Annotated in this window: 97 protein-coding genes (1 of these 97 running past the window's edge); 58 read left to right on the forward strand and 39 right to left on the reverse strand. The window is 39.2% G+C overall.

Annotation, left to right across the window (positions count from 1 at the left end):
* Nucleotides 1-4,361 (forward strand): SdrD B-like domain-containing protein (locus tag L2567_RS04170; protein WP_235296444.1); only part of this gene is annotated, 4,361 nt, incomplete at its 5' end.
* Nucleotides 4,362-4,793: 432 nt separating this feature from the next.
* Here L2567_RS04170 and L2567_RS04175 read toward each other — a convergent pair.
* Entirely contained in the window at nucleotides 4,794-5,210 is a 417-nt protein-coding gene (locus L2567_RS04175) for a BrxA/BrxB family bacilliredoxin (RefSeq protein ID WP_235296445.1), read from the reverse strand.
* A 119-nt stretch (nucleotides 5,211-5,329) separates the two neighbouring features.
* Here L2567_RS04175 and L2567_RS04180 point away from each other — a divergent pair, with 119 nt between their 5' ends.
* Genes L2567_RS04180 through L2567_RS04190 form a run of 3 tightly spaced genes read left to right on the forward strand, consistent with a single transcriptional unit; the run spans nucleotide 5,330 to nucleotide 7,595 of the window.
* A complete protein-coding gene (locus L2567_RS04180) occupies nucleotides 5,330-5,692 on the forward strand; it encodes a hypothetical protein (protein WP_235296446.1) in 363 nt (120 codons plus the stop codon).
* A 4-nt stretch (nucleotides 5,693-5,696) separates the two neighbouring features.
* Complete coding sequence (locus L2567_RS04185; protein WP_235296447.1) at nucleotides 5,697-6,566, forward strand: DUF5777 family beta-barrel protein; 870 nt, start codon at nucleotides 5,697-5,699, stop codon at nucleotides 6,564-6,566.
* A gap of 3 nt (nucleotides 6,567-6,569) precedes the next feature.
* Nucleotides 6,570-7,595, forward strand: a complete 1,026-nt coding sequence (locus L2567_RS04190; RefSeq protein ID WP_235296448.1) for a c-type cytochrome — start codon at nucleotides 6,570-6,572, stop codon at nucleotides 7,593-7,595.
* A gap of 51 nt (nucleotides 7,596-7,646) precedes the next feature.
* Here L2567_RS04190 and L2567_RS04195 read toward each other — a convergent pair whose 3' ends face one another.
* The 5 genes from L2567_RS04195 to L2567_RS04215 all read right to left on the reverse strand — a co-directional run bounded on the left by L2567_RS04195 (nucleotide 7,647) and on the right by L2567_RS04215 (nucleotide 12,399).
* Entirely contained in the window at nucleotides 7,647-8,243 is a 597-nt protein-coding gene (locus L2567_RS04195; RefSeq protein WP_235296449.1) for a TIGR04282 family arsenosugar biosynthesis glycosyltransferase, read from the reverse strand.
* A gap of 1 nt (nucleotide 8,244) precedes the next feature.
* On the reverse strand, nucleotides 8,245-9,504 hold the full coding sequence (locus L2567_RS04200; protein ID WP_235296450.1) for a type IX secretion system plug protein: 1,260 nt from the start codon (nucleotides 9,502-9,504) through the stop codon (nucleotides 8,245-8,247).
* Between the two features lie 41 nt (nucleotides 9,505-9,545).
* Entirely contained in the window at nucleotides 9,546-10,181 is a 636-nt protein-coding gene (locus L2567_RS04205) for a DUF6503 family protein (protein WP_235296451.1), read from the reverse strand.
* A 288-nt stretch (nucleotides 10,182-10,469) separates the two neighbouring features.
* The gene (locus L2567_RS04210) at nucleotides 10,470-11,300 is read right to left on the reverse strand and encodes a hypothetical protein (RefSeq protein WP_235296453.1); all 831 of its coding nucleotides are present in this window, start codon (nucleotides 11,298-11,300) and stop codon (nucleotides 10,470-10,472) included.
* A gap of 202 nt (nucleotides 11,301-11,502) precedes the next feature.
* Nucleotides 11,503-12,399 (reverse strand): 1,4-dihydroxy-2-naphthoate polyprenyltransferase, encoded by an 897-nt coding sequence (locus L2567_RS04215; protein ID WP_235296454.1) that lies wholly within the window; start codon nucleotides 12,397-12,399, stop codon nucleotides 11,503-11,505.
* 148 nt (nucleotides 12,400-12,547) lie between these two features.
* On the opposite strand from L2567_RS04215, the gene L2567_RS04220 reads away from it, so the two are divergent.
* From L2567_RS04220 to L2567_RS04235, 4 genes are all read left to right on the forward strand, one after another.
* On the forward strand, nucleotides 12,548-13,264 hold the full coding sequence (locus tag L2567_RS04220) for a hypothetical protein (RefSeq protein ID WP_235296455.1): 717 nt from the start codon (nucleotides 12,548-12,550) through the stop codon (nucleotides 13,262-13,264).
* Between the two features lie 225 nt (nucleotides 13,265-13,489).
* Nucleotides 13,490-15,895, forward strand: coding sequence for a transglycosylase domain-containing protein (locus L2567_RS04225; RefSeq protein ID WP_235296457.1), 2,406 nt, complete (start codon nucleotides 13,490-13,492; stop codon nucleotides 15,893-15,895).
* Nucleotides 15,896-15,952: 57 nt separating this feature from the next.
* A complete protein-coding gene (locus tag L2567_RS04230; protein ID WP_235296459.1) occupies nucleotides 15,953-16,636 on the forward strand; it encodes a helix-turn-helix transcriptional regulator in 684 nt (227 codons plus the stop codon).
* Nucleotide 16,637: 1 nt separating this feature from the next.
* The gene (locus L2567_RS04235; RefSeq protein ID WP_235296460.1) at nucleotides 16,638-18,197 is read left to right on the forward strand and encodes a sodium:solute symporter family transporter; all 1,560 of its coding nucleotides are present in this window, start codon (nucleotides 16,638-16,640) and stop codon (nucleotides 18,195-18,197) included.
* Nucleotides 18,198-18,203: 6 nt separating this feature from the next.
* Here the strand turns inward: L2567_RS04235 and L2567_RS04240 are convergent, their stop codons facing one another.
* Entirely contained in the window at nucleotides 18,204-19,979 is a 1,776-nt protein-coding gene (locus L2567_RS04240; RefSeq protein ID WP_235296461.1) for a sodium:solute symporter, read from the reverse strand.
* A 286-nt stretch (nucleotides 19,980-20,265) separates the two neighbouring features.
* On the opposite strand from L2567_RS04240, the gene L2567_RS04245 reads away from it, so the two are divergent.
* The 6 genes from L2567_RS04245 to L2567_RS04270 all read left to right on the forward strand — a co-directional run bounded on the left by L2567_RS04245 (nucleotide 20,266) and on the right by L2567_RS04270 (nucleotide 33,526).
* A complete protein-coding gene (locus tag L2567_RS04245; RefSeq protein WP_235296462.1) occupies nucleotides 20,266-23,241 on the forward strand; it encodes a SusC/RagA family TonB-linked outer membrane protein in 2,976 nt (991 codons plus the stop codon).
* A gap of 18 nt (nucleotides 23,242-23,259) precedes the next feature.
* Complete coding sequence (locus L2567_RS04250) at nucleotides 23,260-24,756, forward strand: RagB/SusD family nutrient uptake outer membrane protein (protein WP_235296463.1); 1,497 nt, start codon at nucleotides 23,260-23,262, stop codon at nucleotides 24,754-24,756.
* 84 nt (nucleotides 24,757-24,840) lie between these two features.
* On the forward strand, nucleotides 24,841-28,176 hold the full coding sequence (locus tag L2567_RS04255) for a VCBS repeat-containing protein (RefSeq protein WP_235296465.1): 3,336 nt from the start codon (nucleotides 24,841-24,843) through the stop codon (nucleotides 28,174-28,176).
* Nucleotides 28,173-31,463 carry a VCBS repeat-containing protein gene (locus L2567_RS04260; protein WP_235296466.1) on the forward strand — a complete coding sequence of 1,097 codons (3,291 nt, stop codon included), beginning with the start codon at nucleotides 28,173-28,175 and terminating at the stop codon, nucleotides 31,461-31,463. Before L2567_RS04255 ends, L2567_RS04260 begins: the two co-directional genes overlap by 4 nt.
* Complete coding sequence (locus tag L2567_RS04265) at nucleotides 31,460-31,864, forward strand: hypothetical protein (RefSeq protein ID WP_235296467.1); 405 nt, start codon at nucleotides 31,460-31,462, stop codon at nucleotides 31,862-31,864. The genes L2567_RS04260 and L2567_RS04265 overlap by 4 nt, the downstream gene beginning before the upstream one ends.
* A gap of 39 nt (nucleotides 31,865-31,903) precedes the next feature.
* Nucleotides 31,904-33,526, forward strand: a complete 1,623-nt coding sequence (locus L2567_RS04270) for an alpha-glucosidase (protein WP_235296468.1) — start codon at nucleotides 31,904-31,906, stop codon at nucleotides 33,524-33,526.
* Nucleotides 33,527-33,600: 74 nt separating this feature from the next.
* Here L2567_RS04270 and L2567_RS04275 read toward each other — a convergent pair whose 3' ends face one another.
* Entirely contained in the window at nucleotides 33,601-34,191 is a 591-nt protein-coding gene (locus L2567_RS04275) for a thymidine kinase (RefSeq protein WP_235296469.1), read from the reverse strand.
* A 152-nt stretch (nucleotides 34,192-34,343) separates the two neighbouring features.
* Between L2567_RS04275 and L2567_RS04280 the strand changes: the two genes are divergently transcribed.
* The 4 genes from L2567_RS04280 to L2567_RS04295 are packed head-to-tail and all read left to right on the forward strand — an operon-like array spanning nucleotide 34,344 to nucleotide 37,168.
* Complete coding sequence (locus L2567_RS04280; protein ID WP_235296470.1) at nucleotides 34,344-35,027, forward strand: hypothetical protein; 684 nt, start codon at nucleotides 34,344-34,346, stop codon at nucleotides 35,025-35,027.
* Between the two features lies 1 nt (nucleotide 35,028).
* A complete protein-coding gene (locus tag L2567_RS04285; protein WP_235296471.1) occupies nucleotides 35,029-35,784 on the forward strand; it encodes a rhomboid family intramembrane serine protease in 756 nt (251 codons plus the stop codon).
* Between the two features lie 59 nt (nucleotides 35,785-35,843).
* On the forward strand, nucleotides 35,844-36,044 hold the full coding sequence (locus tag L2567_RS04290; RefSeq protein WP_235296473.1) for a chryseobasin-related MNIO class RiPP peptide: 201 nt from the start codon (nucleotides 35,844-35,846) through the stop codon (nucleotides 36,042-36,044).
* Complete coding sequence (locus tag L2567_RS04295) at nucleotides 36,029-37,168, forward strand: multinuclear nonheme iron-dependent oxidase (RefSeq protein WP_235296475.1); 1,140 nt, start codon at nucleotides 36,029-36,031, stop codon at nucleotides 37,166-37,168. Before L2567_RS04290 ends, L2567_RS04295 begins: the two co-directional genes overlap by 16 nt.
* Here the strand turns inward: L2567_RS04295 and L2567_RS04300 are convergent.
* From L2567_RS04300 to L2567_RS04310, 3 genes are all read right to left on the reverse strand, one after another.
* Nucleotides 37,165-39,384 carry a hypothetical protein gene (locus tag L2567_RS04300; RefSeq protein ID WP_235296476.1) on the reverse strand — a complete coding sequence of 740 codons (2,220 nt, stop codon included), beginning with the start codon at nucleotides 39,382-39,384 and terminating at the stop codon, nucleotides 37,165-37,167. The two genes, L2567_RS04295 and L2567_RS04300, sit on opposite strands and share 4 nt — an antisense overlap.
* A 279-nt stretch (nucleotides 39,385-39,663) precedes the next feature.
* Complete coding sequence (gene murQ / locus L2567_RS04305) at nucleotides 39,664-40,470, reverse strand: N-acetylmuramic acid 6-phosphate etherase (protein WP_235296477.1); 807 nt, start codon at nucleotides 40,468-40,470, stop codon at nucleotides 39,664-39,666.
* Entirely contained in the window at nucleotides 40,463-41,944 is a 1,482-nt protein-coding gene (locus L2567_RS04310) for a sodium:solute symporter (RefSeq protein WP_235296478.1), read from the reverse strand. Before L2567_RS04310 ends, murQ begins: the two co-directional genes overlap by 8 nt.
* Nucleotides 41,945-42,129: 185 nt before the next feature.
* Here L2567_RS04310 and L2567_RS04315 point away from each other — a divergent pair, with 185 nt between their 5' ends.
* From L2567_RS04315 to L2567_RS04330, 4 genes are all read left to right on the forward strand, one after another.
* A complete protein-coding gene (locus L2567_RS04315) occupies nucleotides 42,130-43,170 on the forward strand; it encodes a helix-turn-helix transcriptional regulator (RefSeq protein ID WP_235296479.1) in 1,041 nt (346 codons plus the stop codon).
* Between the two features lie 151 nt (nucleotides 43,171-43,321).
* Nucleotides 43,322-44,374 (forward strand): glycosyltransferase, encoded by a 1,053-nt coding sequence (locus L2567_RS04320; protein WP_235296480.1) that lies wholly within the window; start codon nucleotides 43,322-43,324, stop codon nucleotides 44,372-44,374.
* 122 nt (nucleotides 44,375-44,496) lie between these two features.
* Nucleotides 44,497-45,966 carry a BLUF domain-containing protein gene (locus tag L2567_RS04325; protein ID WP_235296481.1) on the forward strand — a complete coding sequence of 490 codons (1,470 nt, stop codon included), beginning with the start codon at nucleotides 44,497-44,499 and terminating at the stop codon, nucleotides 45,964-45,966.
* 27 nt (nucleotides 45,967-45,993) lie between these two features.
* Nucleotides 45,994-46,833: a DMT family transporter gene (locus L2567_RS04330; RefSeq protein WP_235296482.1), complete on the forward strand. Its 840-nt coding sequence runs from the start codon at nucleotides 45,994-45,996 to the stop codon at nucleotides 46,831-46,833.
* Between the two features lie 6 nt (nucleotides 46,834-46,839).
* Here the strand turns inward: L2567_RS04330 and L2567_RS04335 are convergent, their stop codons facing one another.
* From L2567_RS04335 to L2567_RS04345, 3 genes are all read right to left on the reverse strand, one after another.
* Entirely contained in the window at nucleotides 46,840-48,276 is a 1,437-nt protein-coding gene (locus L2567_RS04335; protein ID WP_235296484.1) for a glycosyltransferase family 39 protein, read from the reverse strand.
* 166 nt (nucleotides 48,277-48,442) lie between these two features.
* Nucleotides 48,443-50,452 (reverse strand): M56 family metallopeptidase, encoded by a 2,010-nt coding sequence (locus L2567_RS04340; protein ID WP_235296486.1) that lies wholly within the window; start codon nucleotides 50,450-50,452, stop codon nucleotides 48,443-48,445.
* Nucleotides 50,449-50,817, reverse strand: coding sequence for a BlaI/MecI/CopY family transcriptional regulator (locus L2567_RS04345; RefSeq protein ID WP_235296488.1), 369 nt, complete (start codon nucleotides 50,815-50,817; stop codon nucleotides 50,449-50,451). The genes L2567_RS04340 and L2567_RS04345 overlap by 4 nt, the downstream gene beginning before the upstream one ends.
* Nucleotides 50,818-51,131: 314 nt before the next feature.
* Between L2567_RS04345 and L2567_RS04350 the strand changes: the two genes are divergently transcribed.
* The 7 genes from L2567_RS04350 (at nucleotide 51,132) to lipA (ending at nucleotide 60,309) form a co-directional block, all read left to right on the forward strand.
* Nucleotides 51,132-51,812: a hypothetical protein gene (locus L2567_RS04350; protein ID WP_235296489.1), complete on the forward strand. Its 681-nt coding sequence runs from the start codon at nucleotides 51,132-51,134 to the stop codon at nucleotides 51,810-51,812.
* 283 nt (nucleotides 51,813-52,095) lie between these two features.
* A complete protein-coding gene (locus L2567_RS04355) occupies nucleotides 52,096-55,209 on the forward strand; it encodes a SusC/RagA family TonB-linked outer membrane protein (protein ID WP_235296490.1) in 3,114 nt (1,037 codons plus the stop codon).
* Nucleotides 55,210-55,230: 21 nt separating this feature from the next.
* Nucleotides 55,231-56,634: a SusD/RagB family nutrient-binding outer membrane lipoprotein gene (locus L2567_RS04360; protein WP_235296492.1), complete on the forward strand. Its 1,404-nt coding sequence runs from the start codon at nucleotides 55,231-55,233 to the stop codon at nucleotides 56,632-56,634.
* An 18-nt stretch (nucleotides 56,635-56,652) separates the two neighbouring features.
* Nucleotides 56,653-57,540, forward strand: a complete 888-nt coding sequence (locus L2567_RS04365) for a hypothetical protein (RefSeq protein WP_235296493.1) — start codon at nucleotides 56,653-56,655, stop codon at nucleotides 57,538-57,540.
* Between the two features lie 190 nt (nucleotides 57,541-57,730).
* Nucleotides 57,731-58,453: an SH3 domain-containing protein gene (locus tag L2567_RS04370; RefSeq protein WP_235296494.1), complete on the forward strand. Its 723-nt coding sequence runs from the start codon at nucleotides 57,731-57,733 to the stop codon at nucleotides 58,451-58,453.
* A gap of 179 nt (nucleotides 58,454-58,632) precedes the next feature.
* Nucleotides 58,633-59,424: a hypothetical protein gene (locus tag L2567_RS04375; RefSeq protein ID WP_235296495.1), complete on the forward strand. Its 792-nt coding sequence runs from the start codon at nucleotides 58,633-58,635 to the stop codon at nucleotides 59,422-59,424.
* A 12-nt stretch (nucleotides 59,425-59,436) separates the two neighbouring features.
* Nucleotides 59,437-60,309 carry a lipoyl synthase gene (gene lipA / locus L2567_RS04380; protein WP_235296496.1) on the forward strand — a complete coding sequence of 291 codons (873 nt, stop codon included), beginning with the start codon at nucleotides 59,437-59,439 and terminating at the stop codon, nucleotides 60,307-60,309.
* Between the two features lie 63 nt (nucleotides 60,310-60,372).
* On the opposite strand, the gene L2567_RS04385 is transcribed toward lipA, so the two are convergent.
* From L2567_RS04385 to L2567_RS04405, 5 genes are all read right to left on the reverse strand, one after another.
* Nucleotides 60,373-62,550, reverse strand: coding sequence for a xanthine dehydrogenase family protein molybdopterin-binding subunit (locus L2567_RS04385; protein WP_235296497.1), 2,178 nt, complete (start codon nucleotides 62,548-62,550; stop codon nucleotides 60,373-60,375).
* A 1-nt stretch (nucleotide 62,551) separates the two neighbouring features.
* A complete protein-coding gene (locus tag L2567_RS04390; protein WP_235296498.1) occupies nucleotides 62,552-63,010 on the reverse strand; it encodes a (2Fe-2S)-binding protein in 459 nt (152 codons plus the stop codon).
* Nucleotides 63,011-63,119: 109 nt separating this feature from the next.
* Nucleotides 63,120-65,177, reverse strand: coding sequence for a S9 family peptidase (locus L2567_RS04395; protein WP_235296500.1), 2,058 nt, complete (start codon nucleotides 65,175-65,177; stop codon nucleotides 63,120-63,122).
* 54 nt (nucleotides 65,178-65,231) lie between these two features.
* On the reverse strand, nucleotides 65,232-65,978 hold the full coding sequence (locus tag L2567_RS04400; RefSeq protein WP_235296502.1) for a response regulator transcription factor: 747 nt from the start codon (nucleotides 65,976-65,978) through the stop codon (nucleotides 65,232-65,234).
* Nucleotides 65,930-67,174, reverse strand: a complete 1,245-nt coding sequence (locus L2567_RS04405; protein ID WP_235296503.1) for a sensor histidine kinase — start codon at nucleotides 67,172-67,174, stop codon at nucleotides 65,930-65,932. Before L2567_RS04405 ends, L2567_RS04400 begins: the two co-directional genes overlap by 49 nt.
* A gap of 180 nt (nucleotides 67,175-67,354) precedes the next feature.
* On the opposite strand from L2567_RS04405, the gene L2567_RS04410 reads away from it, so the two are divergent.
* Nucleotides 67,355-67,762: a hypothetical protein gene (locus tag L2567_RS04410; RefSeq protein ID WP_235296505.1), complete on the forward strand. Its 408-nt coding sequence runs from the start codon at nucleotides 67,355-67,357 to the stop codon at nucleotides 67,760-67,762.
* A gap of 54 nt (nucleotides 67,763-67,816) precedes the next feature.
* Here the strand turns inward: L2567_RS04410 and L2567_RS04415 are convergent, their stop codons facing one another.
* The 3 genes from L2567_RS04415 to L2567_RS04425 all read right to left on the reverse strand — a co-directional run bounded on the left by L2567_RS04415 (nucleotide 67,817) and on the right by L2567_RS04425 (nucleotide 70,709).
* Nucleotides 67,817-69,040 (reverse strand): RtcB family protein, encoded by a 1,224-nt coding sequence (locus L2567_RS04415; RefSeq protein ID WP_235296506.1) that lies wholly within the window; start codon nucleotides 69,038-69,040, stop codon nucleotides 67,817-67,819.
* The gene (locus tag L2567_RS04420; protein WP_235296507.1) at nucleotides 69,037-69,444 is read right to left on the reverse strand and encodes a DUF5655 domain-containing protein; all 408 of its coding nucleotides are present in this window, start codon (nucleotides 69,442-69,444) and stop codon (nucleotides 69,037-69,039) included. Before L2567_RS04420 ends, L2567_RS04415 begins: the two co-directional genes overlap by 4 nt.
* A gap of 554 nt (nucleotides 69,445-69,998) precedes the next feature.
* Nucleotides 69,999-70,709, reverse strand: a complete 711-nt coding sequence (locus tag L2567_RS04425; protein WP_235296508.1) for an SGNH/GDSL hydrolase family protein — start codon at nucleotides 70,707-70,709, stop codon at nucleotides 69,999-70,001.
* Between the two features lie 61 nt (nucleotides 70,710-70,770).
* Between L2567_RS04425 and L2567_RS04430 the strand changes: the two genes are divergently transcribed.
* A complete protein-coding gene (locus L2567_RS04430) occupies nucleotides 70,771-71,640 on the forward strand; it encodes an alpha/beta hydrolase (protein WP_235296509.1) in 870 nt (289 codons plus the stop codon).
* A 58-nt stretch (nucleotides 71,641-71,698) separates the two neighbouring features.
* On the opposite strand, the gene L2567_RS04435 is transcribed toward L2567_RS04430, so the two are convergent.
* Complete coding sequence (locus L2567_RS04435; RefSeq protein WP_235296510.1) at nucleotides 71,699-71,950, reverse strand: hypothetical protein; 252 nt, start codon at nucleotides 71,948-71,950, stop codon at nucleotides 71,699-71,701.
* 149 nt (nucleotides 71,951-72,099) lie between these two features.
* On the opposite strand from L2567_RS04435, the gene L2567_RS04440 reads away from it, so the two are divergent.
* Genes L2567_RS04440 through L2567_RS04460 form a run of 5 tightly spaced genes read left to right on the forward strand, consistent with a single transcriptional unit; the run spans nucleotide 72,100 to nucleotide 76,275 of the window.
* Nucleotides 72,100-73,806, forward strand: a complete 1,707-nt coding sequence (locus L2567_RS04440; protein ID WP_235296511.1) for a GMC oxidoreductase — start codon at nucleotides 72,100-72,102, stop codon at nucleotides 73,804-73,806.
* Between the two features lie 2 nt (nucleotides 73,807-73,808).
* Complete coding sequence (locus L2567_RS04445) at nucleotides 73,809-74,402, forward strand: gluconate 2-dehydrogenase subunit 3 family protein (RefSeq protein ID WP_235296512.1); 594 nt, start codon at nucleotides 73,809-73,811, stop codon at nucleotides 74,400-74,402.
* A 34-nt stretch (nucleotides 74,403-74,436) separates the two neighbouring features.
* On the forward strand, nucleotides 74,437-74,796 hold the full coding sequence (locus L2567_RS04450; RefSeq protein ID WP_235296513.1) for a cupin domain-containing protein: 360 nt from the start codon (nucleotides 74,437-74,439) through the stop codon (nucleotides 74,794-74,796).
* A gap of 1 nt (nucleotide 74,797) precedes the next feature.
* The gene (locus L2567_RS04455; protein WP_235296514.1) at nucleotides 74,798-75,562 is read left to right on the forward strand and encodes an SDR family oxidoreductase; all 765 of its coding nucleotides are present in this window, start codon (nucleotides 74,798-74,800) and stop codon (nucleotides 75,560-75,562) included.
* An 11-nt stretch (nucleotides 75,563-75,573) separates the two neighbouring features.
* A complete protein-coding gene (locus L2567_RS04460) occupies nucleotides 75,574-76,275 on the forward strand; it encodes a 3-keto-disaccharide hydrolase (RefSeq protein ID WP_235296516.1) in 702 nt (233 codons plus the stop codon).
* Between the two features lie 277 nt (nucleotides 76,276-76,552).
* On the opposite strand, the gene L2567_RS04465 is transcribed toward L2567_RS04460, so the two are convergent.
* Nucleotides 76,553-77,338: a CBM9 family sugar-binding protein gene (locus L2567_RS04465; RefSeq protein ID WP_235296517.1), complete on the reverse strand. Its 786-nt coding sequence runs from the start codon at nucleotides 77,336-77,338 to the stop codon at nucleotides 76,553-76,555.
* A gap of 314 nt (nucleotides 77,339-77,652) precedes the next feature.
* Here L2567_RS04465 and L2567_RS04470 point away from each other — a divergent pair, with 314 nt between their 5' ends.
* Together L2567_RS04470 and L2567_RS04475 are read left to right on the forward strand one after the other, a co-directional pair.
* Nucleotides 77,653-78,288, forward strand: a complete 636-nt coding sequence (locus L2567_RS04470; protein ID WP_235296518.1) for a hypothetical protein — start codon at nucleotides 77,653-77,655, stop codon at nucleotides 78,286-78,288.
* Nucleotides 78,289-78,387: 99 nt separating this feature from the next.
* A complete protein-coding gene (locus L2567_RS04475; protein WP_235296519.1) occupies nucleotides 78,388-79,338 on the forward strand; it encodes a TerC/Alx family metal homeostasis membrane protein in 951 nt (316 codons plus the stop codon).
* Between the two features lie 103 nt (nucleotides 79,339-79,441).
* Here the strand turns inward: L2567_RS04475 and L2567_RS04480 are convergent, their stop codons facing one another.
* Together L2567_RS04480 and L2567_RS04485 are read right to left on the reverse strand one after the other, a co-directional pair.
* Nucleotides 79,442-80,542: a serine hydrolase domain-containing protein gene (locus tag L2567_RS04480; RefSeq protein ID WP_235296520.1), complete on the reverse strand. Its 1,101-nt coding sequence runs from the start codon at nucleotides 80,540-80,542 to the stop codon at nucleotides 79,442-79,444.
* Nucleotides 80,539-80,958: a nuclear transport factor 2 family protein gene (locus L2567_RS04485; RefSeq protein WP_235296521.1), complete on the reverse strand. Its 420-nt coding sequence runs from the start codon at nucleotides 80,956-80,958 to the stop codon at nucleotides 80,539-80,541. Before L2567_RS04485 ends, L2567_RS04480 begins: the two co-directional genes overlap by 4 nt.
* A gap of 123 nt (nucleotides 80,959-81,081) precedes the next feature.
* Between L2567_RS04485 and L2567_RS04490 the strand changes: the two genes are divergently transcribed.
* The 4 genes from L2567_RS04490 to L2567_RS04505 all read left to right on the forward strand — a co-directional run bounded on the left by L2567_RS04490 (nucleotide 81,082) and on the right by L2567_RS04505 (nucleotide 84,023).
* The gene (locus tag L2567_RS04490; protein WP_235296522.1) at nucleotides 81,082-82,116 is read left to right on the forward strand and encodes a sensor histidine kinase; all 1,035 of its coding nucleotides are present in this window, start codon (nucleotides 81,082-81,084) and stop codon (nucleotides 82,114-82,116) included.
* A complete protein-coding gene (locus tag L2567_RS04495; protein ID WP_235296524.1) occupies nucleotides 82,106-82,792 on the forward strand; it encodes a LytR/AlgR family response regulator transcription factor in 687 nt (228 codons plus the stop codon). The genes L2567_RS04490 and L2567_RS04495 overlap by 11 nt, the downstream gene beginning before the upstream one ends.
* Nucleotides 82,793-82,873: 81 nt before the next feature.
* Nucleotides 82,874-83,014 (forward strand): hypothetical protein, encoded by a 141-nt coding sequence (locus L2567_RS04500; RefSeq protein WP_235296526.1) that lies wholly within the window; start codon nucleotides 82,874-82,876, stop codon nucleotides 83,012-83,014.
* Between the two features lie 76 nt (nucleotides 83,015-83,090).
* Nucleotides 83,091-84,023 (forward strand): hypothetical protein, encoded by a 933-nt coding sequence (locus tag L2567_RS04505; protein WP_235296527.1) that lies wholly within the window; start codon nucleotides 83,091-83,093, stop codon nucleotides 84,021-84,023.
* 264 nt (nucleotides 84,024-84,287) lie between these two features.
* Here L2567_RS04505 and L2567_RS04510 read toward each other — a convergent pair whose 3' ends face one another.
* The 3 genes from L2567_RS04510 to L2567_RS04520 all read right to left on the reverse strand — a co-directional run bounded on the left by L2567_RS04510 (nucleotide 84,288) and on the right by L2567_RS04520 (nucleotide 88,864).
* Nucleotides 84,288-85,820 (reverse strand): FAD-dependent monooxygenase, encoded by a 1,533-nt coding sequence (locus tag L2567_RS04510; RefSeq protein WP_235296529.1) that lies wholly within the window; start codon nucleotides 85,818-85,820, stop codon nucleotides 84,288-84,290.
* 52 nt (nucleotides 85,821-85,872) lie between these two features.
* A complete protein-coding gene (locus tag L2567_RS04515; RefSeq protein ID WP_235296530.1) occupies nucleotides 85,873-86,427 on the reverse strand; it encodes a TetR/AcrR family transcriptional regulator in 555 nt (184 codons plus the stop codon).
* A 154-nt stretch (nucleotides 86,428-86,581) separates the two neighbouring features.
* Nucleotides 86,582-88,864: a CotH kinase family protein gene (locus L2567_RS04520; RefSeq protein ID WP_235296531.1), complete on the reverse strand. Its 2,283-nt coding sequence runs from the start codon at nucleotides 88,862-88,864 to the stop codon at nucleotides 86,582-86,584.
* Nucleotides 88,865-88,936: 72 nt separating this feature from the next.
* On the opposite strand from L2567_RS04520, the gene L2567_RS04525 reads away from it, so the two are divergent.
* From L2567_RS04525 to L2567_RS04555, 7 genes are all read left to right on the forward strand, one after another.
* Nucleotides 88,937-89,263: a TfoX/Sxy family protein gene (locus L2567_RS04525; protein ID WP_235296532.1), complete on the forward strand. Its 327-nt coding sequence runs from the start codon at nucleotides 88,937-88,939 to the stop codon at nucleotides 89,261-89,263.
* A 232-nt stretch (nucleotides 89,264-89,495) separates the two neighbouring features.
* Nucleotides 89,496-91,022: a M81 family metallopeptidase gene (locus tag L2567_RS04530; RefSeq protein WP_406626660.1), complete on the forward strand. Its 1,527-nt coding sequence runs from the start codon at nucleotides 89,496-89,498 to the stop codon at nucleotides 91,020-91,022.
* A gap of 269 nt (nucleotides 91,023-91,291) precedes the next feature.
* Nucleotides 91,292-91,903: a DUF2490 domain-containing protein gene (locus tag L2567_RS04535; RefSeq protein ID WP_235296534.1), complete on the forward strand. Its 612-nt coding sequence runs from the start codon at nucleotides 91,292-91,294 to the stop codon at nucleotides 91,901-91,903.
* Nucleotides 91,904-92,100: 197 nt separating this feature from the next.
* Complete coding sequence (locus L2567_RS04540) at nucleotides 92,101-92,658, forward strand: hypothetical protein (RefSeq protein WP_235296535.1); 558 nt, start codon at nucleotides 92,101-92,103, stop codon at nucleotides 92,656-92,658.
* Nucleotides 92,659-92,668: 10 nt separating this feature from the next.
* Nucleotides 92,669-93,961, forward strand: coding sequence for an amino acid permease (locus tag L2567_RS04545; RefSeq protein ID WP_235296537.1), 1,293 nt, complete (start codon nucleotides 92,669-92,671; stop codon nucleotides 93,959-93,961).
* Entirely contained in the window at nucleotides 93,936-95,024 is a 1,089-nt protein-coding gene (locus L2567_RS04550) for an aromatic ring-hydroxylating oxygenase subunit alpha (protein ID WP_235296538.1), read from the forward strand. Before L2567_RS04545 ends, L2567_RS04550 begins: the two co-directional genes overlap by 26 nt.
* Before the next feature lie 66 nt (nucleotides 95,025-95,090).
* Nucleotides 95,091-95,879: an alpha/beta hydrolase gene (locus L2567_RS04555; RefSeq protein ID WP_235296539.1), complete on the forward strand. Its 789-nt coding sequence runs from the start codon at nucleotides 95,091-95,093 to the stop codon at nucleotides 95,877-95,879.
* Here L2567_RS04555 and aac(6') read toward each other — a convergent pair.
* From aac(6') to L2567_RS04585, 6 genes are all read right to left on the reverse strand, one after another.
* Nucleotides 95,876-96,331 carry an aminoglycoside 6'-N-acetyltransferase gene (gene aac(6') / locus L2567_RS04560; RefSeq protein WP_235296540.1) on the reverse strand — a complete coding sequence of 152 codons (456 nt, stop codon included), beginning with the start codon at nucleotides 96,329-96,331 and terminating at the stop codon, nucleotides 95,876-95,878. The two genes, L2567_RS04555 and aac(6'), sit on opposite strands and share 4 nt — an antisense overlap.
* A gap of 12 nt (nucleotides 96,332-96,343) precedes the next feature.
* Nucleotides 96,344-97,399: a 2-oxoacid:ferredoxin oxidoreductase subunit beta gene (locus tag L2567_RS04565; protein WP_235296541.1), complete on the reverse strand. Its 1,056-nt coding sequence runs from the start codon at nucleotides 97,397-97,399 to the stop codon at nucleotides 96,344-96,346.
* Entirely contained in the window at nucleotides 97,396-99,216 is a 1,821-nt protein-coding gene (locus tag L2567_RS04570; RefSeq protein WP_235296542.1) for a 2-oxoacid:acceptor oxidoreductase subunit alpha, read from the reverse strand. The genes L2567_RS04565 and L2567_RS04570 overlap by 4 nt, the downstream gene beginning before the upstream one ends.
* Nucleotides 99,203-100,990 carry an FAD-dependent oxidoreductase gene (locus L2567_RS04575; protein ID WP_235296543.1) on the reverse strand — a complete coding sequence of 596 codons (1,788 nt, stop codon included), beginning with the start codon at nucleotides 100,988-100,990 and terminating at the stop codon, nucleotides 99,203-99,205. The genes L2567_RS04570 and L2567_RS04575 overlap by 14 nt, the downstream gene beginning before the upstream one ends.
* Nucleotides 100,991-101,104: 114 nt before the next feature.
* On the reverse strand, nucleotides 101,105-101,551 hold the full coding sequence (locus L2567_RS04580; RefSeq protein ID WP_262913123.1) for a nucleoside deaminase: 447 nt from the start codon (nucleotides 101,549-101,551) through the stop codon (nucleotides 101,105-101,107).
* A gap of 34 nt (nucleotides 101,552-101,585) precedes the next feature.
* Nucleotides 101,586-102,128, reverse strand: a complete 543-nt coding sequence (locus tag L2567_RS04585) for a hypothetical protein (RefSeq protein ID WP_235296544.1) — start codon at nucleotides 102,126-102,128, stop codon at nucleotides 101,586-101,588.
* 50 nt (nucleotides 102,129-102,178) lie between these two features.
* On the opposite strand from L2567_RS04585, the gene guaB reads away from it, so the two are divergent.
* The 3 genes from guaB to L2567_RS04600 all read left to right on the forward strand — a co-directional run bounded on the left by guaB (nucleotide 102,179) and on the right by L2567_RS04600 (nucleotide 105,714).
* On the forward strand, nucleotides 102,179-103,660 hold the full coding sequence (gene guaB, locus L2567_RS04590) for an IMP dehydrogenase (protein ID WP_235296545.1): 1,482 nt from the start codon (nucleotides 102,179-102,181) through the stop codon (nucleotides 103,658-103,660).
* Nucleotides 103,661-104,278, forward strand: a complete 618-nt coding sequence (locus L2567_RS04595) for a DNA-3-methyladenine glycosylase (RefSeq protein WP_235296546.1) — start codon at nucleotides 103,661-103,663, stop codon at nucleotides 104,276-104,278. It abuts the gene before it with no gap.
* Between the two features lie 89 nt (nucleotides 104,279-104,367).
* Nucleotides 104,368-105,714, forward strand: coding sequence for a hypothetical protein (locus L2567_RS04600; protein ID WP_235296547.1), 1,347 nt, complete (start codon nucleotides 104,368-104,370; stop codon nucleotides 105,712-105,714).
* Nucleotides 105,715-105,723: 9 nt separating this feature from the next.
* Here the strand turns inward: L2567_RS04600 and L2567_RS04605 are convergent, their stop codons facing one another.
* Nucleotides 105,724-106,704 carry a GNAT family N-acetyltransferase gene (locus tag L2567_RS04605; RefSeq protein WP_235296548.1) on the reverse strand — a complete coding sequence of 327 codons (981 nt, stop codon included), beginning with the start codon at nucleotides 106,702-106,704 and terminating at the stop codon, nucleotides 105,724-105,726.
* 91 nt (nucleotides 106,705-106,795) lie between these two features.
* On the opposite strand from L2567_RS04605, the gene L2567_RS04610 reads away from it, so the two are divergent.
* The 5 genes from L2567_RS04610 to L2567_RS04630 all read left to right on the forward strand — a co-directional run bounded on the left by L2567_RS04610 (nucleotide 106,796) and on the right by L2567_RS04630 (nucleotide 113,277).
* A complete protein-coding gene (locus L2567_RS04610) occupies nucleotides 106,796-107,968 on the forward strand; it encodes a class I SAM-dependent rRNA methyltransferase (protein ID WP_235296550.1) in 1,173 nt (390 codons plus the stop codon).
* A 277-nt stretch (nucleotides 107,969-108,245) separates the two neighbouring features.
* Nucleotides 108,246-109,766: a bifunctional phosphoribosylaminoimidazolecarboxamide formyltransferase/IMP cyclohydrolase gene (purH, locus tag L2567_RS04615; RefSeq protein WP_235296551.1), complete on the forward strand. Its 1,521-nt coding sequence runs from the start codon at nucleotides 108,246-108,248 to the stop codon at nucleotides 109,764-109,766.
* A 2-nt stretch (nucleotides 109,767-109,768) separates the two neighbouring features.
* Nucleotides 109,769-110,488, forward strand: a complete 720-nt coding sequence (locus tag L2567_RS04620) for a type III pantothenate kinase (RefSeq protein WP_235296552.1) — start codon at nucleotides 109,769-109,771, stop codon at nucleotides 110,486-110,488.
* On the forward strand, nucleotides 110,481-111,827 hold the full coding sequence (locus tag L2567_RS04625) for a hypothetical protein (RefSeq protein ID WP_235296553.1): 1,347 nt from the start codon (nucleotides 110,481-110,483) through the stop codon (nucleotides 111,825-111,827). The genes L2567_RS04620 and L2567_RS04625 overlap by 8 nt, the downstream gene beginning before the upstream one ends.
* 64 nt (nucleotides 111,828-111,891) lie before the next feature.
* Entirely contained in the window at nucleotides 111,892-113,277 is a 1,386-nt protein-coding gene (locus L2567_RS04630; protein ID WP_235296554.1) for a hypothetical protein, read from the forward strand.
* Nucleotides 113,278-113,336: 59 nt separating this feature from the next.
* On the opposite strand, the gene aat is transcribed toward L2567_RS04630, so the two are convergent.
* The 3 genes from aat to L2567_RS04645 are packed head-to-tail and all read right to left on the reverse strand — an operon-like array spanning nucleotide 113,337 to nucleotide 114,817.
* A complete protein-coding gene (aat, locus tag L2567_RS04635; protein WP_235296555.1) occupies nucleotides 113,337-114,029 on the reverse strand; it encodes a leucyl/phenylalanyl-tRNA--protein transferase in 693 nt (230 codons plus the stop codon).
* Entirely contained in the window at nucleotides 114,030-114,338 is a 309-nt protein-coding gene (locus L2567_RS04640) for an ATP-dependent Clp protease adaptor ClpS (RefSeq protein WP_235296556.1), read from the reverse strand.
* Between the two features lie 8 nt (nucleotides 114,339-114,346).
* A complete protein-coding gene (locus L2567_RS04645) occupies nucleotides 114,347-114,817 on the reverse strand; it encodes a redoxin domain-containing protein (RefSeq protein ID WP_235296557.1) in 471 nt (156 codons plus the stop codon).
* 111 nt (nucleotides 114,818-114,928) lie between these two features.
* On the opposite strand from L2567_RS04645, the gene L2567_RS04650 reads away from it, so the two are divergent.
* A protein-coding gene (locus L2567_RS04650; protein ID WP_235296559.1) for a DMT family transporter crosses the window boundary here: on the forward strand, nucleotides 114,929-115,343 show its 5' end (the start). It continues 476 nt past the right edge of the window; the window shows 415 of its 891 coding nt (coding positions 1-415); it begins with the start codon at nucleotides 114,929-114,931; its stop codon lies beyond the right edge, outside the window.

Raw genomic sequence — 115,343 nt, forward strand, 5'->3', positions numbered from 1 at the left:
TTAATTTGAAAGACGACAACGGAAATGTGATTGCGACTACTACGACCTTAGCTGATGGCTCATATGAATTTACAGGATTGACTCCTGGAGATTACAGTGTCCAATTTGTGCTGCCATTGGGAAGCGAGTATAGCCCACTGAATGCTAGTGGTGATGAAGCAACCGATAGTGATGCAGATCCCGCGATGAGTGGCATGACTGAAGTGGTGACTCTTGTCAGTGGTCAGACCAATGATGATTTGGATGCAGGACTTTACGAACCAGCAAGTATCGGAGATTTTGTATGGTTGGATGAAGACGGAGATGGAGTTCAGGATGATGGAGAAGATGGAGTGGAAGGCGTAACCGTTAACTTAAAAGATGAAAACGGAAAAGTGATTGCGAGTACAACCACTGAAGCGGATGGATCGTATGAATTTACAGACTTAACACCTGGAGATTACAGTGTACAATTTGTCTTACCGGCTAATAATACTTTCAGTCCATTGAATGCAAGTGGTGATGAAGCTAATGATAGTGATGCAGATCCATCGATGAGTGGTATGACTGAAGTGGTGACATTGACCAGTGGTCAGACCAATGATGATTTGGATGCAGGTATCAATTCGATTGCTGATTTAAATCTTGTTAAACGAGTAGATGAAATATTCCCGAATGTGGGAGATATTGTCACTTTTAGCATCATAGTGGAAAATGACGGACCAAACACTGCAACAGGGGTGGGAGTACGTGATTCCATTCCGAATGGATACAACAGCATTGATAATATATCAGATGGTGGTATGCTAACGGATGATATTATGAACTGGACAGGAATTTCCATCCCAGCAGGTGAGAAAATCACCCTGACTTTTACTGCAGAAGTGCTGCCTCCTGGTGAGAATGTGGACTATGTGAACATAGCAAGAGTGGAAGAATCAGATCAATTTGATCCTGATTCAGAACCTGGCAATGTAGCGGATACAGATGGTGACGGAATTATTGGAAGTGAAGACTTCGATGGAAGAAAGGATGATGATGATGAAGACGATGGTGATGAAGCTTGGGTTGAGCCTCAGATTGCTGACCTCAGTTTAATCAAATCAGTTTCTAACACCACTCCATTCGTTGGTGAAACGGTCACTTTTACGATTAGTATGACCAATAGTGGTCCAAGTAATGCCACAGGAGTAGATGTCAGTGATTTGGTTCCTGACGGCTATTCTTCAATAAGTAATATTTCTGATGGAGGCATTTTAAGTGGTAGTACCATCACCTGGTCAAACTTGGAAGTCAACGCACTGTCAACGAAAGATTTGACCTTTACAGCTACTGTTGAAGCGAATGGAAATTATGTCAATGTTGCACAGATAGATGCAGCAGATCAGTTTGATCCTGATTCAGAACCTGGCAATCCTGCTGATTCTAATCCAGGTGGTGGAATTGGTTCAGAAGATGATGACGGTACACAAGATCCTAATGATGAAGACGATGGTGATGATGCGGTGGTAAATCCATTAACAGCGTCAGTGAATATTGAAAAACTGACCAATGGCTTCGATTCAGATATTGCTCCCGGTCAACTGATACTCTTCTTAAATGGTACTGAAAAACCTGTAGAGTGGACTTATCAAGTGACAAATAACGGTTCTTCGGACCTTGTGAATTTGGAAGTTGTTGATAATATAGAAGGTGACGTATGTGTCATCGATGAGCTCAAGGTTGGTGAGACCATTGAATGTAAATTGACAGGTATCACAAAAGAGGGTATGTATGCAAATGTTGCTACAGTAACTGGAACACCAGTGAATCCCAATACTGGAGAGCCAACAGATCTTACAGTGATGGATGATGATCCATCACACTATGCAGGAGTTCGATTCAACATTGAGCAAACTGTGTCGGATAATCTAGTCTGTCCTGGTGAAGAAGTAGATGTAATGGTGGCAATTAGACTATTCCCTACAGGTGATCCAGAGATAGATGAAAACATTGAATTTAGGAATGTTCGATTTAATTCAGAAGGGCTGATGGAAGTGCTTGATGTCAATAGTATTTACTTTGATGAAAATTCTGATCCTAATGATGATGGTATCTTGACACCTGACGAGTTTGAGTTTGTATGGAACTATTCTTTGGAAATCACTGAGAACAGCAAGTACATGGTAACAGATACCTTTGATGTTTTCTTTAATGATGTCTTCGTTGACATGATGACCGCCAAAGATTCTATTATGGTTGATGTGAGTGAAGAGGAGTGTAGCCAACTCGGAGACCTAGTATGGTTTGATGAAGATGCAGATGGAATCAAAGATGACAATGAAGATGGGATCAACGGAATCACAGTCAATCTCTATGTTGATTCAGATAAGAATGGAGAACCGGATAATCCGGGTATGCCTATTGAGACTACAACTACGATGTTGAACTTAAATACTGGCAACAATGGTTACTATCAGTTTACTGGATTGATTCCTGATGGATATGTTGTGGAGTTTGTGGATCCTTCCGGAAATTACTTATTCAGTCCTCAAGATGAAGGTGCTGATGAAACAGCAGACAGTGATGCAGACCCTGCGACAGGATTTACGAACAATATCATGTTAATGACAGGTGATTCTAATCAGGATGTGGATGCTGGACTTTTCTTACCAGCTTTTATTGGAAATTATGTATGGAATGACGAAAACGGTGATGGTTTACAAGGCGATGATGAAAATGGTATTCCAGGAGTTACGGTAACTTTGACAGATGAAAATGGTAATGAGGTCTTGGATGTCAATGGCAATATAGTAGGCAATGAAACTACTGATGGAAACGGCGAATATTCTTTTGATAATTTGCTACCGGGCATGTACATAGTGACCTTTGCAAGTCCAGATGGCTTTATCGCAACTCAACAGGATGTCTTGGGAGGTACAACCAATACCGATCAAGGTGATGTGGATGTAGATAGTGATGCAGATCCAATGACGGGCCAATCGCATATCATCGACCTGACTGCAGGTGAGACAGATGACAAGATCGATGCCGGATTCTTTGAACCGGGAAGCATCGGAGACTACGTCTGGAATGATGAAGATGGTGATGGGATTCAGGATGATGATGAAGTAGGAGTCAATGGAATTACTGTCAATCTCTATACTGATGAAGATATGGACGGTATGATAGAGCCTGGGCAAATTCCTTTGGAGACTACTTCTACCATGAATAATCCAATTGGAGGTTCTGCAGGTTTCTACGAATTCGATGAATTACCGTCTGGAAAGTACCTTGTCGAAATAGAAGCGGACGGCTATGTTATTAGCAATGCCAATCAAGGGGGTGATGATACTGTTGACTCAGATATTGATCCAAATACTGGAGTGTCAGATATGATAGAACTTGGACCTGGAGAAGATAATAATACCATCGATGCTGGTATATACATCGGCGGTAGTATTGGAGATCTCGTTTGGAACGACGCTTCCGGACTCATTGCAGATGTATATGAACCAGGTATAGATGTTGGTGTTTCTGGAGTAGTAGTGAATCTACTACAACAGCAAGATCCACTCGATCCTAATAGTTTTGTTCAGATTTCAACGACCAATACAAATACCAACGGAGGTTATCTATTTGAAGACCTGCCTGCGGGTAATTATCAAGTAGAATTTATTCTTCCGGTAGGCCAGGCTTTCGTTCAGCCAAATGTAGGTGATGATAACTTCGATAGTGATGCAGATCCAGCTACTGGTTTGACTGGAGTCATTGTACTACCGGCTGGCGGAGAAGACCTTTCTAATGATGCTGGTCTTACTCTCCCTGCAGTACCGGTTGAGCTGATTAGCTTTACTGGAAAATGGAACGAGGAAAGAAATTTCACTGAATTGGAATGGTCTACTGCTACTGAGATTGACAATGATTACTTCGAAATCGAACGAAGTTTTGGAACAACAAATAACTTTGCGAAGATAGGAGTGGTAGCAGGAAACGGAACGACTTTTGAAACTCAAGAATATGGCTTTGATGACCGAAATATAGAAAGTAACGGCATCTATTTCTACAGGTTAAGACAGTTAGATTATGATGGTACTTTCGCCTACTCAGACATCATTGCTATAAGGGTTGAGAGAGAGGCAGATACGGAAATTGAGATTTATCCTAATCCGACCATTGAATATTTCAACATTGATGTAAAGACTGACAAGCAGCGCGATATTACTGTGAGATTATTCGACATGAGTGGAAAATTAGTTTCTTCTAGATACGTTCAGGCTGGAGATGTGCAGTATGAAAATATCATTAGAATAGATGTTTCAGATCTACCTGCAGGACTTTATAATGTGAGAACTGAAGTTGGTAAAGAGTTATTTGTGCAACAAATAGATGTGATTAAATAAAAATCAAAGCGTAGTGGTGAATTATTTCAACACTACGCTATTTTTCATATGAATGAAAATTATTATCTATTATCTATTAATTTTAAATGAATTCTGAGAAATCATTCGATATTATAGGTTGAGAAATGACGCATAGATGCTAAAAGCCGCTCTAAATCAGCGTCTTGCATGTAAAAAAAATGGAACAGGTGTTGTTTTAGTAGACAATTAATACTATCTTTAATTTATCAATACGAACATACTTTTATTTAGTATATAAGATCCAGGTTTCATTCTCATTATTTTGGGGTGTCGTTCTACAAAGAGCACCCCATTTTTTTTGCCCCTAATTCTTCTTTATGACAGCGACTTAATTGCGAATGTATGATTAGGTACAAAAAAAATGCGATCAGATGATCGCATTTTTTTTATATTTCTTTGAAATTATAAAGCTTAAGAGCAATAAGCATCGAAAGCTTGCACCAGATTTTCTGCAATCATTTGCGCAGAACGACCTTCTATGTGATGTCTTTCTAGCATATGAACCAGACTGCCATCTTTAAATAATGCTATAGCAGGAGATGATGGAGGGTAGGGAAGTAAAAATTCCCGCGCAGTAGCAGTTGCATCTGCATCTACACCAGCAAATACCGTAACTAGCTTGTCTGGTTTGTTTTCGTTCTGAATTGCAATCTTTGCTCCTGGTCTGGCATTTGCTGCCGCGCAACCACAAACAGAATTAACGACCAGTAAAACTGTTCCATCTGTTTTCTCTAAAACTTCTTTTACTTCTTCAGGTGAAGACAATGCTTCAAACCCAAATTCCGTTAATTCTTGGGACATCGGCCTCACTAATTCCAATGGATACATATTTATTAGTTATAATTTGAAAAATTGTGACAAAGAAAATATTAAATCTTAATTTCACATTTTAAAGTGTTGGATCTAATCGTACCAAATCACTTCTCCGTTTTAATAAACCAAAATTAATGAAATTAGTTTCAGTAAAAACTTTTTACCTCATTCTTGTTTGCTTTATTTTTTCATGTACTCGTGACAGTTTGGGAATGGAAGACAATATCTGTGATGAACGAGTAACTTACGAGGATAACATCAAGCCGATCGTTGATGCAACGTGTGCCTATTCCGGATGCCATAGAAGCGGGGCCGCGCCTGGCGAATTTATAGATTATGATGGACTTTCCAGGTATTTCGGAGGGGGACAGCTAGAACAAAGAGTTACCGTTGCACAAAATATGCCACCAAGTAATGCTCCGGGCCCTAAGGAACTGTCGAAAAGAGAACTTGATTTATTTAAGTGCTGGATAGATGAGGGTTATCCGGAAAATTGAAAACATGATCATACTAAATAGACTTTCACATATTTTTTTAATCATACTATTTGCTTCTTGCCTGATGGGACAGGAGTTAGTATATGAAACCTTTAAAGACAGAAGAGTCATCAATAACCATTCTGTAGAAACCTTGCCTGCAAGGAAGCTTGATGTCCGTATTGGCCATAGATTTGGAAACCTGGGAGGACCTAATGGAGGGTGGACTACTTTTTATGGTTTGGAAAATTCTACTGATATTTTGACTGGCTTTGAATATGGGCTTACCAATGCGCTTGATATCGGAATTTTTAGAACCAAGGGTTCAAGCGAATTACGCCAAAATATAAATGCGCTTTTAAAAGCCAAATTGATGGGGCAAAATGATCTCAACAATCCGATCACTGTGACTGTCATGGGAATGACTTCGGTGTCCACTATGGCAAAATCTAGTGCAGAAGGTGTCATTTCCAGTTTTCCTAAAGAAGCACACCGGCTTTCCTTTCATACTCAACTCATGTTAGCAAGAAAATTTTCTCCATTATTTTCACTGCAGGTTCACGGAGGATGGACTTATAGGAACTTAGTGTATGATGAGGATACCAATGATCTTGTTTCTGCAGGTCTTTCCGCAAGAATTCAGGTGACCAGAGTACTTGGGATTATACTCGATGGGACATTTCCCTTTTCAGGGTTGAGAACAATAGAAAATGGTTACTATCCTGCATTGGGAATTGGATTTGAATTTGAAACTGGTGGTGGTCACGTTTTTCAAATTAATCTGACCAATGCCACAGGAATGAGTGAAACCGACTTTATACCGTACACTACGAGCAATTGGAGTGAAGGTGAATTTAGACTCGGATTTACCATTTCACGGCTATTCAATCTGTAATTCATGAAAAAAGCAATATTTATATTTGCAGTCGTCAGTTCTGTACTGATTATGGGCTTTGTCGTCAGGAAAGAAAGCTTTACTCTTGATCGTCAGATGAGTGTTAGGGAAGCACTGATAACATTGGAAGCTTATGATGCTCCTAATCATGTGGTTAATGAAGTTATTCGTGGTGCTAGTGCTGAGAAAGGGAAAGAAATTGTAACGCTAGGTTCCACCAAAGGACCTACCGGATTGCCAACCCGGCGGATTAGTAAACATTTCGTGTGCACTTCTTGCCATAATATTGAAAGAGAAGATCCGGATCTGGCTGTAATTGACCCACAAGCCAGATTAGAATACACAGCGGAAAAAGGCATTCCATTTCTGCAAGGTAGTCCCCTTTACGGTATCGTTAACAGAGACTCTTTTTACAACGATGATTATGAAAAGAAGTACGGAGATCTAGTATTTGTGGCGAGAAACAACTTGAGACAAGCGATCCAATTATGCTCTACCGAATGTAGTCAAGGTCGATTAATGAATGACTGGGAAGTTGAATCAGTTTTGATGTATCTCTGGACGCTGGAATTAAAACTAGAAGATTTGAACATTGACACACAAGAAGAAGAAAAAATAGCCAGGGCAATTGAAAATAATGAAGCCACTCATGAAATTGCCGAATTGATTAAGTCGAAATACATGGTCACCTCTCCAGCTCACTTCGTAGCCCCGCCAGTACAAAGGGCCGAACGTGCCACTCCCGATGGTGATGCTGAAAACGGAGCAATAATCTATGAAAACAGCTGTATGTACTGTCATGATAATCGCAGGTATTCCTTTTTTAATCTGGATTATTCTGATTTAACTTTTAGAAATCTGAGAAATAATCTTGACGAATATCATGAACGGTCTATCTATCAGGTGGCAAGGTATGGTACCAGTCCTGTAGCCGGTAAGAAAGCCTATATGCCACAGTATACAGTAGAGAAAATGTCAGAGCAGATGTTGGAAGATCTTAAAACCTTTATCATCCGGAAGGCAAATTAAATTGTGATTTTAGCGGCGGGCTATTTCGGTCTAATTTTGAAGATTAAGAGTTTATTCTAGGGGCCATCCTAATTGAATCCAGTCTTCCCAGTAGTCGATATCTGATTTTTCATCTAATAATTCGTAGGTCAAGCCTCTCTCATCAAGCGTAGCTAAGGTTTCCTTAAGTAAATCTTCTTGGCTCCAGGGCTTGTCTTCAAATAATTCTGGATAATATTCATTCATGCCCAACAAATAGTAACCTCCATCTTGCGCAGGTCCAATCACCACATCCTTATTTTCTAAAATCTGAAAAGCTTTCTTAACGTCCTTTTCCTTCAATTCTGCACAGTCTGAACCGATGATGACTACACTCGTAACTTTTTCGTTAAATTCATTAAAGAAAGCATGAGCCATTTTCTGCCCAAGGTCGCCTTCAACTTGTAACTTCTTGCTGAAAAGATGGTTTGCCCAAAACCCATCGTGCTCAATATATTTATTGTAAAAGACTATTTTTTGAACCTGGAGATCCTTGACCAGATCTCTGGTGTAGGTAAGAAGTCTCTGATACACTTTCATTGCAACATCATCACCCTTGATTCGGCCTATTCGGGTCTTAGCTGTGCCAGGAATGGCATTTTTTACAAAAATTATCAGCTTTTGTTTCATCCTAGTTGCCCTTCAGAGAATTGACATTGGTCACGCCAATTAGTCGATCATATCTTGCACCCAATTGTCGGTAGTAAACCAGTATGGTGTAGTCGTTTTCTGTCTCAAACCAGTTGCTTTCTGTTACTTCATAATTGATTTGATTATTTCCATCTATGGCTGCATACAAATAGTTGTAGTATCCTTGCTTTAGAAGAATTTCTGCCTGATAAGCGCCAATTTCTTCGTTGTATTCCATCTTATTTTCCGGATAAAAATTCCAACTGCTGAATTCTCCGACGACATAAACATCATGTTCATAGATGGGTTGGCTTGAATCAAGCGTGAAAATAACATTGGTGTACTCTGAAGTTGCCTTTCCATTTCGAAGACTTCCTTCATAATTTGGAACAAAAACACCATTCCCTTCTCGGTAAAAAATATAATTCTTGGTCTCTCTTCTCAGGTCTTTTTTAAGTAAAACATCAATGCCATAAGTGTTGATTTCAATGGCCTCTGTCCGGTCTGAATTTAACTGAATATCTCTGGTATCAAAATATCTAAACTCCTTCCCAGCCGGGAATGTGGAAACGCCAAACTTGTTAAAATTGATTTGATCTCCAATAGCGGTCAATGGTTTAATATTCGTAATCGCATTGTCCCAGCGATCATTCTGAGTGATGGTTACCGAAAGCTCATTCATTGCATCACTGATGTAGAACTTATTTAGGTCAACTTCAAAATCAATCCGCTGATGAGTATTGTACAAAGATGCATCTAAGGCGGGTAAAACATCAGCAGTGATGTTTACCAAAGGCTCAACTACCATGAATCTTCTGGTCATAATGACCAGATTACTTTCATCCTCGTCCATAACGGTCAATACATAATTACCAGAGATTTTCCATGAAGTTCTTTGGTTCGGTAGCAGTAATTCATAGTGCGTGTAATCATGGATGGTCTGGTTGGAAAAAGTGGCTCTCTGAATATCTTCTTCGTTGAATCCTTCTAGATATTCTAGTTCTCCAATTTTCGTAGGATACCAATCCTTATCGCAATGCTGAATCGAATAGACATAATCCTTATTGCCACCCTCCAAATCATCAAAGGTCAGTTTCAGTCTGCCACTTGAATTCAGGTCAATTATAGGTGCCGAAGTGGGCAATGAGGAGTGATGGAATTTGACGCTTTTAATGTGTTCGAAATAAACCTCGTTTTGGATAGGTTGGCCGAATAGTAATGCAGCTGAGCAAATCGCCCATAGGATCAATGTGAATCTCAAATTATTCTTTTTAAATAGACGCTGTAACTCTGGTTATTATTTTAAAGTTTCTTATAAGTTATGTTTTCTTCGGCTAAAAACTTCCGATCTGGTAACACAAACCATTTTAACTGACCAGGCAAAAGCATGTTCTGAAATTTTATTTTATCATTTAATTCAATGGTTTCTCCATTTTCAAAGGTTCCATCTTTCGAGAATTCAATGACATCTAATTCAGCATTTTCAGGATCAAAATAGAATTTCCAGGTATCGGTACCTACAGTTGGATCATAAGTAACGGTAATCACCTGGTACGCTTTGTTCTTAAAATATTTCACTTCAATATCATGGTGAATAATTGTACCAGTATCTTTCAGTTTCATTGGCATTCCTATTAAGTATCTGAAATAGTCGTTATACATTTTTGCGCGGTCACAATTTTCGCAGGGAAAGGAATAGACTGTTGAGTCTTGACGCATGGTAAATTTATTTTCCTTGATATCTAAAGTTAGAAATCGATCAGTGGTGGTTATTCTATCTTTTCTCCTAACCATAGAATGGATGTCAATGGCAGCCTGTAATTGATGCCATCTATCTTTAGGGTCGTGATGTTGAATTGATCTATCGATCAGTTGGACGGCCTCTGATTGTGAGTAAGCAAAATGCGTGAGGAATAAAAAGAGTATGATTTGTTTCATCCGCAATATTAAGGATGATGTGGGTTAGTAACAAATAATTCTGTCTGAATTAAAGACAAAAAAAGTCCTGGACTCTCTAAAATCCAGAACTTATAATTAAAAGGTTCTAATAGTTTCAACGGACTATTAGAAAACGCAATGAAAAAGATTGTCTTTTCCGGTTTCAAATTCCATTTTAATCAATACAAATGTATACAGGAATGGATGGCTAGTAAAGAATTTTTGCAAATGGTTTGGTCAATTAAGCGGCATTCATATCGTATTGTTGCTTTCTTTCTGATAAGCAAATCAGCCTTTGACTTTAGCCAGGTATTCATCAAGAATGTCCCATTGGCCTTTTTCTGCAATTCTTGCTTGAATAGGCCAGTTTAAGGGGTCTACTCCTGAGAATTGGTCTCCTTCCAGTTCCAGCATAGCCTTCAGTTCTGCAATCTTGGTTGAGGCAAGATCTGAGAAGGTGATAATTTTATGTTTGTTCAGAACTCTTTGAACTTCTGGCGTTATACCATATAAATAGGTGAGGTCTTTGTTCTTTTTAGATTCAGAAAAACCACTGGAAAGCATATCAGTTGAAAAAGTCTTTCCGGAATATTTGTTTTTATAAAAATCGTAGGGATTTTCAGCCTTGGTTTTTTTCTTCTTTTTCTTTGATTTCTTTTCTGTTCTAATCGGTTCTAAGCCTTTATCATGATTCAAATTGAAAGACTTTTGCCTGGCTTTTACAATACTTTTTTCTAACTCTTCTAAAAAGATTTGATAATCATTCACATAATCTTTCTTTGGCTCGGAATCTTTCTTTAGGTTCTTAATTTCATTTTTCAGTGCAAGATTTTCTGCTGCCAGAACTGAGGAAGTTACATTAGGAACAGGTGGAGTAGTATTTCGAAACTCAATTTTTAATTTTTCTATTTCAGAATGAGTACGAGCCAAATCTTCTTCGAGCCTTTCTTTTGCTTTTAATTGATTTGCAAGTGCGATATTTTGATTAGAAGCATTCAGGACTTGCGCTTGAAGACTATTATATTGTGCTTTATTAAAAAAGGATATGATCAAACCACCCAAAACTGTTCCGGTAAGAAAGGCGATTACAGGCAGTAGTTCACATATGAAGTCCCACATAGGATAATTTGCATTTCTACAAAAATACACCGGAATGTCGTGAAAAACAGCTCAAGTAGGCAGAATTCTAGCCTTTCGACAAGAATTTTACATAGATCATTATTGGCTGCCCAATTATATAGGGGGATAATATAAATAAGTGTCAAAAACCAGATAAAAATACTGAATTGTCATTTCCAGAATGTTAGGAATTACAAAAGAACTATGTCATTGCCACTATTGAACCTATTCCAAATAGCAATACAAAGAGTAAAGTGGATAAAGCAAGCTGCTTTAATAGTGGATCTATTAATACAGCTTGTTTACGCTCAACCACTGCTTTAACATGGATAACAAACAATGGCAGTGACAGTAGAAATAGAAATTGCCATAAAGATTCAAATCTTAGTAAAACAAATAAAATACTGGCAAGGATGCCAGTGCAGATTAATACTGCGTGATAGAAAACCGCTTTTTTCCTACCTACTCTTACCGGTATAGATTTTTTGCCAGCCACTTTATCTGATTCGATATCTCTGATATTATTAACATTTAATACCGCTACAGAGAAGAATCCGCAAGTGATGGCTGGCAAAAGGATATCTCTGTCAAGGAAGCCATTATGCAAATAGAAAGTTCCGCACACCGCTACGAATCCAAAAAAGATCAATACTGAAATATCTCCTAGTCCCACATATCCATAGGGATTACTGCCCATCGTGTAATAAATAGCGGCAGCAATAGAACCCACTCCCAGAATCAGAAAAATTAGCATAGTCCAGTCAAGAGCAAGGCTCAGCGCTAAGAGTGTCACTCCGCTAGCTAAAGATAGGAAAGTGAAAACAATAATGACACGTCGCATTGCATTAGGTGAGATTTCCCCAGATTGGACAGAACGTTGAGGTCCTAATCTTTCATCGTGGTCTGCACCATTTACAAAGTCTCCATAGTCATTCGCCAGATTGGATAAGATTTGTAAAAATATGGTCGTGACCAATGTTAAAATCACTACATCCCACTTATAGGAGGCATATGCTGCGGCAGTAAAACTTCCCATACCTACACAGGCCAGGGAAAGTGGCAGCGTTCGCAATCTGAATGCTTTAAGCCATCTCTTCATATATATTCAAATAAGGAAGCAAATTAAGGCATTAAAGCTGTAATCAAAAAATTAACCTTCTGCCAACATTACTTAACTTTTTCATAGCACATGTGAGTTGTAAAGTAACCTATATTGACCTTATATTTTGTAATTAAAATTTGATATCATGTTAAATACTAGAATATTTTCAACCGGTATCATCCTACTAATATCAATTACAAGCAGTTTTGCAGCCTACATAGATGGAATTTGGCAAGTCAATAGGTCGAATGATTTAGTCGAAATTAAAGCAACCAATTATGGGCTAAAAGCAAAATTTCTGAATTCTAATGATTGGATCCATTATGATAGGGTTCGTGACGACATCTACGAAGATAGAAAGGGTAATCGTTATTACATCAAGACCAATAATCGAATGACCTGGGAGAGCAGAGATGGCAGACGCGTTATCAATTTAGAAAAATCGAATATTCAGAATAGAAGAGGGAGAAGTTATGATGACTACGAGTATGGTTATGACTATGAAAATCGAAGAAGAAGATCGAATGGCAATCGCGGAAATGGAAGGAGGTTCAATCAGCACATCTGCTCTTCCGCTTGTGGAACCACATGTGGCATGGGAGTAGGATATAGAGACGATGGTATGTCAGGCACGTGGACCAATCGATGGAGAAATGTGGTGGCTTATGTAGAGTTTGATGGATATAGTGTTCGAATGCGTACCAATAATTCAAAAAAATGGACGACTTATAGAAGAACGAATTCACGAAAATTACATTTTGAAGATCGATGGGGCAATCGATTGAGATTTAAAAACAATGGACGATTGCAATGGAGAAGAGCCGATGGGCGTCGAAATATTGATTTAACCAGAGATTACTGATTACAGTCGTCAGTTTTTAAAATCGTTAATTGATCTAAGAAAGAAGCATAGCAATAGATTTTTAAGTGATGGTCCTCGCGCTACAAATAGTGAGGACAATTTTTATTGCCAGCTATTATAATAAGGTAGGTATCTCAAGCGTATAATTAAAGTCTACTTCAATTAAACTTTCATTTAATCTGGTCATATTTACATTTCTATTCTTAAGAATCATTAACTCGATCAATGGCTAAAAGGAAAAAAACAACTTTCTTAAAATGGAAGAATTTCTTTAAAAAACTAAGCTGGAAGCATTGGGCTTTAATTGCTGTAATAATGCCATTCCTCTTTGTTTTCTTTATATTCATATTGGTAAGAACAGGTTCTATAGGGGAACTACCTACTGCAGAGGAAATGGCACAAATCAAGAATCCTGTCAGTTCTTCCTTGTTGGATGCTAAAGGTGAATTAATTGCCGAATATTACATAGAAAATCGCACCAATGTCGAGTTAGACCAGATCAGTCCATACTTTTTGGATGCGCTGATTGCTACTGAAGATGCCAGGTTTTATAAACACTCCGGAATAGACTACAGAAGTTTGGGCAGAGTAGCGGTTAAGACATTGCTTTTGCAAAAGGAGTCCAGTGGCGGTGGCAGTACAATTACTCAGCAATTGGTGAAAAATGTATTTAAGAGGAAAAGATATGGTATTCTGACCTTGCCGATAAACAAATTTAGCGAAATCATTGCGGCGCACCGTTTGGAGAATATCTATAGCAAAGAGGAAATCCTAAAATTATATGTAAATACGGTTTCTTTCGGAGAGAGAGCTTTTGGAATTAATACAGCATCCAATCGATTTTTTAATAAAATTCCCAAAGATCTGTCTTTGCCGGAAGCTGCCACATTGGTAGGAATTCTCAAAGCGCCCACACGATACAGTCCCAGATTGCATCCTGAGCGTTCTAAGCAAAGAAGAAATGTGGTCATCAGCCAAATGCATAAATATGGCTACATCGACCAGGAAACCAAAGATTCTGCTCAACTTGCGGAGTTTAACCTTGATTACCTGTCTCCACAAGGAGAGAGATTAATCGCCTATGCGAAGAATCATGTAAAAAAAGAATTTGAAAAGATAAAGGAAGCATTTCCTAAAGCGGATGGCACGACCTATAGTTTGTATACGGATGGATTGCGTATTCACACTACTCTGGATAAGCAGTTACAGAGAGATGCAGAGAATATTGTGGCGAAAACAATGCCTGATATTCAAAAGCAATTCTGGGCTGGCTGGGCTAATTCCAGTCCGTTCAAAGGTAGTACCAGAGTAATAGACGATGCCATTCACAGACATCCTATTTACCAGAGATTAAAAGCACAGGGAAAATCCAAAGAGGAGATCCTTGAACCATTTATCACCAAGGCGGAACGGCGAGTCTGGACATGGGATGGCTATGAAGACAAAGAAATCACGATAATTGATAGCATTAAACACTATTTAACCTTACTTCAAAGCGGTATGATGGCTGTTGATCCGAGAAATGGTGCCATCAAAGTATGGGTAGGTGGAAATGATTTTGGTGAGTTCCAATATGATAATGTTAGTTCTGCAAGACAAGTTGGCTCTACATTTAAGCCCATTACATATCTTGTTGCTATTGAAAAGGACATTGATCCGTGCACGTTCTATCCTAATGAATTACGTACTTACGTAGATTATAAAGATTGGACGCCCGGTAATGCAGGAGGAGAATATGGTGGTTCTTATTCACTACAAGGTGCACTTGCGCACTCCGTCAATACAGTTTCTGTGCAGCTTATCATGGAAATGGGTGCTGATAATGTTGTCAAAAAAGCATATGAATTGGGAGTAGAGTCCAAACTACCAGCAGTACCTTCTATCGTATTAGGAACGGCGGATGTCAGCATGGTCGAAATGATGAAAGTTTACAGCGTGTTTGCCAATGGAGGATACACTATAGAACCCTACATCATCGAAAAAATCGAAAATTATAAAGGAGAAGTGCTTTGGGAGAGAACACCTTATGAACCTGAAAGAGTGGTCGATAAAGAAGATGCTGATGTATTGATTCAAATGCTTCAGAATGGAACTGAATTTGGATCTGGAAGTAGAATTAAATCGTACGGTCTACCAGTCCATATTGCAGGAAAGACAGGTACTACACAGAACCAATCAGATGGATGGTTCATTGGAGCAGCTCCCAACCTGGTAGCAGGTGCCTGGGTAGGGACCGATGATAGAAGAATTCATTTCCGAAGTTTGTCAACAGGCTCAGGAGGGAGGACTGCTTTGCCTTTGGTTGGTCAACTTTTCAGGAAAGCCTATGCCAATAGAAGAATTACTCCGATGGCATTTGATACGTCAAATTTTGTGCTGATGTGCCCTGATTACAGTGAAATGGAGGCAGATGATATGAATAGATGGAGAGTTGCCCAATTAGAAAGGAGAGATAATGATTTGCTCCGGGTTCTGGAAAATGTATTTACCGGAAATGGGAGACCAGATGCTGAGGCTGAGGGGGAGGATAGACCAAGGCGAAGAAACAGTAATCAGGACAGAAGAAGGCGTAAAAAGAAAGATCGTCCAACGCTCAAAGAAAGATTGGAGAAGATATTTGGTGACGGGTGATTATAATATTTAGTTATTTTAGCAAATATCTATGATTGTTTTGCTATCTGACTTAATATGGAGATCGTTGATAATTCCGGACTGATATATCAGTTTACCATAGGTCTAATTTTTCTGGCCACAGTGATTTTTTATCTTTCAATGTTTTTTTACTCGAAAAGGCTGACCACTTCTGTCATCAAACAGAAGAAAGCAGAGCAAGATCTTTTGATTTCAAATCTTAACCTTCAGAATGAGCGGATCGAAAAAGATAAAATTAGACTTGCCGAGCTAGCTGAACGCGAGCGAGCTAAAAGATTGGAACAGGAAAGGGATCTCCGCTCAAAAGAATTGGTTTCTAATACGCTGCTTTTTCAGAAACAGGTTGATCTACTCCTGAGATTAGATGAAAATCTAAAGGAAATTCCAGCCGAAGATCCTTCCAAGGCAAAAGTAAAGTTGAACAAGCTCAGAAGACTGATAAAATCAAATCTCAATCAGGAAGATACCTGGGACGAATTCAAGATACAGTTTGAAAAGTTGCATCCAAGCTTTTTCGAAAAACTGAAGACATCTTTCCCTAAATTAACTGCGAATGATCTTCGACATTGCGCCTTCATGAAGATGAGGATGAATACGAAAGAAATAGCCAGGTTGCTCAATATTAACCCCACGAGCGTCCAGATTTCCAGAGTAAGAATGAAGAAGAAAATGAATCTGGGGGCAGAAGAAGATTTGAAGCAATTCATAGCCGCATATTAGGATGGATCGAGGAATTGAAATTGGATATGGTGATATTTTTATTCTTTTACTGTTCTTTTTATTTGTCGGGGTCATCGGATACCTGGTAAGCATTCGGAAGCCCACGACTGATCAACTATTTTTTGCTGGAAGAAATCTGAATTGGCCCATTATTGGATTTTCGATCATAGCGTCAAATATTTCGACACTGACCATAATTGGACTCACTGCTGATGCCTATGTATATGGAGTTTCAGCTTCCTCATATGAGTGGATGGCATCCTTAATACTTATCGTATTGGCCATATTCGTCGTACCCATTTATATTAAGAACAAAATCAATACTGTTCCTGAATATTTTGGTAAGCGCTATGGACCTATCGTCAGGAAATACTTCTCGGTGATTAGTCTGATCATCAGTTCCGCCGTTAACATAGCTGGCCCACTGTATGCGGGAGCGCTTTTGATTAATCTCTTTATACCACAGATTTCTGTGTGGGAGGCTTCCGTCGCCATTGCTCTATTCGCTGCGACTTATACTTCTTTTGGTGGGTTAAATGCTGTGGTTTATACAGATTTTTTTCAATCCATTTTATTCCTGATGATTTCGGTAATCGTTTGCTTTGCCTTGTTTAGCCAGTATAACTTTGATATTAGTCAAGTGACTGCAGTGGTGTCTGTTGAACGATTTGATATGCTAAATAATTTGGATCACCCCTTCTTACCCTGGCTTGGACTCATTACTGGTGTTCCGATCCTGGGATTTTACTTTTGGTGTACTGATCAGGTGATTATTCAACGCGTATTGGCAGCAAGGAGTATATTACAGGCACAAAGGGGAATTTTCTTTGGAGCTGCTCTGAAACTCTCTATTTTATTCGTTATTGTCATACCTGGAATTCTAGCCGTAGGATTGTTTCCAGACATCGAACAGCCTCAAGATTTATATGCGTTATTCATTACACAGTTGATCCCTACGGGGGTTCTTGGTCTTGTACTATCGGGACTACTTGCGGCAATGATGTCATCAGTAGATTCAGCGTTGAACTCATCAGCTACACTCATCACCTACGATTTTGTTCAAAAGAAATATCCGCAATTTTCTGACCAAAAGTTGGTCCTTATAGGTCGGGTTTCTGTAGCCTTTATGATGTTAGTTTCACTTTCATGGACACCGCTAATCCAATATGCCAATGGAATCTGGGCCTATGCTCAAACTTTCTTAGCTTATCTTGTGCCACCTTTGGTTTGTTTGATGTTTTTCGGCATATTTTCTAAGAAAGGGAATCAACATACTGCATTAATAACCCTAATATTGGGTCATCTGGGCAGTTTGTTCATTTTTATATGTCAATATCTAGGCTGGCTTGAATTGCATTTTACCATATCAGCTGCATTAATATTTGTAATTTCTATTGCAGTCTTTTTTATAAGTAGTTGGAAAGAATCACACATTGACACAGAACAATCACTTCAACTTTACTTTAACTACCAGAACTATTATGTCACTAAACAAAATAAGATCATTGCTATCGGCATCATCATTGCAACACTTTTAACCATTTTACCCTTCTTTTTTTAAAATTACTTACCAAAAATATCCAACGAGCAAGGCTGTCACCAACAGTAGTAAAACGGCAAGGTATCGATAATTTTGATACCATGGCAACACTGATAACTCTTCGGTCTCCTCTTTGATCAACTTCGTATTCCAGGTCAAATTGTTGATGGTTTCATCATCTGGAGGTGCAGTAGCAAGCGATACGACAATATGTACCAGGATACAACTTATAAAAAGGATAAAGGCCATGGACAAAAAATGAAGAGATGTCAGGTATACCATCCACTGAGGTAAACTACCACCATTGTCTATTATATTTCCCCCAAATATTTGGAGACTCAGCATGAAAACAGCGAAAACAAAACCGAAAAGCAAACTGGCAATTGAGCCACTGCCATTAGCCCTGGTCCAAAATAAACCCAGTACAAAGGTAGAAACAGCAGGAGGTGCAGTATAGCTTATGACCAATTGTAGATATTTCCACAGTGAATCACTGACCGTTTCAATGTATGGAACCCATGCAGATGCAAGGACTACCAATACTAAGGTTGCAATTTGTCCAATTCTGACCAGTTGTTTGGATGTTAGTTTTGGATTAATCTTTATGGCAAAATCCATGGTGATCAATGTCGATGCGGAATTAAACGTAGCGGAAACAGACGACATCATAGCTGCCAGTAAGCCAGCTACGACCAGTCCTAAAATGCCCGTTGGCAATAACTCTAACAACAGCACAGGGTAAGTAAGATTAGGGCAGTCTGATAGATTTGAACAGGGTATAGAGCTTCCATCAGGTCCTGTGATAAAGTAGTTTAAGCTAGAAATATCCAGTTCAGAAAATAGTAGAATGGCTAATACGCCAGGTACGATCATGATAAAAATAACAGGTAGTTTAAGAAGACCACCAAATAAAGCACCCCACCTGCCATGGTTGAGATTTTTAGCACCTAAGACCCGCTGAACCATAAATTGATTATTGGCCCAAAAATAAAATCCAAGCAATGGCACACCTGTTAAGAGCCCCCACCATGGCATAAATTCATCATTCGAAGGTCTAACAAGACTGAAAACTTCATCCGCATTAGCAGGTGCATAATGTCCAGCTTCCCTAAGCTTTTCAACAACTTCAACCTGTCCGGCAGCGATCGCGTTAGTGAGCTGATCCATCATGTCAGACCATCCACCGCCAAGTTGGTCAAAGGCATAATAAGTCAGCAAGATCGAACCGAAAATAAGCAAGATTGCCTGTATCACTTCTGTTTGGATCACTGAATTTAAGCCACCAGGTATAGTATAAGCAGCTGCGGCTAAAGCCAGACCTATAATGATATAGGTCGACGGAATTTCTGGGAATAAAATCTTCAGGACGACACTGCCAACATATAAGCCGGCTGCAGTATCAACAAGGATATTACCTACGATAGTGATAAACGAGAAATAGTATCTGGATCGACTATCATATCTTTTTTCCAAAAATTCAGGCATGGTAAATACTCCTGACTTCAGATAAAACGGAAGGAAGAAAATGGCAAAAATGATAAGAACAACAACGGCAAACCATTCATAATTGTAAACATGGACATTGGTCTTAAAGGCATCACCTGCCAGACCGACAAGAGTAGAACTAGAGATATTAGCAGAAAAAAGAGCAATTCCTATGATGGGCCATGTCATACTTCTTCCTCCAAGAAAGTAGTCTTCTGAACTACTTCTTTTCGAATGATAAATGCCATACCCAATAATCAAAATGGCGTAAATAGCCATGATAATGATGTCTAGGGTACTCAGGTTGAAACTTTTCATAAGGAAATCTGTTTTCTACGTATCAATAATTCTACCAGGGCCAAAAATGGCTTATATAATTTTAATTGAATAAAAAAAAGCTTATATTATTCGGTAGAAAGCTATTACAAAGCTATTACATACTTACAACACCCTTTCTTTTAAATAGCTGGAATACAGGCAATTAGCTAGTTAATAGGTGTATTTTACATCTAACAAGCATTAGAAAATATGCTGGCAATTTTTGTGATGTCCAATGGCATAGTATTATGTTTGTATCAACTTAGTAAAAAATTTAAATAGAAATATGGAAAAATTAAACTCTCACAAACTTAAGGGCTTTTTGGCTCTTGCACTGAGTGTATTGCTTTCAATTTCTCTGACCGGCCAGCGCACCATAACAGGTGTGGTGACAGATGCAGAGTCGGGCGAAACATTGATCGGTGCTAATGTTGTTGTAACGGGAACAACGACAGGAACTATTACTGACTTTGATGGTGCATACGCTTTAGAGGTGCCAGAAGATGCAACTTCACTCACATTTTCCTACACTGGATTTAATGAAAAGGTGATGCCCATCACTGGTGAGGTGATAAATGTTGAATTATCTGCCGGACAATTATTAGAGGAAGTAGTAGTGGTAGGATATGGAAGCGTTAAAAAAGGAGATGCCACTGGTGCGGTAGTTGCTTTAGGAGAAGATGACTTCAATTCCGGAATAGTAAATTCGCCGGAGGAGCTAATTCAAGGTAGAGCTGCCGGTGTGCAAATTACAACCTCTAGTGGTGAACCTGGAGCCGGAGCTTCTATAAGAATTAGAGGAGCAGGATCGATCAGAAATGGCAACAATCCACTATTCGTTGTAGATGGGGTGCCTTTGGGAGGAGGCAATGTCTCTCCAGGAGGTAACACTGCTGGTTTAGGGTCATCATCTGCTAAGAATCCATTAAACTTTCTAAATCCCAATGATATAGCCAGTATCAACATCCTTAAAGATGCATCTGCTACAGCAATCTATGGTTCAAGAGGTGCCAATGGTGTAGTTATCATAACTACCAAAAAAGGAAATTCGAATAAAGCTTTAGTCGAATATAATGGTAGTGTGAGTACCAGTACGATTACCAGAAAATATGATTTGCTTGGACGTGAAGAATTTTTGAATGCATATGCTTCATTTAACGGTGAAGACGCAGCAAGAAGTGTCGACGGAGGTGCTGATACAGATTGGCAAGATGAGATATTGAGGACTGGAATTTCTCACAATCACAATTTGTCTATTTCAGGTGGGCTAAGTTCCGGGAGTTATCGATTTTCATTGGGTTATTTAGACCAACAAGGTATCGTTGATAAATCGGGATTTGATCGTTTGACAGGTAGATTTAATGTGCAAAACAGCTTTTTGAACGACCGATTGACCATAGCAAGTCAGGTGACGGTTTCTCAATTATTGGATCAAAGGGTTCCGATTACGGATAATGCTGGATTTAGGGGAGATCTTTGGGGAAGTGCACTTAAATTAAATCCTACTCAACCTGTATTCAATGCCGATGGTACTCTGAATCAACCTAGTTTGACTGAGTATAATCCTGTAGCATTGATCGAGTTTTCGGATGACAACTCCAGAACACTAAGAGGGTTTGGTAATATTTCAGGCACGTTTAATATTACAGATAACTTAGCATTCAAAACCGTAGGAGGTTTTGATAGAACTTTCTCTAACAGACAAGCTGCTTTTTCTAGAGCACTTCGGGCTGATGCTATTGTGGACAGGGGAAGAGCTTATATTGATCATTTGTCAAATTACGATCTCCTCTGGGAAAACTACTTGACTTACGATCAAGATTTAGGTGTAGTTAATTTGAGTGCATTGGCAGGATACTCATATCAAAGTTTCTTAAGCAGTGGTCAAAGCATACAAGCCTATGACTACCCGTTTGACGATACGCAATTGATGGTCAATAATATTACTGCATCTGAAAAGTATGTTATCAACAATGGTACTCAATTTGACGAATTACAATCTGTTTTTGGTAGGGTTAATTTAGGTTTTGCAGATAAGTACATTTTGACAGCGACGATAAGAAGAGATGGATCATCAAGGTTTGGACCCAACAATAAATATGGAACATTTCCATCTTTGGCTTTTAAGTGGAGATTAATAGACGAGGACTTTACTCCTGACTTCTTCTCTGATTTAGGTTTACGGATAGGTTATGGTAGAACTGGGAACCAGGAAATACCGTATAATCAGTGGCAAAGAAGAATAAGATATGGCGGAGACGGCATCAACAATGGAGGAGACATTAACAATGGCGGTGTAGGTGACGTTTCTTTTAATCAGTTTGACTTAAGATGGGAGAATACCACCCAATATAATGTTGGATTAGATTTTGGATTCATGAACAATAGATTGAGTGGATCTTTGGATTGGTATACCAAAAATACAAATGACCTATTAATTCAGGTGCCTTCAGCTCAACCTGCTCCACAGCCATTTGTGTGGTCTAACCTTGATGCAGACATCATCAATACTGGACTTGAGTTGGCATTAAATTACATTGCCGTGGATAATAACAATATGACATGGGATATTAATTTCAATATTGCTACCAACAATAATACCATTACAAACTACAATAATATCAATGACACTGGAGCAATTAGCGGACAAGGTTTGACAGGTGCCTTCGCACAAAGGATCGCTGAAGGTCAACCATTATATGCATATTTTGTTAGGGAGTTTGATGGATTTGATGAAGAGGGAATTTCTGTTTATCCCAATGGAGACAAGCAGGAATTTACAGGAGCGCAACCAATACCTACTGTTTCTTTGGGTTTGACCAACAGTTTCAATTTTGGTGATCTGGATGTCAGCTTCTTTTTCAATGGGCAGTTTGGTCATTGGATTTACAATAACACTGCAAATGCTTTGTTTACAGCAGGAGCTCTTGCTAATGGAAGAAACGTTACTTCAGATGTTCCTGGAAATGGAGAATCAAATTTGAATGCACCAGATGTGAGTACAAGATTTTTAGAAAGAGGTGATTTTGTCCGTTTACAAAACTTAAATGTAGGCTATAGAGTGCCTATTCAGTCTAATAGTGTTTCTGGACTTAGATTATTTCTTACCGGACAAAACTTGTTACTCTTTACTAATTATACTGGACAGGATCCGGAAGTTGATACCAACAAAAGTATCAATGGAATACCATCTGTAGGAATAGATTATACAGCTTTCCCAAGAGCGAGGACTTTTACTTTGGGAGCGAACGTTACATTTTAAAATTAAAAATTATATAAAATGAAAATATTAAAGAACATCTTAATTCTTTTTCTAGGAATGAGTGTTGTTTTTTCCTGTACAGATCTGGAGACAGAACTTCTGGACTCTGAGGCGGGAGCAGATGCGAATAATGAGTTTATCAAATACACGGAAGACAGAGCATTAGAATTTCTTCAGTCATCTTATAACTCATTAGCAACATTTACTGATCAGAATAACATATATGCTTTAGGTACTCATACATCAGATGAGTTGATTCCACCAACAAGAGGAGTGGACTGGGGTGATAATGGAGTATGGAGAACGCTACATGCTCACAACTGGGATGCTACACATGCATCAGTTTTAGGAGCCTGGAACAACATCCATCAGAATGCCTTTGCTACAAACGGGATTATTTTTTCAGACGTAAGTGCTGAGACTGATGCTGCTGCTCGATTTATGCGCGCATTCTATACTTATCACGCAATGGATATGTTTGGGCAAGTACCATTTAGAGAAGTTACCGACGGGCCTGATGTTGATCCCAAGGTATTTTCCAGAACTGAGGCTTTTGATTTTATCATCAGCGATCTTGAAACAGCGCTGCCACATTTACCCAGCATAGGTCCTTCACCGACCAATGCTCAGGCTTCGAAAGCTACAGCTAACTACCTATTAGCGAAAATGTATTTGAACAAGGCAGTCTATTTTGCGGATAATCCTGCTGGACCTTACACATTTGACAACGCAGATATGGATAGGGTAATAGAGCATGTTGACGCTATTACCGCTGATGGATACAGCTTAGATCCTGATTTTTTCAACGTATTTACGGCCAATGAATCACCGGAGATCATCTTTACTTCTCCAAACGGTTCAGGACAGAATAGATGGATGATGACATTGCATTATGATCAAAATCCAAGTGGATGGAATGGATTCACCACTTTGGCGGATTTTTATAATAAGTTTGAAGATCAGGATTCCAGAATTGGGCAAGAAGCTGCGAAAGATGGATCAGAGTTCGGTGGAATTGGAAAAGGTTTTCTCATAGGACAGCAATTTACCCGAAATGGAGATATTTTAATTGACTCCAGATCTCAAAAGCCCCTTCAGTTTACACCTGAGGTGCCATTAGCAGGTGCAGCGACTGAGAAAGGAATCAGAGCTATTAAATACCACCCAGCTGATCATGGTCAATATATTTTGATGAGATATGCTGATGCTTATTTGATGAAAGCTGAAGCTTTGTTCAGAAAAGGGGAGACAAGCGAAGCTCTAGACATGGTGAATAATTTAAGAAGCATCAGAGGAGCAAGTACCCTAAATTCACTAGATGAATCAATTTTGCTGGATGAAAGAGGTAGAGAACTTTATTGGGAAGGATATAGAAGAACGGATCAAATCCGATTTGGTACATTTACCGATACATGGGATCACAAGTCAGTAACTGATGAATTCAGAGTACTTTACCCCATACCATCTATTGCGGTGGCTTCCAACCCAAATTTAGAGCAGAACCCGGGATATTAAGAGTACAATCATTAAGTTTAATATTTAAGAAATGGGCTGTTCTCTTGGAGACAGCCTATTTTTTATCCTTTAATAATTATTGATTTGATTAAAAGTTTTGACATACTGTTCTTTGTTTTGTTTTTGATCACACTTACAGCTTGTGATAATGACACTATTGATGACAGGGACAATCATAAAATTCTTTTTAAGAAGATAGACTCTGAACATTCTAATTTAACTTTTACAAATACCCTTACCAATACCTCTGAATTTAATATCTTTTCATATCGGAACTTTTATAACGGAGGAGGCGTCGCCATTGGGGACATCAATAATGATGGACAGCCAGATATATACCTTACCTCTAATTTGGGGAGCAACAAATTGTATCTCAATAAAGGAAATATGCAATTTGAGGACATATCACAAAGTGCTGGAATAGAGGAAGCCGATAAATGGAGTACTGGTGTGTCCATGGTAGATATTAACAATGATGGATTTTTAGATATCTACATATGCAATGCTGGACAAAGGGCTGAAAGCAACCAAAAAAACGCGCTGTTCATCAATCAAAAGGACAACACATTTCTTGACGAAGCTGAAGCTTATGGGCTGGCGGATGCTGGATACACCACCCATACAGCCTTCTTCGATTATGATCAGGATGGCGACCTCGATGCTTACATTTTAAACAATAGTTTTATACCCGTTAACACGTTAAATTACTCGAACAAAAGAGACTTGAGAGCTGAAGATTGGCAGGTTAAAGATTTTTTAAAGGGAGGTGGTGACAAACTAATGAGGAATGATAATGGTAGCTTTCAAGATGTAAGCGAAGAAGCCGGTATTTACGGAAGTTTAATCGGCTTTGGATTAGGGGTTGTCATTGCGGATGTCAATGGCGATTCTTACCCTGACATTTATGTGTGTAATGATTTTTTCGAAAGAGATTATTTGTACATTAATAATCAGGAAGGAGGGTTTTCTGAGGAACTAGAAAGAAGGATGCAACACATTTCTCATTCTTCTATGGGGGCTGATTTCGGTGATTTAAATAATGATGGCCATTTTGAAATCTTTGTTACAGATATGCTTCCCGGAGATGAAACCAGAAAGAAGAAAACTACTACATTCGATAATATTGACTTAAGAACGCTCAAAGTAAATCAAGGCTTTTACAATCAATTCATGCAAAATACCTTGCAATTAAATGAAGGCAATGGTCAGTTTAGCGAAGTCTCCAATTTTGCAGGGGTGGAAGCTACAGATTGGAGCTGGGGAGCATTGATGTTTGATGCTGACAATGATGGTTTAGAGGATATCTTAGTTTGTAACGGAATCTACAAAGATGTGATCGATCAGGACTTTATTGATTTTTTTGCCAATGATATTATTCAAAAACAAGCATTGACAGGGAAAAAAGAAGAGATCGAAACCATCATCAATAAAATGCCGAGTGTTCCTCTCCAAAATGACATATATAGCAATCAGGGAAATCTGCGTTTTGAAAGAAAATCCGAAGAATGGGGTTTAAAAGAAGAAACCTTTAGCAATGGTGCAGCTTATGGCGACCTAGACAATGATGGCGACCTTGACCTGGTCATTAGTAATGTCAATCAAGAAGTATTGTTTTATGAAAACCAGTCTGAACAACACTTCACCTCATTAATTTTACGTGGAGATAAGGCAAATATAATGGCTGTAGGATCTGTGGTGACCCTATACTGTGGAGAATATGCTTACACCAAGACCTTGATGCCTTTCAGAGGATTTCAATCATCAGTAGATTATAAACTGAATTTTGGTCTCGGAAATTTAAATTCCGTAGATAGCGCTGAGATCATTTGGCCGACTGGTGAACGCGAAAAATTCTTCGAAATCAATGTGGATACTATTAATGTTATCCATAAAGGTGAGGGTCTTATTTTACCACAAAGCAACGCGGAATTACAAGCTCCAAGCATCTTAACTGAAATGGACCTTGTTTCTCTGGAGCATAGAGAGGATGACTATGTCGACTTTTATTATGAAAGAAACATACCTATTCAGCTTTCTAAAGAGGGCCCTACAATCGCTTTAGGAGATTATAATGAAGATGGATATGATGATTTATTTTTCGGGGGAGCACATCAGCAGCCTGGTCAACTTTTAATGGGGGGACCTAAGGGTTTCAAGCCTGTACAAACCGAGTTGTTTGAAAAATTTAAAGGATACGAAGATACAGCATCCGAGTTCATAGATATTGACAACGATGGCGATTTAGATCTTGTAGTGGGTTCTGGTGGAAATAATGTACAATTCGACAACCGGGCATTTATTGACCGACTGTATATCAATAATAATGGAGTGTTTGAGTATAGTTATAATGCCATTCCTCCTAACGCTTTGAATACTTCAATCATCCTTTCTCATGATATTAATGAAGACGGTTTTGCGGATTTATTTGTGGGTAGCAGATCGATACCAGGCGGATATGGTCTAAGTCCGGGTAGTTTTATTTATTTGAATAACCGTAAAGGTCGATTTGTAGATGTAACTGCTGATATAGTTCCGGAATTGCAGTTGGCCAGTATGATTACAGATGCCAGGTGGGTGGATTTAGTGGGTGATGATCAAAAAGAGTTATTGGTAGTAGGAGAATGGATGGCGCCAAAGATCATACAGTGGACGGGTTCAAAATTCGAAATTATTACAACATCTCTCGATAGTTTTTCCGGCTTTTGGCAGGCAGTGGAGACTTTAGATATAGATCAGGATGGAGATCAGGATATAGTACTCGGCAATATTGGTGAAAATTTTGCTTTAGAAGCTAACGATCAAGAACCTTTGTTGCTGTGGATAGGTGATTACGATGATAATGGTTCAATTGAAAAAGTTTTGACGAAGAGACGAAACGGCATGGATCAGCCAGTGATGATGAAAAGAGACCTTATCGATCAAATTCCCGGCCTTAAGAAACAGAATATTTTACATTCTGAATATGCCACTAAGTCTATCTTTGATCTATTCCCTAAGGAAAAATTACAAAACTCAACGATTAAGCAGGTGAATTACTTGTCATCAGTCATAGCCTATAATTTGGGTGGGGGAAAATTTGAAATTGAACAGCTTGAGCCGAACTTACAATGGTCGAGTGTCAATGCATTACATAAAGTAGATCTGGATGAAGATGGAATCGATGAAATCATAGGCAGTGGAAATAATCGTTTTTTCTTACCACAATTTGGCAGTCTTGATGCAGGTAGTGGATTTGTATTAAAAACTGAGGATAACAACCTGAAGCAAATTAACACTGGCAATGGTTGGCTGAAATTAAATGAGAAAGGTGAAGTAGTCAGATCTATTGAACATTTTTCACATCAAGGACAACGGTTCGTTATCATAGGCATTAACGACGCAAAGGCCAGAATTCTCATGATTAATAAAGAATCGATATGAAACGATCGATTTACTTTTCTGTCATCCTCATAGGTCTACTTTCAGCATGCTCTAGTGAGCAATTTGAATTTTTGTTGCACTCAGGAGAGGAATTAGGTATTGACTTCAATAATAAATTAGAACAGAAGGCAGATATGAATATTCTTGATTATCTGTATTTTTTTAATGGAGGTGGCGTAGGAGCAGGAGACTTTAATAATGATGGTTTGATGGACCTATATTTTTCAGGCAATCAAGTTTCTAATAGACTTTATTTGAATGAAGGCAATCTGAAATTCAAGGATATTACGGAGGAAGCATTCCAGGAGCTTAATAATTCATGGTCAACTGGTGTTTCAGTCATAGATATTAATCACGACGGGCTTCTGGATATTTACGTTTGTGAAGTCAATCAAATCCATGGTTTTGAAGGTCACAATCGACTGTACATCTGCCAAACTATTGAAGACGGAATCCCAAAGTATAAGGAAGCATCAAAGGAATATGGGCTTGACTTTTCAGGTTTGTCAACCCAGGCTGCATTTTTTGATTATGATGTTGATGGAGATCTGGACATGTTTCTGCTTAATCATTCGGTACATAATAACAATACCTTCGGTCCCAGATCAAATTTTGTGGGCCAGGTTGATTCGATATCAGGTGATCGATTGTATAGAAATGAAGATTCCATATATGTAAATATTTCTGAAGAATCGGGAATTTACACTAATAGTATCGGCTATGGACTTGGCGTTGCGGTCTCTGATATTAACCAGGATGGATATCCAGATTTGTATATTGGTAACGATTTTCATGAAAACGATTATCTATATATCAATAATCGGGACGGCACCTTTTCTGATCAAATTAATCAGCAAATTCCTTACACCAGCAGATTTTCAATGGGTGTAGATATTGCAGACCTCAATAATGACGGGTGGAGTGATGTTTTCACCTTAGATATGATGCCATATGATGATCAGATTTTAAGAAGATCTGAAGGAGAAGATCTCATCAATACCTATAATTATAAACTGAGGTTTGGATACAATTATCAGTTTGCCCGCAATACCATGCAAATCAATACCGGAAATAATCAATTCATAGATCTGGCCATGTACAGTGGCGTCCATGCTACCGACTGGTCTTGGTCTACTTTTTTAGCCGATCTCAATATGGATGGCCGAAAAGATATCTTCGTCAGTAACGGTATTCCGAAAAGAATGAATGATATTGATTATATCAACTTTATCAGTAATTCCGAATTGCAGAAAAATTCTGCGGAAGGACAGTTGAGTACATCTGACCTCGAAATGCTAAGTAAGATTCCAGAGATTAAGATTAAGAATCAAATCTTTTATAACAAGGAGGGATTTAAGTTTGAGCATGTAAATGCTGCCATTAAAAATAATCAAGAGGGTTATTCTAATGGAGCGACGTATTGTGATTTAGATAACGATGGAGATCTTGATATTGTAGCTAATAATATAAATGGTCCTGCTTTCATTTATGAAAACAAGAATAAGACAAACAGTTTCGTAAACGTCCATTTAGAAGGACAGACCAAGAATCCAGATGGAATTGGCACAAAACTTATTTTAGAAAACAGAAATGGCATCGATCAATACTTAGAATTTTACCCTGTTAGAGGTTTTCAATCTTGTAGTCATCAAACACCCGTTTTCTATATTAAGGATTCATTAGATTACAGCCTGACCGTTATTTGGCCTGACGGCAAAAGTTCGACACAAGAAGTTGGTGTAGAAAACGATATGACGTTTAAGTACAATGAGGCCTCAAAGAGAGAAGCTATCTTGCTAGTAGACGAATTGGATAAGATAAAATTTCAAGAAGTTACCTTGAATTTAGGCTTAAAAGCATCGCATAAAGAAAATCCGTTCATAGATTTTGACCGAGAACCGTTGATTCCTTTTAGTGTGTCTACTGAAGGACCTGCATTGGCAATCGGCGATTTAAATCATGATGGCTACCAAGATATCTTTTTAGGAGGTTCTAAGAGAGAGAATGGGTTTGTTTATCTGCAAGAGTCAGAGGGCTTTACCAAAAGTGACATCGTAGATCTGGCAAAAGATTCTATGTATGAGGATATTGACGCACTTATATTGGACTTCAACGGCGATGGACTTAATGACCTTTTAGTTCTCAGTGGTGGTAATGAATTTAGCTTGTCAAGTAAATACAATCAACCTCGACTTTATTTGCAGAATCGAAATGGATGGATGAGGAAAGCAGATGCTTTCAATGATATTTTTTTAACAGGACAAGCCGTAGCAGCGGAGGATTGGGATCAAGACGGTGATCTGGACTTGTTTTTAGGGGCTAGATCTGTTCCGGGCAGCTATGGTCAAACCCCCAATTCCTATTTACTCACTAATGATGGCTCTGGACGATTTACCAGATCTAAGTATGAAGGTATAGAAGCATTGGAATTAGGAGGATTAGTAAAGGACGCAATATTTGCCAATATCGATAAAGATCCTAAAAAAGAGCTGATAGTCGCTTATGAATGGGGGCACGTAAAAGCTTATAAATTAACAGGGGCAAAAGTAGAGATTATTTCGATCTCAGATCAAAGTGGATTGTGGAATGGCTTGATCGTGGAAGATTTTGATAAGGATGGAGATCAAGATATATTGGCCTTGAACACAGGACTAAACAATAAATTTAAATTGGATGACAATCAAAGTTTAAAGCTCTATTTCAATGACTTTGACGACAATGGTACAAAGGAGCAGATACTCACTTATTATGTCAATGGTGTCGAAATTCCTTTTGCTACCAAAGGGGAATTGCAAACACAAATACCATCTATTAAGAAAAAATTCCTATTCGCTGAAGATTTTGCAACTGCTAACCTCGAAGATCTAGTGGGTAATGACAAGATTAAAGGTGCAAAGATCTTAAAAGCTGAAACCTTAAAACATGCCTTGTTTGTTAATAATGGAAGAGGTGAGTTTAAGTTGGCTGAATTGCCAGAAGAGTTGCAGTACTATTTTCTCAAAGATGGTATGTCAATGGACGTTAATGATGATGGATTACCGGACATAGTACTAGGAGGTAATTTTTATGACAATAACATACAAATGGGAAGATATGATGGAAACTATGGAACCATCATGATTAATGAGGGGACCAATAATTTTAGGATTTCTTCACTTCAAGGCTTATCTTTAAAAGGTCAGGTGCGTCGTACGGCTTCAATCAATATCAAAGGTCAAAAGGCATTGATATTTGCCAGAAATAATGAGACTGCAGCCATCTTTATGAAATTAAAAAACGAACTATGAAAATTTCAATATTCTTTTTGATGATTATGTGCATGGCATCATGCGTAAGTGTGAAGAGTGGCGATGCCTCTGAGAACAAAAAAGACAGAATGTCACAGATAAGAGGTAATGTGATGTACAACCCTGATCCCAATATCGAATTGTCTAATCACTTGAGAAAGTTTTCAGGAGTACGAGTCTCTGGAAGTGGTGAAGACGCCCAGATCTTTATTCGAACTCAATTAAAAAATGCATCCACCGTTTTATTTGTTGTCAATGGCCAGTTTTCAGATTACAAATCGGCGTTTACCTTGGCCAGTAATTCATATATCAAGACAATAGAAGTATTAAAGGATCCCATAGATACTGCATTGTTCGGGTATAAAGGTGCACATGGGGTGATTAAAATCGTGACCAATTAAAGTCTACACTGTTAACAGAATCGATGTGAATCGGATATAATGCAGAAAAAGTGGTGGAAAGAAGCGGTGATGTACCAGGTATATCCGCGTAGCTTTAAGGATAGCAATGGGGATGGTATTGGTGATTTGCCTGGGATTCTGGAAAAGGTTGATCACTTGGTAGAGCTTGGAATAGACATCGTTTGGTTAGGACCAATTTATGATTCCCCTAATGATGACAATGGCTACGACATCAGAGATTATTATAAGATTCATTCAGAGTTCGGAACAATGGAGGATTTTGATCTGCTCCTGAAAACCTTGCATTTTAGGGGTATCAAATTGATTATGGATCTCGTTGTAAATCACACCAGTGATGAGCATGAGTGGTTCATGGAAGCTAGAAAGTCAAAAGACAATCCATATCGGGATTACTATCACTGGACGGATGAACCTAATAACTACATCTCCTATTTTGGAGGAAGCGCCTGGGAGCAAACTGAGGAGACTGGATCATATTATCTTCACCTTTTTACTAAAAAGCAACCGGATCTGAATTGGTCCAACCCTAAAGTGAGGAAGGAAGTGTATGAAATTATGAAATTCTGGTTGGACAAAGGGGTAGATGGATTCAGAATGGATGTCATTTCTCTAATCGCCAAACCAGAAGTTTTTAAAAATAGCCCATCAACAGATCTAAAGTTTTTGATTGAAAATCATTACGCAAATGGTCCAGGAATACATGAATACCTTCAGGAGATGTATCGTGAAGTCTTACAATTTTATGATGTGATGACAGTAGGAGAAGGTCCTGGAATAACAAAAGCTCATGCTTTGAATTATGTAAGCTCTGATCGCAATGAGTTAAATATGATATTTCAATTAGATCTCATGTTTATGGATTTTGGGCCAATGGGTAAATTTGATTACCGACCATTTACCTTTCAGGATTTTAAACGCTGTTGGATGGAGTGGGATATGGCCATGAAGGACAACGGATGGAACAATATCTTTCTGGACAATCATGATTTTCCAAGAATGGTCAGCAGGTTCGGGAATGACAGTTTGTTTAGGATAGAATCTGCCAAATTGCTAGCCATGCTTCTACTTACATTTAGGGGAACACCTTGCATTTATCAGGGTAGTGAAATGGGCATGACCAATGTGGCCTTTTCTTCTTTAGATGATTATGACGATGTCGAGATTCATAATTTTAAAAGAGAACACATTCCTGGTGATCGCATTTCTGAAGCAGAATTTCTCAAGATTGTCCATAGACAGGCCAGGGATAATGCCCGAACTCCTGTACAGTGGGACGATAGTGAGAATGCGGGATTCACGGAAGGGGAGCCATGGATCAAGGTTAATCCCAATTATAAAGAAGTTAATCTGGATACTTCAAGGGAAATTTTTGATTTTTATAAGAGGTTAATTTCCTTTAGAAAGTCATACACCGATCTAGTATATGCGGATCTTGAGGTATATGACGTCGAACATCCTCAAATATTCTTTTATAGAAGGGGTATTTATTTTACTATTTTAAACATGTCCGATAAGGTCATATTGAAATATAGGCACGGAATTGATTCAGGTATCGTTTTGATGTCAACACATAATAGGAAAGGATTCCCTCAGAATAACATTGACCTAAATCCATGGGAAGGAATCCTAATCAAGAATTGACCATTGAACAGACCCCAACAGGCCTTTAGCTCGATTAAATAGTAGGTATCAAAGCGTAAATACGATTATAAAGGCTAGTATATTTTCAAGTCCAGGATGTTACCCATCTCATAACAAATTCTACAACGAGGCTCATATTTGTCTTTTTCACCCAGAACAACCGTTTCCTTTTCTGCACTCAATCGGTAGGAATGGGTCGCCAGGTTACCACAATGAGGGCAGATGGCATGTACTTTAGTGACATATTCTGCCACAGCGAGCAAATGAGGTATAGGGCCGAAAGGTTTCCCCCTGAAATCCATATCCAGTCCTGCAATGATCACTCTGACTCCACGTATAGCCAGTCGCTGACAAACGTCAGTAAGTTTTTCATCGAAGAATTGGGCTTCGTCTATTCCTATCACACTGATGTCATTTGCCCGTGACAGAATGTCCGTTGATTTTTCTACTACAACAGAATCGATAGTGTTTTCATCGTGCGAAACTACGCTTTGTGCAGAATAGCGATCATCGGTCTTAGGTTTGAAGATTTCTACTTTTTGATTGGCAAATTTTGCCCTTTTCAAGCGGCGAATCAGCTCCTCAGTTTTGCCAGAAAACATTGACCCACATATGACCTCGATCCATCCACTCCTTTGCCCTTTAAAATGTGGTTCTAAAAACATCTGTACCTAAAACTTTGTTGAAAATCCTGTTAGCACCGGGATTCATCGAATTTTTCCGGTAGAGGTCAAAATAAATTAATTTTGCTCAATAATTTTAATGTCGGACTAGTTATTATTGCACTAACCGATTTTAAAAGCGAAAAACAGAAATTATGGGTTTAAAAAGAGTAAGTAAGTTAATTGAGAAAATAAATGTTCTTCACGATAGCTTATTATCCATAGATGAAGAAATTTCAAGTATAGAAAAGGATTTATTGCTGAATTATATTCGGCAGCTATACGAGCAGGTCTTAGAGATCGGAGCGGAGGATGACAGACATATTGAGCCTGTGAAATTGGCAAAGGAAGTCATCGATCTGCCGGAAAAAGAAGATGTAGTTATACATCCTGCTGTGGAAGAAATAGCGGATATTCCTACGGAAGACACGTTTAAAGTAGCTCCGCAGACCATGCCGAAGATTCATCAAATGGATACTAAAAGCGAAGTTGAAGTATTGGATGAGCCCATTACCATGAAAGGCATCAACGAGGAATTGGTAGCCATGTTTGAAATGAAAGAAGCTAAGGATGTTTCCGAAAAGCTTCGAAGTACACCGATTAAGGATTTGAATACAGCGATGGGAATTAACGATAGATTCTTAACTGTCAATGAGCTGTTTGGCGGGGATGCCAATGCCTTTAAATCGTGTGTAGATCACATCAATCAGATGGAGAGTTACGAGGAAGCCAAATCTTATTTGCTATCGGATGTTGCTCAAAAATATGACTGGTCAGCTGCAGAAAGATTGAAAAAGGCCGCTGGTTTTATCACATTGGTTCAACGACGATTCAGATAGATTGGATAGAAAAACCCTTCATGACATTTTTAACCTGATCAAGATTCCCTTGATCATGGTGGGTGTTTTATGGTTGGTTCATATCTGGAAAATAAGCTCGGATCATAATTTTGGACAGTATGGTGTCTTCCCCCGGGAGTGGTCAGGGATGAAAGGCATTCTTTTCGCTCCATTTATACATGGAGATTTAAAGCATCTGATTTCAAATTCTGTACCGCTCATCGTATTGACGACGATTTTGATCTACTTCTATAGAAAAGTAGCCTTTCCTGTTTTCACTATTGTTTATTTGTTGACAGGATTTGCGGTCTGGTTGTTTGCTCGAAGAAGCTATCACATCGGTGCAAGTGGAGTGGTATATGGATTGGTCAGTTTTATTTTCTGGAGTGGGATTTTCAGAAGGAATCTTCGGTCTATTGTCCTAGCACTGGTCGTAACCATACTTTACAGCGGATATTTTGCAGGGATCGTACCCAATGAAGATGGGGTCAGCTGGGAAAGTCATTTATTCGGTGCATTTGCAGGGTTAATTGTAGCCTTTATGGTTAAGGGAATTGTCGAAGATGAAGAAATCAAAGTAGATCCGTGGGCAGATGAAGAACTTGAGCCTGATCAGTACTACTTGCCAAGAGATACCTTTGAAAAGACCAAGGCGGAGCGATTTGCTGAGCGACAGCGGCAGATAAGAGAAGAGCAGGCCCGAATTGCTGCTGAAAAAGCCAGAAATACCGGATGGGAATCCGATTCTACTCTTTAATCATTACAAGCGACCAACCTTTTTTGATTTCGAGCCGTCTATTGTGAAAAAATAGCATTATGAAATTATCAAAATCAATATTGTCAGCAATGGCTGTCGGAATAGCCTTGGGAACTACCTCTTGCAGTTTGGGAGATGTAGAAGAAATTCACTATGAACACTGCGCATTGGATTGCGAGGAAGAACACACTGAATTAAGGGCTACAGAAGGAGGCGGTGATACCTATCCGTATAATTGTCCTGCATGCGGAATGGGGTAGGGAAGGAATTGTACTCCGGTATCTCTTGTAATCTGGATTCTAATATTCTAAGTGCGTGTTTTCCACTATTTAAGGGAGGTGAAGTAGAAGTAATCGAATGGTCTTTTGATACACTATTTAGTCACAATAATTTGCCGGATTGGTTCGACCATTTACTTACAGTCTTTGGTGAAGAAGGTCGGTTGATCGGCCACGGCGTTTATTTTTCTCTTTTTAATGGCACTTTTACAAAGGATCAACAAGAATGGTTAAACGGCCTGCGTGTCACTTCAGATAGGTATGAGTTTGACCATATTTCCGAACACTTCGGTTTCATGACTGGACAAGATTTTCACAAAGGTGCCCCTCTGAATGTACCACTTTCTGATAACAGCCTGGCTATAGCTCGCGACCGAATTTCTCGAATGAGTTATGCGTGCGGAAAGCCTGTGGGATTAGAAAATCTTGCCTTCTGTTATGATAAAGAGGGCTTAATAAGGCAAGGAAGTTTTATCAATCAAATTTTGGAGGAGGTTAATGGTTTTCTGATTCTGGATCTTCACAATCTCTATTGCCAATGCATGAATTTTGACATCGAATTTTCTGAATTGATCTTAAAGTATCCACTAGATCGAGTAAGAGAAATTCACATTAGTGGCGGGAGTTGGGAAATAGCTCAAAGTGAGGATAGGAAGATAAGGAGAGATACCCACGATGATGCGGTCCCCAGAGAAGTTTTTGAATATCTACAGGAAGTCATACCCAAATTGCCCAATCTTAAGTTTGTCATTCTTGAACAGCTTGGAACTGGTCTGGATACTATTGTCAAACAAGCGCGTTTTCGTGATGACTTTGAAACCATGAAAAGTATAGTCGACCATAAGCAATTAGAAAAGCCACTGGCCACCAATGATTTTAAATCCAAAAATCTGAAACTTTCTAAACATCCAATTAGTGATGAAACATTGGCCAAACAACAACAGGAATTGACTTTCATTCTGGAAAATTCAGTCGATTTCAGAAGCGTAAAGAAACGTTTACAAAACTCCTCCCTTGCAAGTAGTCCTTGGAATATTGAATCATGGGAAGATTCCATGCTGGAAACGGCATTTGCAATAGCCAATAAATGGAAATCAGGATTTTAATCAGGAAGCTTACCCACCTTAAAGTTGTTGTAAAATTGATGCACGCCATCGATAATTCGATCATTTACCTTGCGAAGCATAAAATCATCTATGATATATTCCTGATTCACTCCGACGACTTCGACTGTGATTTCAGAGCTTCCCTTAGGGATATCCAGAATGCCTGATACTCTAACCCAATCAATATAATTATCCTTGGCAGAAATAGCGTGTAATACCACCTCTGCAGTTGTCTGTCCTACGGCTCTGATTTTAAATGCAGGAGTGCCAAACAGTCGATTGCTTACGCGATAGTAAATTGATATTTCATGAGGACCTTCAATGGTATCCGGAATTTCAAATCCAAGGATTTCTTGCTCAGCATCTATTTTCAGTGCTCCAGGCGGAGAAAAGTGGATATAATTTGAGATATCATCGAATTTTTCAGTTTTAAAGAAAGTTTGCTCACTAGAAAATATTGTATCAGAATGATCATCCAGAACTGCCAGTATGCTATCCTGCAGTGATCTGTCATTAATCTCGTCAACATTCAACTTTCTCAGCTCAATATCACTTTGCTCATGGATTAGCTCAGATTTATTTCTTAAGTATAATTCACCTTCTGTGTAATCCTCATGGAGTTTGCTGTAAATTAATAATATGGGCTTGTCGCCCGGAAGGATTTCTACGATTTCTTTATAAATCAAAGGGTGGGCGGCCATTTGAATCGCTCGCTCGCCATCAGTAACGCCTATTCGCGAAAGCATTCCATTAATCATGGGCAATCCAGTTGCTAACGATACAAGAATAGAATTATATTCCGAACTGAAATTAGATTGAATGCGAAACTTGTCGTTCCAGCCTACCATTACTGGCAAGGTATACATGGCTTGAAATTCAGCTGGATTGACGATGTCCTCTGAAAAGTGATCGATCTTCTCAGATGTGAATTGATTTTTATGCATTTCTGTAAATGCATTTTGTGATAAGTATAAATTGGTTTCATTGCCCCAGATGAACAAGGCAATAATGACTATGGGTAAACCGTACTTAAATTTTAATATTCGATCCAAGTGATAGACCGCGAATAGTGTGGCCATAAAATAAATAGGCGTGGCAAATCTGCCAGAAGCTTTGAACATACTGGCAATAGACATTTGATGAAAAATGTGTTCTCTTATAAATCCAATTTGATAAAGTATGGCTGATGAATATAAAAGGAGTAGGGCTGATGAGATTAGAAAAACATTGGCCAACAACCTCATATTTTGAGCTTCATGTAGCTTTCTGCTTCTCTTCATAAGGGCCAGCGGAGCAATGATTAGGGTGAGCAGTGGTATAATGCCAATGTTCATCCAGGTTTCCCCGCCAGTATACTTAATATCGATGTGTCCTATCAATAATTTGTACAGCAAACTGACCGGAGCGATGAAGATGCTCCGTAAATTCAGGCTGTTGGCATTGTAACCCCATTGTATCTCCACGCGGTCACTATCTATCTCCGTCAAGTGAAGGAAGAAGTAGATGATGGCCATGACTATTGTGCCTGTGATCAATAAATGGGCCGCTTTCTTTTTCTCCTTTTTTATGAAAACCAGGGCCAAGGCCAAAGTCATCATAAAACAAACATTGATAATTGAGATGTAGATATTATTAAGTCCGAAAAAAACCAGGATTATTAGAAGGCCGACGATGTCAGCAATGCTTGGTTTGTTTTCTACTATCAGTTTGGTGACGTAGTAAAAGGTATAAGTAAAAACCAGTGGATAGAATAGTCCAAAGTGTCCGGCTTGGAGTCGAAACATTAATGGGTTTAAAAAAAGAATGAGTAAGGTAGATACGAAGCCGAGCCATTCATTGATTTTTACTAATTCCATGGTTTTATACAGGAATATTCCTGCTAATCCGAATAAAAGGTAATGGAGTCTGTGCGACCATCCGATGACTGACTCAGGAGTCATCCATTCACGGAACCACGAAAAAAAGATGGCAAAAGATGCCTGACCATCCGTCATAAAGAGTGAGTCAAATCTCGGATAATTCATATTACTCAACATCAGCCCTTCACCATAGAAAGTGTGAAAGATCATGTTATAATAAATCATTGCACCATCACCACCGAATGTAAAGACAAAGTCTGATGGACGCCAGAATGCTTGACCGAGATAAATAGCGAGTATCGCTTGTGCTAACAGAAAGATACCCAGATAATGTAAATATGATTTTTGGATGTTCATCAAGTTACAGCCGAATTGTCGATCAGCAAAGATTGCAAATATTCGGATATTATCAACATAGGGATCTCTTACTCCTTCATTGAATCGACTAATTAGAGGTATGGGAGTTGTAAAAGCAAGGTTTTTAGCACAATGACCATGATACGAAATGGGTCAGAAGTCATGTCAGAGTGGCCATGAAGAATGAAATGGAAAAGATGGCCAGGGTGGGGTTGGATCCTCAGGACTATACTTACCGGGAAATCATCAAGATGGTTTCAGAAAATAAGAATTGAATTGTTAATCATCGAGTGCTCTCAATGCCTCTCGAACGCTTCCATGTTTTAGTAGTGCTTCTTTGGCATTTTTGTACGTCAAATTTGATTTTCGCATGATCATCTTCGTACCTCTGTCCACCAATTTAGCATTCGACAATTGCATGTCCACCATTTTGTTATCGACCACTCTGCCGAGTTTTATCATGATGGAGGTGCTAATCATGTTAAGAACCATTTTTTGTGCAGTTCCGGACTTCATTCGTGTACTTCCTGTGACAAATTCCGGACCCACTTGCACGATGATGGGGTGATCAGAATGCTTGATAACAGGCGCTCCAGGATTACAAGTGATGCACCCAGTTACAATACCTTTTTTTTGGCAATCCTTTAAGCCTCCTATGACATAAGGTGTAGTACCAGAAGCTGCGATTCCCAATACGGTATCTAATTCTGAAAGGCCATATTCTTCCAGGTCTATAATGGCTTGATCCATATCATCTTCTGCATTTTCTACGGCTTTCCTGATGGCTTTGTCTCCACCTGCTATCAATCCGACGACCCAATCATCCGGCACACCGAAGGTAGGAGGACACTCAGAAGCATCCAATATTCCCAGCCTTCCGGATGTTCCTGCACCAATGTAAAACAATCTGCCGCCATCATTCATTTTAGGATAAACGTGATCAACCAAAGAAGCAATGGAAGATATTTCCGCGTAAACGGCATCGGCAACCTTGCGATCTTCCTGATTGATGCTTTCTAGCAGCTGATGAGTAGACATTTTATCCAGGTGTCTGTATAAAGAATCCTTTTCAGTGATTTTATCCATTTTTGCGAGAAATTAGCATTAATCCGACAAACGTTAACAGCGCATTCAGTCCAAGTAGGGTACTACCAAACTTGAATCCACCTAACCAATCTGCAGAGTTAGTGTCGATGATAAAAGTTAGTAATGGTGCCAATAGGCATACCGGAATGGTCCAAACATCTAAAATCTTTCTTTTTGTAATGATGCCAAAGGTAAACAACCCCAATATGGGGCCATAAGTATATCCGGCCGCAATAAAAAGTTTATTAATGATGGCATCATCGTCCAATGCGTTTACCATTAAAATGATCAGAAAAATCAACACAGAAAATGCAACGTGTACCATCATTCGAGTTCTGCGTTTGTCTTTTTCGGAATGTTCTTTCTGGTCATACTTGAGGATGTCGATATAAAATGATGTTGTGAGGGATGTGAGGGCCGAATCAGCGCTTGAATAAGCCGCCGCAATCAATCCGAGAACAAATAGTATGCCTATGAAAGGATTTAAGTAATTCAAAGCAATCATTGGGTAGAGCTGATCTGTTCTGGAGGGCACATCTATGCCTTGATTGACAGCATACATATACAATAAAGCACCCAATGCCAAAAAAAGCAGATTGGCAAATATCAGAACGACACTAAAACTTAGAACGTTTTTTTGCGCTGACGGAAGATCTTTACATGTTAAATTCTTCTGCATCATATCCTGATCCAGTCCGGTCATGGCTGTTGCAATTAAGGCACCACTTAGGAATTGCTTGAAAAAATTGTTGGGGTCATTCCAGCCGTCTTCAAAGAAAAACATTTGGCTGTAAGCGCCCTCTTTAACCATCGTAAAGGTTTCAATCATACCTCCAGATCCAAGCGCTTTGCCTATGGCTCCTATGGTGAGAAAAACGGCCAGCAACATACAAAGTGTCTGCAGAGTATCAGTAATGACAATGGTCTTTATTCCTCCCTTAAAAGTATAAATCCAAATCAGAACAATCGCGATGAGTACCGTCATATAAAAAGGAATTCCAAAACTATCCATCACGATCCTTTGAAATACAATGGCCACCAGAAAGAGACGCATCGAAGCTCCGACTACCCGACTCAATAAAAAGTAAAGCGAGCCGACCAAATAGGAATACTTTCCAAACCGATCGTCCAGATAGGTATAGATCGTTGTCAATCCCATTCTGTAATAGATCGGCATCAAGACCAGGGCAATTAAAGCATAACCTACCAAATAGCCTAACACCATTTGCATATAGGAAAAATCCATATTGGTACCACCAGCGCCCACCGCTCCGGGAAGAGAAATAAAGGTGACTCCGGAAAGCGATGCGCCGATCATTCCAAAGGCGACTAAAAACCAGGGAGATTTCTTATCTGCATTAAAAAAAGTTTGATTATCTGCCCCTTTTCCCGTGAAATATGATACTCCAAGGAGCAATCCAAAGTAGATAAAGATGATCAGAATTATAGTTGTAGGGCTTACGAGCTGTTCCAATGAAATATTATTTAGAGACCAAAATACTTGAAATATGTGATTTACATACTTTTAAAAGACAATATCGTAAAAGGAGAAAATCCTTCCACACCTACCATAGGAATGTGAATTTTTTTCACTACATTAGATGAAACTAAATATCTAACTTATCGAATCTTCGGTTCGAGATCATTATCGATGCACTCATGAAAATGATTGACAAAGAGATGCCCCACACTACTGTGCAAGTGACATCACAACCTCTTAGAGAAGTGATTGAAAATATTGCAGAGGCCTGGGATGCAGAAGTGAAAGAAATCTGTAGTGAATTTATCGTGGAAGTGCCTCGAGAATTAGGTGAGGGAACCATTCAGGGAATAAGCTTTGATAATGGATTAGGCATCATTATTTATCAGTGTAGCTTTAATCAGGAAATTAGCTTTGAATTTACATTGAATAATATTCACCCCATCAAATATCTTTATTCTGTAGAAGGTCCAATCGTTCACAAGTTCGAAAATGAGGACGAGAAGCATGTCATCAACAGGAAAAAATGTGCACTGGTAGCAAGTAGTCAGCAAAACGGACATATCTTAACATTTAAGAAGAACAATTATGTCAATCTAATTAGTCTCGAGATAAATAGAGAAGAGTTTGTTCCTGGCTTGGAATGCGAGTTAAACGAAATTTCTCAAGAATTATACGACGTATTGACAGATACAGAAGCAGTCAGTACCTTTTACCACGATGGATATTATGGTATTGATTTTGAATATTTGCTCGATAACGTGCTAAAGTATCGCGGATCGCTTATGCTGCGAAAAATGCATCTTTTGAGTTTAGCCCTGGACATCTTTGTGAAGCAGGTCAAATTATTTGAAGATGATATGAAAGCAGAGGGAAATCAACAGATTCTTAGAGCCAATGAAATCTATTCCATGGATACAGTCACCGATTACATTCGAAGTAACCTGGATAGCAAACTTAGTATCGAAAAACTAAGCAAAGTAGCTGGGCTCAATGCCAATAAACTTCAGATGGGCTTTAAATTCATTCATAATTTGACAGTTATGGAATTTGTACGACGCGAAAGATTGAGAATGGCATCAAACTTATTGATAAGTACCGAACAATCTATTAACACCATTAGTAGAAAGTGTGGTTTTGAAAGTCCCAGCTATTTTACAAAGGCATTTACCAAGATATATGGTATTGCCCCTACCTCTTATCGCAATAACTCAAATTAGTCTCTATTGAGTTAAACTATGGATCGATAGCATACATCAACAGTTCAATTATGTCATATTTTCGTTTATATAGCTTATACATTCTTGTGTTACTGCTGAATCACCAGAAAATTAGTGCTTTTAAAGGCGCTACTTCTATAAAATGTTAATTATGAAAATCGGAATTATTGCAACTGAAAAAGTTCCTGTCGGAGTGAATAATCTTGTTGGAAAACAAAAAATTACAGATTTCATAGTAACCGAATTATGTGATAGAGGCCATGAAGTGGTTACTTTATGTAAAATTGGATCTCATGTTAAAGGAAGCATGATGAATTATGTAGAATCTGAGGAGGTTGTTGAAGGGGCCTACACCATTGTTGAAGTGGCAGACTTAATGACATCCATGCGAAAATTCCTGGAATACGGATTTGATGTGATCCATAATCACTCTGACAATCCGTTAGTCATCATCATCGGAAATTATTTAAATATTCCTTTCATTACGACCTTTCACATGCCTGTGTTGCAGGATATTTCATATGCATTAATGGCCATTAAAGATCAAATCAATCAAGAATTTACAAGTGTGAACTCTATCTTAGCTAATGAATATTCTAAATATGTGGATCATATACAAATTATTAGGAATGGTATTGATATCGACCAATGGAAGTACTATGACCAAGATGATGAACCCTATTTATCCTGGACTGGCAGGATAGAACGAGGAAAAGGCTTAGAGCAAATCATAGATTTGTGTATCAAGTTTAATCATCGACTTAAATTTGCAGGGCCTATTATTGACTTTGATTTTTGGGAAAGCGGAATCGAAGAGAAAGTAGAGCAAAATGATTTGATCCAATATTTTGGTTGCGTGCATGAAAAATATATCAATCAGCTTGTAGGTCAATCGGCTGCTTATATTTTTACCAGGAAGAGTAAATATTCATATGGTCTTACGATCATAGAATCATTAGCGTGCGGAACTCCTATCATCGCGATGAATAACGAGATGACAAAAGAATTTATAGATGAAAATATAGGGATATTAATAGACCTTGACCAAGAGAGTGAATTTTTGGAAGGAATTAAAAGTGTCAAGAATATTAATAGAAAAAAATGTTTAGAAAAAGCGGCAAATTATTGTTGTCACAAACAAATGGTAGACCAATATGAAGGTCTATATATGAAATTCATGGTACAGAAAGCAAAAGCGGTTTAGTAGCTGATTTGTGCTATTGAGTTAATATTTTACCCGATCGAGTTATTATAAATAATTTATTTTACTATAAATCGTGTTGATAGTTATAGTCATAAACTTCCTTTGGAGGTTATATTCGCTATATGTCACAATCACGAATAGAGGGTAGGGGGAGTAAGGTCATCCTCAGAAAACTATCTCAAAAGTTAAATGCGGATTTTAAGGAAGTGCACGATGGTGCTTCATTTAGTTTTGATAGTAAACAAGGGAAAGGGAAGGTAAGCTTTCTACAAATATTTCCAGGCTTAGAAGTATGGACGTTTGATGTTTATTTAAGTGAAACGCTCCAAGTAACCGCTATTAATAAATGGAATGATTCACTTCACATTATATTCTGCTTAGAGGGCGAGCTTGAACACAAGTTTTCCTCAGAATCAGAAAGCAGAAAAATTTTGAGATTTCAAAATGTGATCGTAGGAACGAAAAAACCTAATAGTAGTAATTTTACCTTACCTGCTAGTACGAAATTAAGAATGTCCATTATTACTATTACTGATGAACTTCGCCAGTTCGAGAGTAATAAACAGAGGGGGATTCTACCTGGACTTTTGTCTGATACCCTGGAAGGCTTTAAGAAAACTGAGACCTATTCCTATTTTGGAGAGATTTCAGCGGGTTCTGAAGAAATGGTTCAGCACATCATCAGAACTAAGCCCATTGGGCTTACTAACCGATTATTAATAGAGTCATCAGTCTTAGGTGTACTTCAACTTCAATTTTCTAATCGAAAGGAAATTAATAATAGGCATAATTACAATTTTAGCGAATATGAAATTGCGGCCATTGTTCATCTGAGCGAATATATTGGAAGCAATCTACAAGAAGACCTAACGCTTGCTAAATTAGAAAGAATCTCAGGTATAAATAAGAAGAAAATTCAAGCAGGATTTCAACAGTTTTTCGGTGAAACAGTAAATAAGTTTATTGTCAACGTAAGGATTCTTAGAGGTAAGGCATTACTTGAGACTACAGATATGACCATTAGCAATATTGTGCACGAAATTGGATTAAGCAGCAGGAGTTATTTCTCGAAAATTTTCAGTTCGAAATATGGTATACTTCCCAATGAATACAGGCAAGTGCATCATATTTACTACCCTACATTTGAGATATCGTATTTTTCAAAAGCTATTCCGAATTTAAAAAGAGAGGATCTTCAAGATATACTTAAAGAGGCTCGAAATAATAATACTCGTCTTAATATCACAGGTTGTTTAATCTTTCACCGAAACTATTTCTTTCAGATTTTGGAAGGAGGCAAAGGTGATGTGCTGAAAATAATGGAAAAGATTAAAAAAGATCGGCGTCATAATGACGTTGAGATAGTCTATCAAGGAATTAGATCTGGTAGAACTTTCAAAGAGTGGGCAATGGCATTTGTCGAAAAACAAGATAGAATTTCTGATTATTTTGTCGAAGAAGCTAAAACCCTAGATTTAGATCTTCTTTTTCTAGGTGATATGAAAAGTAAACCGGCGACTCGATTAATGTGGGAGAAGGTAAGAAATACCCTATTAATCAAAACTGAACAAGAGAATTTGCATCCTAATTAATCTCCCAATTTTCTTTTCTTTGTATCCATGAGAGAAAAGGCTTTTCTTGTGGTTATCATCGGAGCTACCATAGCGGGTTTAGGAGGAATCTTTATAAATAATATATCTCTTTCTTCGACTGCTATTGCCTGGATGAGATCCACAGTTCCTACTGCTTTCCTTGGTATTATCCTGGTGACTCAAGGTAAAAAGCTGTTCAAAGGGAATAAATGGGACTTGCTTAAGCTATCTTTTTTTAGTACCATTAGGATCTTGCTCTTTATTACTGCCTATTTATATACAGCTATAGGCAATGCAGTAGTAGTTTTTTACACCTACCCAATTTTCACACTTTTGTTGGCTTCTTCTCTGCTTAAAGAAAAGGTGAATAGGCAGCAAAAGTTTTTGATTTTGTTGGCTTTTGCAGGGCTGATTGTGATCAACATCAACAAAACCTTCTCATTTGCCAATCAGGACTTCCTGGGTATGTTAGCAGCTCTCGCTGCATCGATAATTTTTGCTTATGTAGTCATTCTCATGAAAAAGATGAGCGATGACTACAATCGCCTTGAAGTCTTATTTCACCAAAATTGGATTGGGGTGATCATGTTTCTTCCATTTTTTATTTTGGAAATCCCTCAAGTTAAGTTTCCAGATCTAGGATTCGGCTTGCTTTACGGTATGGTAGTGGGAGTACTGGTATACTACCTTTTTCTGTATGGATTGAAGAGAATGAAAGCCTCTATTGCCTCTAGTTTGATGTATTTCGAAATTCCATCGACCATCTTTTTTGGCTGGCTATTTTTAGATGAGTCCCTAACCATAAATTTCATCGTAGGTGCAATAATGATCGTTGTAAGTAGCATTCTATTGAAAATATCCGGCTAGAAAAGCCTAGTCATTCCTCACCCTCAAAAGCGTTTCTGTCCAGAATTCATTAAAGCTTCGTCGAGGATTTTGACAGAGATAAACCTTTATTCCATACTGGCGTGAAAGGGGATCGGTCACTTCTCCTATCATCTCTATCTCTTTAAATAATTGTGCGACATCACTTCCCAGCTCATCATTGATATAAATAAGACTTTTAATTTCGGGATCAAAGGATTCTGGAACCCAATAGCCGAAGGCATCGAAGAAGGACAAAGCTTCCGGATGCCCGTATTCTTTATTAATTAAAGAAACAGCACCTGCAAGGCCGTAATTTTCTCCATAAATAATAGTAGTTTCCTGGCTATCTACGCTATCGTAAGCTTGTCTTGCATATTGTGCGATTTCATACCAACCCAACATGTCCGCATAGTCCTGGGGCAAGGGATATTTCTGACCGTCTTCATGATTTCTGCCAATATCAATTCCGATTTCTTCCAATTGATCCAGGTAATTGGCTATTTTCTGCGGTTTCATAAATGGGATCCCAAGCGGTAAAATTGGAAGAACCAATACGATAAATAATATGATCAGAAATAGCCTTTTCCAAAAAACAGTAAGGTTTGAAGCAACTGTGACCGATCCTGCTGCGATCAGAAAAGGGTAAACACCCGCAGCATAGTAGTCTTTAGCATTCAACAGCATCAACAGGATCACTACTCCTATAATTAAAGCTCCAAGCATTCTATATTTCTGTTGCTTCAATAAAGCCATCAGTCCGATTGCTGCAATTACAAAGCTGGTGTACAGCATCAGCAACTGTCCCTTTACAAAACTCCATTTGGAGACATTTCTTAATTGTGTTTCCTCCAGTTGAGCCATGTGCGTTATGACTGGAAAATCATTGGAAATTTGCCAATATAGATTGGGACTCCAGATCAGCAAAGCAATTGCCACACTTGCATAAAAATGTTTGCTTAAAAACAAATTACGGTGTCTTGTAAATGGTATGACTAAAAGCAATACAAAGATGAGAATAAGGATCAGATACTTGTTTAGCAATGCCAGGCCAAGCGTCAAGCCTAAGTAATAAAGCCATTCCGTTTTTTCAGTATTCACATATTTCAGTACAATGAAAAGAGTGAGGGTCCAGAAAAAGAGGTCTAAAGGAACGGGTTGGAATAGAATGAAGGCCCGCAAGGAAAGTGGTGTACACATTACGGCCACTGCGGTGAGTATCTGCGCATAGAAACCTCCTTTGAATTCTTTTGCAATCATGGCAGTCAGATAAACAAATACTCCACTGAGCAAAGCAGGAAAGATTTTAACTGCGAAGGGAGAAAATCCAAAAATCGACTTAGAGATCCAGGCAATCCAACTGATCATGGGCGGAACCGAAGCATAACCTAAGTCAAGATGATTACTCAGAGAGAAATACAGTAGCTCGTCCCTGTGAAATTCCATGAAAAAAATCGAACTGAGGTGGAGCAAAACATTGAAAACGCATAAAGTGATCAAAGCATATTTGCGAATCAGGGTCATAGGTAAGGTTCGTTTCTAAATCGACGAACCAAATGTACAAAAGTTAAGAAAGAGGGCAAATCTTTGTGAAAATGCCCTCTTTAAAGTTTTAATTGTGACCCTTCTCAGATTTTGATTTCTTTTCTGATTCAAGAAGTTTGAGTTGAGCTTCCTCTGATCTTGACTGGCGAAGTGAAAGTTCTTCTTCCAGCTTTTCAGTCAAGAGTTGCTGAGATTTGTTTTGTTCAGCTAATAATGCTTTGAGTTGTTCAGAAGCGCCTTCCTTTGCAGCTAATTCTTCTAAAGAGGTGATCATTTCACGTTTCGTCAGCGATTCCCGAATAGTTGCCAATTCTCTTTGTCTTTGGATCTCAACTCGCTGCTTTTCAACTATGTTTGCTTGATTCTGTGCCAATTCTCTTTGCGATAAGTGCGCTAATTCCGCTTCCTGAACTTCCAAAGTTCTTAAATGCCACTCATTGAGTGACATACCTGAACCACCCTGGGATTGATTTTTCCTCTCCAAGTAATTGATGATTTTCTTATTGTATCTTAATTCTTCATTATTTAGTGGTGTAATACCTTCCTCGTGTTTCCTCAATTTCTCTTTTGCCTCCTTTAAATCTCTTTCCCTTTTTGCAGGATCCGTGACATAAGGTGGAGGTGGTGGAGGTGGTGGAAGCGGTGGTGAACTTAATGTTGGCGGTGCAGGAGGTGGTGGAGGTGGCGGAACAGCTCGATTGGTTGTGCCAGGAGGGGTTGGAGGTGCGGGAGGACTGACTTTAGATGGCCTTTCAGGTCGGGGTGCGGCTGGCGCTGGAGGTGGTGGAGGCGGAGGTGGTATTTGGTTTTCATTTTGATCGTAAGAAATTGACCAATTCCTTTCGTTCGTACTAATTGCACGTAATTTATTTTTGTCAGGAGTTTCCTTATTGCTTAATATCAATAGGGCATCAGCATCTTTCACATTATGCATAAAGACGTCTTCTTTGCGGTCCGTATATTGTATTTTGATAAGCTCATTCCCCTCAAACTCCTGACCATCAATACTAACAATAATATCATCGTATAGGCCGATACCTTGATCCTTAAGTAAGCTGACAAACTCCTGTATGGTAAAGAGGGAATTGGTAGGTTTGAATTTAATATTATATTGCTCTATTTCATTGCCATTAAATAACACGGCAATTTTTGAATTTGTCAGGGATTCCTTACTTGATGGAGCTTGGGATTTCTGAGCTTCAACTTTTTCACAAGCGATAAAACTAAGCACTGCCAGTAGGGGTACAACCAGCATTTTTTTCACCCATAGATGTGGGCTGTTTTTTGATCTGTGTAACATCATCATACGTTTTTTAATAATTGAATAATCGAAACCACTGGCCAGTGCGTTTACTTTTTTCTTGTTAATCTGATTGTAAATCAGTTGTTTATATTTTTTTAGGTCAATGTTGCAGTGTGATGCATCCGCATAGTACTCATGATTTTGTTGGAGTAGCTTTTTAGCCCAGTAAAACAAGGGGTTAAACCAAAATGTAGTAATGAGTATTTCTAAAAAGAGAATATCGATAGAATGAAGGGCTTTGGCATGTCTTATTTCATGTTGGAGTATGGCTTCAGCAGAATTTTTAGGAATAAATACATAGTGAAAGAAACTCTGCGGACTGGAATTAGGTGTAGTAGATATAATTTTAATACAGCCTTTGTGAAGGTAGGATTTGGCCACACATTTAGAAGTAATAATGGCCAGGTTTCTAAGGAATCTTACCAACATTAGAATAACACCAATGGAGTAGATAAAAATCAGCACTTTGGACCAAAGTAATGTTTGACTTTTTGGAACAACCCCTTCACTAGATAAGGCTGCTGTTTCATAAGGAGACGCTGTTATCATATAGCTGGGTTCATTCAGTAAGCGTTTCGTTTCTGGTTCGCTGAACATAAAGAGCCATTCTGAAGGAAGTTCAATGATGACAAATGGCGCAATAACCGCCGCAAAAACGGAGACTAATAAAAAAACGCGATTAAAAACGAATGACTTTTCCCGCTCTAAAAACCCTCTATAAAATAAGATTAGCACTAAGAGTAAGCCACTGGATTTTATTAAGTATTCGATCATGATTTCTTCTTTTTAATTTCTTCATTTACCAATTTTTGTATCTCTTCTAACTCAGAGATGCTTAAGTTGGTGTCTTTGGTGAAAAAAGATGCAAATTGCGTAGAAGAATCATTGAAAAATCGAGTTTTGAAATCTTGAAACTTCTTTGAGAAATAGTTTTTCTTAGCAACTAAAGGTATGTATTTGCGAATACTACCCGTTTTTTCATATCGAATCATATCCTTATCAGTCATGCGTTTTAGTAGGGTGGAAACGGTTGACTTAGCTGGTTTAGGCTCAGGAAGAGCATCCATGATATCTTTCATGTATGCTTCGTTTTTTCTCCAAAGAATTTTCATGATTTTTTCTTCTGCCTTTGATAACATATCTACATATTTAGAACGTGTACTACAAATGTAGAACAAAAATATGAATTAATCAACTTTTGCGACATTGAGAGATAAAAAAATGTGTTTGACGATGGGTTAAATATTTTCAAAACCTTTTTCAATGGTGAGAAAAATAGAACTTTGAAACTACGATTTACTTCCTTTTTAAGCCCACTGGACTAAAAAAATCATTTTAATTTCGTTTCATAAGCGTAGGAATACATTTTATGTGATTAACGCATTTAATTTGTATTCTTAGCGTATTGAACAATTACAACTTATTTCTATTTATTCTAAAATGCTCGGGGAGTATGAGAATTTTTAAACCTTGCCTGCTGATTCTTTTATTTGGTGTTTTCTTCCTATTTACTGCTGAGGCTCAACGTTTTTCACTGGTTACCGAAGTCGGAGGAATGAAAACGCAAGTGGATGGGGATAAGATCCAAGGTTTCCACTACAACGGAGTTGTTTTTGGGTTGGGATCAGTGTATACCATCAATGAGTCTAATTTTCTGGCAGTAAAAACGTCTTACTATAGACAGGGTAGTAGAAGAAAGGATCAATTTCAAGATAGGCCGAGAGAAGGATTTCAATTACAACTGGACTTTCAAACCATTGCGTTGGAATTATCATATAAACACAAGCTGCCTGGAGGCAAATCATTTTTAGGTGCGGGTTTTCTGAGGCATCAACTGGTCAATTTGGATTACGAGTTGGTATCAGTGGTGCAGAAAGGGGCAGATGATCTTGAGCTGACGGCTGAAGAATTGAATAGTGCGTATCTAAGTGTAAAAGGATTCGCTGGCAGGCAAATTTTCCCAAGAACTGAGTTATACCTGGCCATGGAGTCAGCAATTAGCAATATGCTAACCACAGATTTCTCAGTGATCAGAACATTGGCTCCATACTCTCTCTCAGCGGTTTTAACTTATGAAATCATTGCGCCTAAGTTTGAGCAGAGGAAAAAGCCGGGTTACAAGAAAAGGAGTTAAAATTTTGAATAAGTATTAACATTTACCAACCTTACATTGAGCCACAACACATCCATTCTTTAGCGAAAACACGCGTGTTGAAGAACAATTAGCTTCATTAACTAATGAAAAGATAACATATTTCTTATTTTCGTTTTTTTTTACATTTTTCCAGATTGAGCATTAACAAATGTGTTAACTGTTCGTTATGGAAACGTTAACATAAATCATGGAGTATTGCTTGATCTAACCCTTATCTGTGCAAATGCTTCGCAACTAAAATTTTTTTAACTAAATCATTATGATGAAAAGAGTATTACTTTTCTTATTGATGTTTATAAGCGCAGCCATTTCGATGGACGCACAAAGAAACATCAGTGGGACAATTACTGATACCGATGGACTTCCTCTTATCGGTGCAAACGTCGTGGTTAAGGGCACGAGTGTAGGAACGATTACTGATATCGATGGGTCATTCGCTTTTGAAGCACCAGACGATGCTTCCACACTTGTAGCAACTTATACCGGATTTGAAACCCAGGAGATTGACATTTCTAACACAGACAATGTAAATATTGTCATGTCAGAAGGTACACTTTTGGACGAGGTAGTTGTAACCGCATTAGGTATTGAAAAAGATGCCAAGACTTTAGGCTATGCCGTTGACAATGTCAAGGGAGATGAACTTACTAAAGCGCGTGAGTCAAATATTGTGAACGCACTACAAGGTAAAGTTACCGGTGTCAACATTGGGAATACTGGTGGAAACTTAGGAGGATCTTCGAAGATTATTATCCGTGGAGCCACTTCACTAAGTGGAAATAATGATCCATTATGGGTAGTAGATGGTGTTCCTATTAACAATGACCAGTTTGTATCTAATGGAACGAGAATTTCTGGAAACAGAGATTTTAGTAATGGAGCTGCAGTCATCAATCCTGATGATGTGGAATCTATGAGTGTATTAAAAGGTGCAGCTGCAACAGCATTATATGGCTCTAGAGCTGCAGCTGGTGCAATCATTGTTACTACAAAATCTGGAAAGGCTAATAAAGATGGAAGCGCTAAAATAGAATATAATGTTTCCTACAGAGTTGATGACTTGTTTGTGACTCCTGATTATCAGCAAGAATATGCCATGGGAGATTTTGCCAAGTATGACTCTTCTTCTATTGGTTTTGACTGGGGTCCCAGAATTACAGGTCAAACGGTTAATTCTTTGCCGATTACCAATGAAAGCGGACCATTAACAACCAGGCCAAATAATGGAATCAATGATTTTTTCAGAACAGGACGAACAGTTATAAACGGTTTATCTATTGCAGATGCAGGCGCTAAATTTAACTACAGATTAAGTTTGGGTGCTTTGAACCAAACCGGATTGCTGCCTGGTGCTGAATTAGATCGATACAACGCAGGAATCAATGCTGGAATTCAGCATAGTGAGCGTTTTAGAACCACATTTGGATTGCAGTTTGCAAAAACAATGTCAAGAGGAACTGGTGCTACAGGTGCCAACGATCCTAATATTGTGGGTCTTTCGTCATTTAGTAGTACTCTAGATCCTAGAAACTTTAACCCTTGGATCGATGAAGCTGGAAACCAAATCAACCAGGCTGGACCAACATCCAATAACTACTTATGGTTAAGAAATGAAAATAGAAATGACAGAGATGATACCAGAATTATTGGTAATATTTCATCTACTTTCAAGATTTTGGATAATCTCTCATTGAGAGGAACCTACGGATATGATTTCGACCAGGATAATAGATTCTTTTCTAACCGAAAAGGAACCATTCAAAGGTTACAAGGGGATTATACCATTGATAACATCAATAATGTTCAGCAAAACTTAGACGTAATCTTAAATTATAATGCCAGTCTTGGATCAAGATTCGAAGTGAGTGCATTAGCAGGTTACAACTGGAATAACAGAAAGCGACAGGATGAAGGATTTGCAGGTGTGAACTTGCTGATACCTGAGCTATTTGCACCGGGTAATACTGAACAAACTATTCCAGCAAGATTTTTCAGCAATAGAACACTATTTGGTGCATATGGATCAGTAGATATGACCTTTGATGGTTGGGCGACCCTTACCGTAACAGGTAGAAATGACTGGTCTTCTACTCTTCCACAGGATAACAATTCTTATTTTTATCCTTCCGTTAGTACAGCATTTGTGCTGACAGAAGCATTAGGAATCGAAAGTAGCTTCTTAAGCTATGCTAAATTTAGAGGTTCATTTGCTCAAGTAGGAAATGATACAGGACCATATCAATTAGATTTTCTTTTTAACCCGGTAACGGTTGCAACAGGTCAGTATGGTTTGAACATTAACTTCCCATTCAATGATCGACTTGCATTCTCAAAAGGAAATGTTATTCCTCCTGAAAATCTAAGACCAGAACAGCAGACCAGTTACGAATTGGGAGCTGAGTTGGATTTCTTCGATTACAGACTAGGACTTGATGTTGCTGTGTTTAGAACAGAAAACAGAGATCAGATTTTAGCATTGCCAATTCCTGAGTCTACGGGTTTCGGTTTCTTGAGAACCAATGTTGGACAGGTTAATACACGGGGATTAGAGATCGCATTAGATGCAACGCCGATTAGCATGCCTAATTTCACTTGGAATACAGCTGTAAATTACTCATCAGCTCAAGTAGAAGTAGTAGAATTATCAGAGAATGTTGATAGAGTTCTACTTGCGAGTGCATTTAGTAGTGTACAGGTTGTAGCAGAAGTGGGATCAGGTTTTGAATTATTTGCCATCCCATTCTTAAAAGACAGTACTTCAGGCAGGCCCTTGATAGACCCTAATACAGGAGCAAGATTAGCTGGTGAGGCACAGGCAATGGGTTCAGTACTACCTGATTTTACGATGGGCTTTGTGAATTCTTTTGATTTAGGTCCGGTAAATCTTTCATTTACCATTGACTGGAGATCTGGTGGAGTCATGAAATCATCTACCGTAGATGGATTGCAAACGGGTGGTTTAGCACAAGAAACTTTACTGAACAGGGATGGAACTTTTATCGATAGAGAAGGTGTGATCATGAATGCAGATGGTACTGTGAGAGACAATGATGTTCCTCTAGCTAGTGCTGCTGATTTCTGGCAATCGCTTGACGATAATAGTGTATCTGAAGCTTTCATCTTCGATGCATCATTCGTTAAATTAAGAGAAGCGTCCTTAAGTTATTCTTTACCTAAAAGACTCTTTTCCAATAACTTCCTTAATGGTGTTACGCTTGGTGTAGAAGGAAGAAACCTTGCACTTCTTTGGAGTGTAGTACCTCACATTGATCCAGAAAATAACCTTTTTGGTTCAGGTGCGGATGGATTCGGTGTAGAAAGAGCTTCAGTACCTACTCCTCGAAGTATAGGTGTAAATCTGAGAGCGTCATTTTAAGAAATATTAAAAAGAAAAATAATGAAATATATAAAGTATTTATCTTTTGTTCTTCTCTTGAGTTTTGTGATAACCTCATGTGAAGATGCATTAGATATAAACCGAAACCCTCTGGCAGCAACCACTGCCGATCCAAATGTATTGCTGCCATTTGTAATGGCACAGTATTCTAATAGGCACACTACTGAGTTGGGTACCAGAATTATGGATGTACCACAGCACTTTTCTGCGTGCTTTAACAGTGCTAGAAATGGAAATACCTCTATTTTCTTGACTGGTAATACTTGGGGAATGATGTATTCACAAGTTTTAGGGAACCTCTTATTGGTAAAGCAAGATGCCGAAGAGGCTGGCCCTTCCTCGAATAATGTAGCGGCTATTGCTAAAATTCTTGAGGCCAATACTTACTTCGAATTGACCAGTATTTGGGAGGAAGTACCATATTCTCAAGCTTTAAATGCTCAGGAATTTCCAGAGCCGACCTTTGATGAACAAGAAGTGGTCCTAGATGGTGTAATTGATATCTTAAACGATGCAATTGATCAAATTGATAACATTCCCTCAGAAGGAATATTTGATGTTAGTACAGGAGACATCATTTACGGAGGAGATATGGATCTATGGAGAAGATATGCGAATTCTTTAAAATTGAGAGTGCTGATGATCATCAGAAACAAGAAAGATGTTTCTTCTGAAATCGCAGCTACGCTAAATGAGCCTCTAATTGAAAGTAATGATCAGTCTGCTTTGATCAGATATTCTAATGCTCCAGGTAGTTTCAATGCATATAATAATTTGGTAGAAGCATTCTTTGGTGTTTCTAATGAAGCTCAAGGCGTTTATGGTCCGGGAGAAGTAATTTATGGACTTTTACAGGGTGATCCTAGATTTGATATGTTGATCAGCAATGCTACAGGAGAAGGATGTCCAATTGGAAGATTTCCGTTTTCTTTCGCATGTGCAAGAATCAAGGATAATGTGATTAGAAATGATTTACCGCACATGTTAATGATGCCTGCTGAGATTAACCTTTACAAGGCTGAATTAGCTATGGCAGCTGGAGATGTAGCTACTGCAGAATCGGAATACAAAGCTGGTGTAGCTAAAAATGTTGCTTGGTGGGGAGGAGATATTCCAGGTGCTCAATTGACCATTGCGGCTGATGTTGCAGAAGCTTTTGTTGCGGAATTACCTACTCCAACTATGGAAGACATTCATAATCAACTATATATTGAATCATTTATCAGACCAGTAGTTGCTTGGAATACAGTCAGAAGAACGGATACTCCTGAATTGAGACCAGTTCCTGGTTCTAATATTACAGGAATTTTGAAGCGATTTAACTATCCTCCTGATGAGGTAGCATCTAATCCAAATACTCCTGTGAATTTGCCAACTGATACGCCAATGTGGTTTGAAAATTAATTTAAAATTGAAATTGAAATGAAAATTTATAATATATTATTTATTCTAACTGCAATGTTATTTATCGCCTCGTGCGGAAATGAATTTGTAGTTGGAGATTATTACGATCTGGAGGAACTACCGGGATATGTGGCTTTTGATGCTGACGGGAATAGTGCTTTTATCGATCCGTTTGATGCGGAAGAAGGAGAAGTATTGAATGTCATTATTGAAAATCCGACGGGTACTCAGTCCGATATTACTGTTGATTACGCTCTCAGCGGTTCTGCTGTTTACGGTGAAGACTATACTATAGATGGTGCTTCTGCAAGTGGTGGGTCGATGACTATTTCTACCGAGGGACAGGTATTTAACGAAACCTTTAGAGGCAATTTGCCGATTACCATCATTGATAATGATGATTACGATGAAGAACCGAGAACGATCATCATTACTCTAACGGGTGCTTCTAATGCAGAAGGTGATTTAGCTGTTGGAAGAGGCGGAACAGACTTTTTAATAGAGGCCACCGTAAATTTGATTGATAATGAATGTGATTCTCAATTGGATGGTACGTATAATGTAGCTACCATTGCGGATTCATTGGTAATCGATGGAATGCTTCAAGAAGCGATGGTCGATACTTTTATGTCTACTGCATCTATCGTAAAAGATGGTGGATTCTTTACCTATAGCATTGATGATGCGAGTGGAGGGCTATATGCTTCTGAGTTTTTTGGAGGATCGTCTCTACCGCTTACATTTACTGAAGATTGCGGCGCAATCACAATAGATGGACAAACTGATTTTACAGGACAGAATATCATTCTTGTAAACAGCTCAGTTGGCGATGACGGAACCATTACGCTTGTACTTAAGGGTGAAGATAGAGGAGATCAATTTACCTCGATCTTTACGCCTCAATAATAAATCTCTAAGAATAAAGCTTAGTAAAGGACTGCTGGTGAAAGCAGTCCTTTTTTTATATACCCTGAAATACGCTTAGTAATCTTATTACTACGAATATTCAAGCTTCTACTACAGATCTTAGTCTCCTCAGCATTTCAGGATTTTCATGACCATATTTGAATCATCATTCATCTTTAAAAATATAGTTATGAAAAATTTAGTAGGAATTCTGACGCTTTTATTAATACATGTGTCCCTCTATGGAAATGACACTCTGGTCCATCAGAAAGGATTAAAAGTGATGTCTAAATCCGGTTTGAAATTAAGACTATCTCCATCCACAGATGCACCCGTGTTAGATATCATAGATTACGGCGAGGAAGTATTTCAAACCGAGGATTTTGTATCCTCCAGGCAGGAGATATTTGTCAATTGGGTAGAGGGATCCTGGATAAAGGTTCAATACCAAAATCAGGAGGGCTTTGTTTTTGATGGATTTGTAAGTGAATTAGTCGTTCCTTCCCAAGCTGATGAGTTGGCCTCTTCCATTGAAGATTTGGGTTATGCCATGTACAATTATGTATGGAATCATTTTGAATTTAAAGGAATGGACACATTGGCACAGACCAATAACTCAATGACGACCAATACAAAGATGGGCAGACACACCTTGTTTATGCATGAGACTCCATCGTTGACCCAATTAGAATTGACATTCGAGGATGTGCGTATTATGGATGTTTATCATTTACTGGAAAGTATGATGGATACTCGAAGTGCACGTTCCAGGCTAAAGGAGAATACCATCTTCTTCCAGGGTGGTGACGGTAAGGTAAACAAGCTCAAAATTGGTGATGGACAGATTTTATTAAAGAAATTAGATAGTACACACATTAAAGTATCCATAAAGACATTACACCAAGGATGCTAGAAATTTTTAAACCAGATTTTGCTCTAAGTAGATTTTTGTTAATAGCTCTTAAAAGTAGGAGCTATTAACTTTTGAACCAATCTCTACATAATATGTTGTGTAGAATATATAGTGCAAATTAATAATTTACCATCTATCTTATTTAGGAATTAATTATTAACTTGGTAGTAAATCCTGAAATGAAGTACACTAACACGATAGTATTTTGGGTCTTCGCATCCTTATCCCTGGTCGGGCAGGTAACCTTTCAGCCTAAGAGTTTGGATAATGAGATCAAAGGTGTGGTGTATAACACAGAGCAAACTGTCGATTTAAGATTGCATGCCAATGGTTGGGCGGTGGCCTATAACGTTGGAAAAATAGTGACATACAATAAAACGACTTACTATCAATTCGAAATAGGTAAACATAAAGATCCCAGAGAAAAGCTACAGAGCAGGCCATATAATATCGGATTTGTCAGGGGTGCAGGTTCTTTTGCTTATGGGAAGATCAATAGTTTTTACTCACTAAGAGCAGGAATGGGTCGCCTAAAGTACTTATCTGAAAAGGCTAAAAGAAAAGGAATTGCAGTGGGCTGGAACTACGAGATAGGACCTGCACTGGGTTTATTGAAGCCATATTACCTGGAAGTTTTCGTGGATAATAGCGATAGAGGAAGTTTTACGACAGAAGCTATCAAGTACACGGAGGAAACCAGAGAACAGTTTCTAGACCAGGGGAGTATTTCGAATGAAGGAAGATTTTCTGAAGGTTTATTTGAAACACGTTTGATTCCTGGGATACAGGGTAAGATAGGTGTACATTTTGATGCTGGTGCCTTTGATGAATATGTTAAAGCGATCGAAGTAGGGGCAATGGCTGAAGTATACACGAGAAGAATCGCTATGATGGCTCCGACAGAGAATCATCCGGATAAGCCATATTTCTTCAATCTTTATGTAAATTTGCACTTCGGTAAACGAAAATAAAAGCAAATTATCTTGATAGAACTACCTATTGTAGAAGCCAGGGAACCGAGGCAAAAAAAGCCATCATGGCTTAGAGTGAAACTGCCTACCGGTGAGAAATTTAAGAAAGTTAGGTCTTTAGTAGATCAGTATGATCTGCATACCATTTGCCAGTCTGGAAATTGTCCTAATATGGGCGAATGCTGGGGCGCAGGGACAGCAACATTTATGATTTTAGGAGATACTTGCACCAGAGGATGTTCTTTTTGTGCTGTAAAAACGGGCCGGCCTCCTTCTTATGACGAAGATGAGCCACGTAGGGTTGCAGAAGCCATTCGATTAATGCAAGTCAAACACGCAGTGATCACTTCTGTGAATAGAGATGAATTGAAAGACAGAGGAGCAGAGATATGGTATCAAACGGTTGTCGCCGTTAAACAACAATCTCCGTCTACCACTATAGAGACCTTAATTCCCGATGTGAAGGCAAATTGGGAAGCTTTAGAACGCATGATCGCTGGAGGACAGGAAGTAGTTTCTCACAACATGGAAACTGTAGAAAGTTTGTATAGGAAGGTTAGGCCTCAGGCCAAATATTATCGCAGTTTGGAACAGATCGCCAGGACAAAGGCTGCCGGTCATCGGACAAAATCAGGAGTGATGGTGGGACTTGGCGAAACCAAAGAAGAGATGTATAAAGTCATGGACGATTTGGTACAAAATGGGTGTGATGTATTGACCATTGGTCAATATTTGCAACCTACTAAAATGCACCTTGAAGTAGCTGAATATGTGCATCCTGATGTCTTCGCCCATTACAAGGAGGTGGGACTGAACAAGGGTTTTGACTTTGTCGAAAGTGGACCGCTTGTAAGATCCAGTTATCATGCGGAAAGGCATTTGTAGAAAGCGTATTCTCGCTGAAAATCAATGATCTAATCGCTTAAATTTGTGATCAGTGCATAACCTTTAACCTAACGCTTCCTTAATTCTGTCACTTGTAAAAGGCATATGTCTGAGTCTTTTACCGGTCAAATTAGCGAAAGCATTGGCAATGGCTCCGCCAATAATTGGTACCCCTGATTCTCCTATTCCTGTTGGATGTTCAGTTGAGTCTATCAACGCCACCTCAAGAACCTCCGGCGCCTCATCTATTCTTAGCAATTCATAGTCATGGAAATTGGACTGCTGTATTTTACCATCTTTAATGGTAACCTTCTCTTTCAAAACACTACTCATACCCATAATGATTCCACCCTCCATTTGAGCAATGGTATTATCTGGATGGACGATTACACCACCATCAAGTGCAGCCCAAACTTTTCTAACTCTGATTTCACTGTCTTCTGTTAAAGATATTTCACATACACAAGCTGCTAATGAATCGCTCCTTTCCGCGAATGCAAGACCTACGCCAACACCATCAGGTCTTGGGTCTCCCCATCGACCCATTTCGGCTGCTTTTTGTAAAACTGCTTTTGCTCTGGGATGGTTTTTCATCAATTCAAGTCTAATTTCTAGTGGGTCTTTACCTGTTTTCTCTGCCACTTCATCAAGAAAGGCTTCTATAGCAAACTTATTGGGACCATGACCTACCGCTCGCCAATGCTTTGTTCGAATTCCGTGATCTATGTTATTGACACCTATGGCATGGCTTGGAAAATCGTAAAATTCAACTCTTGCTCCGCTTCCTAGCAATCCACCCCCTGTTCCATAAATGACATGCTTCCATCCTACAACCTGTCCCTGATCGTTAATTGCAGCAGACATCCGCTGCATACATAAAGGGCGATACATGCCATATTGCAAATCATCTTCTCGGGTCCATAACAACTTCACGGGTTTTTTGATCCTCTTAGACAATTCAATCGCTTCAATTGCGTAATCATGTCTCGATCTTCTTCCGAATCCACCACCTAAATAAGTTCGATGAACCTTTACTTCATCTTCTTTTAGGCCAAGATGATTCGCAATCGCACTTCTCGCATTTCCAGGCGCCTGAGTTCCAAGCCAGATTTCTGCAGTATTATCTTTTACGTTAGCAACTGCGTTTAATGGCTCCATTTGAGCATGATAAACATATTCATTGAAATAATCTGCCTTGAGAACTTGCGTTGCGTTCCGGAAGGCTTCCTCTACCGGGCCATCTTCACTTATCATATTGTTGATTACTTCCGACTGATCAGCTTGTTTCACATATGACATAAAGGCTTCGCCTGACGAATGTTCGTCTGCAGGTGCACTGGACCATTCGATTTCAATACTGCCTTTTGCATTTAAAACATCCTGCACTGTTTGCCCAATTAAAGCTACCCCATGATCGAGCATTTCGACCTTTATGATTCCGGGCATGCCTTCCAGTTCTTGTTTATTCATAAGTTTCGGCTTTGAGCCATTGACTGGAGACCTGGTAATCACTCCATAGACCATTGATGGCAGATCGATATCTATGGAATAGATAGCGCTACCGTCAGACTTTTCTGGTACATCTACTCTGGTGTTGATCTTTCCGATCAACTTGAAGTGTTTAGGCTGCTTTAAGGAGTTTTCATCAAAATCAGGCATTTTAATACCATCGTCAAAGAAGGCAAGACTCTGGCCATAACTGATGGACTTTCCAGAATCCGGATGACTGATGAACCCATTATGGGTTCGTAATTGATCGAACGGGACACTCCACTCATTGGCCGTACTTTTGAGTAAAGCATACCTGGATTGAGCCCCTACTTGTCTGAGCATGGTATAGTAACTTCTTACGGTCCGTGAACCTACGGTAATCATACTTTTAGAGCCTCTTCCATTCCATCCAACCCCAAAGAGATCCGGAACTGCCGGAGAATTAATGATGTTGACTTTTGACCAATCCAGATCCATTTCCTCAGCAATCAAAAGAGCAAGAGCTGTCATGCTTCCTTGTCCCATTTCTGAAGTTGGATTGCTAATCGTAACGGTGTCATCCTCTTTCAGGTGAACCCAAATGTTCAATTCTTTTTGCAGCAATTCACGAGCGATAGAATCCTGAGCTTCAAGTTCGCACCCAGCTAAGGAAAATGAAATTGGTACGGATGCAAAGCTTACTAAGACTGAAGCATTTCGAAGAAACTTTCTTCTCGAAGAGTCAACTTTTATATTTTTATGATCATTCATATTATCCTAATTCTGAGGCTTTTTCAATAGCCTTTATGATTCTCATATAAGCACCACATCGGCATAAATTTCCTTTCATATATCCTACGATTTCCTCCCTGCTCGGATTGGAATTTTTGTTTAAAAGGGCCACAGCCTGCATAATTTGACCAGATTGGCAATAACCACATTGTGCCACCTGTTCTTCGATCCAGGCTTTTTGGACAGGGTGAAGTCCAGATTCGGAGAGTCCTTCAATTGTTGTAATTTCTTTGTTGGTAGCACTAGCGACAGGAGCAACGCAAGATCTGACAGGCGTTCCATCCAGATGAACAGTGCAGCTACCACATATGGCCTTACCGCAACTATATTTAGTGCCAGTAAGCTTTAGTTTTTCTCTTATGACCCAAAGCAGGGTATCTGAAGGTGCAGCTTCCACTTCATGAGATTTTCCATTGACCTTCAATATCATTTTTTCCATCGATAAAATATTGTTTCTAACTTCTTGAAAATAAACAGATTATTTGGAAAAAGTAAAGAATTCTGCCATTTATGTCGGATTGGTTGGTAATTCACAACTGATCCCAACCTCACAACCTTCTTTCAAAAAAGTCAAAGGCAGCTTCATATGCACTGATCCAATTCTGGTGTAATAGAAATCCATGCACTTCATCGGGGAAAACCAATTGCTCAATTTCTACATTTTGATTTCTCAAAAGTTCAATGATCTCCACAGTTTCACTGAAAGGAACATTTCGATCATCGTCACCATGAATGAAAAGTGTTGGCGCCTTCCAGCCGTTGATAAAAGCCATCGGTGAGGATTCGTAGGCCAATTTTGAGACCTCAGGTCTATCAAGAGGATCGTATGAAGGAACAAAATTTTGGATTACAGGATTCCAGTCATGTACACCGTGTATATCTACACCAACTTTGAAAAGGTATGGAGCTCTTGATAATCCCAAAGCCGTTAAATACCCACCGTAAGAACCACCCCAAAGTCCAATTCTTGTACCTTCCACATCAGATCTGTTTTTTAAATATAATCCTGCACCAAGTACATCGTTAAATTCACTTGCACCGCTGGCCCCATAGTTATCTGCTTCTCTAAATTCCATACCATATCCTATTCCGCTTCGGTAATTCACAGAAAGTACGATGTAACCTTTACTCGCCAAAAATTGATTAAAGGCATAAGCATTATGGTAATATCCACGATGATGAAAGCCCAGCAACATCTGACGCTTTGACCCACCATGAAAAAAAATGATTGCGGGACGTTGGTCTCCTTCACGTAGGTCTTGTGGTAAGAATAACTGCCCATGAATTAATTTTCCATCTGCAGCTGGAAAGATAACTTGATGCGGAATTACCAATTGTTCGCTTGGATATTTTAGAGGTGCGTCAATCGCCAGGGAATTTCCACTTTTAATTTGAGCAGGATGAGCTGGAGTAGTAGCATCGGAAGTAAGAAAGAAAACGTTTGCACCAGAACTCACAGGAGACCATTCGATACTCTGACCACTGGTCACCTGTTCTTTAAGGGTACCATCTACTTCACTGAACCAAATATGTTGACGATCTATGTCACCTTCATTCGAAGAGTAAAAAATAGATCTGCCATCTTTAGAAAGTGACGCAAATTGTACTTCAAAATTTCCGAAAGCCAAAGGTTTCACAACTCGATCAGAAATATGAATAGAATAAAGATTGGTATAGCCATTTTTCTCCCACGGAAAAACAATATGATCTCCGGCACCCCAGAAAATTTGATTTTCAGCAGAGATATTTCTAAATACACTGCCCGTTTCTTCATCTGCTTTCCACAATTCTTCCACCATTTCTGACTCGAGGTCGGCAACCATTATTCTCCAGGGATAGCCTCTTTTCACTGGTATAAAAGGCAATTGATCCCGCACTGAAGGCAAACGTAAAAATGCTATTTTCTGACCATCTGGAGACCATGCCGGATTACTGTCACTGTCAACCGAAGGTCCTAAGAAACGCACAGTTTGATCACTTAAGTCATATATTCCAATATAGCCATGATCGCCCCTGCTACTCACAAAAGCAATTTTAGAATCGTCCGGGGACCAGGTAAAATCTGAAATACCACCTCGTGTATTGAAAATCATTTCAGTCTCGTTGTCATTTTGTAAATCCATAAGCCATGCATTTCCCTTATCGATGTACACGAGGAACTGACCTTGATGGGATAATGCACCGTTATAACCCTCTCCTAGTGTATCAATGGCTTTGGTCTGCAGATTGATCTGGAAAATGGTTCTTTTGGGTGGAATAGCCATAGTGGTCGGATTCGGTATATCTCCTTGTCTATTCGGGCTTCCGCCTCTGAAGTAAATTAAATCTTGTGTAGTAGGCTTAGGAAATAAGGCCGTTATATCTTGGCCATCATCTTTACTATAAGAGGTCAGTTGTAAAGTTTGCGAACCATCGTAAAAGTAGATATTCCTCGCTCCCTCTTTATTTCCAATCCAAAAGACTTGTTCGGTATTGTGACCTGCAGTCAGAGAAGAAGGCATGGTATAGCTCATGATTTCTCGCAGAAGTGGTTGGTCCTGGCCAGATAAATGATTTGGACTGAATACCACTAATAAAGCGGCTATCAATAGAATAAGTCGATACATAGTTTGGGTTTTAACAGTTGTCCTGTAAGATAGACAATATTGAAATAACCGGAACTACTCGTCGGGCACATTCATGATAAACCCTACTTTATATACATTTTCAATGATGATGTCAGGGTCTTCAGAAAGCTTCTTTCTTATTTTAGAAATAAAAACATCAAAACTGCGGCCGAGAAAATAATCCTTCTTCCCATAGATTTGAAGCACGGCTTCTTCTCTTTTTAAAATTCTGTTTTTATAAGAACATAGCAAATGCATTACCTTGGTTTCGATCTCAGTTAAACGGTGAACTTTGGTCGGTGATTTCAGTTCCATTTTGTCCCGATCAAAAATGTATTTTCCAATTTGATAGACTGATATTTCTTCAGCTTCAGAATCTGTATTTGTTCTTCTCAGTATGACCTGGATCTTACAAATCAGTTCTTCTTCATCAAATGGTTTCTGAATGTAATCTTCGGCACCCAGATCATAACCTTTAAGTCTGTCTTCTTTTAGAATACGCGCGGTTATGAAAAGGAAAGGTGTCGTGGGAAAGTCTTTTTTCAGGTGCTTTGCCAGATTAAAGCCATCAAGTTTAGGCATCATGACATCCAGAAGACACAAGTCAAAATTTTCTTTTCTCAGCAGATCGATACCAGCCAGACCATTTCTGGCGACCCTGACCCGATAACCTTCATTTTGCAATAATTGCATCAATAGAAAACTCAAATTGAGGTCATCTTCTACAATTAGAATATTTCCTTTAAGCACTGCTAATGTATTGTTGGCAGAATGAGATCGAATCTGGTTCCCTTTTTCCATTCGCTGAATATATTAATGTCTCCGTCATGGAGGTTAATGATTTTCTTCACATAGGATAATCCCAGTCCGAAACCCTTATTTTGATAGCTTTCTGAAGTCTGGATCCTATAAAATTTCTCGAATACCAGATTTTGGTTCTTTTGATCGATACCAATCCCGTTATCTTGAATACTGAGTTGAATCTGGTCTCCTCTTACAACACCCTTTATCTCTATTTGAGGTACATTTTCATTATACTTAATGGCGTTTTCAAGAATGTTTTTGAGGGCATTGGACAAATGAAATGGATCTGCTAAAATTTTGAGATTTTCTTTGATCCCCTTGACACTGATGACACCATGCTTATCCAAAATCTGAATCTCCATGCTTCTGACGACCTTTTCAATCAGATCCTTAACTTTTACTTCCTCCTTTTTGATTTCAAAGTGCCCTGCCTCTACTGATGCCATGGAAAGGACTTTGTTGACTTGTTCACTCAACTGGTCATTTTCGCTGGCTATTATTTTGAGGAGTGGATCCTGATTGCGTTTAAGCAACATATTTGAGGCCAGGCCAATATTGGTCAATGGTGTCTTAAACTCATGTGCCATATGATTAAAAAATTCCTTATTCCTTTCACTCAATATCTTCTGTCTGTAGAGATAGTAATTGGCGTAGATAAAAACAGATGTAATGAAAAGCATGATGAGAATCGAAAGTCCCAGCATTAGTTCCATCTGTTTCAATACATAAGCCTGTTTTCCCGGAAAATTGATATTCAATTGCAACTCATCATTATCCAATAGAGGATTTAAAGAGCAGGAGTAAATTCTATCCTGGTACCTCTCGCAGTTTTCAAAGGGTAATAAAGGACTTGACTCATCGACGGAGAGCTCGAATGGCATGGTGATATCGTAGTACAATAACGCCCTTTCCACTTCATGATGTATGTTTTGGGCCTGAACAAAATTACTGACGCTATCGCTGAAGCAAATGGCAGAATTAATGGTTGAGGGTTTACAATTAGAAGCTAAGGCAGTATTGTTTTCACAATCAGAAAATTCCTCCACGGCCATACATAAAGCCATGTTAACTTTTTGGTCAAATTGCTCTTCAATCAATCGCCTTGACTGGTCCATCCATTTAACCTGAATGACGATCAGTAAGATAAGTGCTATTGAAGAGGCACTGATAATGATTGGTATTCTGTTCCACATTGTCTATTAAAGAACGATATTATCATTGGCCTTAAAAAGTATTTAACAGGTATTTAACAAGTTGCTAACCAGTGTGAAACAAGGATCGGTATGGCTTCTGCCTATATTTACTTAAGGAATCAATAATAGCAGATTTCAGTGGTACCTCAGCAGATCTGAGCGAATTTAATCTTAAACATTATGAACATTTTTAAAAGTTTAATGATGCTTCCCCTATTCTTCTTGGGAACTTTTGTCATGAATGGTCAAAGTGCAGAGAATACGACGAACTCTGCAAATAAGACTGAGAATCTTGATTGTAAGCCAGTAAATTGTGATCCGTCATTATGTGATGCCATGGTGGCAGCAGGTTTGTGTACAAGGGAGCAGGCAGAAAGGTGTAAGGCCAATAGCTCCAAAACGAAGGTAGCTTCTGTTAGATTAGAAAAGCAAAGTAACCTGGAAAAAGACGGCAAAGGGCTAAGTCACAAAGGCATTGAGACAAAAGAGACAAACGTACAACTATTGAAAAACCAAGCTGATAAAAACAGTTGTTTAAGTAGCTGTAAAAAGTCCAAAACTCAGTCGGCGATAAAAACTACTCCATAAAACAGTGGTTAGTGCAATTAAGACGGAGGCAGATACTAAGATGATGCCTCTGTCTTAATCTTTATAAGGATCCACAATATCATGACCTGCCATGGCAACACCTATAGGTTTTAACCGGTGCAGAACCCTGATCGTTTCTCCCTGATGATATAAAACATCATCGAGATTCTTATAACACTCGGGACTTTCATCAGCGCCTCCACCTCTCAATTCGATTCCAAGCTTTTTAGCTTTTAATTGTGTCTGTTCGTAATTGACCAATCCGGGCTTGACAATTTTCATTTTTCTTTGCCCATTTTCTCGGTAGTGCTTCACTTTACCAAGAGCCTTGCGACGAGAGAGTACCCTTCCCGCTCCATGAACTGTAGAATATAATCCGGAAGCCGATTGTTCAGACGCTAGTCCTTCTACTATGACGGAAGTATCAAACATATTGGCGCCTATAAAACCTTTTTGGTCAGGAAATGCCGGTGTGCATCCTTTCCTAACCACCCAGTATGTTTCTCCAAAATGTTCTTCTTCCCAGGCAAAATTGTGGTGGTTGTGTACTTCGTAGGTCACTTCTGGATTTTCTAATATCTGTAGTACCCGATCTACAACCCAATCCCTACCTGCATAAGCATATTCTCCTGCAATCTTCAGACATTGAATGTACTCTTCTGCAACCTGGGTTCCCAATTCAAATAAGATGGGTTTTGAAAACATGCCTCCCTCTTTTGCCTGATCTTCAAATCGACTACCTTGAGCAATGGAGATGAAACCGGTCGTTATTTTGTGGCCGAAACCCCTGGATCCAAAATGTACTCCGATCCAAAGGTAGCCTTCTTGATCTTCAAAAAGATCCACAAAGTGATTTCCTCCTCCTACGGTACCCAGTTGGTTTTTCCCGACCTGAAAAAGTTGTTCCCGCTTAGCTCTCGACATGGTCACAGGTATCTTTCTGATTTTGTCGATAACTTCATGTTCTACCTCCTCCTTGTTGATTCGACCCATGCCAAAGCTGATATGGCGAACGACCTCATCCATTACCTTTTTTATGTCAATGTCGCCTGTCTTTAAATTGGTTCTTACTGCTTTGTTTCCACAAGCAATATCGAATCCAACACCAGATAAAGAAATGTGGTCTTTGTAGGCTATTGCCCCACCAATTGGATGTCCATAACCCACATGTGCATCAGCGGTCAACACACCAAAATCCTGATCTCCCACACAGGTTTTTAATTGGTCAATCGCTGGTGGATCGATGATTTCTTCCCCAAATATTTTTATATTCTTCATGATTTCATTCCTTGGTCATATCCTTTCTTAAGCAATTGTACTACTTCGTCATCTACTTCCTCTTCATTGCTTATTCTGATGTGGTGGTAAAATTTCTTCCCCATTTTACCTACTTTATGTAGTTTGCCACTTTTTAATGGCTCATCATAGTAAAATTTCAGGTCTAAGATTTTGGACATAGGTCGTACGATTAAAAAGGCCTTCTTATTTGTAAAAATAGCTGTATTCACCGAAGCACCAACGTCTACATCCCCGAACTCGTATACACTTAAGAGCACTTGATCAAAAGCCAGAATACCGTTTTCTGGCTTTCCTTCCAACAAATCATCTACTGTTATGTCAGTGCAGTAGTGAGACTGATTATCATTTGCGAAGCGGCGAGAGCATTTAGGGCAGATCCACATAATAATTAGTAATGTTAAATGAGCAATTAAAAATGTTTAATGAGTGATTGATGTATACTGTTCATAATATTTTCTGATTTATTTAAGAGTTAATCCTTTGTTATACTCCCAATTAGTCTTGGTAATTCAGAGCATCATGACCACAGAACTGCGAGCTGAGAAGGCCTTCGATCCCTTAAAGAGCCGCTTGCGCTTATCCCTTAAAGAGCCTCCTGCGCTGCAAAGCTCAACTGCAGCTCTTTAAGGGAATTGCGAACCCTGCGCTTATCCCTTAAAGAGCCTCCTCGCTGCAAAGCTCTTGAAGGGAATTGCGAACCCTGCGCTTATCCCTTAAAGAGCCTCCTCGCTGCAAAGCTCTTGGAGGGAATTGCGAACTCCGCGCTTATCCCTTAAAGAGCCTCCTCGCTGCAAAGCTCTTGGAGGGAATTGCGAACTCCGCGCTTATCCCTTAAAGAGCCTCCTCGCTGCAAAGCTCTGCCGCAGCTCTTGAAGGGAATTGCGAACCACTTGCGCTGCAAAGCTCTACTGCAGCTCTTCAAGGGAATTGCGAACCTCTAATTCTCAATCACCCCTTCTACTTTAGGAACCATCCTTTCCACCCACTGACCATAATTTTTCCCACTTGGATGTAGTTGATCTTCAGCCAGCAGACTCAAGTCATCTTTTGCATCTTGTGTCAAATCAGTAATATATACATACTGGGCATCCCGCTCTTTGGCAATCTTTTCATTATAGTCATTGTACCTTTTTAATTCAGTAGCAATCTTCTCCGGATCTCTTGAAGCTGCAAATGGTGTAACACTATAATCGGGAATAGAAACCACAATTAATCTGGATGCATCTCCCTCCAACAATGCAATCGCCCGATCCATCAGCTCATTGAACTCTTTTTCATATTGGCTGAAAGGCTTACCCTGGTATTGATTGTTTACCCCAATCAATAAGGTAATAAAGTCCCATTGACCTGCCTCCAAAACCTCCTTATCCATCGCATCTAAAAGATCTCTGGTCGTCCAACCTGTTCGTGCGATGATCTTGTAGTTTCCAATATCATGGGGTTTTGAAAATTCTGAATGAATCAATTGGTATGGGAAGCGCTCTGTCTCTGAAACACTCTCTCCAATTGTATAACTGTCTCCAAGGGCTAGATAGTTTAAGGTGATCACCTCTTCTTCAGCCAACTCTTCATTTCCGTCCTTTTCATTAGTGTCGGTAAGTCCATTACAACCTGCTAACAGTGCTAAAAACAATAGTATCTTTGTCATATTCATAATTTTATCTTTGTCAATTTAGAATAATTACGGGTTTAAACAAAAATGTGATTCTATGGATCATCTTTTCATGATTAAAATAAATCAGGATCGATACGCTGTCAAGACACTTGTCTTCGTATTATTGTTTGCTTCATCCATCTTAACTTCCTGCTTTGCACAGCAAGAAAAACCATCACACCGCAGATCTACAGCTCTACCCAATGTGATCATCCCGGATACGGTGTTTCACATAGAGGGTTTAAATAGGAATAGGAGCATAAGAGTCTATCTCCCATTGAGTTATAACGATTCAGATGACCGCTATCCGGTATTGTACATGCATGATGGCCAAAATCTATTTGATGATTCAACCTCATTTGTAGGAGAATGGAAAGTGGATGAGGCCCTGAATCGTGTGCAGAAAAAACTGATAGTGGTGGGAATTGATAACGGTGCGGAAAAAAGAATTCATGAGATGGCTCCCTTTGACCATCCTAAATATGGCCACTCGGAAGGTCTGGCTTACCTGAATTTCATTGTCAACCAAGTTAAGCCATTTGTTGACGAGCAATACAGAACCTTGTCCAATCGGGAAAATACAGCCTTAATGGGAAGCTCACTAGGTGGTCTAATCACCCATTTTGCAGCGATCGAATATTCGAACATATTTGGTAAAGTGGCCATATTTAGTCCCTCTTACTGGTTTTCAGAACAACTAAGGATATTAGAACAAGAGTTTGACCATCCACCTGATGTTAAAATGTATATCATCATGGGTGGTGAAGAAGGTCAACAAATGATTAATCCTGCGAAAGAGATGGAAGCCGTTCTTAAACAAGACTTAAATCCTAAAAACCTTTATTTTTCCATCATTGAAAAGGGAACACACAGCGAAAACTTCTGGAGTGAAGAATTTATGGATGCCATTAATTTCTTATTCTGAGCATAAAAAGGAGGCTTTCTCTCATTAAGTCAGCCTTCTTTTTTAAGCGTATAAAATCTTATACTTTATCCGCTGAAGCAGTATTTCTTGCCATTTCAAATTGAATTTTAGCCTCTTGTATCTTTGACATAGCCTCTTTTGCTGCTGACAGCATTCTTTTTATTTCCTTGTCAAGTCCAGGTGAATTGAATTCTATTAACTCCTGGGAAGCATTTTCCAGACTGTTTATAACATGCCGCTGATTATATTCAGCGGTATCGATTTGTTCAATAATGGTATCCAATGATGTCGTATTTTCTTCTTGTAGCATGGTCTTATTTTGGTATATAATCCCGTTTTTCATCATTATGTTCGGGTGTTATTTTGAGAATACTGAGGATGCGATGATTAAGTACATTAATCAGTCCTAGAAATTCTCGAAGAAAAATCTATCTTTAGTAATTACTCTAACTTAATAAGATGGCGAATTTTAATATAGATGCTCAGAAGCAAGTCACCTATGATGCCATAGTCATAGGTTCTGGAATAAGTGGCGGTTGGGCTGCCAAGGAGCTTTGTGAAAAAGGACTTAAAACTTTGGTTCTGGAGCGAGGTCGACTCGTGGAGCATGTCAAAGATTATCCAACCATGAATGATGATCCATGGGACTATGAATATCGTGGTGCATTGACACCTGAGCAAAGAGAAAAGCATTACAAAAGCATAAGATCTGGATTCATTGGACAGGATACAGAACATTTCTATGCCAATGATCAGGAAAACCCTTATACGGAAATAAAGCCTTTCTTGTGGATCAGGGCTCATCAGATGGGAGGACGGTCATTGCTCTGGGGTAAGCAGACTTATCGTTGGAGTGAGATCGATTTTGAAGCCAATGCGAAAGATGGTTATGGTGTAGATTGGCCGATTAGGTACAAAGACTTAGAACCATGGTACACATATGTTGAAAAATACGCCGGTATCAGTGGTGAGCCACTTGGATTACCTCAATTGCCAGACAGTCATTTTCTTCCTCCCATGGAGCTAAACTGTGTTGAAAAACATGTAAAATCCAGGTTGGAAAAGGAATTTCCCGGGCGTCATTTGATTATTGGAAGAGCGGCTCATCTTACTGAACCTCTGAATGGCAGAGGAAAATGTCAGTATAGAAATCGTTGTAGCCGTGGATGTCCTTATGGTGCTTATTTTAGTAGTAATGCGGTTACCTTACCGGCTGCCAACGCAACAGGTAATTTAATCATAAGGCCGTTCTCCATCGTTCAGTCCATTATTTATGATGATCAAAAAGGTAAGGCAACTGGTGTTAGAGTCATAGATGCGGAAACCAATGAAGCCATTGAATATAAAGCCCGTATCATTTTCTGCAATGCTTCAACATTGAGTACCACACAGATTTTACTCAATTCTAAATCTGATCGCTTTCCCAATGGATTTGGAAATGATAGTGGTGAATTAGGTCATAATCTTATGGACCACACTTATAGAATAGGAGCCTTGGGTCAAGTAGATGGTTTTGAGGATAAATACTATAAAGGTCGACGACCCAATGGAATTTATATACCCAGATATTGGAACATCAGTGAAGAGACCAAATCAGATAAATTTTTGCGAGGCTTCGGCTATCAGGGTGGAGGATTTCGGGCAGGTAGCCGGGTGGCAGCCAATAAGCCAGAATTCGGTCCGGATTTCAAAGACAACCTTCTTAAACCTGGACCATGGGAATTTTTCATCACCGGTTTTGCAGAATGCCTCCCTTATCACGAAAATAAGGTGAGTTTGGATACTGAAAATTTAGATAAGTGGGGCCAACCTACTTTAGCGATTGATTGTGAGTTCAAAGAAAACGAAAAGGCGCTGAATAAACAGATTGAAGAGGATGCAGTTGAAATGTTGGAAAAAGTGGGTGTGAAGAACGTAGTAGGGTTCAATAATCATCATGAACCTGGGTATGGTATCCATGAGATGGGTACAGCTCGGATGGGAAAGGATCCAAAAACTTCTATATTAAATGCCTGGAATCAGGTACACGCTGCCCAAAACGTATTTATCACCGATGGCGCTTGTATGACATCAAATTCATGCGTGAATCCTTCACTAACTTATATGGCCATAACTGCCAGAGCAGCGAATCATGCGGTGGAAGAACTTAACAAACTAAATATTTGATCATGAAAAGGAGAGATGCCATTAAGAGGACAGGATTATTTATGGGGGCAGTTGTGATTTTGCCTTCATTTGGGTCCATCTTGCAATCTTGTCAAAGCGAAGTACGAGCAGATTGGCAACCCTTATTCTTTAGGGATGAGGAAGCAAGATTGATTTCCAGCCTGGTTGATACATTATTACCAAGGACTGATACTCCGGGCGCATTGGATGTAAATGCAGATATATTTATTGATAAGGTAGTTTACGGTACCAATACTGAAGAAGGCCAACAAGCCTTAAGAGCGGAAATGGCCACATTTAATCAGGAATGTGTGAGGAATTATGGAGCTGTTTTCGCAGATCTTTCTAATGGAGATAAGGTGCAAGCAATGATGAGGGAAGAGACCAAAGCTCCTAAATTTAATAGCGCGGTGTGGGGAACGGCAGTAGGCAAACAGGAACCAGTAGGTTTTTATCGCTCCATGAAGTCCATAACTTTGTGGGCTTATCTGACGTCAGAAAAGATAGGCAAAGAAGTACTAAATTATGACCCGATTCCGGGCGAATATGTAGGCTGTGTTCCACTTTCGGAGGTGGGAAATGCCTGGAGTTTATGATTTAATTTCATGCTACATTACAAATATTCATATTATGATAGAGAAGATTAATTGGGATGATATACCCGTCGAACAGGTCACCCCTAAAATGCAAAGGCAACTGTTGTATGGAGAAAAGGTAATGGTGGCTCGAATGAAATTTAAAGATGGTTTCCTGGTTCCATTACATCATCATGAAAATGAGCAGATTACCCAGGTTCAAAAGGGTACGATTAAGTTTTGGTTTGGTGCTCAAAAAGATCATGTAATAGAACTTCACGCCGGAGATTCTATTGTTATACCTGCAAACTTACCACATGAGGCGCTGATGGTAGGAGATGTAGAAGAAACTGATACCTGGGCACCTCCACGCCTTGATTGGTTAGACGGTACTGATGATTATTTAAGAAAATAATATGGATCTGGGACTCGAAGGTAAGCGCGCATTTATTGGTGCTTCAAGCAAAGGATTGGGAAAAGCAGTAGCCAGGGAGCTTGCAAAGGAAGGTGTCGAGGTTATTATCAATGGCAGAACACTTGAAGATCTTAAAGAAACCAAACATGAAATAGAATTGGCATCTGGTCAAAAAGTACACTACATACAGGCAGATTTATCAGTTGCCGGAGAGCGTGCGCGACTGATCGATGAAATCATCAGTCAATTTGGAGGGGTGGACATTCTGGTCACCAATACGGGCGGACCACCTTCAGGTCAATTTGAAACCTTTGGCAAGAGAGATTGGGACCAGGCCTATGAATTGCTTCTGGCAAGTGCTGTTGATTTAATGCAAAGCTTACTACCAGGTATGAAAAGAAAAGGTTGGGGTCGGATTATCGCTATAACTTCCATGGCTGTAAAGCAACCGGTGAATAATTTGATTCTGTCTAATTCAGTCCGGGCATCTGTGATCGGCCTGGTAAAAACGCTATCAAACGAAGTTGGAAAAGATGGAATTACAGTCAATTCTGTTTTACCCGGATATACAGCCACCGAACGCCTTGAGAAATTGAGGGAATCTAATGCGTCATTTGAGAAGGTTTTAGATGAAGTTCCACTGGGACGAATCGGCAGACCTGCAGAGTTTGCAGCTGCTGTGGTATTTTTGGCGAGTGAGCGTGCAGGCTACATCACCGGGGTGTCTTTGCCCATAGATGGAGGAGCTATTAAATCGTTGTTATAAAATTTATAATTATGAAATATTTGGTATTTGGAGTTTTAACTTTTGTTTATGTCAATGTGGTGATGTGTCAACCCCAAACTGAAGGCTTCGTTTCACTTTTTAATGGTGAGAGTTTAGATGGGTGGGTGGCTTCAGAAGAAAATTCGGAATCATTTTTTGTCGAGGATGGCAAATTGGTTGCCAAAGGTGGTAGAGCCCACCTCTTTTATAATGGAGAGGTAGGAGATCATGATTTTTCTAATTTTGAAATGCGTTTGAAGGTGATGACCACTGCAGCCTCTAATTCCGGAGTCTATTTTCATACCAGGTATCAGAAGTCGGGATGGCCTGATACAGGATTCGAAGCACAAGTCAATTCCAAGCATGCTGATATGCGAAAAACCGGTAGTTTGTATGGAGTGGTCAATATTTGGGTGCCAGGTGACACCGAAGAACCATATGCAGCCCGGGTAGATAAAGCTGGTCAAGTATATATTCAAAGAGACGAAGCACCTTCGAAAGATGGAGAGTGGTTTGATTATTATATAAAAGTAGAAGGTGATCGAATTATTGTAAGGGTGGATGGCCAGACCACGGTGGATTGGACTCAACCGATAGGTTGGTCTAAAGACCGCAGGATTGGCCACGGTACGATAGGATTTCAAGCCCATGATCCTTCTTGTCTGGTCTATTATAAAGATATAGAAATTAAGGTGTTGCCGGAGAGTGATTAAAGAAAATGGACCTTCAGCCAACGATCCTTAAGATCAGATTTTCTTTTACTTCCCTGGATCATTTTGCGATGAAGGATTTACAGTGGATAAGTTTCCACTTGCAGATTTAGAAGAGGTCAGGTGGTTGTAAGATAAAACCTTATGCTCACTTTCTTAGACTAGAAAGAGGCCGTCTTTAATAAGGCAGCCTCTTTACAATTGAATCTTATTGTTGATCTCTGGCTCAATATATAATAAGTCTTAACAAGCCTTCAAGGTTTCTTTCCGATCAGATTTACTATTCCGCTACACTGTCAAAGAGTACGGCTGTTCCAAATGTACTGGGATCATAATAGGAGTGATCAAGCCCAGAAAACCATTTTAAGAAATTCTGACGTTGTCCTCCATCGTTATCATTAAGCTGCAACTCCAATCCAAATTCATGACCAGGCTGAGCAGGAAAATCAGGTAAATCTGAAAAAGGCATCGAAATTTCGACATTGTATCCATTTTCAGTTTGTAAAATTTCAAAAGATATATTTGAAACATCGTAGATGCCCCATGCAGGTAGTGGATCCGGGATTCCGGGTACAAATCTGATAAACTCATCATTGGAGTCATACGCTGGTGGAGGAAAAACAATTGGAGGGCCCGGTGCAGCTTCATTCTTACTGTTATCCCCATCGATATAAATTTCGAGACCATCTTTTTCAAAAAGAGCTTCTCCACTAACATTGATTTCCTGGTCCAATATGGTAGCGAAAAAGTATAGATGGTTTTCATCCCACAACATTTGAAAGGTGCCTGAAAGATCCCACTTTTTTTCTATTGGAAATCCGGTGTTTAATTCCTCCCTCATTTTGCGGGGAGGGACATCTGACCACTCTTCTGCGATACCATCGATTGTGATAAAACCTGGAGCTTTGAAGACTTTTAGGGGCTGTCCTTGTCTGGAATTCATATGGATTTGTTCCGAATGGTCATTCAAATTTACTTCCTCAATGGGAAATTGCATTCCTGAATCCAAAGCACATGAAGAGATTAGAAGGGTGCCAAAAAGTAATAAAAAGGAAAAAATTTTCATTTCTTAGATTTTTAAGGGTTAAAGATATTTGTAAGGTAGTGCTTAATCATTACTAAAACAGCTTGATAGAGTAAGTATTTTAGCCACATTGTATTTTAAATACACCCCAAATGCGCTCTCGCTCTCATTTTACTATGACTTAAGAAATCAATAATTACAATGTCATAGGTTGATTAGAAATCCTTAAGTGCAACTCATCTGATCGTATATATAATGTCATTTAATAACCGAGACCAGCAAACTAATCATTTTTATGCCTATACATATCACTTTTTCTTATTTTAAGCCATATACACTTAATAATATATGAAAATATGAGAATTATAATCTACAACATGTTGTTTTTTCTATTCATAACCATAAATCTCTCCGCACAGGTAGGAGTCAATACAATTGATCCAGACCAGACGTTTGATGTCAACGGTAAAATGAAAATTGGTAACGATGGGAGAACTCCAAGTGAAGGCACTTTAAGGTATGGTCCTACAGGTGATTTCGAAGGCTTTACCGGTAATGGATGGACAAGTTTTACAGAAAAATCGGGACCGCTTCCTACTGGACCGAGACCAGTAACGGGATATTTAGGAAATGTGTTAGCTAGTGAAACGCTTGCCCTCTCCTTTCTTTATTCAGATGGATCTGGGAGCTTTACTAGTATTCCGACGGGAAAATATTTAATGATAACAAGCGTCATTATACAATCCAATAGTTTGGCTAAAACAGGGGAGTATCAAACTTCCATTGGACCTGGATCTAGTTTTCCCATTGGAAGTCGTGGCTTGTTTTTGACAGGAAATAGAACAAGTATCCAGTCTATTCACGATCCGCTTGGACTATTAATCATTGGTCGAGCTGGTGAAAATATAGTGGTTACAAATCAATCCACCTCTGAATTCACAGTCAGGGTATCTGTCCGTGGTTTCGTAGTGGATGATCTCAGTTATGAGTAGCCCTATCATGCGTAAATGCAAAGGAACTTATAAGAAAATCATAGATAAAATAGAACCTTTAGCGGTTTATTTCAGTTGAGTCGATGATAAAAAGTTGAAATGGAAAACGCTATACCATGGATTGTGTTGTTTGCACACATTCTCATTTTATTATGTATTGATTTCTTTGTTCTGCATAAGAAAAACAAAGTGGTTTCTACTCAAAAGGCCCTCATCGAGACCATTTTTTTTGTTGGCAATGCGCTTGCCTTCAGTTTCCTTGTCTATTGGTTTTACAATAAAGGGCTGGTTAGCAACGCAAATCAATATTCAGCAGGCACCAGTGTTATTAAATATCTGACTGGCTATATCATCGAGCTTTCCCTGAGCGTGGATAACTTATTTGTAATTGCTATCATTTTCGCAGGATATAAGATACCTCAGCAGTATCATCATAAACTTTTGTTTCTTGGAATACTGGGTGCAATAATATTCAGGGGAATCCTGATTGCGGTAGGCCTTGTATTGATTCACAAAGTGCATTTTATCAATATCTTTTTTGGTCTGTTCTTACTTTACACTGCCTTTAAAATGTTGAAGAAAGAGGCAACTAATGAAGGATACAATGATCAGAAGGGAATAGCCAAATTGTTTAATATTTCTAATGTTATTGACAATGGACATTTCAGAACTACAGTAAATGGGAAGAAGGTTTTTACAGCACTGTTTGGTGCATTGATTACCATAGAGTTTACCGATTTACTGTTTGCACTGGACTCCATTCCTGCGATTTTTGCGGTGACCACTGATCCTTTTATCATTTTGAGTTCAAATGTGTTTGCTATCATGGGTTTGCGGTCGCTTTATTTCTTTTTGGCGAATATGTTGGAGCGCTTTAAATACCTCAAATACAGTGTATTTTCAATATTAATCTTTGTGTCGCTTAAGCTTATCACTGCCAATTGGCTAGAAATACCGGAATGGTTTTCATTGATGTTTATTGGAGTTTCCTTAGCCATTGGAGTTTGGATTTCGATACTCAGACGAAATGTTGCAGAAGTTTCTGAGTGACAACATTCATATATTCGCCTTAAAGATTATATCCTTTATTGACGAAAGAAAAATTGTGAGCTATCCACCCCCTGAATAAATGAAGAATGATTTAACATTGACCTTAAAAATTTGCATATTTATCAAGGAGATGTTTTTTGATTTGATTGAAAACCTCAGACATGATTCTTCCATTTCCCCAATTGGTAAGGAAAACAAATCCAAGATCATATTCTGGGAACAAATGTACACCAGATGCGTATCCATCAATATCTCCACCATGATAGATTTCCTTGACTCCTGTTTCAGAATCTATGATGAAACACCCCAAACCATATGACCACTTTTCATTAATTTGATGATATGGTTGCTGTTGAATATCATTGACTTCATTTTGTTTGAGCAATTCAATCATGAACTTATTCATATCAACCACATTACTGAACATGTTACCGGCACCTGATAGTGTACCCATATCCCATGGCTGCGTTAATTGCAATGGATTTACTTCCAGGTATGGTTTAGCTAAAAGGCTTTCATTTACTTCTTGATTAGAAATGGTCGTATGGGTCATCCCATAAGGTGAGAAGATTTGTTGCTTTAGAATACTCGAAAGTGGATTTCCCAGATGGCTTTGCATAGCTTCCCCTAGTACACCGTAACCATAATTTGAATAGGAGTGACGATGGCCGATACTGGTATCGATCTTTAATGACTTTAAATTGCTTTCCATCTGCTCCCAATTGTATCCTAGAATAGGATCCGGATCTACTCTTTCCAGATTTGAGGGATACCTCGGAAATTCTGCGGTGTGAGTTACTAAATGAATCAAACGTATTTTTTGACCGTCTGGCGATATAGGGAATGATTTTATACCTGGAAAATACCTTTCCACTTCACTGTCCAGTGAGATTTGCTCACTATGGATCAGCTGCGCCAGTAAATGCCCTATAAACATTTTCGTCACAGATCCCAGCTGATAGATGGTCAGACTATCCGCTGTTTTTTCGTCACTGAAATCTGCCATTCCAAAAGCATTACATAACACCACTTCTCCATGGTGTACGACTCCAATGGCCAAAGAAGGGATATGATAATTTTCAAGTAATGAGTCTACTAGGGTAGACAATTCATCGGTGCCCTTTTGATTTTTCGGAAAATGCTGACCAGAATTGCAACTGATTTCTAGAAAACACAGCATCAAAATGACAATGAGACTCTTCATTTTCTGGAAACATTTTCACGGGCAAATATTTTATCTACAATCAGCCATTCTCCTTCCACTTTCAGCAAGCTCATGAAGTCATAGAATACAACATTGGGATAAGTAATGACTACTGTGGCCTGCGCGGCATCCTGAAATACATTGATAGATTTAATTTCTGCGGTGCAGTTTTTACTTTTACCTGCTTCCTGGTTATTAATGTAATCTTCAGAAGCCCAGGTTCTTAACTCAGTAGTATTGGGATCAATGTATTTAAGTTCTGCAGAGGGGTGAAATGCCTTTCTCAATCTTTCAATGTCTCCTTCATTTCGTCCGTAAATATAATTATTCAATGTTTGTTCAATGGCATCTTTATCATTTGAAATGCCTAAGTTATTGGTCATTGGCAAGAGAAGAACTACTAATATATAAATCATGATCCTTTTAATTTTTTGGTAATCTAAAAGAAGTGCTTCAGAAATCTGAATCTTTTCAATGGATGCACCTAAGTTTTAAACGGATGAACATCGAGCCTTAAATTATTACCTTAATTTTAGATCATGGATCATAAATCAATTTCCAAACCAATTCTTATCATACAAATTGCTGCATGGATAATGGCCATCACCTTATTCTATTTTTATCTTGGTTCGAGATTAAAGGAAGCTGACAGTACCTATCTTTTGGGCATTACATTAGTCTCCTTTACTTTTCATATGATTTTAATTTATGGTTATTCACTTTATTTATATCCCAGATTCTACAAGAAGAGGTCAACTTCATTTTTTATAGTAATCGTAATCGTATTTTTTTTCAGTATTTTACTGCTTAGAATGGTGATAGAAGTTCTCGCCGTTGGGCCACTGACGACAAACTACCAGACCATATTTACTTTTGGCCAGACGCACTTTCTTTATGCACTTACGAGTAGTTTTGTGGCATTGATCATTGCAATTTTAATTACTTCCTATTACGAAAATTTAATGAACAGGGAAGAATTGCGAAAACAAAGGGAGATTCAGGTTCAAAGCGAATTGAACCATTTGAAAAGTCAACTAAGCCCTCACTTTTTATTTAATACACTAAATACTTTATATTATGATACGTACAAGGTTTTGCCATCAGTAGGAGATCGTATCTCCAAGATGTCAGAATTATTGCGATACTTTCTCGATGCGAAGAGCCAGAAACAGGTTTCAGTTAAAAAGGAAATTTGGCACCTTGTGAATTACATTGACCTTGAAAAAGAACGAGTCAATGATGCTGAAAATGTGCACTATCATTTTGATATCCATACTGAATTCTTAATTCCACCCATGTTATTTATGCCCTTTGCAGAAAAAGTATTTAAACATGGAATGGATGAGCATGCTAATATTAACCATGCTTCTTTTAGGATCTCAGACGATGATCATCATCTTGTTTACGAAGTCCAGAATCAATTTTTTCAGAAGGAGAGTGATCGAAAGGGATCGGGTTTGAAAGTGTTGAAAAGTCGTTTGCAGCTTTTATATGGAGAAAGATTTAGCCTTGAATTTAAAGTCGAGGAAGAGCGCTATGTTTCTTACATGAAAATTCCTAAAGATGAGTATTAAATGCTTGATAGTTGATGATGAACCAAAGGCTCGAATGCTGATTCAAGACTACATCGATCAGATATCCTGGCTGGATGCTATCGGTAACGTAAGTAATAAACTTGATGCTATTGAATTGATTAAGAAATATCAGCCACAACTGCTATTTCTCGATATCCATCTGCCCCATTATTCAGGTCTTGACATTGCTAAAAACTTGAAGTATCATGCTGAAATTATATTTATTACTGCTCACGCTGAACATGCTGTGGAAAGTTATAATCTGGAGGCTGTAGATTACTTATTAAAGCCTGTTACTTTTGACCGATTTTTAAAAGCTGTGAAAAAAGTCAAGAGAAGGCTTTCGACTAAGGATAAGTATTCAGATCATTTCTATGTCAAAGTTGGAAACGTTATGAAACAACTCCATTGGTCTAAGATTTTATACATTCAAGCCATGCGTGAGTATGTTCAAATCGTGAGTGAAGGAGGTAAGGTCATGGTTTATAAAAGAATGAAAGAGATGGAAAGCCTCTTGCCAACCTACTTGATAAGGGTACACAATTCATGGATCGTTAACTTAGACTATATTCGTCAAATGGGATCAGGTAAGGTCTGGATTGGCAATATTGAAATTCCTGTAAGTAGGGCTCGCGCAAGTGATCTTTTACAAAGGATGCGCGATAAAATGGCATAAACCGTAAATCTTTGACAGATGTTTTTCTTTGGTCAATTATAGTAAAGCCCAGAATAAGAGCTTTCATAAAGGAGTAACCATTTGGAAAAAGCAATAAAATGGCTCATCAATAAATGCAGGGGATACGTGGTGAGAAGGGTGACCGGTATGCTAAAAGCGCTTGAGGTCATTGATGAAGACAAAGTGGACAATGGTGATAACCGTTCGTCCAATAGACATTGACTATTTGAGAATATTCATTTAATATTAAGGAAATCAATGTTTTACAACCGTGTTTGACGAATATCTTCACCAAAGCATGATCGACCGTTCCCCCTCATCTAACGCGGAGGCCGTTAAAAGTGGAGAAGGTAAGCAGCCCCCTCAGTTGTTTTCTGATATTAATGCAACTCAAGGAAAAAGTGAATTGGTATCTGAAAAACTAAAAATTTTGAATCGGTGCAAGAACTTATCTATTCATAAAAAGACTTTCATTGATTTAGACGAAGCGATCAAGCAGGCATGTTATCTGGCGATTCTGTTCGCGCAAGCAGATGAGTTGATGTATCGAAAGGAGCGAGAACAGCTGGAGCAACAATTGAAAGAAGCCAAGGAAGGAGTTAAAAAATACAGGTTTACATTGAGTGATGAGGTTAAGGAATTTCGAAAGATGCGATCTGCTGCAAAAGAAAGCATTAAAAAACATAAGAAACAGAAGGACTTTAGGGGGCACAATGTGGAATGGTCCTCAGTGGTAGTGAGGGATGGCTCAGGTAAATATCGTGTAGTTGGAGCTACACCAGGAGGAGGCAAAAGGTCGGACGGAACAACACAACCTGCGGATGATATATCTAAAAAGGATTTAGAAAATGCAGGATTAGGTGATTTATATACAATTAGTGCAGAGATTCATTCCCATCCCAGATTTGGTGACCGTAGCCAGGCTGATACGCATCAGGATATTGACAATAGTGGCTTATATCCCTCTGATCCTGATCGGGAATATAGCGGAGTTCAGGCGATGGTTAATCAAAGGGGCAGAGTCGTTAAGTACCAAAAGGGTAAGTCCGATGCGGAACTGTCAGAAGGCATTACAAAAAGGGAATTGAAAAAGAATGAATATGGTGCTATGACTGCCATCAAGCAAGGCGAAAATAAAGATCGATGGCAGCAGGATCTGGACGAGGTTTCAGCGTTGATGAATTCTATTGACCGTGAGAAATTGAAGGAATTGCAGGGGCAGAATAAATAGATTTAAGTTTAAACTGAAGATAATACAGAACCACAAATAGGACCTGGTCTTTCAGACTGAGACTTCAAACAGGATTTTGGATTTCAGTTTTAGCTACAAAAAGGATCTATGTATTAAGTCCGAGCTTTAAATGCAAAGAATAATAATTATCAGCACCTATGCATTTTTGATGCGAATCCACAACCGTCAAGACCATTACTACAACTTTCATACTGTTCTCATTTGAAAACGAAGTGAGCCTAATCGGTGACCTCTGCAAATCGGTCACTGAAAATATTGATCAAAGCTTTTTAATAGAGTGTTCGGCTCTCTTCCAACACTCATAATATATTGATCAGGGCGGATTAAAACACAGATGGATTTATCGACACCCTGCGCCATCCATTCAGAAGTTATTTTTTCCTGAATTACATTGACCTCAAATGGAAAAGCACTAACAACTTCTGTCGGTAAATCGATTTCTGTTGATTCGTTTTGTAAAATAAGAAGTTGAAATCTGTGCTTACTTAATTTTTGAAAAAATCCCGGATAAACACAAGGCATCCTGTCTCCGGCCTTGAAAGACAGTCCTTTAACGTCGTGGTTAGTAGACAAACTTGAATTTCTATAGCCATAGCCTATTTGTGAGATTCTTTTGAAAGCAAACTTTCTAAAAGCGCCTATTTTAAAAACTTTGGCTATGGTAGGAAGTAATAGGTACTTTCTAATGTTTCTGACCCACAACCCATCTCCTGCTAGAAAAGTAAAACCCTTATCTGTTGAATTAAGTAATGATTTAGCAAAAGGTAGTCTTTCTTCGTTGTAGGTGTCCAATAATGATGGCTTTGCCTCACCATTCAATACCATCGCTAGTTTCCACGCCAGGTTATGTGCGTCCTGGAGGCCTGTATTCATACCCTGACCGCCCGCTGGACTATGAACATGGGCGCTATCGCCAGCCAGGAAAATACGACCTGACCTAAAACTACTCACACATCTATGATGGATGCGATATGTTGAATGCCAACCCACACTCTTAATGTCAAACTTTAGATTGGTATGTTTCCTGATAACAGCTTCGAGTTCTTCAAAATGAATTTCTTCCTGATCTTTGAATTCAACGGGTAAAGTTCCAATGATCCGCATCTTCTTGCGACCCTTTAAAGGAAAGAAAGTAATAAATATGTGATCCGTCGGAACCAACATCACCTTGTTAGATTCAAATTCCCATTCAATGGTCGTGTCAGCCACAAAGAATTTATTGTCATAAGTACCACCTTCAAATTTTAAATCAGTTGCTTTTCTGACAGGGCTGCTGGCACCATCGCACCCTACAAGGTATTTGGCTTTCCAGGCTTGATTTGAGTCACTTTCCAGATCATTAATCTGTACTTCTACACCATCGTCAACTTCTTGGTGTTTAATGTAGGAATGGTTCCATAAAATTTTCTTACCCGTCTCTTCGATTGCACCTGCAAGCAATTCCTCATTTTTACTTTGCTCATAAGCATTCATGAAGTTTGGAAAATCCGTCATGCCAACTCCAATATTTTGAAGACCAATATTCGCTTGAATTTTACCATTTTTAAAAATTTGAAAACCTAGCAAATCCACGGCTTCACTTTGAACCTTATCTGAAAACCCTAGTTGCTGGTATAGCTCCATACTTCTAGCGCTTACGGCCAAGGCCCGTGATTGATTGGTAGGCCCAGACTTACTATCAAAGATCTGGTATTCGACGTTAAGCCTTTCAAATTGGTTGGCCAGCATCAGACCTGTAGGGCCTGCCCCAATAATTATTACATCTTTATTTCTCATCTTCTCTTTGTTTTTACAAGCAAGTACATGCTTGCAATTATTAATAAAAAATTTAAGTGAATTTGCTCACAATGTTTTGCAAGCAAGAATTAAATATATCAGCTTGAGTAAATGTCTTTAGCACATAAATATTAAAACACAAACCATAGATAGCGGTCATGAAACATGTCGCATCCAACTGCGCCTGATCCTGACCACAATTATTAAATCGCTGGAACTGAGCTGCTAACTTTTGTTTCACTTCTTTAGGAAACTTTCCAATTCTTTGTCGGCGATTCGTATGGTAGGGAGACCGCAATTCCATAAGGATCAGATTGACATTTTCAGTAAAAAAAGAGTGTAAAAAGCTGCCAAAAGCAATTAGAGCTTCATCCAGTGTTGGGAAATTTTCTTGTTCTAATCTCAAAAATTGAGGTTTAAATAAAAAGTATTCTATCACTTTTTCGTATAAATTTTCTTTAGATCCAAAGTTTCTAAATAAGGTTACTTCATTCACCTTGGCCGATGACGCGATTGCTTTAGTAGTCACTGCATCGAAACCTTGCTGGGCAAATAAGTATTTTGCACTTTCGAGTATTCTGAGGGATGTTGTAGTGTACTTATTCATTGTTGTGATGTCAATTTAAGCCAAAAATAAGTAAATAATTAAATAAAAGCAAGTACTTGCTTGCAATTATGTCACAATTTGTAACTCAATGCTAAAACTTATAGAATAAGTATTTCTCACACATACCAAAAAGCATCGCTCCTTAACCCATAATTTAATGATAAATAAGCAGTGATTTCACACGGGTCTTGCCATTCTTAAACTGAATTTCTGCAAAGTACAATCCCTCATCTAATTGCTTGGATCGTAAGTTTATATTCATCGATCTACATTCCGCACATTGCAGTGACATAATATTTCTTCCTATTGGGTCATAAATCCTAACTCTTGTCATCGGCAAGTCTATTGATTCTAAAGCGAATAATCCATGACTTGGATTGGGATAGAGCATGAAGTTTGTTTCCAATTCCTCAGTCTGCGATCCGGAAATCGAACCATTGCTGTAGCCATAGGTGACCGAAGGCAAAGTTTGAAATGCGCCAGTACCATTGGGTAGCCGACCATAGCTAATGTCTGTTTCCTGAGGTGGAAAGGTCAAGCTATCTACTACAAAATACACGCCTTTATCCAAATAATAGAGACCCAGGAACTCACCATCTTTAGACAATTTGAAATTGGCGTGACCATCGCCTTGCGCCCCATCTTCATCAGCCCAAATGGTAACATAACCATCAGGTTCCAGTAGGCTTGCGTCTAGTGGCCCTTTGCCAGGGTTATCCTCATCATCAGTTAAAGAGAAAGGAGATAAGTCAATGGTTTGGTCTCCATTATAAAATAGCTCTATCCAATCATCAAATTCCCCGTCTTCATCTGCTACCGACTCCGCATTGCTGGCCATCAACTCATTGATAACCGGATGTGCACCCGGCTCCGACCCCAGGGGTAAAGTATAGAATTCACAATCCGGCAGATGGACTGTACCCGCAAAATTGTTGACTTCAAAGTAATAGTTGACCACACCTTGTCCTTGGTGATCGATTGTAGCATTAAAGGTTAATGCATCAGATAAAGTCATGGGTTTACTTTGCCAAATTCCTTCCTCTATTTGATAATATAAGTCAGCAGTACCTTGTACTTCCCAGGGGAAAACCACTTTGAGCCGAAATTCGAGCTGATTACCAAGAAATTTCATATCCTTATATTCAATAATGGTAAGCGGATCTTCGAAACTCAATTGTGAGCGCACACTCTGGCTTCTTAGGTGGATGTATTCTGATAAACCTACGCGCACATGACCAGCTACAGAAGAAGTAAAACTATTTTCAAAGTCTTCAACAGACCATCCATAATCCTGTGAAGCATAGATGTCATCTTTACGAAAAGGCAGCAGACGCGATCTGTAATTTTCCATATACGTTGTCAATTCTTCAAGATTAAAAAACTCTTCCGTATATCGTTCAAAATAATAGCTGACCTTATCTCGGTATTCATCAATCGCCATCAACTTTTCATAAATGGGGCGATAAGCGTCTCCCCAGGTATCCGCCCAGTCATATATATTGGTCTTCCACCATTGAGTACTGCCCCAACCGATACCCAGCGTATTGTCAAGGTCATATGGGATGTAGACAAATTTGTTAGAGATGGGATCATGATAGAGGTAAAAGTTGTTTTGATTCACTATTGGGCCGTCCCAATTTGAAACCAAAATGTCCATGGCGATCACCTTCAGGTAATTTTCCACATCGAAAACTGATTCGATGGCACACTTAAAATCTTCAGGAGAAGTATTATTTAAAACATCAATAAAATGTGCAAGGTCCGAATAGTCATCGTTGCCGCTGCTCTGAACCAAGTCATAAGCCCTTCGCCCAAAAATAAACTCCTGGTACAACTCAGGATCTTCTCCTTTAAAGGCCAGGTCGGCAGGGTAAAGACATTTGTAGAGATTTCCCAAGTCAGATGAAAAACGTTTTTCTAAGAACTCTTCATCAATATGTTCAACATTGGCATACAAGCCACGATATTCATTATTAATGTAAAAGGCGACATGATTGCCCCGTGAGCCTGGTATGCCAACAGCAGTATATAAATCCCAGCACATTTTGGCTCTAAGGATGGTGGGGTCATTGTGTTCGCCATTGAGGTTCATTTTTTCGACACCTTTGTACTTTTGACCTTTTATAGTGCTGTTGAATGAGATTTTAAATGACTTCTTGGAAGCAGCTCTCGAAGTATTCCCCCTAAGCCTAAAACCGATATTTTCGACGGTATCTGTTTTTCCGTTCTTGGTAAAATAAAAAATAGCAGGATATTCTGTGTCGCTTTCTTGATTTTGGGGAGCCAAAATAAATCCCAGAAGTGCTGGGTCTATAGAAATGTCCACTCTTGGTATTGTAGAATCGTCATATAAGTAGCCGGGGTCAGGATGCATATATTGACTGTAACCAGAATTGACCAATATTAGGACTGAAACTATGTTTAAGAAGTACTTCATAAAGACGAGGTAAATATGGTCGCAATATATAAACGTATATTTAATATTATTCGAATTAAAAAAATTAACAAAATGGCTGTAAATGATGATTATTTAAAAATGGTGGAAGATCAATTGAGTGAATTTGGAGAAGTGACCTCCAAGAAAATGTTTGGGGGCGTCGGCTTTTATCACGATGGCGTCATGTTTGGCATGATAGGAAATGACACTTTTAGACTGAAAGTTGACGAGGTGAACCAACCAGACTTTGAAGCACGTGGTATGGAACCATTCTATGCCAAAAATAAAAAGAAAGGTATGCCATACTGGGAAGTTCCCGCAGATGTATTGGAGGACAGAGACCAACTTAAATTGTGGGCTAAAAAAGCCTATGAAGCTGCTTTGCGAGGCAAGAAATAGATAATTTGAGATATTGAATTTCGGCCATCATTTGAATGTACTTGTAAATTATGAAGGATAGGATGTAAGCTTTGTCACATTTTCATATTTGGAGATATTAGACCTTGAATTGTGAGTAAGAAGCGATTCTTTAATGATGTAGGAAAGGAATTTGCTTAAATTAGGGCAAATTTATTGGAGATCCAAAAGTTCAATTAAGATGTACTACCATACACTATTTTTTCTGGTTGTAATGAGCTTAAGCTCATGTTTAGGCGAAGCGAGTAAAAAAGACAAAGATTTGCCCCGAATTGCAATCGCAGGTCTTGCGATAGAATCGAGTACCTTTTCACCTGCACAGACTGAGGAGGAAGCGTTCTTTGCCAGAACAGGCGAGGAAATTTTTGATATTTATCCTTTTATGGAGGAAGATTCAGAGATCCGCAAACGAGCGATTTGGCTTCCTACACTCAAGGGGCATTCTTTGCCCGGTGGTATAGTGACGGCAGAGGCCTATGAATCGCTGGTTGGAAAAATGCTTGATTTACTCGAAGAGAATATGCCTTACGATGGCGTGTTTTTTGATATTCATGGCGCAATGAGCGTCGTAGGGTTGGATGACCCGGAAGGGGATATGATTAAAAGGGTCCGGGATGTAGTAGGTAAAGACGTTTTGATTTCAACCTGCATGGATTTGCATGGAAATGTCTCGCAAACATTGGCAAGACATACGCATCTGATGACAGCCTATCGAATGGCGCCTCACGAAGATGCCATGGAGTCTAAGCAAAGAGCGGTTGAAAACTTGCTCGTAAGAATAGAGAATGGTAAAGGAAAGCCAGCTTATAAGGCCTGGATTCCGGTTCCAATATTACTTCCCGGAGAAAAAACGTCTACCAGAATAGAACCAGCGAAAAGCATATATGCCGCTATTCCTTCGGTTGCTGATCAGGAGGGAGTCATCGATGCGGCCATTTGGGTAGGATATGCCTGGGCAGATGAGCCTCGAAATCATGCTGTTGTCATGGTGACCGGAGATGATAAAGAAAAGGTCGGTCAAGGGGCAGAGAAGCTCGCACGATTATTTTGGGACGCCAGAAATGAATTTGAGTTTGTGGCACCTGTTGCTACTTTGGAAGAGAGCCTTGATATGGCCATCAAAGCAGAAGAAAATCCTTTTATCATTAGTGATATGGGAGATAATCCGACAGCGGGTGGAGCTGGAGATGTGACCTGGACCATTACAGAAATCCTGAACCGACCAGAATTTAAGGATGCGGATGGCCCTGAATTGATTTATGCTTCTATACCGGGCCCTGAGTTTGTGGAAGAGGCCGTAAAACTTGGAGTAGGGGAGACCATTAAAGCCTCCGCCGGTGCAGCTGTGGATGACCGGTATGCAGGCCCCGTTGAGTTGGAAGGTGAAATAATGGCGATAGAGCATGGGGATCGAAATGCAGAAACGGAAGTTGTGGTTAAGATCGGCAGTGTCAATGTCGTCGTAACCAGGAAGAGAAAGCCTTATCATCGGGTCAGTGATTTTACCAATCTCGGTTTAGATCCTACGGAAGCCGATATTGTTGTGGTGAAAATTGGTTACCTAGTACCGGAACTTTACGACATTCGAAAGGGCTGGGTCATGGCACTCACACCAGGAGGTGTGGATCAGGATTTAGAACGCCTTCCATATGAGCGGATTAATCGACCGATGTTTCCTTTGGATAAAGATATGGAGGATCCCGATTTAAATGCTAGATGGATAGAAGCTTCGGATATCTAAGACAAGAATTTCAAGTATCTTTTGGATTTAGTATAATTTGGGCATCCGAATGATATCAATTATAAAGTGAAGGTTATAAAAATACACAGACCTGAATATTGACTTCAAATACCAGCAAGTCTTCATCATTTACTTTTACTATGATCATTTACAAAACACCAATATTCTGAAGCTTTCCTTTATCTTTGAGGTCAGCTATGATGAAAAAACGATATTTTTTACTGTGCATTTTAACATTAGCCTTCTGCTTTAGGTCAATGGGACAAGTGATGGAATCCAGAACAGGCGCTACATTGACCTATGAGTTGAATAAGGATCTTCAATTTAGTATTGAAGAACAAGTGAGACTGAAAAGTTACGACGATTTGTTCGATGAAAATATCGTAGAACTTGGTGCAAGGTATGATTTTTTGAAAGTGTGGAAACTGGGCTTAGGTTATCGTTTCTTCTCTTCAAATGATGATACCGGAGATCGCCAGGGTATTAGAATTGGCAATCGTTTGCATTACAGACTGAGTTATGAGTTAGATTTTGATCGATCGGAAATCGAGTTGCGGGGTCAATTCCAGCATCGCAAGGAAAGAGACCTGGATAAAAACTGGTCTCCCTGGGAAGATCAGACCATGCGGTATAAGATTGAATTCCAACATGATATCAGAAATTGGAAGCTGGATCCGGAATTGGCTTTAGAGTTTTTCGATGAGGATTTGGGTCAAGGCTTGGCTGCCGATGATAAGTTTAGAGCAATCCTGGGCACAACATGGAGACTTCCCGGTCCACAAGCACTTAAGTTTAAATTGATGTATGAATTCGGAGTCGGCGTCTCCGAACAAATTCCGACCTACATCATAGCGATCAACTATACCTATGATATGGATTAAACGTTTGGTTTCCGTGTCATTACATTTCAAAATCAATACAATTTTAAGATACCTTTTGTCCTTGACAGCTTCTTACAATATTGACAAACAGCTGTGAGTACCTCTAAAATTGACTAATGTCACTAGTGGCTCCTTTTTGTTTTGCGGGTATTCATGATTAGCAAAATATCGGATGGAAATCGTATCTTGAATGCTTTATGAAACGACTTTCTGACTTCTTTTATCTACGATCTAATATCTGGATCTGCCTCCTGTTAACCATCATTACTTTTGGTTTCTTGTTCTTAGCCATGGTTCCCGCAACGGAATGCTATAGCGTAAAAGGGAGCGAGGAGATATCCCTGGGCACTTCCTTCGGATTTTCTTATGAATTGGTAAAAGCCTACTTATCAGCAATGACCGATGAAATGCTGGAGTGTTTTAGGACTTTTCATCACATATGGGACAATGTTTTCGCAGTTTTCTATGGCTTAATGAATGTGGCTTGGTTATCTTTACTTTTCAGACCCTCGTCCTCAAAATTTAAAGCAGCCAACCTTATCCCTTTCTTACAAACCATATTTGACTGGTTAGAAAATTATCAACTTTCTGGGTTGGCGTTCACCATCCTAACAGATGAAGGGATAACGCAAACAGGTGTGCAAGTGGCCTCTGTTTTTAATATGACCAAATGGGTGATTTACGGTGTATTCTTTCTACTGATTTTGTTGGGCCTGACATTACGCATCAGAAGATTTATCAAGTCAAAGCACTAATTCCATTTGAATGTCAAAAATTGGCTTCTGGTCCAGTACATCTTTGGTAGTTGGAAATATGATTGGCTCAGGTGTCTTTTTACTACCAGCCAGCTTGGCAGCCTTTGGAGGCATCAGCATCATAGGTTGGATTGCTTCTTCTATGGGAGCATTACTGCTAGCCATCGTATTCGGACGTTTAGGCCGATTGGCACCTCAAACCACAGGAGGCCCATTTGCCTATACTCGGATTGGTCTGGGAGATTTTCCAGCATTTGTGGTCGCGTGGGGTTATTGGATCAGCATATGGTGTACCAATGCAGCAATCGCTGTGGCTTTTGTTGGCTACCTTGAGGTATTCCTACCGATATTAGGACAAAGCCGGTTACTTTCCATATTCACAGGATTGGGAGTGATTTGGTTATTTACCTGGATCAATTCGAAGCCGCTGCAAACTGTAGCCTTGGTTCAATTAATCACTACAACCCTTAAAGTCTTGCCTATTTTCATGGTGGGATTGATAGGCGTATTTTACATCAATGTGGATTTCTTCACTCCGCTTAATATTAGTGGTACAAGTAATTTCCAAGCCATTACTGCTACAACAACGCTTACTTTATTTGCTTTTCTAGGTATGGAAAGCGCGTCCATACCCAGTGAAAACACTAAAAATGCCAGTTCTACCATCAGACTCGCTACCCTTACAGGAACCATGGTCGCCATCATACTGTACATCTTTAGTTCGATCGCCATTATGGGAATCATTCCACCGGAAACCCTTGCAGTTTCAAGTGCCCCATTTGCGGATGCAGCTGAGATCTTTTGGGGTGATATTGCTAAATACATTATTGCCGGAGGTGCCCTTGTAGCCACCCTCGGTGCGTTGAATGGATGGATCTTAATTCAGGGACAGATACCCATGGCCGCTGCTCATCAAAACCTTTTCCCACGAATCTTCGGAAAGTTAAACCAGAATGATTCGCCTTTTATAGGTATCGTATTATCTAGTTTATTGGCTTCATTTCTTATGATGTTGAACTATTCCAAAAGCCTGGTAGATGCATTCACTTTTATGATGAAACTTTCGACCCTTTCGGTATTGACGCCCTACCTTTTTTCAACAATGAGTATGATGTTGATTTACAAAAGGCAAGACCAATTAACTGCTGGGAAAATAGCGCTGACGGTCCTGACCTTATTATTTTGTTTGTGGGTTATATATGGATGTGGTTGGGAAACTGTACTTTGGGGAATGGGATTACTGATTCTGGGAACACCCTTTTATCTTAAATTTAGAAATGAAAAAGTTTTACATAGATCCTGACATCAGAAAAGCCTCTACCTTGCCGGCTTGTTTTTACCATGATGCCGAAATCTTCGATTTGCTTTTATCTGAAGTATTGGTGAAGAGTTGGCAATGGATAGGGAGTTCAAGTGATCTATTGCCACTTACTCATTATGCTTATCCATTTGAACTTCACAATGAACCACTTTTATTAATCAAGCCAGCGAATGAAGACATAGTGTGTCTATCCAATGTTTGCACTCACAGGGGTAACATTTTAGTTCACCATCCGGGCAAACTGAGGCAATTAAAATGTATGTATCATGGGCGCAGATTTGAAATGAATGGTCAATTTAAGTTCATGCCTGAATTTCAGGAAGCGGAACAATTTCCCAGACCTTGTGACGATCTTCGTGATTTTTCTTTAGGCCAATGGTTTTCACACCTTTTCGTTTCACTGGAACCGGCCATCGATTTTTCTCAAATTGTCGAAGTGCTCAACGAGCGAGTCGGTCATCTGCCCATTGACCTGCATAAATTGAGCAAGAATCACAGCAAAGAATATATCGTTAATAGTCATTGGGCGTTGTACTGCGATAATTATCTCGAAGGATTTCACATCCCATTTGTCCATGATGATCTCAACGATGTATTGGATTATGGTCAATATGAAACCATCCTGTATGACCATGCCGTACTTCAAGTAGGTTACACTGATGATAGCGAAAATGTATTTGATCTACCGGAAGAACATCTGGACTACGGAAGAAATGTTGCGGCTTACTATTACTGGATTTTCCCGAATATCATGTTTAATTTTTACCCGTGGGGACTTTCGGTGAATGTTGTGAAGCCGATCAGCATTAATAGAACCAAAGTTTCTTTTATCAGTTATATTTTTGATGATTCGAAAGTGGAGGAAGGTGCAGGTGCCGCTCTGGACAAGGTCGAGCGAGAAGATGAGTTTGTAGTAGAGAATGTGCACAGAGGTCTGAGGTCAAAGTATTATCAGGCCGGTCGTTTTTCACCTACTCGTGAGAAAGGAGTTCATCATTTTCATAGGCTGCTGGCTAAATATATGAATAAGGTAATGGAGGAATGACCAGAAATTAAAAATTTGGTTTTTACAGTAGAACACTATTGGAAGCGAGAGGTATAAGACGATAAAATGAGCAAGAATAAAGAGAACACAGCGCTTTGTACGGTGCAAGTCATAAAGCCACCTTTAAAAATTGAAGCTTTAAGACGAACCACAACGATAAGGGTATGCTTGCCCCCTGGATATGAAAAGTCAAAACTGCGTTTTCCTGTACTTTATATGCATGACGGCCAGAATATTTTTGATGAGTTTACATCAGCTTCAGGAGAGTGGGGCGTGGATGAGACATTGACAAAATTGGCTATTGAGGAAGGCTTCAATATCATTGTGGTAGGTATCGATCATGGAGGCGAACATAGAAAAACGGAAATGAATCCATGGGATCATGATAAACATGGAAAGGGAGAAGGGCAAAAATATGCAGACTTTATCGTAAAAAAGGTAAAGTCCTTTATTGATCATCAATTTAGAACACTAGCTGAGCGTGAGCATACAGGGATTATGGGAAGTTCTTTAGGGGGTTTAATCAGCCATTACATGCTAGCAAAATATCCTGAAACCTTCAGTAAAGCTGCCATGTTTTCTCCTGCCTATATTCAATCTGATCAAATATTTGACTTTGTTAAAGACAACCCCGTTCCCAATGACTCAAAAATAACCATCCTGGCCGGCGAAGAAGAAGGGAAGGAAGTAACCCATTCCGTCGAACGAATGACCCGGATATTAAAAAAAATCAATCAGAGAGAAGAATATTTAGAGAGTGCTGTCATACCGAAAGGTAAACATACTGAAGATTTTTGGCGGGCGCATTTTCCCAGTGCCGTACGCTGGATGTTTAAGGAAGATGGATATTATTAGTCCAAATCTTTCATAAAAGCCACAAACCTACCTTTTTCTTGATATCCTAAATGTTTATGAAAAGCAATACTGTCTTCATTTTCTATTTCAGTGTCCGAGCCCATCTGAGTACATCCATTGGCAAGCGCCCATTCTTCACCCTTTCGGATCAATGATCGCCCAATTCCTCTTCCTCGAGAGCTATTTCTGAGATAAATCCCTTCGATATAACCCACAAACGGAGTGACTTTCCCTTCCACATATTCATGACGAAGGGCGACATGCAAAAAGCCCACAAATTCTTCTTCCTTCTTTACGAGTAAGGCATATTGACGTTCATCCTTTATTAATGATTTGACGGCTTCAACTTCGGTTTCAAAGTCGGTTTCCTCCGGCCAAAATTCGACGAAAAGACGGGCTAGTGCTTCGTAATTAGATGCGTCTATTTCAAGAATATGGTATGCTTTCGCCACGAAATCATTGTTTTACCCTCTGAAGCTAGCATTGATCTTATCTAAGGCTGATTGTCCCGGACACAACTGATCAGCATTAAGTGTATTTAACGCCACATCCACTGTATTCAGTTTTTTGTGAAGATCGCCGCTACTAGGATCTATGTAAAATAGTCCTGTCAGAACATCACCATTGCTTCTCGCCTTCTGTAATTTGTTCGTCGCAGAATTTCTATCGAAGGGATTCCAATCCGGTGCCAATTTTGCAAGTCTCAGAGTGGATCCATCATGTAGCTTCACATCCATTTTCTTACCCGCTTCATATTGTACTTCTATTTCTTCTTTGAGTGGTACAAAATCTACTTTGGAGGTGACCGTCATGTGATCTCTCACAAAATCATAAGACTTTGTAGATCCTTTATTATTATTAAAGGTGACACAAGGCGAGATGACATCTATAAAGGCAAATCCCGGATGTGACATCGCTGCCTTAATCAATGGAACCAGTTGGGTTTTATCTCCTGAAAAGCTTCTTGCGACAAAGCTTGCTCCCAATTCCAGCGCCAGACCAGCGAGATCAATCGGGCCAAATTCGTTGGCTTTACCTGTTTTATTGATCGATCCTACATCTGCTGTGGCTGAATCCTGACCTTTGGTCAATCCGTAACAGCCGTTGTTCATGACAATATAGGTCATGTTTAAATTTCGCCTGATGACATGTACAAACTGTCCTATTCCTATGGAAGCGGAGTCGCCGTCACCTGAAACGCCGAGGTAGATCAGGTTTTTGTTCGCCAGATTGGCTCCCGTAGCAATGGAGGGCATTCTCCCATGTACTGAATTAAAGCCATGGGAGTTGCTGAGAAAATAAGTGGGAGTTTTAGAAGAACAACCAATCCCGGAAAGTTTCGCCAATCGATGCGGTTCTATATCCATTTCAAAACTGGCCTGGACAATGGCACCGCTGATAGAATCATGACCACATCCAGCACATAGTGTCGAAATGACACCTTCATAATCTGATTTGATGTAACCCACTTTATTTCTGGGACTTTGGGGGTGGGTAAACTTAGGTTTTGCAAAACTCATATAGGCTGGGATTGTTGTTGTTTAACATTAAGTGAATGTCTGATTTTCTGAGAGATCAAGTCAGCGGTGATCGGGGTGCCATCATAGTTCAATACTGATTCTAGTTTCCCTGGATCATAGTCCAATTCATTGATTAACAAGGAGCGCATTTGTGCATCACGGTTTTGCTCTATCACATAAATCTTTTGATGATCATCCAGGAACTGGCGCACTTCATGGTTGAATGGGAAGGCTTTGATTCGCATGGCATTCAAATAAATGCCCTCTTCGTTCAAAATATCCAAAGATTCTAAAGCTGCATATCTGGTTGTTCCAAAAAAAAGTATTCCTATGTCCGTTTTTTCTTTAGCCTGACGCATAGCAGGTTTAGGAACATATTCCTTAGCAGTCTCAAACTTTCTCAGCAGCCGATCAACTTTCCGGACATAAGCATCACCGGCCTCAGAATACTTCGCATACTCATCGTGGGAGGTGCCTCTTGTAAAATAGGAGCCCTTCGTAGGATGGGTGCCCGGAATAGTCCGATATGGAATTCCATCTCCATCTATATCTAGATATCGTCCCCAGTCTTTGATTTCATCCATTTCCTTCGCGTTCAATACTTTCCCTCTATCGTACTGCTTTTGCTCATCCCAAATAAAAGGATCGGTCATGTGCTCGTTCATGCCAAGATCCAGATCAGAAAGAATGATAACAGGAGTTTGCAAACGGTCTGCAAGATCCAGGGCCAACGCACCAAAGTGAAAACACTCGTTCGGTGTCGACGGGAAGAGCAAAACATGTTTTGTATCGCCATGGGAAGCATAAGCCGATGAGAGGATGTCAGCCTGTTGCGTGCGAGTGGGCATGCCGGTAGATGGTCCTCCTCGTTGCACATTGATCAATGTTACCGGAATTTCAGCAAAGTAAGCAAGGCCAATGAATTCATTCATTAAAGAAACCCCTGCACCACTTGTGGCCGTGAAAGACCGGGCTCCATTCCAGGTGGCACCAATCACCATTCCAATGGCCGAAAGTTCGTCTTCTGCTTGTACTACGGCAAAATTGTTTTTGCCGGTTTCAGGGTCAACTCTCAATTTCTTACAATATTTTTCAAAAGCGCTCGCCAGAGAAGTTGAAGGCGTTATGGGATACCATGCCGCCACGGTAGCACCGCCATAAATTAATCCCAGCGCTGTTGCAGTATTTCCATCGATGACGATCGAATCACCCGTTTTATCTGCTTTTTGGACCCGATACTCCAGGGGACAACTGTAATGCTTGACGGCATAATCGAAACCAATTTGGAGTGCCTCGAAATTAGGCGGTATCAATTTAGGCTTAGCGGCGAAGAGTTTTTCAATGGTTTCCTGCACTGCCGTTAAGGGCATAGCTATCAATGCAGCCACTGCCCCTACATAGATAATATTCTTAAAAAGTTGTTGCTTTCTGGGGTCCGCGAAGTGCTGCATCGAAAGTTTCATCATGGGAATTCCAATAAAATGAATGTCTTCCCGAAAGAAGCTTTCATGCATGGGCTTTGAATTGTCGTAGATGAAATAACCACCTGTGACTACAGATTCAATATCCTGAATATAGGTTTGCGGATTAACGCCCACTAAAATATCAATGCCATCTCTCCTTCCTAAATAGCCTTTTTCACTAACCCTCACTTCATACCAGGTAGGAAGACCTTGTATATTGGAAGGGAAAATATTCTTAGGTGAAATAGGGATTCCCATTCTGAAGATCGATTTCGCAAAAATACCATTGGCACTGGCTGAGCCTGTACCATTTACATTGGCAAACCTTATGACAAATTCATTAACACTGGACACAGACTTCGGTAGCTTTAGTGACTTGATATAAATATTTTTGCATGTCCCATGCAGCTGTTGGGCACCGTTCCGCGCATAATCCACAATGCAGACAAACGTCCTCATCTTTGACCATTACCCTGCCTGTAGGCAATTTTTCAGAGACATATAAGTCCTGAGTTAAATTGGTAGCGGGGGCTGATAATCTACTTCTGAGTTCCAGTTCTTCTCCATTGACAGTGAAAGTAATACAGTCGGTAGGGCAAACATCCACACAAGCATCACATTCAATGCATTTTTTATCTGTAAACACAGTCTGAACATCACAATTGAAACAACGCTGGGCTTCTTTGAATCCAAGACCCTTGTCAAAGCCAAGCTCCACTTCAATCTTCCTGTCCGTCAAACTCAAGGCTTTATCTTCATGAGGCACCTGGTAGCGCTCGTCAATAACCACATAACTGTCGTACATCCATTCATGAATACCCATTTTCTGACTCATGAGATTGGCCATAGGGGCTGGACGATCATTTAAGTCTTTATCATTGCAAAACAAATCGATGGAAATAGCAGCCTGATGACCATGTGCTACTGCAGTAATGATGTTTTCAGGTCCGAATGCCGCATCACCGCCAAAAAATACATGGGGTAGGGTGGATTGGAATGTGGTTTTATTTAGCACGGGGATATCCCATTTGCCAAACTCAATTCCCAGATCTCGTTCTATCCAGGGAAACGCATTGTCCTGGCCAATGGCTATAATAACATCATCGGCTTCTATAAATTCATCGGGCTCACCGGTAGGAATGAGTTTACGTCGTCCATTTTCGTCATATTCTGCCCGCACCTTACCGAATAAAACGCCCTTCAATTTACCATTCTCTACAACAAACTCTTTTGGCGGCATATTATTTAAGATAGGAATATCCTCTCTGATGGCATCTTCAATCTCCCAGGGTGAAGCTTTCATGTCTTTAAATGGACTTCTGACCACTACTGTCACTTTCTCTCCACCTATCCTCCTTGAAGTTCTGCAACAATCCATCGCTGTATTTCCACCACCAAGGATAATGACTTTGTTGCCAACTGATGTTCGATGGCCGAACGCCACACTTTCCAACCATTCAATTCCAATATGAACATGTTGGTCAGCTTCCGCCCGACCTTTAAGATTCAGATCCCGTCCCTTGGGAGCTCCCGTACCTACAAATACGGCATCATAATCCTGATCCAGGACTTCTTTCATAGAAGATACATAGGTATTGAAATGCGTGTGAATTCCCAGGTCCACGACGTAATTCACTTCTTCGTCCAGCACTTCCTCTGGAAGTCGAAAAGCAGGGATTTGGGTTCTCATCATGCCGCCTCCTTTATGCCATTCGTCGTAAAGATGAATTTCATATCCGAGGGGTGCAAGATCGCGTGCGACTGTCAAAGAAGCAGGTCCACCTCCAATTAAAGCAATTTTTTTACAATTGGACTCAAAAGGCCCACTGACCATATATGGCTTGACATCACCTTTGTTATCTGCGGCAACCCGCTTGAGCCGGCATATGGCAACGGGCTCTTCTTCTACCCGTCCTCTTCTGCAGGCAGGTTCACACGGCCGATCGCAGGTCCTGCCCAGGATTCCTGGAAAAACATTGGATTCCCAATTCACCATGTAGGCCTCGTCGTACTTACCAGCGGATATGAGTCGAATGTATTCCGGTACTGGGGTGTGAGCGGGACATGCATATTGACAATCTACAACTTTGTGAAAATACTCCGGATCTGATATATCTGTAGGTTTCATTTCCTTCTATATAATTGGTATTAGTAAATAAATATAGAATTAAATACCTGAAAAGCGAATATAGTGATGTCGAAAATTGCGTGAAGAGTAACTGAAGGCAAATCAAATAAAATGCTAACTTCTCTTTGCTTTAAAAAATGCCTGCATCATTTCGGCACATTCTTTTTGTCGGACACCATAGGCCAGTTTTGTTTTTGGATGTAATAGTTCACGACCAATTCTGGAAAAACCGGATTTGTCATCAGTTGCGCCATACACCAGTTTTCCAATTTGTGCCCATCTTAAGGCTCCAGCACACATCACACAGGGTTCTAAAGTGATATACATGGTACAGTCCTGTAAATATTTGCCACCAAGGTAAGAGCTAGCTGAGGTGATGGCCAGCATTTCAGCATGTGCGGTTACATCTTTCAAAATTTCAGTTTGATTGTGAGCTCGAGCGATAATTCTTTGCTGACTAACAATAACGGCACCTACCGGAATCTCATTTTCCGCCATGGCTTGTTGTGCCTCTGCAATGGCTTGTTTCATAAAGTAATCATCATCAAAAACCTGAATCATTGAAATGTCTTTCAGGCAAATATCAAAATCTTTCTCAAATTTTTCGCATATAGCTGATGGACATACTTGAGAATATTTCACCTTGATTGTACACAGAGGTAGAAATACCAACGTTGACTTTGTCTTTGGATGAAAAATGAATAAGTGCTTCAGGTCTGAGATGTCCACCAAAGAGCACATACCTTTCTGATCTAAATGTGCCATCTTCACCAGTGAAGGGGTCTTGTGGTAGAAGTGGAGAAAGAAGTAATTGATGTTGATACCTTATGGAAGACCCACCTACTAGTGATAAATCCATCCAGTCGGTGTCAAGAAGATTAAATACCAGTAGCTGATTACAGGCAAATGTTGTTAAGCTATAACTGAAACGTGAGATGCCATCAGATTGGTCAATAGAACTAAAATGTCCGAAATTAGCCTCTATTCCTACACTAAACCAGCGTCCAAAATCTCTTCTGACTTCCAGTTCTCCGGAAGGTACCAGTAAGTCTCCACTTCCCCACAGATATAGACCGGTACCAAATCGCAGCGACGTTTGAGAATAGGCGTGATTACGTATGAAAACTGAATTTTCCAAAAAATCCTTGCATTTAGTTTCATAAAAAAATCTTACGATTATCTTTGCGCATGGATAGAAATAATTTCAACGAAAAGTTTACCCAGGAAGCCCTGACCTTTGATGATGTCCTCTTAATTCCGGCTCATTCGGAAGTTTTACCCAGAGACGTTGACATCAAATCCAAACTCACCAGAGACATTACCATTAATGTTCCTATTGTATCTGCCGCTATGGATACCGTGACAGAATACGGTCTCGCCATTGCCATTGCGCGGCAGGGAGGAATCGGTATGATTCATAAGAACATGACCATTGAAGAACAAATGGATCAGGTCAGAAAGGTGAAGAGGTCAGAAAGTGGAATGATCATCGATCCCGTAACTTTGGGGCCTGATCAACCCATAGGAGAAGCGCACAACTTAATGTCTACTTATAAGATAGGTGGTATACCGATTGTAGACAAAAATCAAAAGCTTGTAGGCATTCTTACCAACCGTGATCTTCGTTTTGAAAAGGCCATGGGTGTAAAGGTCAGTGAAATCATGACGAAGGAAAATCTGATTACTGCACCGGTGGGAACGACCTTAGATCAAGCCAAAGATATTCTGCAAAAGTATAAGATTGAAAAACTGCCGGTGGTGGACGCCAATAATATTTTGATGGGTTTGATCACCTATAAGGATATTTTAAAGTTGACAGACTACCCTGATTCTATTAAGGATACGTATGGCCGCTTGATGGTCGGTGCCGCAGTCGGCGTTACCAATGATATGCACGATCGCATACAAGCATTGCAATCTGTGAGTGTAGATGTCATTACGATTGATACGGCTCACGGACATTCACATGGAGTGCTGGAAGCTGTTAAGGAAGTCAAAAAAACTTATAAAGATTTACAGGTTATCGGTGGAAATGTTGCTACCGGATCAGGAGCAAAAGCCTTGGTAGAGGCTGGTGCTGATGGGGTAAAAGTGGGCGTTGGTCCCGGAAGTATCTGTACCACCAGAATAGTTGCGGGAGTTGGTGTGCCTCAACTGACGGCTATTTATAATGCAGCAGAAGCCATTAAAGGTAGTGGTGTTCCCATCATTGGAGACGGAGGGATAAGATACACCGGTGATATAGCGAAAGCAATCGTTGCTGGGGCTTCTACCATTATGGGAGGGTCTCTGTTTGCAGGTGTAGAAGAAGCCCCGGGGGAAACTGTTATTTTTGAAGGCAGAAAATTCAAAATCTATCGGGGCATGGGATCGATAGGGGCGATGGAGTTGGGCTCTAAAGATCGGTATTTCCAAGATGTAGAGGATGACATAAAAAAATTGGTACCAGAAGGAATCGAAGGCAGAGTGGCCTATAAAGGTTATTTGTCTGAGGTTATGGTTCAATATATCGGAGGTTTAAGGGCAGGAATGGGTTACTGTGGAGCCAGGAACATCGAAGCGCTACAAAAAGCGCAGTTTTCTAAGATTACCAATGCCGGAATTATTGAATCGCATCCTCACAATATTACCATTACCAAGGAAGCACCAAATTACAGCAAGCGTCGATAAATGGTGATTCCAAGAAGTTTTTATGAAGGCGAGGACATTCTGGAAATCAGCAAACGATTGCTGGGAAAGAAGCTTTGCACCCTCATAGATGGCCAGTACACCAGCGGTATCATTGTTGAAACGGAAGCTTATAAGGCGCCTGAAGATAAGGCTAGTCATGCTTATGGAAATAAAGTGACTCCGAGAACAAAAACCATGTTCAGCAAGCCCGGAACGGGATATATATACATCATTTACGGCATGTATCACCTTTTCAATGTGATTACAGGACCCGAAGGCGTTGCACATTGCATTCTCGTAAGAGCAGTTGAACCATTGGAAGGCCAAGAAGCAATGGCCAGGAGAAGATCTATGTCAAAAGTACGTAAAGAAATGACCAATGGTCCTGGTAAATTTAGCATCGCTATGGGCATCCACAAAGGACTTAATGGAACTGATTTAACACAAAGAGAACAGATCTGGATAGAGGAGGGTTGGCCTCTTACAGATCCGAAAGAAATTTTAGTAGGTCCGAGAGTCGGCATGTCTACTGCAGAGGAGTGCTCAAACTGGCCGTTCAGGTTTAGAATAAAAGGAAACAGATGGACAAGTAAACCAGATACTGTTTACTATGAGTAGTTCATTAATATAGGGTAAACATTTCAATGGTATGGCAACTTTGGCAAGATAATTTCTTACATTTGATCAAACGAAAGGGCCAAAAACATATGAAACCATCTTCTTCTAGATCAAAAAATCTAGTTTACCAACTTAATGCACACCTTTCTAAACTTAAAAACAGTCTCGATAAAGGCCAATTTCAAACCTGGTCACATCAGAAAAAGCAATACTTAATACTTCGGATACTCAGACTCATAAGGAGGCTGAAAACAAGTGGAGTAAAAATAGCTGGAGCACTCGGTATAGCTGTAGCGAGTTGTTTAAGTATGCAAGCTCAAACAATGTATGGTGATCCTTTCACGGGCCCATGCACCTCCAATCCTTTTGATGGACTTTCACTTTATGAATTTGATGAAACAAGTTCAATTTATCAGCGTCAGCCTTTATCAGGTGATTTAGACAATGACGGAGACCAGGATCTATTGGTTATTTCCCTTGAGGATGGCGAGGGTTCGAGTGGATATTTTCTTCAATACTTTGAAAATCAGAATGGAAGCTTTGTCGAATTAACGGGGGAAGATAATCCTTTAATGATTTTCAATGATGAATTCGCTAATTCAGGAGCGTCGCCTTTCTTCAATTTCTCATTGGGAGATGCTACGCTTAACGGCAGACTGGATTTGGTTTTAGGTGAATTTAAAGGTGAAGTGATTTGTTATTCCAATACTCCTGATGGCTTTGTACCTCCGGAGGAGAGTCAAAAAGACTTTGGAACGCTGAATGGCGAAGACTTTGCGTCGGTAAAATTTGCAAACTTAGATGCAGATTGTGAAAAGGAAATTGTCATCACCCGAACTTTAAGTTTTAATTCAGGAGAAGAAACAGACAACGGTATCACAGTATTTGATTTGGTGGATGGTTCCTATACTCCGAGTCCTGACATGGCTGCAATGTTCGATAATATTGAGGTAGGGAATACCACCATTTACTCACCCTATTTCGCGGATTTATCAGGTGATGGAGTTGATGAAGCCATATTTGTGGCATTGAATGGAAGTGAATCAAAAGTTGAGATCAATTATTACGCTAAAGATGTAGACGGTAATTATGTTCTTCAGTTCGATGAAGAAGATCCTTTTAGCAATTTTGATTTTGGAGATAATGAGAGCGAAAATAGTCCCATTTTTGATTTTGGAGATCTGGATGGTGATGATAGTCTAAACATGTACGTGGGATTAAAATCAGAAAATATAAATGATGCTGATTCCATCGATTGTATATCATCTCCAATTGCTTACGAACAGGATTGCTTAATCGATGTTGCTCCTGCTTTTACAGTGCCAACAATGGGTCAATGGGGACTAATTATACTTAATTTATTATTCGTAATATTTGGTATTTCTTTTTTCAAAGAGCGGTTAAATTCCTTCAAACAAAAGATTCAAGAAGAATAGAGAAATTTGTTATCGTTTTTCAATCACCAGAGATCTTGATTGCAACTCGTATTCATTGGTAGATTTACGATCGAAATGTTTACGCACCATATTTAACATTTTATGGTTATGTTTTTCTACCATAAATATCACTTGCACACCAAGTTTTCTTCGCTTACTGCCTTCTGCGATCAATGCCATCCCCAGACCTTTTCCCATTTTTGGATTGATATACATAGAGGTGGCCTGAACAATATCCTCCTCTAATAAATGACAGATCAACCAGCCTGCAACTTCATTTCCTTTCATTAGGATCAAACTTACATGTGGTAAAATTTTCTTAGGCATTTGAATGGGATTCAATGATTCAGGAACCATGCCTTGCCATTCCGGAAGAGCTAGCGTATCCTTTAATTTTTTCAAGCTTTCTCTTCCCCACTCCTCAATATAGAACGGTTCAGGAAGCTTTGCATACTTAAACCATTGAGTATCAAATTGTGTCTTGATGTCAGGTATGGTGAAATAGTAAATTAAAGTTTGAGGTGCTGTCCAACCTGTTTTATCCAGCAGTTTGTTCCAGTGCTCATTAGATTTCCAATAAGTTCTAAACTTAGTCTTTAATAAAGCAAGATTCAAAAGTTTCATCACTTCTTCAATCGCTCGAATTAAATCTTTTCCTAAATTATTATTTCTATGTTCCGGATGAATGACAAAGCTAAGGAGATGAGCCACATCCTTACTTTCAAGACTTATAATTCCAGCGCCGTAGACCATTTCCTTTTCTCTATTCGTAGCACAGACGACCAACAACTTGTCTGTTTTGATTTTACCCATGGCTTCCTGATCTTTAATAGATGGAAAGGACATGCCTTGAAACATTCTTATCACCTGCTTTTTATCCCCATACCAAAAGTGATAAAAAACATCACCCTCCTCCTTGAGGAACTTAAAATTTCGATATATGATATCGAAAAACTTAGAAATTTGCTTATCCTGTAATTCCTTAGACATATTACAATTTACTTTAATTTGAAGTACGCTAAAATAGCCTTTACTTTGCTGTTCCAAAAAGACATGATCATAATAATATAAATAAATCGAAATGTATCCCATTGTCAAGATAAAGAATGATCGCATTGCTTCTGTAAAGCGCAAGCATCCCTGGATATTCTCCAGAGGGGTTATCGATGCCAATCATTGCAAAGAAGGTGATATCGTAGAAATTCAATCAACAAAGGAAGAATTTTTGGCCATTGGATACTATCAGGAGGGTAGTATCATGCTGCGTATCTTAAGTTTTACTAAAGTAAAGATTGATCGGGATTTCTGGATCGGACTTATCCAAAAAGCCATTGAGCTAAGAAAAAAAATAAATCTACCTTCTGACCAAACTACCGCTTATCGATTGTTCCATGGGGAGGGTGATGGTGCGTCAGGACTGATTATCGATATCTATCATAAAGCAGCTGTTATTCAATGCCACACCATTGGTATGCATATGCAAATCCATCATGTCAAAGATGCTATAAACCAATTGCTTCCACAGATTAGTACCATATATGATAAAAGTAAAAGTGTGCTGCCGGATCATTACGCGGTGAATATGAAAGATGAATTTTTGGTGGGTGAACAGAATGAGTTTATGATTATTGAAAATGGAAATCAATTTAAAGTAGAATTGCAGGATAGCCAGAAGACTGGATTCTTTTTGGATCAGCGTGACAATCGACAACTTTTAGGACAATTTGCGCAAGGCAAATCCATCCTTAATCTTTATTGCTATACTGGCGGATTTTCAATCTACGCTTTGAATAACGCAGCAAAAAGTGTCACTTCTATCGATGCTTCTAAAAAGGCCATTGATATGCTTATCGAAAATGTGGCAATGACAGGTAAATCGAGTGCTCATCAGGCGCTTACGGAGGATGTCAATAAATACTTAAAGGAAATTGATGCTGATCAATATGAAATCATTGTAGTAGATCCTCCTGCATTTGCTAAAAACCAACGTAAAAAACACAATGCAGTTCAGGCGTATAAACGGATTAATAAATCAGCGATTGAAAAAGTCAAAAGTGGCGGTTTGATATTTACTTTCAGCTGCTCTCAAGTGATCGATGTTCAACTCTTTCAAGATACTATCACCGCAGCCGCAATAGAAGCTGGAAGGGCTTGTCAGATTCTCTACAGAATGTCACAGGGAGCCGATCATCCGGTCAATATATTTCATCCGGAGGGTAAATATTTAAAAGGACTGGTCCTCAAAATCGACTAAATCAGATGCTTGATCAAATATCCTAGTAAGTAGATGAGGGGTATAATAGTGATACAAATTGCATCTTTAACGATATGGTTTTTATTGGATATGATCATAATGGTTGCTATTTAAGGATATCGTAAATTATGACATTCTGATCAATATGTCAATACATGATCATATTTTCATGTGTTTTTTTTTGAAACGCCCTAAATGAAACTTTACTATCCCGATCCTTTCGAGGTAATTTTCTTACATTTGCGCATCTTTTTAAAAATTAAACCAGGCTGAAACTTTGAAGAAGATCAAATCTGCTTTGATATCCGTTTTTCATAAAGATGGATTAGAACCTATTATAGCGGCGTTCAAGGAAAATAATGTTACCATATATTCGACAGGAGGCACGCAGGCCTTCATTGAAGCCTTAGGCGCAAGCGTAGAGCGAGTGGAAGACTTAACCACCTATCCATCCATCTTAGATGGCAGAGTAAAGACGCTTCATCCCAAAGTGTTTGGCGGAATTTTAGCTCGCCGTGAAGAAGATCATTTAGGTCAATTGGACCAGTACGACATTCCTGAGATAGACTGTGTCATTGTGGATCTTTATCCTTTCGAAGAAACAGTCAAATCCACAAATGAAGAAACCAAAATCATAGAAAAGATTGATATTGGCGGTATTTCTCTAATCAGAGCAGCAGCAAAGAATTATAAAGATGTAGTCGTTGTGCCATCCATGGATGACTATGCATATTTTTTGGATTGCCTGAATGAAAACGAGTGCTCTACTACCAGGGATGAAAGAAAGGAACTTGCGAGACGTGCATTTAGAGTGAGTTCTAACTACGATACGGCAATCTTTAATTACTTTGACGAAGATTCCGAAGAAGAAAACTTTAAGGTTAGTATTCACCATTCCGAAACTTTACGATATGGTGAGAACCCCCATCAGAAAGGCATTTACTTTGGTGAGCTTAACGAAATGTTTGAAAAAAGTGGTGAGAAAGCGCTGTCTTTTAACAATTTAGTTGATGTAGATGCCGCTGTCAATCTAATGTCAGAATTTAAAGATGACCGACCGACTTTTGCGGTTTTAAAGCATACAAATCCATGCGGAGTTGCAACAAGAGATACTGTTTTAGAAGCCTGGAAAGCTGCGCTAGCAGGAGATCCGGTTTCAGCATTTGGTGGCATTTTGATCAGCAATTCAGAAATTGACCTGGCCACAGCAGAAGAAATTAATAAAATATTTTACGAAGTTTTAATTGCTCCGGGATTCAGTGATGATGCATACGCATTGTTAAGTAAGAAGAAGAAAAGAATTTTGCTCACAATCAACAATTGGTATACCCACCGTAAGTCGTTCAAATCTTTATTAAATGGTGTGATCATGCAAGATACGGATCTGAAGAAAGCGGAGGACTTAACTTTTGAAACAAAGACAGAGAAGGCTCCGAGCGAGGAACAAATGGAAGACTTGATATTTGCTAATAAATGTGTGAAACATCTGAAATCCAATACCATCGTGCTGGCAAAAGGCGGTCAACTTCTCGGTATGGGTTGTGGACAGACTTCTCGTGTCGATGCATGCAGGCAGGCCATTCATAAAGCTGAAAATTTTGGATTTGATTTGAAGGGTTCCGTAATGGCTTCAGATGCCTTTTTCCCTTTTCCTGATTGTGTAGAGATTGCAGGTGAAGCGGGAATCGCAGCAGTTGTTCAGCCGGGTGGGTCTATAAAAGACCAATTAAGCATAGACGAATGCAATCGGAGGGGAATGGCAATGGTATTTACTGGTGTCAGACATTTCAAACATTAGAAATGAATCTCTGTATTGATATCGGGAATTCATATATTAAAATAGCCATCATCGAAGAAAATGAGATTCTGCATAAAGATGTTAGAAGTTCATTCAGTGTTTCCGACTTAGACCGCATAAGAAAAGACTATAATTTTCAACGGGTAGGAATCAGTGCCAGTGGACGCATTCCTAAGGATCTGATGCACCATTTACAAAAGAATGATCATCTATTCTTATTGAATGCAGATGCCAGACTGCCCATTGAAATAAAATATAATACGCCTAAGACGTTAGGCAGGGATAGAATTGCAGGTGTTGTAGGAGCAAATGCGCTTTATCCTGAAACTGATAGTTGTGTTATTGATATCGGAACTTGCATTACCTATGATGTGATATTAAAGAGCAAAACATACATAGGTGGAAATATTGCTCCAGGTGTCGAATTGCGATTGAAATCAATGCATGATTATACCGCAGCCTTACCTTTAGTAAAACGGGGAGGTTTGGAAAATCTTTTAGGACTTACGACTGAGGAAGCACTGCAGAATGGCGCTACCTTAGGTACACTTTTGGAAATTGAATCGTTTATAAGAAGGATTCGAGAAAAGCACGACGAAATTAACGTGATTTTAACAGGCGGCGACGCTGATTTCTTTGCTAAAAAGATTAATTCTGAGATATTTGTAAATCCAAACTTAGTCCTCATTGGACTGAATGTAATAATGAATTTTAATGATTAGAAATTTAGTATATCCATCACTCTTTTTGTGTATGTTTTCTTTTCTGGGAATGCATGCCCAACAGGTTGATGACAGCCCTTTTTCAGCATTTGGATTAGGAAACATCCATTCGGATAACCTTGTGTTTTATCAGGGTTTTGCTGGTCAGGGAGCTTCTTACACGGACCCATATCACATTAATATTCAGAATCCAGCCAGTTATGCTTTTTTGAATAGAACTGCATTCGAAGTCGGAGTTAGTGCGAGATATTTTGAAATTAGCGACGGCGAAAACCGTGCAGATAAATGGAAGGGAAATCTGGATTATTTAGCACTTGGTTTTCCACTGAGAAATCCAATCAATGCTTCTCTGGACCCGATTAAGCGAGATGTGAAATTAGGTATGGCTTTATTTCTCAAACCACATACAACAGTAGGATACAATATCAGTTCCACCTATGAAGATGATAATTTGGGATTATACCAAAAGGACTTTGAAGGGAATGGAGGACTTTATAAATTGATGTGGGGTAATGCGCTACAATATAAGGCTGTCAGTTTTGGTGCTAATGTTGGTTACCTTTTTGGAAACATTAATTATAATGAGAGCATAGATTTCTTAGATGCTAATACTGCCCTTGAAAACATGTATACCATCGATTACAATGTCAATGGCTTCATTTGGGATGCCGGAATTCTTTACAATTGGTTTATCAATAAAAAAGAATTTGAATCGGATAAGTCTGTTAAGACAAAGATGCTTAATCTGGGACTATATGGAAATTCTGCACATAATTTTTATACCCTCAATGAAGTCACCAGAAGGACAGCAGCTCCTGAAGGACTGAATGTTTATCAGGACTGGGGTGCAGATACGCTACAGTATGCCAGTGGTTTGCGAGGAGAGGGAAGACTTCCGGCAGAGTTCGGTATAGGTGCCACATACTATCATGATTCAAAGTACAGCATAGGCTTTAATTTTGACTATGGTGCATGGAGCACGTATAAAAATTCTGTAAGAGAGGAAACTTTATCGGATTCATGGAAGTTAAGTATAGGAGGGACCTACCGTCCCGATGTGAAATCGTTTAACAATTACTTCAAGCGCGTGATTTACAAAGCTGGAGTATTTTATCAAAGAGACCCTCAGATCATTGAAAATGTCCAGGTAACCGACGCTGGATTAAACATGGGGGCGAGTTTTCCATTTTATTATCAGCGAAAAATTTCTCATATTAATGCCGCATTTAGATTTGGCGTCAGGGGAACCGGGACACCTTTGATTGAAAGATACGCGAGAATTTCGGTGGGTTTCACTTTCAATGATGATGAATGGTTCATAAAAAGGAAATACAATTAAGACAGATATTTTGCGAAACTTAAACAATGAGATAATGTTTAGAAATGCTAGTTTAACACTAATAATGATAGTACTCGCTTTTGCTGGAATTTATGCACAATGTGAGACATGGATCGGTATGCCACAAAAAGATGCAGCTGAAAACGCTCACTCTATATATAGAGCAGCGATGAAAACGGACGATTTCAAGATTGCTTTTGACAATTGGAAAATTGCGTATGAAATTGCACCAGCAGCAGATGGTAATAGAGATTTTCATTATACAGATGGTATTAAATTGTACAAACAGTTGTACACAGATGAAACGGATGAAGCTCAGAAGAAAGAATATGCAAACAAAATTCTGGAACTGTACGATCAAGCAATTGAATGTTATAGAAATGAAGCGATCAAATTAAGCTGTGCCGGACAGGAAGATTGCTATCCTAATCAAATTGCCTATTTATTGGGTAGGAAAGGATACGACATGTATTACGAATTGAGACAACCCTATGTTGCTAACATGGCTGTTCTGGAAGAGGCCATTGAAGTGGGTGGAAATAATGTAGAGTATACCGTCATTACTCCGCTTGGTTACATTGCAGTGGATCAATACATCGCTGAAAAAATTGATGCTGAGAAAGCAAGACAAATTCACAAGTTGTTAAATGACATTGCTGAATATAATGTAGTTAATAGCGAAACCTATGGTCCTTATTATCAGCAAGCCATCGATGCGGTGAATGCAAAGTATGCACAGATTGAGAGAAGTATTTTTGACTGTAACTACTTTCTTGAAAAATTAACACCTGAGTACGAAGACAATAAGAATGACATTGAGATGGTGAAGGACATTTACAATCAACTTAAAAGAAGAGGTTGTGAAGATGACTTACCCATCATGCAGGAAATGAAGGTGAAATACGAAGAGTGGGCAGCAAAAGTCAATGCGGAAAAGCAAGCAGAATTTGAGGCGAATAATCCTGGAATCATGGCTAGAAAGCTTTATGAGGAAGAAAAATTTCAGGAAGCACTGGACAAGTACGATGAAGCCATCGCTACTGAGGAAGATGTAGAGAAAAAAGCAGGATACCATTTTTCTAAAGCTTCTATTCTTTTCAGAAAAATGAAAAAATACGGTGAAGCTAGAGCTGAAGCCAGAACTGCTGCTCAACTTCGATCAGACTGGGGTCGCCCTTATATGTTGATTGGTGATATGTACGGAAGTACTGCAAGATCATGTGGAGACTCATGGGATCAAAGATTGGCCATCATTGCTGCAATTGAAAAGTATGCATATGCAAGATCCATAGATCCTGAAGTTGCTGAAGATGCTTCTTCTAGAATTAGTAAGTATAATTCTTCTCTCCCATCACAGGAGGATGGATTTATGAGAAAGGTAAAAGCCGGTGATAAGGTATCTGTGAGTGGATGTTGGATCGGTGAAAGTGTAACAGTTAGATTTAGATAAATACACGGGAGCTATAAAAAATAATAGCGGAGCTTCTGACTTGTAGAGGCTTCGCTTTTTTATTCTACCCAATGGCTCCAATCTCCCACGAGCGTCGGTTCTTTGCGGTTTCTATCCAAAAATTCTACAAATTCAGAACGGCTGATGCCCTCAGCACCCATTGTGCGCAAATGATTGGTTTCCTGTTGGCAGTCTACCATCCAAAAATTTCTTTCCTTTAGCATTCTAACCAGCGAAATAAAGCCAAACTTTGAAGCATTGGCCCGAAGGGTAAACATAGACTCTCCGAAGAAAACTCTACCTAATGACACACCGTATAATCCTCCTGCCAACTGATCTCCTTCCCACACTTCAACAGAGTGAGCGTATCCTAATTGATGCAAAAGTTGATAAGCTTCCAACATTTCGTCAGTGATCCAGGTGCTGTTTTGTCCCTGTCTTTTAATGCGTTGGCAAGCCTTTATGACTTCATGAAAATGCGTATCCAGGGAAACCCGGAACTTTTGCTGATTGAAGTAGGGTCGCATCGACTTACTAACCTTTAAATTTTCGGGAAAGAGCACAAAACGGGGATTTGGCGACCACCATAATATGGGATCGAATTCATTGTACCATGGGAAAATACCGGATTGATAAGCTTTAAGGAGTGTAGAAGTTTCTAAATTACCTCCGATACCGATGATGCCATGTTCATCGGCTAAAGCTACATCAGGAAAAATGGGATCCTTTTCAGAGATCAGAAAAATGGGCATCTATTTTCTGGATCCTGCCATACTTTCTATTGCTGCACTCAAGCCTCTTTCTATCAAGGCTTCTTTCATGGGCTTTAACTTTTCATATTCACCAGTCTTGACAATGGCCTTGCCATTAAAGTGTACAATGAGTGACAATTGTTCCGCCTGTGTGTGAGAATGATCACAAACTTGTATAAAACACTCTATAACCCAATCAAATGTGTTGATGTCGTCGTTGTATACGATGAGTTCAGAAAGATTACCAGAATCGATAACCTCTTCTGCAACTTGTACTTCTTCTAATTCTAGAGATTCAATAATATTCATGAGGATAATTAGTTTAGGTCGTTCAATGTAGATTTAACAGCTTCAAAATCAGGTTGTTCACCCGCGTTGTCTAAAACTTCAGCATACTTGATCACACCTTCTTTATCAATTACGAATGCTGACCTTTTAGCTACACCTTTCATTCCAAGTACAAATTCATCATAATAAGATCCATAGGATCGACAGACTTCTTTATTGAAATCAGAAAGCAGTGTAAAATTGTAGCCTTGTTCTTCTTTAAATTTATCTAAAACCATAACAGTATCTATTGATATACCAAAAACTTCTGCATCCAGAGCCTCATATTCGCTCATGTCATCTCTGACAGAACACAATTCAGCTGTACAAACGCCAGTAAATGCAAGTGGAAAAAACAAAAGTACTACGTTCTTTCCTCTGTGATCACTGAGGCTTACTTTTTTTCTGTCAGAAGAGTGCAATGTAAAATCAGGTGCTTTATCACCTTTGTTGATAGTCATAGGCGAGGTAATTAGTTTTAGTTGAAGTCAAAAATACTAGAATAAAATAATATGAGAAATTATTAATTTGTATTGAGCAGGAATTTTACAAAAAATAGTGATTTTTGTAGTGTGGACTTACAGCGAAGAGCTTACCTGGAGTTGCATGTGGCAGTGCTCCTATTCGGATTCACAGCTATTCTGGGAGATTGGATGACGTTACCGGCACTTTTAATTGTGTGGTGGAGGGTTTTGATCACATCTATTAGTTTTATATTCATCATAGATCGAAAATACATTTTTCGTCATCTGTCAAGAAAGCAAATACTCCGATTAAGTGGCATAGGAGTAGTCACCGGACTACATTGGGTGTTTTTTTTCGCTGCAGTCCAATATAGCAATGCATCTGTTACCTTAGTTGCTATGGCTTGTACATCCTTTATGGTTTCTTTAATAGAACCCCTTTTCCTCAAGAAAAATTTAGAGTGGATCGACCTGCTGATTGGTTTAATCATTGTACCTGCAATGGCCTTGATCGTTAACAATA

The organism is Portibacter marinus, assembly GCF_021533195.1.
GTDB lineage: Bacteria > Bacteroidota > Bacteroidia > Chitinophagales > Saprospiraceae > Portibacter > Portibacter marinus.

Bases quoted from the DNA above. Each gene is read 5' to 3' on its own strand.
- L2567_RS04175 (WP_235296445.1), bottom strand. From the start codon at position 5,210: ATGTATCCATTGGAATTAGTGAGGCCGATGTCCCAAGAATTAACGGAA.
- L2567_RS04180 (WP_235296446.1), top strand. From the start codon at position 5,330: ATGAAATTAGTTTCAGTAAAAACTTTTTACCTCATTCTTGTTTGCTTT.
- L2567_RS04185 (WP_235296447.1), top strand. From the start codon at position 5,697: ATGATCATACTAAATAGACTTTCACATATTTTTTTAATCATACTATTT.
- L2567_RS04190 (WP_235296448.1), top strand. From the start codon at position 6,570: ATGAAAAAAGCAATATTTATATTTGCAGTCGTCAGTTCTGTACTGATT.
- L2567_RS04195 (WP_235296449.1), bottom strand. From the start codon at position 8,243: ATGAAACAAAAGCTGATAATTTTTGTAAAAAATGCCATTCCTGGCACA.
- L2567_RS04205 (WP_235296451.1), bottom strand. From the start codon at position 10,181: ATGAAACAAATCATACTCTTTTTATTCCTCACGCATTTTGCTTACTCA.
- L2567_RS04210 (WP_235296453.1), bottom strand. From the start codon at position 11,300: ATGTGGGACTTCATATGTGAACTACTGCCTGTAATCGCCTTTCTTACC.
- L2567_RS04215 (WP_235296454.1), bottom strand. From the start codon at position 12,399: ATGAAGAGATGGCTTAAAGCATTCAGATTGCGAACGCTGCCACTTTCC.
- L2567_RS04220 (WP_235296455.1), top strand. From the start codon at position 12,548: ATGTTAAATACTAGAATATTTTCAACCGGTATCATCCTACTAATATCA.
- L2567_RS04225 (WP_235296457.1), top strand. From the start codon at position 13,490: ATGGCTAAAAGGAAAAAAACAACTTTCTTAAAATGGAAGAATTTCTTT.
- L2567_RS04230 (WP_235296459.1), top strand. From the start codon at position 15,953: ATGGAGATCGTTGATAATTCCGGACTGATATATCAGTTTACCATAGGT.
- L2567_RS04235 (WP_235296460.1), top strand. From the start codon at position 16,638: ATGGATCGAGGAATTGAAATTGGATATGGTGATATTTTTATTCTTTTA.
- L2567_RS04240 (WP_235296461.1), bottom strand. From the start codon at position 19,979: ATGAAAAGTTTCAACCTGAGTACCCTAGACATCATTATCATGGCTATT.
- L2567_RS04245 (WP_235296462.1), top strand. From the start codon at position 20,266: ATGGAAAAATTAAACTCTCACAAACTTAAGGGCTTTTTGGCTCTTGCA.
- L2567_RS04250 (WP_235296463.1), top strand. From the start codon at position 23,260: ATGAAAATATTAAAGAACATCTTAATTCTTTTTCTAGGAATGAGTGTT.
- L2567_RS04260 (WP_235296466.1), top strand. From the start codon at position 28,173: ATGAAACGATCGATTTACTTTTCTGTCATCCTCATAGGTCTACTTTCA.
- L2567_RS04265 (WP_235296467.1), top strand. From the start codon at position 31,460: ATGAAAATTTCAATATTCTTTTTGATGATTATGTGCATGGCATCATGC.
- L2567_RS04270 (WP_235296468.1), top strand. From the start codon at position 31,904: ATGCAGAAAAAGTGGTGGAAAGAAGCGGTGATGTACCAGGTATATCCG.
- L2567_RS04275 (WP_235296469.1), bottom strand. From the start codon at position 34,191: ATGTTTTTAGAACCACATTTTAAAGGGCAAAGGAGTGGATGGATCGAG.
- L2567_RS04280 (WP_235296470.1), top strand. From the start codon at position 34,344: ATGGGTTTAAAAAGAGTAAGTAAGTTAATTGAGAAAATAAATGTTCTT.
- L2567_RS04290 (WP_235296473.1), top strand. From the start codon at position 35,844: ATGAAATTATCAAAATCAATATTGTCAGCAATGGCTGTCGGAATAGCC.
- L2567_RS04295 (WP_235296475.1), top strand. From the start codon at position 36,029: ATGCGGAATGGGGTAGGGAAGGAATTGTACTCCGGTATCTCTTGTAAT.
- L2567_RS04300 (WP_235296476.1), bottom strand. From the start codon at position 39,384: ATGAACATCCAAAAATCATATTTACATTATCTGGGTATCTTTCTGTTA.
- murQ (WP_235296477.1), bottom strand. From the start codon at position 40,470: ATGGATAAAATCACTGAAAAGGATTCTTTATACAGACACCTGGATAAA.
- L2567_RS04315 (WP_235296479.1), top strand. From the start codon at position 42,130: ATGAAAATGATTGACAAAGAGATGCCCCACACTACTGTGCAAGTGACA.
- L2567_RS04320 (WP_235296480.1), top strand. From the start codon at position 43,322: ATGAAAATCGGAATTATTGCAACTGAAAAAGTTCCTGTCGGAGTGAAT.
- L2567_RS04325 (WP_235296481.1), top strand. From the start codon at position 44,497: ATGTCACAATCACGAATAGAGGGTAGGGGGAGTAAGGTCATCCTCAGA.
- L2567_RS04330 (WP_235296482.1), top strand. From the start codon at position 45,994: ATGAGAGAAAAGGCTTTTCTTGTGGTTATCATCGGAGCTACCATAGCG.
- L2567_RS04335 (WP_235296484.1), bottom strand. From the start codon at position 48,276: ATGGAATTTCACAGGGACGAGCTACTGTATTTCTCTCTGAGTAATCAT.
- L2567_RS04340 (WP_235296486.1), bottom strand. From the start codon at position 50,452: ATGATCGAATACTTAATAAAATCCAGTGGCTTACTCTTAGTGCTAATC.
- L2567_RS04345 (WP_235296488.1), bottom strand. From the start codon at position 50,817: ATGTTATCAAAGGCAGAAGAAAAAATCATGAAAATTCTTTGGAGAAAA.
- L2567_RS04350 (WP_235296489.1), top strand. From the start codon at position 51,132: ATGAGAATTTTTAAACCTTGCCTGCTGATTCTTTTATTTGGTGTTTTC.
- L2567_RS04355 (WP_235296490.1), top strand. From the start codon at position 52,096: ATGAAAAGAGTATTACTTTTCTTATTGATGTTTATAAGCGCAGCCATT.
- L2567_RS04360 (WP_235296492.1), top strand. From the start codon at position 55,231: ATGAAATATATAAAGTATTTATCTTTTGTTCTTCTCTTGAGTTTTGTG.
- L2567_RS04365 (WP_235296493.1), top strand. From the start codon at position 56,653: ATGAAAATTTATAATATATTATTTATTCTAACTGCAATGTTATTTATC.
- L2567_RS04370 (WP_235296494.1), top strand. From the start codon at position 57,731: ATGAAAAATTTAGTAGGAATTCTGACGCTTTTATTAATACATGTGTCC.
- L2567_RS04375 (WP_235296495.1), top strand. From the start codon at position 58,633: ATGAAGTACACTAACACGATAGTATTTTGGGTCTTCGCATCCTTATCC.
- L2567_RS04385 (WP_235296497.1), bottom strand. From the start codon at position 62,550: ATGAATGATCATAAAAATATAAAAGTTGACTCTTCGAGAAGAAAGTTT.
- L2567_RS04390 (WP_235296498.1), bottom strand. From the start codon at position 63,010: ATGGAAAAAATGATATTGAAGGTCAATGGAAAATCTCATGAAGTGGAA.
- L2567_RS04395 (WP_235296500.1), bottom strand. From the start codon at position 65,177: ATGTATCGACTTATTCTATTGATAGCCGCTTTATTAGTGGTATTCAGT.
- L2567_RS04400 (WP_235296502.1), bottom strand. From the start codon at position 65,978: ATGGAAAAAGGGAACCAGATTCGATCTCATTCTGCCAACAATACATTA.
- L2567_RS04405 (WP_235296503.1), bottom strand. From the start codon at position 67,174: ATGTGGAACAGAATACCAATCATTATCAGTGCCTCTTCAATAGCACTT.
- L2567_RS04410 (WP_235296505.1), top strand. From the start codon at position 67,355: ATGAACATTTTTAAAAGTTTAATGATGCTTCCCCTATTCTTCTTGGGA.
- L2567_RS04415 (WP_235296506.1), bottom strand. From the start codon at position 69,040: ATGAAGAATATAAAAATATTTGGGGAAGAAATCATCGATCCACCAGCG.
- L2567_RS04420 (WP_235296507.1), bottom strand. From the start codon at position 69,444: ATGTGGATCTGCCCTAAATGCTCTCGCCGCTTCGCAAATGATAATCAG.
- L2567_RS04425 (WP_235296508.1), bottom strand. From the start codon at position 70,709: ATGACAAAGATACTATTGTTTTTAGCACTGTTAGCAGGTTGTAATGGA.
- L2567_RS04430 (WP_235296509.1), top strand. From the start codon at position 70,771: ATGGATCATCTTTTCATGATTAAAATAAATCAGGATCGATACGCTGTC.
- L2567_RS04435 (WP_235296510.1), bottom strand. From the start codon at position 71,950: ATGCTACAAGAAGAAAATACGACATCATTGGATACCATTATTGAACAA.
- L2567_RS04440 (WP_235296511.1), top strand. From the start codon at position 72,100: ATGGCGAATTTTAATATAGATGCTCAGAAGCAAGTCACCTATGATGCC.
- L2567_RS04445 (WP_235296512.1), top strand. From the start codon at position 73,809: ATGAAAAGGAGAGATGCCATTAAGAGGACAGGATTATTTATGGGGGCA.
- L2567_RS04450 (WP_235296513.1), top strand. From the start codon at position 74,437: ATGATAGAGAAGATTAATTGGGATGATATACCCGTCGAACAGGTCACC.
- L2567_RS04455 (WP_235296514.1), top strand. From the start codon at position 74,798: ATGGATCTGGGACTCGAAGGTAAGCGCGCATTTATTGGTGCTTCAAGC.
- L2567_RS04460 (WP_235296516.1), top strand. From the start codon at position 75,574: ATGAAATATTTGGTATTTGGAGTTTTAACTTTTGTTTATGTCAATGTG.
- L2567_RS04465 (WP_235296517.1), bottom strand. From the start codon at position 77,338: ATGAAAATTTTTTCCTTTTTATTACTTTTTGGCACCCTTCTAATCTCT.
- L2567_RS04470 (WP_235296518.1), top strand. From the start codon at position 77,653: ATGAGAATTATAATCTACAACATGTTGTTTTTTCTATTCATAACCATA.
- L2567_RS04475 (WP_235296519.1), top strand. From the start codon at position 78,388: ATGGAAAACGCTATACCATGGATTGTGTTGTTTGCACACATTCTCATT.
- L2567_RS04480 (WP_235296520.1), bottom strand. From the start codon at position 80,542: ATGAAGAGTCTCATTGTCATTTTGATGCTGTGTTTTCTAGAAATCAGT.
- L2567_RS04485 (WP_235296521.1), bottom strand. From the start codon at position 80,958: ATGATTTATATATTAGTAGTTCTTCTCTTGCCAATGACCAATAACTTA.
- L2567_RS04490 (WP_235296522.1), top strand. From the start codon at position 81,082: ATGGATCATAAATCAATTTCCAAACCAATTCTTATCATACAAATTGCT.
- L2567_RS04495 (WP_235296524.1), top strand. From the start codon at position 82,106: ATGAGTATTAAATGCTTGATAGTTGATGATGAACCAAAGGCTCGAATG.
- L2567_RS04505 (WP_235296527.1), top strand. From the start codon at position 83,091: ATGATCGACCGTTCCCCCTCATCTAACGCGGAGGCCGTTAAAAGTGGA.
- L2567_RS04510 (WP_235296529.1), bottom strand. From the start codon at position 85,820: ATGAGAAATAAAGATGTAATAATTATTGGGGCAGGCCCTACAGGTCTG.
- L2567_RS04515 (WP_235296530.1), bottom strand. From the start codon at position 86,427: ATGAATAAGTACACTACAACATCCCTCAGAATACTCGAAAGTGCAAAA.
- L2567_RS04520 (WP_235296531.1), bottom strand. From the start codon at position 88,864: ATGAAGTACTTCTTAAACATAGTTTCAGTCCTAATATTGGTCAATTCT.
- L2567_RS04525 (WP_235296532.1), top strand. From the start codon at position 88,937: ATGGCTGTAAATGATGATTATTTAAAAATGGTGGAAGATCAATTGAGT.
- L2567_RS04530 (WP_406626660.1), top strand. From the start codon at position 89,496: ATGAGCTTAAGCTCATGTTTAGGCGAAGCGAGTAAAAAAGACAAAGAT.
- L2567_RS04535 (WP_235296534.1), top strand. From the start codon at position 91,292: ATGGAATCCAGAACAGGCGCTACATTGACCTATGAGTTGAATAAGGAT.
- L2567_RS04540 (WP_235296535.1), top strand. From the start codon at position 92,101: ATGAAACGACTTTCTGACTTCTTTTATCTACGATCTAATATCTGGATC.
- L2567_RS04545 (WP_235296537.1), top strand. From the start codon at position 92,669: ATGTCAAAAATTGGCTTCTGGTCCAGTACATCTTTGGTAGTTGGAAAT.
- L2567_RS04550 (WP_235296538.1), top strand. From the start codon at position 93,936: ATGAAAAAGTTTTACATAGATCCTGACATCAGAAAAGCCTCTACCTTG.
- L2567_RS04555 (WP_235296539.1), top strand. From the start codon at position 95,091: ATGAGCAAGAATAAAGAGAACACAGCGCTTTGTACGGTGCAAGTCATA.
- L2567_RS04565 (WP_235296541.1), bottom strand. From the start codon at position 97,399: ATGAGTTTTGCAAAACCTAAGTTTACCCACCCCCAAAGTCCCAGAAAT.
- L2567_RS04575 (WP_235296543.1), bottom strand. From the start codon at position 100,990: ATGAAACCTACAGATATATCAGATCCGGAGTATTTTCACAAAGTTGTA.
- L2567_RS04580 (WP_262913123.1), bottom strand. From the start codon at position 101,551: ATGATTCAGGTTTTTGATGATGATTACTTTATGAAACAAGCCATTGCA.
- guaB (WP_235296545.1), top strand. From the start codon at position 102,179: ATGGATAGAAATAATTTCAACGAAAAGTTTACCCAGGAAGCCCTGACC.
- L2567_RS04595 (WP_235296546.1), top strand. From the start codon at position 103,661: ATGGTGATTCCAAGAAGTTTTTATGAAGGCGAGGACATTCTGGAAATC.
- L2567_RS04600 (WP_235296547.1), top strand. From the start codon at position 104,368: ATGAAACCATCTTCTTCTAGATCAAAAAATCTAGTTTACCAACTTAAT.
- L2567_RS04605 (WP_235296548.1), bottom strand. From the start codon at position 106,704: ATGTCTAAGGAATTACAGGATAAGCAAATTTCTAAGTTTTTCGATATC.
- L2567_RS04610 (WP_235296550.1), top strand. From the start codon at position 106,796: ATGTATCCCATTGTCAAGATAAAGAATGATCGCATTGCTTCTGTAAAG.
- L2567_RS04620 (WP_235296552.1), top strand. From the start codon at position 109,769: ATGAATCTCTGTATTGATATCGGGAATTCATATATTAAAATAGCCATC.
- L2567_RS04625 (WP_235296553.1), top strand. From the start codon at position 110,481: ATGATTAGAAATTTAGTATATCCATCACTCTTTTTGTGTATGTTTTCT.
- L2567_RS04630 (WP_235296554.1), top strand. From the start codon at position 111,892: ATGATAGTACTCGCTTTTGCTGGAATTTATGCACAATGTGAGACATGG.
- aat (WP_235296555.1), bottom strand. From the start codon at position 114,029: ATGCCCATTTTTCTGATCTCTGAAAAGGATCCCATTTTTCCTGATGTA.
- L2567_RS04640 (WP_235296556.1), bottom strand. From the start codon at position 114,338: ATGAATATTATTGAATCTCTAGAATTAGAAGAAGTACAAGTTGCAGAA.
- L2567_RS04645 (WP_235296557.1), bottom strand. From the start codon at position 114,817: ATGACTATCAACAAAGGTGATAAAGCACCTGATTTTACATTGCACTCT.